This is a genomic window from Bacillus sp. CCNWLW194 (genome assembly GCF_037120585.1).
Lineage (GTDB): Bacteria > Bacillota > Bacilli > Bacillales > Bacillaceae_G > Bacillus_A > Bacillus_A basilensis.
This window is the reverse complement of sequence record NZ_JBBBBL010000001.1, coordinates 1-115,343: the sequence shown is the minus strand read 5'-3', so window position 1 is coordinate 115,343 and position 115,343 is coordinate 1. Positions and strand designations below refer to the sequence as shown.

124 protein-coding genes, 1 tRNA gene, 3 pseudogenes, 2 riboswitches and 2 other annotated features (1 of these 132 running past the window's edge) are annotated in these 115,343 nt (G+C 35.9%); of the genes and pseudogenes, 32 read left to right on the top strand and 96 right to left on the bottom strand.

The features are described from left to right. Positions 1 to 807, top strand: the 3' end of a protein-coding gene (locus V7S50_RS00640) for a DEAD/DEAH box helicase (protein WP_063222967.1). The gene continues 876 nt to the left of window position 1, outside the view; 807 of the gene's 1,683 nt are visible here — the last part of the coding sequence; the start codon falls outside the window, past its left edge; its stop codon occupies positions 805 to 807. After that, positions 794 to 1,588 carry a YqhG family protein gene (locus tag V7S50_RS00635; protein ID WP_063222966.1) on the top strand — a complete coding sequence of 265 codons (795 nt, stop codon included), beginning with the start codon at positions 794 to 796 and terminating at the stop codon, positions 1,586 to 1,588. Before V7S50_RS00640 ends, V7S50_RS00635 begins: the two co-directional genes overlap by 14 nt. Before the next feature lie 37 nt (positions 1,589 to 1,625). Here V7S50_RS00635 and V7S50_RS00630 read toward each other — a convergent pair whose 3' ends face one another. Together V7S50_RS00630 and V7S50_RS00625 are read right to left on the bottom strand one after the other, a co-directional pair. Further along, on the bottom strand, positions 1,626 to 1,757 hold the full coding sequence (locus V7S50_RS00630) for a hypothetical protein (RefSeq protein ID WP_063222965.1): 132 nt from the start codon (positions 1,755 to 1,757) through the stop codon (positions 1,626 to 1,628). Positions 1,758 to 1,858: 101 nt separating this feature from the next. Further along, positions 1,859 to 2,086, bottom strand: coding sequence for a hypothetical protein (locus V7S50_RS00625; protein ID WP_000032702.1), 228 nt, complete (start codon positions 2,084 to 2,086; stop codon positions 1,859 to 1,861). 73 nt (positions 2,087 to 2,159) lie between these two features. Between V7S50_RS00625 and V7S50_RS00620 the strand changes: the two genes are divergently transcribed. Both V7S50_RS00620 and V7S50_RS00615 read left to right on the top strand, forming a co-directional pair. Then, complete coding sequence (locus tag V7S50_RS00620; RefSeq protein ID WP_242252302.1) at positions 2,160 to 2,276, top strand: GTP pyrophosphokinase; 117 nt, start codon at positions 2,160 to 2,162, stop codon at positions 2,274 to 2,276. Positions 2,277 to 2,405: 129 nt separating this feature from the next. Continuing rightward, positions 2,406 to 3,038, top strand: coding sequence for a VC0807 family protein (locus V7S50_RS00615; RefSeq protein ID WP_242252223.1), 633 nt, complete (start codon positions 2,406 to 2,408; stop codon positions 3,036 to 3,038). 67 nt (positions 3,039 to 3,105) lie between these two features. Here V7S50_RS00615 and V7S50_RS00610 read toward each other — a convergent pair whose 3' ends face one another. From V7S50_RS00610 to comGA, 10 genes and pseudogenes are all read right to left on the bottom strand, one after another. After that, positions 3,106 to 3,306 (bottom strand): YqzE family protein, encoded by a 201-nt coding sequence (locus V7S50_RS00610; RefSeq protein WP_000106080.1) that lies wholly within the window; start codon positions 3,304 to 3,306, stop codon positions 3,106 to 3,108. A 38-nt stretch (positions 3,307 to 3,344) separates the two neighbouring features. After that, complete coding sequence (aroK, locus tag V7S50_RS00605) at positions 3,345 to 3,842, bottom strand: shikimate kinase AroK (protein WP_242252225.1); 498 nt, start codon at positions 3,840 to 3,842, stop codon at positions 3,345 to 3,347. Between the two features lie 118 nt (positions 3,843 to 3,960). Continuing rightward, complete coding sequence (locus tag V7S50_RS00600) at positions 3,961 to 4,611, bottom strand: prolyl hydroxylase family protein (protein ID WP_063222963.1); 651 nt, start codon at positions 4,609 to 4,611, stop codon at positions 3,961 to 3,963. Positions 4,612 to 4,785: 174 nt separating this feature from the next. Further along, on the bottom strand, positions 4,786 to 5,157 hold the full coding sequence (gene comGG / locus V7S50_RS00595; RefSeq protein WP_063222962.1) for a competence type IV pilus minor pilin ComGG: 372 nt from the start codon (positions 5,155 to 5,157) through the stop codon (positions 4,786 to 4,788). Continuing rightward, positions 5,154 to 5,624, bottom strand: a complete 471-nt coding sequence (comGF, locus tag V7S50_RS00590; RefSeq protein WP_242252226.1) for a competence type IV pilus minor pilin ComGF — start codon at positions 5,622 to 5,624, stop codon at positions 5,154 to 5,156. Before comGF ends, comGG begins: the two co-directional genes overlap by 4 nt. Then, a complete protein-coding gene (gene comGE, locus V7S50_RS00585; protein ID WP_242252227.1) occupies positions 5,594 to 5,896 on the bottom strand; it encodes a competence type IV pilus minor pilin ComGE in 303 nt (100 codons plus the stop codon). Before comGE ends, comGF begins: the two co-directional genes overlap by 31 nt. Next, complete coding sequence (gene comGD / locus V7S50_RS00580) at positions 5,889 to 6,344, bottom strand: comG operon protein ComGD (RefSeq protein ID WP_242252228.1); 456 nt, start codon at positions 6,342 to 6,344, stop codon at positions 5,889 to 5,891. Before comGD ends, comGE begins: the two co-directional genes overlap by 8 nt. Beyond that, positions 6,341 to 6,640, bottom strand: a complete 300-nt coding sequence (gene comGC / locus V7S50_RS00575; RefSeq protein ID WP_063222959.1) for a comG operon protein ComGC — start codon at positions 6,638 to 6,640, stop codon at positions 6,341 to 6,343. Before comGC ends, comGD begins: the two co-directional genes overlap by 4 nt. A 12-nt stretch (positions 6,641 to 6,652) precedes the next feature. Next, the gene (gene comGB, locus V7S50_RS00570) at positions 6,653 to 7,684 is read right to left on the bottom strand and encodes a competence type IV pilus assembly protein ComGB (RefSeq protein ID WP_242252230.1); all 1,032 of its coding nucleotides are present in this window, start codon (positions 7,682 to 7,684) and stop codon (positions 6,653 to 6,655) included. Beyond that, positions 7,677 to 8,725 (bottom strand): annotated as a pseudogene (gene comGA / locus V7S50_RS00565) (competence protein ComGA). Before comGA ends, comGB begins: the two are co-directional and overlap by 8 nt. Positions 8,726 to 8,930: 205 nt before the next feature. On the opposite strand from comGA, the gene V7S50_RS00560 reads away from it, so the two are divergent. The 3 genes from V7S50_RS00560 (at position 8,931) to V7S50_RS00550 (ending at position 11,496) form a co-directional block, all read left to right on the top strand. Beyond that, entirely contained in the window at positions 8,931 to 9,626 is a 696-nt protein-coding gene (locus V7S50_RS00560; protein WP_242252234.1) for a helix-turn-helix transcriptional regulator, read from the top strand. Positions 9,627 to 9,751: 125 nt separating this feature from the next. Continuing rightward, positions 9,752 to 9,994, top strand: coding sequence for a DUF2626 domain-containing protein (locus tag V7S50_RS00555; RefSeq protein ID WP_000440713.1), 243 nt, complete (start codon positions 9,752 to 9,754; stop codon positions 9,992 to 9,994). A gap of 107 nt (positions 9,995 to 10,101) precedes the next feature. Further along, a complete protein-coding gene (locus V7S50_RS00550; protein ID WP_001094341.1) occupies positions 10,102 to 11,496 on the top strand; it encodes an L-cystine transporter in 1,395 nt (464 codons plus the stop codon). A 79-nt stretch (positions 11,497 to 11,575) separates the two neighbouring features. Here V7S50_RS00550 and V7S50_RS00545 read toward each other — a convergent pair. Together V7S50_RS00545 and V7S50_RS00540 are read right to left on the bottom strand one after the other, a co-directional pair. Continuing rightward, positions 11,576 to 11,967: pseudogene (locus V7S50_RS00545) on the bottom strand (hypothetical protein). Between the two features lie 87 nt (positions 11,968 to 12,054). Then, complete coding sequence (locus tag V7S50_RS00540; protein WP_001008320.1) at positions 12,055 to 12,270, bottom strand: DUF3912 family protein; 216 nt, start codon at positions 12,268 to 12,270, stop codon at positions 12,055 to 12,057. Between the two features lie 252 nt (positions 12,271 to 12,522). Between V7S50_RS00540 and V7S50_RS00535 the strand changes: the two genes are divergently transcribed. Then, entirely contained in the window at positions 12,523 to 12,834 is a 312-nt protein-coding gene (locus V7S50_RS00535; RefSeq protein WP_242252235.1) for a hypothetical protein, read from the top strand. A 36-nt stretch (positions 12,835 to 12,870) separates the two neighbouring features. Here V7S50_RS00535 and V7S50_RS00530 read toward each other — a convergent pair whose 3' ends face one another. From V7S50_RS00530 to V7S50_RS00505, 6 genes are all read right to left on the bottom strand, one after another. Next, positions 12,871 to 13,359, bottom strand: a complete 489-nt coding sequence (locus V7S50_RS00530) for a hypothetical protein (protein WP_242252237.1) — start codon at positions 13,357 to 13,359, stop codon at positions 12,871 to 12,873. Between the two features lie 81 nt (positions 13,360 to 13,440). Then, complete coding sequence (locus V7S50_RS00525; RefSeq protein ID WP_063222954.1) at positions 13,441 to 13,815, bottom strand: nucleoside 2-deoxyribosyltransferase; 375 nt, start codon at positions 13,813 to 13,815, stop codon at positions 13,441 to 13,443. 92 nt (positions 13,816 to 13,907) lie between these two features. Then, positions 13,908 to 14,168 carry a DUF3966 domain-containing protein gene (locus tag V7S50_RS00520; protein ID WP_242252238.1) on the bottom strand — a complete coding sequence of 87 codons (261 nt, stop codon included), beginning with the start codon at positions 14,166 to 14,168 and terminating at the stop codon, positions 13,908 to 13,910. A 95-nt stretch (positions 14,169 to 14,263) separates the two neighbouring features. After that, positions 14,264 to 15,322 (bottom strand): undecaprenyldiphospho-muramoylpentapeptide beta-N-acetylglucosaminyltransferase, encoded by a 1,059-nt coding sequence (gene murG / locus V7S50_RS00515; RefSeq protein WP_242252239.1) that lies wholly within the window; start codon positions 15,320 to 15,322, stop codon positions 14,264 to 14,266. A gap of 18 nt (positions 15,323 to 15,340) precedes the next feature. Beyond that, positions 15,341 to 18,739, bottom strand: a complete 3,399-nt coding sequence (gene metH, locus V7S50_RS00510; protein ID WP_242252241.1) for a methionine synthase — start codon at positions 18,737 to 18,739, stop codon at positions 15,341 to 15,343. Continuing rightward, positions 18,739 to 20,571 (bottom strand): bifunctional homocysteine S-methyltransferase/methylenetetrahydrofolate reductase, encoded by a 1,833-nt coding sequence (locus V7S50_RS00505; RefSeq protein ID WP_063222951.1) that lies wholly within the window; start codon positions 20,569 to 20,571, stop codon positions 18,739 to 18,741. The genes metH and V7S50_RS00505 overlap by 1 nt, the downstream gene beginning before the upstream one ends. A gap of 70 nt (positions 20,572 to 20,641) precedes the next feature. After that, a riboswitch (SAM riboswitch) is annotated at positions 20,642 to 20,751 on the bottom strand. Positions 20,752 to 20,954: 203 nt separating this feature from the next. Then, positions 20,955 to 21,064: riboswitch (SAM riboswitch) on the top strand. A 93-nt stretch (positions 21,065 to 21,157) separates the two neighbouring features. On the opposite strand from V7S50_RS00505, the gene metI reads away from it, so the two are divergent. The 4 genes from metI (at position 21,158) to V7S50_RS00485 (ending at position 24,825) form a co-directional block, all read left to right on the top strand. After that, positions 21,158 to 22,270, top strand: coding sequence for a cystathionine gamma-synthase/O-acetylhomoserine thiolyase (metI, locus tag V7S50_RS00500; protein WP_242252243.1), 1,113 nt, complete (start codon positions 21,158 to 21,160; stop codon positions 22,268 to 22,270). Beyond that, positions 22,267 to 23,430 carry a cystathionine beta-lyase gene (gene metC, locus V7S50_RS00495; protein ID WP_242252244.1) on the top strand — a complete coding sequence of 388 codons (1,164 nt, stop codon included), beginning with the start codon at positions 22,267 to 22,269 and terminating at the stop codon, positions 23,428 to 23,430. Before metI ends, metC begins: the two co-directional genes overlap by 4 nt. A gap of 157 nt (positions 23,431 to 23,587) precedes the next feature. After that, positions 23,588 to 24,100: a cysteine hydrolase family protein gene (locus tag V7S50_RS00490; RefSeq protein ID WP_242252245.1), complete on the top strand. Its 513-nt coding sequence runs from the start codon at positions 23,588 to 23,590 to the stop codon at positions 24,098 to 24,100. A gap of 434 nt (positions 24,101 to 24,534) precedes the next feature. Beyond that, on the top strand, positions 24,535 to 24,825 hold the full coding sequence (locus V7S50_RS00485; RefSeq protein WP_000894375.1) for an ArsR/SmtB family transcription factor: 291 nt from the start codon (positions 24,535 to 24,537) through the stop codon (positions 24,823 to 24,825). A 143-nt stretch (positions 24,826 to 24,968) separates the two neighbouring features. Here V7S50_RS00485 and V7S50_RS00480 read toward each other — a convergent pair whose 3' ends face one another. Together V7S50_RS00480 and V7S50_RS00475 are read right to left on the bottom strand one after the other, a co-directional pair. Further along, positions 24,969 to 26,081, bottom strand: a complete 1,113-nt coding sequence (locus tag V7S50_RS00480) for a class I SAM-dependent methyltransferase (RefSeq protein WP_242252246.1) — start codon at positions 26,079 to 26,081, stop codon at positions 24,969 to 24,971. Between the two features lie 9 nt (positions 26,082 to 26,090). Then, positions 26,091 to 26,720 carry an MBL fold metallo-hydrolase gene (locus tag V7S50_RS00475; protein ID WP_242252247.1) on the bottom strand — a complete coding sequence of 210 codons (630 nt, stop codon included), beginning with the start codon at positions 26,718 to 26,720 and terminating at the stop codon, positions 26,091 to 26,093. A gap of 170 nt (positions 26,721 to 26,890) precedes the next feature. On the opposite strand from V7S50_RS00475, the gene V7S50_RS00470 reads away from it, so the two are divergent. Next, positions 26,891 to 27,064 (top strand): DUF2759 domain-containing protein, encoded by a 174-nt coding sequence (locus V7S50_RS00470; RefSeq protein ID WP_000524853.1) that lies wholly within the window; start codon positions 26,891 to 26,893, stop codon positions 27,062 to 27,064. 80 nt (positions 27,065 to 27,144) lie between these two features. Here V7S50_RS00470 and glcK read toward each other — a convergent pair whose 3' ends face one another. From glcK to V7S50_RS00400, 14 genes are all read right to left on the bottom strand, one after another. After that, positions 27,145 to 28,128 carry a glucokinase gene (glcK, locus tag V7S50_RS00465; protein WP_000391706.1) on the bottom strand — a complete coding sequence of 328 codons (984 nt, stop codon included), beginning with the start codon at positions 28,126 to 28,128 and terminating at the stop codon, positions 27,145 to 27,147. A 19-nt stretch (positions 28,129 to 28,147) separates the two neighbouring features. Next, positions 28,148 to 28,348: a YqgQ family protein gene (locus V7S50_RS00460; RefSeq protein ID WP_000623706.1), complete on the bottom strand. Its 201-nt coding sequence runs from the start codon at positions 28,346 to 28,348 to the stop codon at positions 28,148 to 28,150. 103 nt (positions 28,349 to 28,451) lie between these two features. Then, a complete protein-coding gene (locus V7S50_RS00455) occupies positions 28,452 to 29,030 on the bottom strand; it encodes a 5-formyltetrahydrofolate cyclo-ligase (protein ID WP_242252248.1) in 579 nt (192 codons plus the stop codon). A gap of 104 nt (positions 29,031 to 29,134) precedes the next feature. Further along, complete coding sequence (gene rpmG / locus V7S50_RS00450; RefSeq protein ID WP_001265616.1) at positions 29,135 to 29,284, bottom strand: 50S ribosomal protein L33; 150 nt, start codon at positions 29,282 to 29,284, stop codon at positions 29,135 to 29,137. A gap of 69 nt (positions 29,285 to 29,353) precedes the next feature. Next, positions 29,354 to 31,708, bottom strand: coding sequence for a sugar phosphate nucleotidyltransferase (locus V7S50_RS00445; protein WP_242252249.1), 2,355 nt, complete (start codon positions 31,706 to 31,708; stop codon positions 29,354 to 29,356). Positions 31,709 to 32,085: 377 nt separating this feature from the next. Continuing rightward, the gene (gene phoU / locus V7S50_RS00440) at positions 32,086 to 32,742 is read right to left on the bottom strand and encodes a phosphate signaling complex protein PhoU (protein WP_242252250.1); all 657 of its coding nucleotides are present in this window, start codon (positions 32,740 to 32,742) and stop codon (positions 32,086 to 32,088) included. A 168-nt stretch (positions 32,743 to 32,910) separates the two neighbouring features. After that, positions 32,911 to 33,726 (bottom strand): phosphate ABC transporter ATP-binding protein, encoded by an 816-nt coding sequence (pstB, locus tag V7S50_RS00435; RefSeq protein WP_336375969.1) that lies wholly within the window; start codon positions 33,724 to 33,726, stop codon positions 32,911 to 32,913. 28 nt (positions 33,727 to 33,754) lie between these two features. Continuing rightward, a complete protein-coding gene (pstA, locus tag V7S50_RS00430) occupies positions 33,755 to 34,621 on the bottom strand; it encodes a phosphate ABC transporter permease PstA (protein WP_242252251.1) in 867 nt (288 codons plus the stop codon). A gap of 1 nt (position 34,622) precedes the next feature. After that, a complete protein-coding gene (gene pstC / locus V7S50_RS00425; protein ID WP_242252253.1) occupies positions 34,623 to 35,573 on the bottom strand; it encodes a phosphate ABC transporter permease subunit PstC in 951 nt (316 codons plus the stop codon). Positions 35,574 to 35,600: 27 nt separating this feature from the next. After that, the gene (gene phoX / locus V7S50_RS00420; protein WP_063222940.1) at positions 35,601 to 36,518 is read right to left on the bottom strand and encodes a phosphate ABC transporter substrate-binding protein PhoX; all 918 of its coding nucleotides are present in this window, start codon (positions 36,516 to 36,518) and stop codon (positions 35,601 to 35,603) included. A 334-nt stretch (positions 36,519 to 36,852) separates the two neighbouring features. Further along, positions 36,853 to 38,982: a peptidoglycan D,D-transpeptidase FtsI family protein gene (locus V7S50_RS00415; protein WP_242252255.1), complete on the bottom strand. Its 2,130-nt coding sequence runs from the start codon at positions 38,980 to 38,982 to the stop codon at positions 36,853 to 36,855. A 109-nt stretch (positions 38,983 to 39,091) separates the two neighbouring features. Next, on the bottom strand, positions 39,092 to 40,369 hold the full coding sequence (locus tag V7S50_RS00410; RefSeq protein ID WP_242252257.1) for an MFS transporter: 1,278 nt from the start codon (positions 40,367 to 40,369) through the stop codon (positions 39,092 to 39,094). Positions 40,370 to 40,485: 116 nt separating this feature from the next. Next, on the bottom strand, positions 40,486 to 41,097 hold the full coding sequence (sodA, locus tag V7S50_RS00405) for a superoxide dismutase (RefSeq protein ID WP_242252259.1): 612 nt from the start codon (positions 41,095 to 41,097) through the stop codon (positions 40,486 to 40,488). 221 nt (positions 41,098 to 41,318) lie between these two features. Next, positions 41,319 to 41,392: transfer RNA gene (locus V7S50_RS00400), tRNA-Ile, on the bottom strand. Positions 41,393 to 41,633: 241 nt separating this feature from the next. Between V7S50_RS00400 and V7S50_RS00395 the strand changes: the two genes are divergently transcribed. From V7S50_RS00395 to ispG, 3 genes are all read left to right on the top strand, one after another. After that, the gene (locus V7S50_RS00395; protein WP_016086261.1) at positions 41,634 to 42,392 is read left to right on the top strand and encodes a DUF1189 domain-containing protein; all 759 of its coding nucleotides are present in this window, start codon (positions 41,634 to 41,636) and stop codon (positions 42,390 to 42,392) included. A gap of 72 nt (positions 42,393 to 42,464) precedes the next feature. After that, entirely contained in the window at positions 42,465 to 42,830 is a 366-nt protein-coding gene (locus V7S50_RS00390) for a hypothetical protein (protein ID WP_063222938.1), read from the top strand. A 165-nt stretch (positions 42,831 to 42,995) separates the two neighbouring features. Next, positions 42,996 to 44,099 (top strand): flavodoxin-dependent (E)-4-hydroxy-3-methylbut-2-enyl-diphosphate synthase, encoded by a 1,104-nt coding sequence (gene ispG, locus V7S50_RS00385; RefSeq protein ID WP_140350543.1) that lies wholly within the window; start codon positions 42,996 to 42,998, stop codon positions 44,097 to 44,099. A 79-nt stretch (positions 44,100 to 44,178) separates the two neighbouring features. On the opposite strand, the gene V7S50_RS00380 is transcribed toward ispG, so the two are convergent. The 4 genes from V7S50_RS00380 to V7S50_RS00365 form a co-directional block, all read right to left on the bottom strand. Beyond that, a complete protein-coding gene (locus V7S50_RS00380) occupies positions 44,179 to 44,592 on the bottom strand; it encodes a Fur family transcriptional regulator (RefSeq protein WP_001054512.1) in 414 nt (137 codons plus the stop codon). A gap of 13 nt (positions 44,593 to 44,605) precedes the next feature. Beyond that, a complete protein-coding gene (locus tag V7S50_RS00375) occupies positions 44,606 to 45,439 on the bottom strand; it encodes a metal ABC transporter permease (protein WP_000613823.1) in 834 nt (277 codons plus the stop codon). Beyond that, positions 45,439 to 46,209 carry a metal ABC transporter ATP-binding protein gene (locus V7S50_RS00370; RefSeq protein ID WP_242252261.1) on the bottom strand — a complete coding sequence of 257 codons (771 nt, stop codon included), beginning with the start codon at positions 46,207 to 46,209 and terminating at the stop codon, positions 45,439 to 45,441. Before V7S50_RS00370 ends, V7S50_RS00375 begins: the two co-directional genes overlap by 1 nt. A 180-nt stretch (positions 46,210 to 46,389) precedes the next feature. Then, a complete protein-coding gene (locus V7S50_RS00365) occupies positions 46,390 to 47,268 on the bottom strand; it encodes a YitT family protein (protein WP_000435966.1) in 879 nt (292 codons plus the stop codon). 149 nt (positions 47,269 to 47,417) lie between these two features. Here V7S50_RS00365 and V7S50_RS00360 point away from each other — a divergent pair, with 149 nt between their 5' ends. Further along, complete coding sequence (locus V7S50_RS00360) at positions 47,418 to 47,672, top strand: DUF2624 domain-containing protein (RefSeq protein ID WP_097950552.1); 255 nt, start codon at positions 47,418 to 47,420, stop codon at positions 47,670 to 47,672. A gap of 26 nt (positions 47,673 to 47,698) precedes the next feature. On the opposite strand, the gene V7S50_RS00355 is transcribed toward V7S50_RS00360, so the two are convergent. Further along, on the bottom strand, positions 47,699 to 48,595 hold the full coding sequence (locus tag V7S50_RS00355) for a deoxyribonuclease IV (RefSeq protein WP_000912460.1): 897 nt from the start codon (positions 48,593 to 48,595) through the stop codon (positions 47,699 to 47,701). Between the two features lie 231 nt (positions 48,596 to 48,826). Next, positions 48,827 to 50,137, bottom strand: coding sequence for a DEAD/DEAH box helicase (locus V7S50_RS00350; RefSeq protein ID WP_242252262.1), 1,311 nt, complete (start codon positions 50,135 to 50,137; stop codon positions 48,827 to 48,829). Between the two features lie 180 nt (positions 50,138 to 50,317). On the opposite strand from V7S50_RS00350, the gene V7S50_RS00345 reads away from it, so the two are divergent. Together V7S50_RS00345 and V7S50_RS00340 are read left to right on the top strand one after the other, a co-directional pair. Continuing rightward, entirely contained in the window at positions 50,318 to 51,088 is a 771-nt protein-coding gene (locus tag V7S50_RS00345) for a YqfQ family protein (RefSeq protein WP_242252263.1), read from the top strand. 89 nt (positions 51,089 to 51,177) lie between these two features. Then, positions 51,178 to 52,128: a 4-hydroxy-3-methylbut-2-enyl diphosphate reductase gene (locus V7S50_RS00340; RefSeq protein WP_063222934.1), complete on the top strand. Its 951-nt coding sequence runs from the start codon at positions 51,178 to 51,180 to the stop codon at positions 52,126 to 52,128. A gap of 40 nt (positions 52,129 to 52,168) precedes the next feature. Here the strand turns inward: V7S50_RS00340 and V7S50_RS00335 are convergent, their stop codons facing one another. The 31 genes from V7S50_RS00335 to gpr form a co-directional block, all read right to left on the bottom strand. Further along, the gene (locus V7S50_RS00335) at positions 52,169 to 53,290 is read right to left on the bottom strand and encodes a Nif3-like dinuclear metal center hexameric protein (RefSeq protein WP_242252264.1); all 1,122 of its coding nucleotides are present in this window, start codon (positions 53,288 to 53,290) and stop codon (positions 52,169 to 52,171) included. Beyond that, positions 53,287 to 53,994, bottom strand: a complete 708-nt coding sequence (locus V7S50_RS00330; RefSeq protein ID WP_242252265.1) for a tRNA (adenine(22)-N(1))-methyltransferase — start codon at positions 53,992 to 53,994, stop codon at positions 53,287 to 53,289. Before V7S50_RS00330 ends, V7S50_RS00335 begins: the two co-directional genes overlap by 4 nt. 165 nt (positions 53,995 to 54,159) lie before the next feature. Next, entirely contained in the window at positions 54,160 to 54,516 is a 357-nt protein-coding gene (gene cccA / locus V7S50_RS00325; RefSeq protein WP_000828148.1) for a cytochrome c550, read from the bottom strand. Between the two features lie 385 nt (positions 54,517 to 54,901). After that, positions 54,902 to 56,029: an RNA polymerase sigma factor RpoD gene (gene rpoD, locus V7S50_RS00320; protein ID WP_000764060.1), complete on the bottom strand. Its 1,128-nt coding sequence runs from the start codon at positions 56,027 to 56,029 to the stop codon at positions 54,902 to 54,904. Positions 56,030 to 56,088: 59 nt separating this feature from the next. Then, a complete protein-coding gene (gene dnaG, locus V7S50_RS00315) occupies positions 56,089 to 57,885 on the bottom strand; it encodes a DNA primase (RefSeq protein ID WP_199677512.1) in 1,797 nt (598 codons plus the stop codon). A gap of 853 nt (positions 57,886 to 58,738) precedes the next feature. After that, on the bottom strand, positions 58,739 to 59,551 hold the full coding sequence (locus tag V7S50_RS00310) for a pyruvate, water dikinase regulatory protein (protein WP_060632300.1): 813 nt from the start codon (positions 59,549 to 59,551) through the stop codon (positions 58,739 to 58,741). A 29-nt stretch (positions 59,552 to 59,580) separates the two neighbouring features. After that, complete coding sequence (locus V7S50_RS00305; protein ID WP_000583758.1) at positions 59,581 to 60,213, bottom strand: helix-turn-helix transcriptional regulator; 633 nt, start codon at positions 60,211 to 60,213, stop codon at positions 59,581 to 59,583. A 107-nt stretch (positions 60,214 to 60,320) separates the two neighbouring features. Further along, positions 60,321 to 61,067 carry a DNA repair protein RecO gene (gene recO / locus V7S50_RS00300; RefSeq protein ID WP_063222930.1) on the bottom strand — a complete coding sequence of 249 codons (747 nt, stop codon included), beginning with the start codon at positions 61,065 to 61,067 and terminating at the stop codon, positions 60,321 to 60,323. 33 nt (positions 61,068 to 61,100) lie between these two features. Beyond that, positions 61,101 to 61,244, bottom strand: a complete 144-nt coding sequence (locus V7S50_RS00295; protein WP_000883924.1) for a YqzL family protein — start codon at positions 61,242 to 61,244, stop codon at positions 61,101 to 61,103. 175 nt (positions 61,245 to 61,419) lie between these two features. Beyond that, complete coding sequence (era, locus tag V7S50_RS00290) at positions 61,420 to 62,325, bottom strand: GTPase Era (RefSeq protein ID WP_048531222.1); 906 nt, start codon at positions 62,323 to 62,325, stop codon at positions 61,420 to 61,422. Then, entirely contained in the window at positions 62,318 to 62,716 is a 399-nt protein-coding gene (locus V7S50_RS00285) for a cytidine deaminase (protein WP_001086294.1), read from the bottom strand. Before V7S50_RS00285 ends, era begins: the two co-directional genes overlap by 8 nt. Positions 62,717 to 62,815: 99 nt before the next feature. Beyond that, on the bottom strand, positions 62,816 to 63,169 hold the full coding sequence (locus tag V7S50_RS00280; protein ID WP_242252267.1) for a diacylglycerol kinase family protein: 354 nt from the start codon (positions 63,167 to 63,169) through the stop codon (positions 62,816 to 62,818). Further along, positions 63,166 to 63,636 carry an rRNA maturation RNase YbeY gene (gene ybeY / locus V7S50_RS00275; protein WP_242252268.1) on the bottom strand — a complete coding sequence of 157 codons (471 nt, stop codon included), beginning with the start codon at positions 63,634 to 63,636 and terminating at the stop codon, positions 63,166 to 63,168. Before ybeY ends, V7S50_RS00280 begins: the two co-directional genes overlap by 4 nt. Then, positions 63,633 to 65,777 carry an HD family phosphohydrolase gene (locus V7S50_RS00270; RefSeq protein ID WP_063222928.1) on the bottom strand — a complete coding sequence of 715 codons (2,145 nt, stop codon included), beginning with the start codon at positions 65,775 to 65,777 and terminating at the stop codon, positions 63,633 to 63,635. The genes ybeY and V7S50_RS00270 overlap by 4 nt, the downstream gene beginning before the upstream one ends. A 193-nt stretch (positions 65,778 to 65,970) precedes the next feature. Next, entirely contained in the window at positions 65,971 to 66,930 is a 960-nt protein-coding gene (locus tag V7S50_RS00265) for a PhoH family protein (RefSeq protein WP_016086243.1), read from the bottom strand. A gap of 3 nt (positions 66,931 to 66,933) precedes the next feature. Continuing rightward, complete coding sequence (gene yqfD / locus V7S50_RS00260) at positions 66,934 to 68,133, bottom strand: sporulation protein YqfD (protein WP_242252269.1); 1,200 nt, start codon at positions 68,131 to 68,133, stop codon at positions 66,934 to 66,936. Positions 68,134 to 68,292: 159 nt separating this feature from the next. After that, positions 68,293 to 68,586 (bottom strand): sporulation protein YqfC, encoded by a 294-nt coding sequence (yqfC, locus tag V7S50_RS00255; RefSeq protein WP_000732265.1) that lies wholly within the window; start codon positions 68,584 to 68,586, stop codon positions 68,293 to 68,295. A gap of 108 nt (positions 68,587 to 68,694) precedes the next feature. Next, a complete protein-coding gene (locus V7S50_RS00250; protein ID WP_060632306.1) occupies positions 68,695 to 69,138 on the bottom strand; it encodes a GatB/YqeY domain-containing protein in 444 nt (147 codons plus the stop codon). Between the two features lie 15 nt (positions 69,139 to 69,153). Continuing rightward, positions 69,154 to 69,327 (bottom strand): 30S ribosomal protein S21, encoded by a 174-nt coding sequence (gene rpsU, locus V7S50_RS00245; RefSeq protein ID WP_000048061.1) that lies wholly within the window; start codon positions 69,325 to 69,327, stop codon positions 69,154 to 69,156. A gap of 480 nt (positions 69,328 to 69,807) precedes the next feature. Continuing rightward, entirely contained in the window at positions 69,808 to 71,160 is a 1,353-nt protein-coding gene (mtaB, locus tag V7S50_RS00240; RefSeq protein ID WP_000108686.1) for a tRNA (N(6)-L-threonylcarbamoyladenosine(37)-C(2))-methylthiotransferase MtaB, read from the bottom strand. 6 nt (positions 71,161 to 71,166) lie between these two features. After that, positions 71,167 to 71,916: a 16S rRNA (uracil(1498)-N(3))-methyltransferase gene (locus V7S50_RS00235; RefSeq protein ID WP_242252271.1), complete on the bottom strand. Its 750-nt coding sequence runs from the start codon at positions 71,914 to 71,916 to the stop codon at positions 71,167 to 71,169. Positions 71,917 to 72,060: 144 nt separating this feature from the next. After that, positions 72,061 to 72,999, bottom strand: a complete 939-nt coding sequence (prmA, locus tag V7S50_RS00230) for a 50S ribosomal protein L11 methyltransferase (protein WP_063222923.1) — start codon at positions 72,997 to 72,999, stop codon at positions 72,061 to 72,063. 28 nt (positions 73,000 to 73,027) lie between these two features. Continuing rightward, positions 73,028 to 74,143, bottom strand: a complete 1,116-nt coding sequence (dnaJ, locus tag V7S50_RS00225; protein WP_063222922.1) for a chaperone protein DnaJ — start codon at positions 74,141 to 74,143, stop codon at positions 73,028 to 73,030. A 194-nt stretch (positions 74,144 to 74,337) separates the two neighbouring features. Continuing rightward, positions 74,338 to 76,173: a chaperone protein DnaK gene (dnaK, locus tag V7S50_RS00220; RefSeq protein ID WP_063222921.1), complete on the bottom strand. Its 1,836-nt coding sequence runs from the start codon at positions 76,171 to 76,173 to the stop codon at positions 74,338 to 74,340. A 26-nt stretch (positions 76,174 to 76,199) separates the two neighbouring features. Further along, positions 76,200 to 76,766 (bottom strand): nucleotide exchange factor GrpE, encoded by a 567-nt coding sequence (grpE, locus tag V7S50_RS00215; protein WP_063222920.1) that lies wholly within the window; start codon positions 76,764 to 76,766, stop codon positions 76,200 to 76,202. A gap of 114 nt (positions 76,767 to 76,880) precedes the next feature. Next, a complete protein-coding gene (hrcA, locus tag V7S50_RS00210) occupies positions 76,881 to 77,897 on the bottom strand; it encodes a heat-inducible transcriptional repressor HrcA (protein ID WP_060632311.1) in 1,017 nt (338 codons plus the stop codon). Positions 77,898 to 78,030: 133 nt separating this feature from the next. Next, on the bottom strand, positions 78,031 to 79,170 hold the full coding sequence (gene hemW / locus V7S50_RS00205; protein ID WP_242252272.1) for a radical SAM family heme chaperone HemW: 1,140 nt from the start codon (positions 79,168 to 79,170) through the stop codon (positions 78,031 to 78,033). A gap of 51 nt (positions 79,171 to 79,221) precedes the next feature. After that, positions 79,222 to 79,596: a winged helix-turn-helix transcriptional regulator gene (locus V7S50_RS00200; RefSeq protein ID WP_060632313.1), complete on the bottom strand. Its 375-nt coding sequence runs from the start codon at positions 79,594 to 79,596 to the stop codon at positions 79,222 to 79,224. A 136-nt stretch (positions 79,597 to 79,732) separates the two neighbouring features. Further along, entirely contained in the window at positions 79,733 to 81,556 is a 1,824-nt protein-coding gene (gene lepA, locus V7S50_RS00195) for an elongation factor 4 (protein ID WP_060632314.1), read from the bottom strand. A gap of 210 nt (positions 81,557 to 81,766) precedes the next feature. Beyond that, positions 81,767 to 82,132 (bottom strand): YqxA family protein, encoded by a 366-nt coding sequence (locus V7S50_RS00190; protein ID WP_242252273.1) that lies wholly within the window; start codon positions 82,130 to 82,132, stop codon positions 81,767 to 81,769. Then, positions 82,129 to 83,232: a GPR endopeptidase gene (gpr, locus tag V7S50_RS00185; RefSeq protein ID WP_063222917.1), complete on the bottom strand. Its 1,104-nt coding sequence runs from the start codon at positions 83,230 to 83,232 to the stop codon at positions 82,129 to 82,131. Before gpr ends, V7S50_RS00190 begins: the two co-directional genes overlap by 4 nt. A 180-nt stretch (positions 83,233 to 83,412) precedes the next feature. Between gpr and rpsT the strand changes: the two genes are divergently transcribed. Continuing rightward, on the top strand, positions 83,413 to 83,670 hold the full coding sequence (gene rpsT, locus V7S50_RS00180; RefSeq protein ID WP_060632317.1) for a 30S ribosomal protein S20: 258 nt from the start codon (positions 83,413 to 83,415) through the stop codon (positions 83,668 to 83,670). Positions 83,671 to 83,756: 86 nt separating this feature from the next. Here rpsT and holA read toward each other — a convergent pair whose 3' ends face one another. Continuing rightward, positions 83,757 to 84,770 carry a DNA polymerase III subunit delta gene (gene holA, locus V7S50_RS00175; protein WP_063222916.1) on the bottom strand — a complete coding sequence of 338 codons (1,014 nt, stop codon included), beginning with the start codon at positions 84,768 to 84,770 and terminating at the stop codon, positions 83,757 to 83,759. 346 nt (positions 84,771 to 85,116) lie between these two features. Here holA and V7S50_RS00170 point away from each other — a divergent pair, with 346 nt between their 5' ends. Continuing rightward, positions 85,117 to 85,251, top strand: coding sequence for a YqzM family protein (locus V7S50_RS00170; protein ID WP_000997609.1), 135 nt, complete (start codon positions 85,117 to 85,119; stop codon positions 85,249 to 85,251). 28 nt (positions 85,252 to 85,279) lie between these two features. On the opposite strand, the gene V7S50_RS00165 is transcribed toward V7S50_RS00170, so the two are convergent. The 3 genes from V7S50_RS00165 to comEA form a co-directional block, all read right to left on the bottom strand. Next, complete coding sequence (locus V7S50_RS00165) at positions 85,280 to 87,601, bottom strand: DNA internalization-related competence protein ComEC/Rec2 (protein WP_242252274.1); 2,322 nt, start codon at positions 87,599 to 87,601, stop codon at positions 85,280 to 85,282. A 14-nt stretch (positions 87,602 to 87,615) separates the two neighbouring features. Continuing rightward, entirely contained in the window at positions 87,616 to 88,173 is a 558-nt protein-coding gene (locus tag V7S50_RS00160) for a ComE operon protein 2 (protein ID WP_063222914.1), read from the bottom strand. A gap of 63 nt (positions 88,174 to 88,236) precedes the next feature. Continuing rightward, positions 88,237 to 88,836 (bottom strand): competence protein ComEA, encoded by a 600-nt coding sequence (gene comEA / locus V7S50_RS00155; RefSeq protein ID WP_242252275.1) that lies wholly within the window; start codon positions 88,834 to 88,836, stop codon positions 88,237 to 88,239. 77 nt (positions 88,837 to 88,913) lie between these two features. On the opposite strand from comEA, the gene comER reads away from it, so the two are divergent. Beyond that, positions 88,914 to 89,741, top strand: a complete 828-nt coding sequence (comER, locus tag V7S50_RS00150; protein WP_242252276.1) for a late competence protein ComER — start codon at positions 88,914 to 88,916, stop codon at positions 89,739 to 89,741. Positions 89,742 to 90,063: 322 nt separating this feature from the next. Here the strand turns inward: comER and V7S50_RS00145 are convergent, their stop codons facing one another. From V7S50_RS00145 to V7S50_RS00110, 8 genes are all read right to left on the bottom strand, one after another. Then, entirely contained in the window at positions 90,064 to 90,813 is a 750-nt protein-coding gene (locus V7S50_RS00145) for a class I SAM-dependent DNA methyltransferase (protein WP_063222911.1), read from the bottom strand. After that, positions 90,810 to 91,166 (bottom strand): ribosome silencing factor, encoded by a 357-nt coding sequence (gene rsfS / locus V7S50_RS00140; RefSeq protein WP_063222910.1) that lies wholly within the window; start codon positions 91,164 to 91,166, stop codon positions 90,810 to 90,812. Before rsfS ends, V7S50_RS00145 begins: the two co-directional genes overlap by 4 nt. Next, positions 91,163 to 91,732, bottom strand: a complete 570-nt coding sequence (gene yqeK, locus V7S50_RS00135) for a bis(5'-nucleosyl)-tetraphosphatase (symmetrical) YqeK (protein ID WP_242252277.1) — start codon at positions 91,730 to 91,732, stop codon at positions 91,163 to 91,165. The genes rsfS and yqeK overlap by 4 nt, the downstream gene beginning before the upstream one ends. After that, positions 91,725 to 92,291: a nicotinate-nucleotide adenylyltransferase gene (nadD, locus tag V7S50_RS00130; RefSeq protein WP_242252278.1), complete on the bottom strand. Its 567-nt coding sequence runs from the start codon at positions 92,289 to 92,291 to the stop codon at positions 91,725 to 91,727. Before nadD ends, yqeK begins: the two co-directional genes overlap by 8 nt. A gap of 138 nt (positions 92,292 to 92,429) precedes the next feature. After that, a complete protein-coding gene (gene yhbY, locus V7S50_RS00125; protein ID WP_000955224.1) occupies positions 92,430 to 92,723 on the bottom strand; it encodes a ribosome assembly RNA-binding protein YhbY in 294 nt (97 codons plus the stop codon). A gap of 5 nt (positions 92,724 to 92,728) precedes the next feature. Beyond that, on the bottom strand, positions 92,729 to 93,562 hold the full coding sequence (gene aroE / locus V7S50_RS00120) for a shikimate dehydrogenase (protein WP_242252280.1): 834 nt from the start codon (positions 93,560 to 93,562) through the stop codon (positions 92,729 to 92,731). Between the two features lie 15 nt (positions 93,563 to 93,577). Further along, positions 93,578 to 94,684 (bottom strand): ribosome biogenesis GTPase YqeH, encoded by a 1,107-nt coding sequence (yqeH, locus tag V7S50_RS00115; RefSeq protein ID WP_060632327.1) that lies wholly within the window; start codon positions 94,682 to 94,684, stop codon positions 93,578 to 93,580. Between the two features lie 3 nt (positions 94,685 to 94,687). Then, on the bottom strand, positions 94,688 to 95,200 hold the full coding sequence (locus tag V7S50_RS00110) for a YqeG family HAD IIIA-type phosphatase (protein ID WP_063222906.1): 513 nt from the start codon (positions 95,198 to 95,200) through the stop codon (positions 94,688 to 94,690). 247 nt (positions 95,201 to 95,447) lie between these two features. Between V7S50_RS00110 and V7S50_RS00105 the strand changes: the two genes are divergently transcribed. Further along, entirely contained in the window at positions 95,448 to 95,603 is a 156-nt protein-coding gene (locus tag V7S50_RS00105) for a sporulation histidine kinase inhibitor Sda (protein ID WP_000850094.1), read from the top strand. Between the two features lie 148 nt (positions 95,604 to 95,751). Here the strand turns inward: V7S50_RS00105 and V7S50_RS00100 are convergent, their stop codons facing one another. Both V7S50_RS00100 and sigK read right to left on the bottom strand, forming a co-directional pair. Then, positions 95,752 to 96,540: a phosphatidylserine decarboxylase gene (locus tag V7S50_RS00100; RefSeq protein WP_063222905.1), complete on the bottom strand. Its 789-nt coding sequence runs from the start codon at positions 96,538 to 96,540 to the stop codon at positions 95,752 to 95,754. Positions 96,541 to 96,830: 290 nt separating this feature from the next. After that, positions 96,831 to 97,544 carry an RNA polymerase sporulation sigma factor SigK gene (gene sigK / locus V7S50_RS00095; protein ID WP_000051382.1) on the bottom strand — a complete coding sequence of 238 codons (714 nt, stop codon included), beginning with the start codon at positions 97,542 to 97,544 and terminating at the stop codon, positions 96,831 to 96,833. A gap of 266 nt (positions 97,545 to 97,810) precedes the next feature. On the opposite strand from sigK, the gene V7S50_RS00090 reads away from it, so the two are divergent. Further along, complete coding sequence (locus V7S50_RS00090) at positions 97,811 to 98,041, top strand: hypothetical protein (RefSeq protein WP_242252281.1); 231 nt, start codon at positions 97,811 to 97,813, stop codon at positions 98,039 to 98,041. A gap of 19 nt (positions 98,042 to 98,060) precedes the next feature. Here the strand turns inward: V7S50_RS00090 and V7S50_RS00085 are convergent. From V7S50_RS00085 to V7S50_RS00075, 3 genes and pseudogenes are all read right to left on the bottom strand, one after another. After that, a pseudogene (locus V7S50_RS00085) lies at positions 98,061 to 99,561 on the bottom strand (YcdB/YcdC domain-containing protein). A gap of 100 nt (positions 99,562 to 99,661) precedes the next feature. After that, positions 99,662 to 99,811: a 50S ribosomal protein L33 gene (gene rpmG, locus V7S50_RS00080; RefSeq protein ID WP_001265617.1), complete on the bottom strand. Its 150-nt coding sequence runs from the start codon at positions 99,809 to 99,811 to the stop codon at positions 99,662 to 99,664. A 144-nt stretch (positions 99,812 to 99,955) separates the two neighbouring features. Continuing rightward, positions 99,956 to 100,582, bottom strand: coding sequence for a nitroreductase family protein (locus V7S50_RS00075; RefSeq protein ID WP_242252283.1), 627 nt, complete (start codon positions 100,580 to 100,582; stop codon positions 99,956 to 99,958). A 349-nt stretch (positions 100,583 to 100,931) separates the two neighbouring features. Between V7S50_RS00075 and V7S50_RS00070 the strand changes: the two genes are divergently transcribed. Beyond that, positions 100,932 to 101,582: a GTP pyrophosphokinase gene (locus tag V7S50_RS00070; RefSeq protein WP_000456215.1), complete on the top strand. Its 651-nt coding sequence runs from the start codon at positions 100,932 to 100,934 to the stop codon at positions 101,580 to 101,582. A 77-nt stretch (positions 101,583 to 101,659) separates the two neighbouring features. On the opposite strand, the gene V7S50_RS00065 is transcribed toward V7S50_RS00070, so the two are convergent. Continuing rightward, positions 101,660 to 102,127: a hypothetical protein gene (locus V7S50_RS00065; RefSeq protein WP_242252285.1), complete on the bottom strand. Its 468-nt coding sequence runs from the start codon at positions 102,125 to 102,127 to the stop codon at positions 101,660 to 101,662. A gap of 54 nt (positions 102,128 to 102,181) precedes the next feature. Further along, a complete protein-coding gene (locus tag V7S50_RS00060; protein WP_063222900.1) occupies positions 102,182 to 103,567 on the bottom strand; it encodes an alkaline phosphatase in 1,386 nt (461 codons plus the stop codon). A 261-nt stretch (positions 103,568 to 103,828) separates the two neighbouring features. Here V7S50_RS00060 and V7S50_RS00055 point away from each other — a divergent pair, with 261 nt between their 5' ends. Next, positions 103,829 to 104,662 carry a GNAT family N-acetyltransferase gene (locus tag V7S50_RS00055; protein ID WP_242252286.1) on the top strand — a complete coding sequence of 278 codons (834 nt, stop codon included), beginning with the start codon at positions 103,829 to 103,831 and terminating at the stop codon, positions 104,660 to 104,662. Positions 104,663 to 104,677: 15 nt separating this feature from the next. Continuing rightward, entirely contained in the window at positions 104,678 to 105,562 is an 885-nt protein-coding gene (locus V7S50_RS00050; protein ID WP_063222898.1) for an alpha/beta fold hydrolase, read from the top strand. Positions 105,563 to 105,603: 41 nt separating this feature from the next. On the opposite strand, the gene V7S50_RS00045 is transcribed toward V7S50_RS00050, so the two are convergent. The 3 genes from V7S50_RS00045 to V7S50_RS00035 form a co-directional block, all read right to left on the bottom strand. Further along, on the bottom strand, positions 105,604 to 106,104 hold the full coding sequence (locus V7S50_RS00045; RefSeq protein WP_242252288.1) for a DoxX family protein: 501 nt from the start codon (positions 106,102 to 106,104) through the stop codon (positions 105,604 to 105,606). Positions 106,105 to 106,368: 264 nt separating this feature from the next. Continuing rightward, entirely contained in the window at positions 106,369 to 106,905 is a 537-nt protein-coding gene (locus V7S50_RS00040) for a delta-aminolevulinic acid dehydratase (protein ID WP_242252289.1), read from the bottom strand. 18 nt (positions 106,906 to 106,923) lie between these two features. Beyond that, positions 106,924 to 107,526 carry a histidine phosphatase family protein gene (locus tag V7S50_RS00035; protein WP_242252290.1) on the bottom strand — a complete coding sequence of 201 codons (603 nt, stop codon included), beginning with the start codon at positions 107,524 to 107,526 and terminating at the stop codon, positions 106,924 to 106,926. 171 nt (positions 107,527 to 107,697) lie between these two features. Here V7S50_RS00035 and V7S50_RS00030 point away from each other — a divergent pair, with 171 nt between their 5' ends. Continuing rightward, positions 107,698 to 108,036, top strand: coding sequence for a hypothetical protein (locus tag V7S50_RS00030; protein ID WP_063222894.1), 339 nt, complete (start codon positions 107,698 to 107,700; stop codon positions 108,034 to 108,036). Positions 108,037 to 108,107: 71 nt separating this feature from the next. Then, positions 108,108 to 108,230, top strand: a complete 123-nt coding sequence (locus tag V7S50_RS00025) for a DUF4023 domain-containing protein (protein ID WP_000071861.1) — start codon at positions 108,108 to 108,110, stop codon at positions 108,228 to 108,230. A 42-nt stretch (positions 108,231 to 108,272) separates the two neighbouring features. On the opposite strand, the gene V7S50_RS00020 is transcribed toward V7S50_RS00025, so the two are convergent. After that, positions 108,273 to 109,508, bottom strand: coding sequence for a TolB family protein (locus tag V7S50_RS00020; RefSeq protein WP_242252291.1), 1,236 nt, complete (start codon positions 109,506 to 109,508; stop codon positions 108,273 to 108,275). A gap of 200 nt (positions 109,509 to 109,708) precedes the next feature. On the opposite strand from V7S50_RS00020, the gene V7S50_RS00015 reads away from it, so the two are divergent. The 3 genes from V7S50_RS00015 (at position 109,709) to V7S50_RS00005 (ending at position 115,250) form a co-directional block, all read left to right on the top strand. Then, the gene (locus tag V7S50_RS00015) at positions 109,709 to 112,462 is read left to right on the top strand and encodes a S8 family serine peptidase (RefSeq protein ID WP_242252292.1); all 2,754 of its coding nucleotides are present in this window, start codon (positions 109,709 to 109,711) and stop codon (positions 112,460 to 112,462) included. 69 nt (positions 112,463 to 112,531) lie between these two features. Continuing rightward, positions 112,532 to 112,760 (top strand) — a binding site (T-box leader). Positions 112,761 to 112,810: 50 nt separating this feature from the next. Further along, positions 112,811 to 113,038 (top strand) — a binding site (T-box leader). A 162-nt stretch (positions 113,039 to 113,200) separates the two neighbouring features. Next, positions 113,201 to 114,955, top strand: coding sequence for an aromatic amino acid hydroxylase (locus tag V7S50_RS00010; RefSeq protein ID WP_242252293.1), 1,755 nt, complete (start codon positions 113,201 to 113,203; stop codon positions 114,953 to 114,955). Then, positions 114,936 to 115,250 (top strand): 4a-hydroxytetrahydrobiopterin dehydratase, encoded by a 315-nt coding sequence (locus V7S50_RS00005; protein ID WP_242252294.1) that lies wholly within the window; start codon positions 114,936 to 114,938, stop codon positions 115,248 to 115,250. The genes V7S50_RS00010 and V7S50_RS00005 overlap by 20 nt, the downstream gene beginning before the upstream one ends. Positions 115,251 to 115,343: the final 93 nt, after the last annotated feature.

Genomic DNA, 115,343 nt, shown 5'->3' with positions numbered 1-115,343 from the left:
GAAAATTGGCGAGGACAAGATGCCTTCACATCCGCTTTCTCATCATTAACTTTAAAACGGGAAGCATGTAGTAGTCGTGAGGCTGTTTACTATTCATTAAAAAAACATGTAGAAAAACGGCAAAAGGAAAATGAACATTACATAAAGGATCCGCATATCGATGTGCTAATGGATAAAATTAATCATATTCCTTTTAACTCAAAAGCAAATAAAGCTCTTGAGCTTATAAAAGAAATTGACGATAAAGTCGTCATCTTCACGGAATACCGAGCGTCACAAATGTACTTACAGTGGTTTTTACAACAACACGGCATTTCTTCCGTACCATTCCGCGGCGGATTTAAACGCGGGAAGAAAGATTGGATGAAGGAACTTTTCCAAAACCACGCACAAGTATTAATTGCAACCGAAGCTGGTGGTGAAGGGATTAACTTACAGTTTTGTAGCCATATGATTAATTATGATTTACCATGGAATCCAATGCGTCTTGAACAAAGAATCGGACGTATTCACCGTCTTGGTCAAAAGAATGATGTTCATATTTATAACTTAGCCACAAAACACACTGTTGAAGAACATATTTTGAAACTGTTATATGAAAAAATCAATTTATTCGAGCGTGTTATCGGTGAACTCGATGAAATTTTAACGAGAATTAATATGAAAAACATCGATGCGCATATTCAAGAAATATTTGCGCAATCAAAAAGCGAAGGAGAAATCCGAATTAAGATGGAAAACTTAACATCTATTATCGACTTCGCGAAACGAAATGAAGCTGAGGTGCAAGGCTATGCAGCAACATGAAATTCATAATTACTTATACAATTTCTTTGAGGCGAATAACTGCGAAATTTTAGAGCGTTCTCCTCAATTATTAGACGTGCAATTAACAATTGAGATGGATAAATTATTAATGAACCGTCCTTTTTATTGGCACTATCTTGAGAAAACAGGAGGCGTACCGAATCCGATGCGCCTTACCCTTATTACGAATCCAGAAAATGAAGAAAATGATGGCGAGCTTATTCACTACGGTTCACCGCGTCTACATCAAATTTTCCAGACGACAAAAGAACTAGGATCTTACATACGTTTATATGAGGACGTACGGCATAACGGGGCAACACATACCCCGCTCCACCCGTGGCTCGGTATAAATATAAAAGTTTCCTACCAATGTGATCGAAAAAAAGACATTCTTCACTCCATTGGTATTCATCTCATTTCTGGAACAATGATGGCAAACTTTCATGACACATTAACTAAAATTAAACTTACACCAAAAATACCTGACTTTTGTTTTACACTCTCACCTATCATTAAACCGCAAAGTGGTTTACAACGTATAGAGGACGCTTTAAAAAGTATAATTGCAGAAGATGACCATACGTGGGCGAAAGAAGCAAGAGTGCGCTGGAATCACGATTTAGATCTTTTAAATCGTTTTTATGAAGAAAGTGATGAACTTCCTGAAAGCTATGAAATTGAAAAACAAGCCTTGCAAGAACAGTATGAACCACGCATTACAGTGCAAATTATTAACGGTGGCCTTTTTTATGTTACCGCGAATCATTTCCTCTCTTAAAAAAGCTCCTTCTGTTTTAGAAGGAGCTTTTTTTGAGTTATCCTCTATCGCCATTACGCTCTTGCTGTTTTTGTTTTGCCAAACGTTTTTGATGTGCGCGATCTTTTGCGCTCACATGATTTGCATCAGTTGGTAGATTTTCTTTTGAACGGCCAATTCCATTGCTCATATGTCCCACTCCTTTTTATATCTTTCAAAATACACCCTTATTTTCAGCTAGAGGCACCATCCTTATACAAAAAAATAAGAGCAGCCATCGGCTACTCTTATTTACTCACTTACATATTTTTGAAACATATCATGGATGCCTTTATTTACAAGGTTCGAGATCTGTTCGTCAGATTTATTCGGATAACGATCACGTAATCTGATAGATGCCTTCACCATTAAATTTTCTAATACAGAACGGCCACCTTCTCCATAAATAATTTCAGCATACTTAACAAGCCTTCCATCCTCTACTGTTGCTGGATTATGATTGAAGAAAAATTTACTCATTGTCTCCACCTCTCTCTTTTGATAACGTTTACATTTATATAGATTATTTATGTTATTTATTTCACAATATTGTATGCATGTATATTTAATTAGTTTCATTATAAAACAACATATCGATCGTAATTATGTGATTTTCCGTCCATTTTGTGAACAAAATAAAAATGAAAGCGTTTCCTTTATTATATACTAAAAAAACTTACTACGCTAGGGGCAATTTTTTTCAATCTACTAATCATATACTTTTTCTTTTTTCACTAAACCTTATACAATTTTCAGAAATTATATTATAAAATATATGTATGACTTAAGGAGGCTCTATATGAATCAAAATAAAAAAGCTATATTAGATCTCGTCTTTTATCTCGTAATCCCATTCCTCATTTGGAAATTTGCGAAGCCTTATATCGATCCTTATTACGCGATGTTACTTTCCTCTGTTCCGGGGATTATTTATACACTGTATACCTTTAAAAAAGAAAAACAGTTTAACGTAACAGGGTTCTTTATTTTAATTACACTCATTTCGAATACGACAGTAGATTTATTATCTGGATCAGCTGAACGAATGTTGTGGAACGATGCGTATTATCACATCGTACTCGGTATTATCGTTATATGTACAATTTTTATAAAAAAACCACTTATGTTATATTTCGCAGCAGATATTGCCGCACTGCAAGGCCATGACCGTGATAAAAGTCGTGAACTGTATCGTGATAGTCGTATCTATCCTGCACTACAATATTTAACGCTATTTTTCGGGCTACAATTCATATTAAAAAGCTTCCTGAAAATTTATTTCATCTCTTTTTTCGGTGTAGATGGCTATGGTGAAATGAGAGCGATTATGACTGCTGTCGGCTGGGGCATTTCTATTTGTATCGGCATAGGATTCGTATGGGTAAACAATAAAATACATGCTGTTACAGAAGAAAAAGAATCCGTGCAGTAAATACAAATCCCCTAGTAGTATGATGCTACTAGGGGATTTGTATTTTGCTAGACATATTACGGAATAGTTAACTTGATTTTTTTCGTTTATCTTTTACGTTTCGATAAAACAAAGCAGCACTCAGCGGCATCACACCAAACCACTTATTCATAAATGGCTCTTTTTCAGCACGGCGTTGTTCTTTCTTTTGTTTACGATCTTCTTTTGGAGCATCCATATACGACACAAATTGCTGTGTCACAAAGCGAACATAATCATTAGTAGACATATTATCATCACCTCTACTTGATTAGTATGTCCACTTTCTTATTCATTAATCTTTTCTTTTAATTCATTCATAATTTGCTTTACCGACTTATTTGTCGTATCGATATGAATATGTGCTTCCTCATAATACGCTCGGCGCGATTCAAATTTCATTACAAATGCCTCTATATCTTTCTTCTGAAATAGTGGACGTGTCGTATCTTCACGAAGCCTTTCTGCAATTACATGTGGATCACAATACAAGTACACAACAGTTCCATTTTCCTTCATCCACTTTCGGTTTTCCTCTCGTTCAATGATTCCGCCGCCAGTTGTAATAATGACATTATAACTGGGTAGTGAACGTAACATTTCACTTTCATATTCCCGAAAAGCCATTTCGCCTTCTTCGGCAAAAATATCACGAATCTCCTTCTCTTGCTTCTCTTCAATTTTTTGGTCTGTATCTACAACATCCATATGAAGTTCTTTACTTAATGCTTTTCCAATTGTTGTTTTCCCAGCTCCCATATAACCGGTTATGTATATAGATTTCATGTTCGTTCCTCTCAATCGTCATGTATTATTTGTTATTATAACGAAAGATTACATTATTGAATAAAAAAACGTCTTGTTCTCCTTATACAATGAAGAACAAAACGTCACATACACGCTCTTACTTATAAGTACCTCTTCTCACCCACTGCGTTGCAATCCATTTCTCACCTTTCGTTACAGGTGCCCCTCCGTGTAACGTAAGCTCATTTAATGAATGGTCTTGATAGAAATACTCAAAGTATACTGCCATTCCCTTTCTAGGGTTCACAGAAAGATTTAATTTCGGAAAGAACGTTTCTCCGCCTTCTTCTACATCATTTAAGTACATGACAAGCGTACTAATACGATTATTAGTAGCTGATCTACTATGTTCCGCAAAATAATCATAGTGCGCTTTATATTGTTGATCCACTTCATAATTTAAAATGTGTAATCCTTCTCCATGCGACGCAGGAACATTCATGATAGATGAAATTCGTTTTTCAATCTTCGCAGTAAGTTCATTATCGTCTAAAAATGCACCCTTACTCGTTCGAATATCATTTACATCACGTGATGAACCAACTTTTGAACGCGCCAATTTATTTTTAGACAATTCAATTAATTCTTCACATTCTTCATCACTTAATACATTTCCTAACACGACAATAAGAGGTTCTTCGAATCTTGAAATAATTTGTATTTCCCTATCTTCCGTCATAATTACATTTCCTTTATGATCAAAAATAGTTTGTTCCTTATTTTCACCTATTTGATTGTTGTTTGTCATTTCCCTATTCTCCCTAAAATAATGATTGGATAGCATGAATATATCATATTCTTTCTACCTTTCTCTTTTTTGAGAAAATTTAAACTTTTAATTATTTTATTTATCCATTTCCTTTAAAAAAATAGCCTATTTTTAAATGAGAAATCATGGTTTTTTATCCATATATTTTACATACTATCCTTCTATCCAATCGAATATTTTCTCATCTTTTTTTCTATACCGAAAGCTTACTTTATAGAAAACTTCTTGTTTTATTTTGCACTGCAATGAAACGAGAATAACATCGTTTTCAAAAACGTAATTCCCACTTGCTTCGCCCTTTTCATAATGAAAGAAAAAAGTATCTTCCTTTTCTTTTTGTTGTAAGTCTTTTTTTATATTTGTAATAGATCGATTTAATAGTTCCTCCAGTACAAATTTTTGCTCTATTTCAGTATAAAAATTTTTATCTATACGCAACATATTCGTTTCATATACAAAGAACGAAGTTAATAATACAAGAAAAATGATTGTTCCTGGCATTGTAAATCCATCTTGTTTTCTCATGTATTTATTTCCATTTCGCTATATCTTACAGCTACACCTTCATATATTTTTCCCCTCCTATCTTTCACATTTATAAAAAGCAAATGAGATGTTACTTCATACGAAACCATTTCAACATTTTGTAATATAACTTCTCTTCCACGCATATTCACTTTTCTTACAAGACGATTATTCATTTTTTCATACGTCACTTCATCTCCAGTGCGAAGACGGAAGCGCAACATACTATCTTTATTCTCAGGAACTATTTTTTCTACAAATGATACTTCACGAAACTCTAACTGTACTTGTCCTAAAAATACATCCCATTCCCAATTATTTAATCCTTTCGACTGTTTGTTTTCTATTCCGATAAAATTTAAACGTGGCAAGAGTAAAAAGAACAGTGATAACAGAAAAAAACATACGATCATTTCTATTAATGTAAACCCAGCTTCTAATTTATTTTTTCCCCTGCATAAAAACATTGTTCCATCCTTCTTCCTTTCACATCTCTCCACATAGCACAAACTTCATTTCCTCCCCAATATGTGTAATATACATTTCCGTCTATGACTTTTTCTTTCTGCTGCTTTGCCTCATTCTCATACATATATAAAGCTGCTTCTCTTTTTAATAATACAAATGCCTTATAACGAATTTGTATGTTTTTTCGTTCTTGCATAATCAATACTGTTTGCGGAAGTAGTAAAGATACCGCCATCATTAAGATGCTTAATGCTACAAGCATTTCAGCCATCACTGACCCTTTTTGACATTTCACGATACGTAAATCTCCCTCTGCCAAGCTGAAATACAATATCATATTTATAACTTCGATACGAAAGTAGAATCGTACCACCTCTATTAATATTTCCACTCGGATTATATGTCATCGGATTTGGAAAAGTATTCAAATCAATTTGTATATCACTATCATATTCTCTTTTAATGATAGAAAGATTCGTACTCGACTCTCCTATATAATACATATGTCTATCTTTATGCCAGCGTAATGTATAGTGTTTTTGACGGTTTATCGCTAATTGTTGCATATACAAAATATCATTTGAAAACTGTCTCAAAAATTGTTCGATTTTTTGTTTTTCATATAATGAATGTACGTTATAATACGTGACCATACTTAATACAGAGATTGCAAATAGAACGAGTAGCATTTCTAAAAGAGTAAAACCCTCTTGTTTCACAGTTTCCCACTTGTTACTGTGCCATCATTTGAAATATGAATAGATTCACCATTCGGACACTTATCAGCTGTAATATATTTTTCATCACTTAGCTCTTTTAGCGTAGGAATTTTATTATGTTGTAATTGGTATACTTGTATTTGGGCTTCTATAGATTTCACATAAGCTTTACATCCTTTTCCTTCGACAGATGAACGCTGCGTAACTACATTTGGAATAATTAATAGTAATAATACAGTTATGACCACCATAACTAATAACATTTCTAAAAGAGTAAACCCTTCCTCATTCTGCATGTAAATACCCTCCTAAATAGAATTCATCATTTGAAACATTGGCATAATCATCGCTAAATACATAAGAACGACTATTCCTCCAATACACATAAATAAGATCGGTTGAATGATCACTAACATACGTTTAATTTTCCGCTCCATCTTTTCCATAATAAGATTGCTATAGTCACCTAATTCAATCGCCAAATTACCGTTTGCTTGTCCATGCGTAATAATATAAGAAAGTTCTTTCTCATAATATCCACTTTTAGCAATAATAGATTGTAACGATTCTCCTGCAATTAATTGGTGCTCAATTCGGCTCGCTTCATACTGAAAGAACGGATGATATTTTTGCTCCATCATTATTGTTAGAGCCTCAAGTACTGATAATCCGCCATGTAATAAACTGCTCAATTGAGTGGCGAAATAATGTGAATGCTTTAAAATAAAAAATGTTTTTACGATGGGGATACGAAGCATAATTTTTACCTGCTTCATATACGAGAGTTTCCGAAAGTAAAGCATATATAAACTGCATCCAATCAAAACGATAAAAAGAGTGCTAAATATAAGGTAAGGTAGTAGCTTAATTGTACTTAATATTTGTTTTGTAAATAACGGTGCTGTAGAACCAAACGAACTATATACCATATCAACCTGTGGTAATAAAATGCGGTTAAAAATCAAAATCATGATTATTAAAAAAAATGCCAAAAACATAGGATACTGCATGATTTTTAACATATCTTTCCTATACTTAACCTTTTTATATAGAAGTGCGCTCCCTTGTTGCAATGCAAAAGAAAGATCACCATGTTGCTCGGCATAAAATAAATAGCTTAACATCTCCTGATGAAACTTTAATTGATGAAAAGAATCGTGTAGACTTTTCCCATCTTTTAATCCATCAATCATGTGCTGCAATTGTACTTTCTTTTCTAAAGGTAATTGAAACCGTAAAAATTCTAATGCCTGCAAAAGGGAATATCCTTTTTCTAATAGTTTCCCTAATTGTTTCAGTAATACTACTTGATCACTTAAACTCCATATTTTCTTAAACATAAACATCCTCTTCTAAAAATCCTAAAGCGTATCCTTTTCGTATCGAAGATTCTAATGTTTCATGCGTGTATGTGACACATTCCCCGTTTGCTTCTTTAATCGCTTGTTTTAACTCATATCCATATAACAACTCATAAATACTCGCTTGTCTTACTTGCCTCATTGATTTACATAAAGTTGAGCACTTTCTTTTGCAAAACGGACACTTTAATTCGACAAGTCGCTGTGCAGCTATAGCCAATAAAGACTGTTCAATCTCTTGCCTCGTTACGCCAAAATCCATGAACCTGAGTATCGCCCCTTTCGCATCATTCGTATGCAGTGTCGTCATTACTAAATGTCCAGTCAAACTTGCTCTTATTGCGATTTTCGCTGTTTCTTCATCACGGATTTCACCAACTAAAATAATATCTGGATCATGACGTAAAATAGCCTTTAGTCCCGCCTCATATGTGATACCTGCTTTTTCATTTATTTGAATTTGTAATAAATCGTCATTTCTTTTTTCAACTGGATCTTCCAGTGTAACGATGCGGCGCGTTTTCTTTTTTCTCATTACCTCTACTCTAATAATGCATACATTGTTGTTGTCTTCCCAGAACCAGTCGGTCCAGTAAATACAAGTAACCCATGTGAATAACTTAAAAAAGAGAGTAATTTTTTTGCTGTACTTGGAAATAACGAAAGATGAGATAACGGCTGAATAGATGCTTGTAAATGGAGACGAATAACGAGACTTTCTTGGTATACGGTTGGAAGCGTGGAAAGGCGTAAGTACACTTCTTGTCCATCCATTTGTAAATACAGTGAACCATTTTGTGGCTTCCGCCTCTCTCCTATATCCATGGATGCTAAAAATTTAAAGTGTGAAACAAGTTTTTCTCCAAATTCCTTTTCAATACAATGTTTCATCATTAAATCTTTTCCTATACGTAGTTGAATTGCCACGTCCTTCTGCCTCGGCACGATATGTAAGTCCGACGCTTGTACCCTACACGCTTCTTTCAAAATCGTATTCGCAAAACTTTCAATTCCATTCATCATTTTTCCCTCCCCACTATGTATATAGCATGAAAAAATTCATAAGAAAAATCGGCATTTTTGTATTTTCACTAGGTAAAAAAGGAAAAATATGTTTGTGAAATTATGAACAATTTCTGAATTATTGTCTGAAATTACCTATACTCATGTTTATCTGTATTATAATGTTATTATCTTGGATAAAGTGATAAAGGTGGAGATCCTCATGGAACAAGCTTTAAAAATTACAGGTGTATTATCTGACCCAACTCGTTATTACATTTATAAATATATTTCTCAAAAACATAGTTACGTAACTGTACAAGAAATTGCAGATGAGTTTGACATTCATCCAAACGTAGCACGTTTACATTTATCTAAATTAGAAGATGTTCATATGCTTAAATCGGAAACAAAGAAAACAGGAAAAGGCGGAAGACCAAGCAGATTATATGTATTATCTGATGATGTTATCCAATTACAATTCCCCTTCCGTGACTATCAATTGTTAGCAAGAATAGCATTTAATTCTTTACTTAGCCTTGGTGCTGCTGGTGAAAAAGCGCTATACGAAACAGGAAAACAATTCGGGGCCGAATTAATGCAACAACATATGCAGCGCTTAAATGTGAGTGAAGATGCTTTAACAGTGGAACAAAAAGTTCAAATTGCAAAAGAAGCTTTCTCAACAGCTGGCTTATCACCGGCATTTGAATTAAGTGCAGATGAAACGAAAATTTTCTATGATGTACACAATTGTCCATTTAAAGAAGTTGCTGTTCATCATCCAACTGAAATTTGTAATATGCACGGAGATATGATGAAAGGGATTTTTGAAATCCTATTCCCTAACACGGAATTAACACGAAATGATAGTTTACTGGATGGATGTAAATCTTGTAATTATAAACTAACAATTTAATTTTCCGTATAAAAAGAAGCCAATTATAATTGGCTTCTTTTTATATGAACGAATATTTACAATAGTAAGAAAAATAAACTATAATGAAGTGAGGTTTACTTTTTTTAGAAAAGGAGGGAGATGGCATGGAGCGCATGTTTCGCGTTCTCGGCTTTTGGACTGGAATTTTCTCGGTTATGTTTTACGTAGGGGATATGCACTCGACCGCACTACTATTTTTAGGACAAACAGGATTCTTCGTACTTTTAAGCTATTTAAAATTAACAGAGCGTATGTATATATACGTATTCGGGGCATATTTAACTGTTTTCTTCATAGGATTTACATACTACACGACGTTCTTGCTTGTCCCTGGGGCTGGACATTAAAAGATGGCATTTTGCCATCTTTTTTTTAATTCCGCAATTTCCTAGTTGACTTATAGGTTTTATTACCTTATATTCTATATAACAGATTGGAATTAGGGGGAATCAACATGAATACACTGCTTGTCGGAATTAACGTTGCAGTCATGCTCATCTTAGTTGGCGTATTATACTATATGCAACGTAAGCATGTATCTTTTAATAAACGTGTATTTACTGCTTTAGGAGTCGGAATTATCTTCGGTCTTATATTACAATTTATTTATGAGCCTACTTCTAAAGTCATCATTGAATCAAATACTTGGTTTGGCTTAATCGGTAGCGGTTATGTGAAATTGCTTCAAATGATCGTTATGCCACTTATTTTAGTATCTATTATTTCAGCATTTACAAAATTACAATTAACGAAAAATCTTGGTAAAATTAGTGGTCTTATTATCGGAATTTTAATTCTTACTACAGGAATCGCTGCAGCTGTCGGTATCGCTGCAAGTGCAGGATTTGATGTATCAGCAACAGGCCTACAACAAGGTGATGCAGAATCTGCTCGTCTGAAGTTAGTTGAAGAAAGATTTACTTCTATTGAGAAAACAACAATTCCAGATAAATTATTAGAGTTGTTACCTACAAATCCGTTTCTTGATTTAACAGGTGCTCGTCCAACATCAACAATTTCTGTTGTAATATTTGCAGCATTTATCGGTATAGCCTTTATAGGTGTAAAACGAAAATATCCAGAACAAGCAGAGCTATTTAAGAAGATGCTTGATGCTGTATATGCAATCGTAATGCGTATGGTAACATTAATTTTACGCCTTACTCCTTACGGCGTATTAGCTCTTATGGCAAAAACAGTTGCTGGTAGCGATATAAATGCTATTTTAAAACTTGGTAACTTCGTGTTAGCGTCTTACGTAGCACTTATCGTAATGTTCGTTATCCACTTATTATTAATTGCTCTCTCTGGTTTAAATCCAATTCAATATTTGAAAAAGGTGTTCCCTGTATTAACATTTGCATTCACATCTCGCTCTAGTGCTGGCGCAATGCCATTAAATATTGAAGCTCAAAAAGAAAAACTTGGTATTTCTGAAGGAATTGCAAACTTCGCAGCATCATTTGGAGTATCTATCGGACAAAACGGTTGCGCAGGTATTTATCCAGCAATGCTTGCAATGATGGTCGCTCCAACTGTAGGAATTGATCCATTACAACCACAATTTATTTTAACTTTAATCGCTGTCGTTGCGATTAGCTCATTCGGTGTTGCCGGAGTTGGTGGCGGTGCAACATTCGCAGCATTAATCGTACTATCTACAATGAACTTACCAATCGGTATTGTCGCTCTTGTTATCTCAGTTGAACCATTAATCGATATGGGTCGTACAGCTCTTAACGTAAGTGGTTCTATGACAGCAGGTCTTATTTCAAGTAAATGGCTTGGTGAATTAGATCAAGATACGTACAATCAAGATGATACAAAAACTGGTGAAATTGCTTCATAATGAAAGAAAGACGCTAACATACATTTGTTAGCGTCTTTTTTATTCCGTTCCCTCTTTATAGATCTTATCTTGAGAATTATCACACCAAATATTCTTCTAGTTGCTCTTTTAACTCTTCCTCAATCTCATAACAAGATTCATCAACAAGTTCTCCTACTTTCTTACTCCACAAAATGTTTGATTGAATTGGCATTCCTAAAAAAATTCTTTCGCATTTCCAAATTGAAATATTGTGAAATTCAATCATCTCTTTTTCTTCATCTAATATAGCTATAGCAACTGATGAATTATATCCCACCTCAAAGGGATTCTCTTTCTCTCTTGCAAATCCCATATCTAATTCCATGTTTTTTCTATGTATAAATGCGAATACTCTTTATACAGTTTAAGTGATATTCGCTTTATTTCCTTCTCCACACACTGAATTTTCTCTTTTAGCTCCAATGTAAAATCCCGTTCTTTATACTTCATTTCCATCTCCTTAAACACGGAAAAAGAGAATACAATAACATATTCTCTTTCCTCAAATATATTTCATTATCTCACAGCCCGTCCTTTTCACAAATAACCATTTTGTTCGCACCATTTATGAAATTGTCCTACGTCTACTCCAACTAACACGATATCCTTGAGCTCTACATCAATGCTTTGTTCTCCAATTACAATAGCAAACTGCGATTCTAATTTTGTCTCGTTTTTCTTTACAATTCCAATTCGGTTCCGATGCGCTCCATCTTTTATATATGCTTTTTGTCCTACAATATCAAAGTTCAAGATTTTCACCTCTTTTACTGCGCTCAAATTGGAAATACGATCTCCACCTCGGAAAATTTCCTTTCATTGCACTATTTCTCTATATATATGACGAAACAATAAAAGAGTCCTTCCTTCTTTACAATTATTTTTTCTTTGTTTCATTTTTGTGATTGAAACGTAAAGTTTATAATAAAATACACTTGGAAGCGCTTTCTATGTAATTTTTTATGTTATAATATATAAGTAGAACTTCGTAAAGAGGGTTAAAAAATGAATACAAAAACGATAAAAAAAGTAATTGAAGCATTAAAAGTATATGGGTTTCAGGATGTATCATTCTGTGACAAAACGAAGCAATTTTTATTTCATAACGAAACGGATATTATGAGCGGCTATGCAGAAATAACATATAGTAGTCAATTCGAAAAATTCAACGTACAAATTCATCCAATTGAAACACATCACCAAGGAGAGTTACAAGAGGTTGAAAGACATATACAAGCCTGTATAAGAAAAGTGGAATATTTAAACGCACTTCTTAGCGGACAAACAAAACTAGATGACAAAATTATTATAATGTAAAAAAAGAACGTGAGGATATCACGTTCTTTTTTTACATTATACGTTCATCTTTTCCTTCAGTTGTAATCCTGTAATGGATTGTAATACATCCATTGCTTCTCCAAATGTCATATCAAAAATTGTCTTATCTTCTATGTATGGAAATTGTCTAAAACGCTTTTCTAACATTTTCACGGCGTCCGACGTAAAGTGTGCACTATCAATGCCAAATTCTGTTTCAAGAAGAACGATCCAATCTAACACATGAAAACCTAATCCATTTACGAATGAAATAAGTTTTTCTTCTGGCTGTGAAGATAAGAATACGTATCGCTCCATCTCACTAAACAGTTCTTCGCCTAAAACTTCTGCTAACTCATCATCATGTTCACGTTCAATAATCTCTTCATACCCGTAATCATCAACAAGCTCCTCAACTTCTTCACTATCCTCACAGAGCAATTGACTAAGAAGTGCATCTTTCTTAAATTCACTACCTTGTACAACTTCTAAAAAGCTCGTTTCCCATCCATTTTCTAATTTCATATAATGTAACTCCTTTATATACTTTTTCTTATCATCACTGTACCCAAAAGATCGCTTTTATAACCTTTTAGATAATTACTATTATTTCACATGATTCATAACGTGAGATGCAAATTCAGCTGCATCGCCTTCAAAAATATTTATTTCTGGCAAATGATAGAACGTTGTTTGAAGCGGATTTCCTTCATGATATACATATATCTTTTTCTCTAGCGCAATCGCCATTCCAAACTCTGTATGACTCCCATTTCCGCCATCTAATATAAGTAAAAAGACATCCGCTTCTTTGATAGCATTCTTTTCTGCCTGGCCAATTTCTCTTAATTGTTCTTGATTTACTGCTCTTTCGTTTCTTGTCCAATCATATGTATGATGCCATCCTGCGTGTTTCAGTTCATTTGCTATAGAACGTACAAGATGTTTATTTTTGAATCCTGAAGCGATATAAAAATCCATTTATATACACCCCTTCTTTATATACGGGAAACTCCTTTTTAGCGTTACTTGCTATATATAATAAAAAACGATTTCAAAAAAAATACCCATCTTTAAAACTTATTTGCGTTTAAATGATGGGATGCTTCATGATCTTCTTTTATTTTTTGCTTTTTATAACTTTCATCAGCTAACATATCTAGTTCAGCTGTTATCTCTGATTTTTCAAGCTCTCTTTCTTGCGAAAATTTCCTTGAAATATAAACAATAACACTACCAACGTACAACACAAAGCATATAATAAGTGCAGTATTTTCATAGAGACTTAGCTCCAACACAGTCACTCCTAATCCATTCGTATTTTCACGCTTCATTAATTGGAATTTCCCTACTAACCATTTGTTATTGTAACATAAAAACACCGTTTCTTGGAATCTTTCAACCTACTAAAAGAGACATGATTTTTTCATCATGCCTCTGAAATATGGTGAATGATTGTTTTAGTCGCTTCTTTTCCATTATATTTTTTTAATGCGGTTTTATACGCCTCATTATTATGAGATAGCTCTTCAACATGCTTTATAAGAGAATTCACAGTCACATCTTCTTCATACAGTACAGAGGCATATCCTTGTCTTTCAAAAGACTCTGCATTTAATATTTGATCTCCACGGCTTGCAAATTTCGATAACGGAATTAGCAGCATTGGCTTTTGCAATGTTAAAAACTCAAAAATGGCATTGGACCCCGCACGCGAAATAACAAAATCTGTTATCGCTAATATGTCTGGCAGCTCTCCATGTACATATTCAAATTGTCTATATCCTTCTTCATTTTGTAAACTTTCATCAAGATTACCTTTTCCGCAAAGATGCACAATTTGATACTTTTTCAGAAGTTCTGGTAACGCTTCTCGAACCGTTTCATTAATTTTCTTTGCGCCCAAACTTCCTCCCATGATTGTAATAACTGGCTTTTTACGTGAAAAACCTAAAAATGCTAAACCTTTTTCACGATTTCCCTTTAATACTTCTTCACGTACAGGTGATCCTGTATAGATTACTTTTTCTTTCGGTAAATGTTTCGCAGCTTCTTCAAATGTAACAAATATTTTCGAAGCAAAACGGAGCGCAATTTTATTTGCTAGTCCTGGCGTCATATCAGATTCATGTAATAAGACTGGTACTCTATTTAGCCATCCTCCAATTACGACTGGTACAGATACGAAACCACCTTTTGAAAAAATCACATCTGGTTTGAGTTTTCGAATCCTTACATACGCGTCCATAACACCCTTCATTACAAGAAAAGGATCTTTTATATTTTTTAAATCAAAATAACGGCGTAGCTTTCCACTCGCAATACTATAGTACGGAATGCCTTCCTTTTCTATAATCGTTTTCTCAATTCCTTGATGAGAACCAATATAAGAAATATCCCAGTTGTCTTCCTTTAAATATGGAATAATGGCTAAATTAGGTGTTACATGCCCTGCCGAACCGCCACCTGTAAAGACTATTTTTTTCATACGTCTCCCCCTTCTAGACTATAATACACTAAAATATCTTGCCTCGGGGTGAGAAAATACCATAGCCGTTACAGACGCTTCTGGCTCCATCATAAATCCTTCCGTTAATGAAATACCTATTTCCTCTGGATGAATTAAGCGAAATAGCTTTTCTTGATCTGCAAGTTCTGGACATGCTGGATAACCGAAGGACACGCGTATCCCTCTATATTTCGTACGGAAGCGTTCTTCCATCGTCAATTCTGGCGAATCTGGAATACCCCAGCGATCGCGAATGAGCATATGTGTTTTTTCAGCAAGTCCTTCTGCTAGTTCAAGCGCTAACGATTGAATGGCATGACTGCGTAAATAATCACCTTTCGCCTTCCACTCTTCAGCAATGTCCCGAACGCCTTCCCCAACAGTAACGGATAGGAAAGCAACATAGTCCATTTCATCTCCAATTGGTCTTAAATAGTCACCTAAAGTACGATATGGTGCTTTTCCTTGTCTCGGGAATGTGAAACGCTCTATGACACGTGTATGATCTTCTGGATCATATATTACAATATTTTGTCCGTCGCTTTGCGCTGGGAAAAATTGATACACTGCTTTTGGTTTTAACCAAGATTGTCCTTCCTGCAATAATTCGTCTATTAAATCATTTAATTCGTGCGCTCTTTTATCTCCCTCTCGCAAAAGCTTCTTCACACTTCCTTTTAATCCAAGGTGATGTCCAAGTAGCATTTGTCTATTCAGAAATGGTGCGAGATGTGAAACAGGAACATCTCGTAATACAATTCGTTTTATTGAATCAGGCACCATAACCTCTGATTTTGGTAATGGCTCAATTACTGCTGGAATTTCTACTTTCTTCTCTTCTTTTGTTACAATATGAAGATGACGTTCCTTTTTATCCTGCTTCATCTTCTCACGCTCTTCTTCTTTTTGAAGCTTATTAATAATATCAAGCCCCGTCATTGCATCACTTGCATAACATACGAGCCCTTTATAGGATGGCGAAATACGATTATCTGTAAACTTTCTCGTTAACGCTGCCCCGCCTACAACAATCGGAATATCAATATCCGCCGCTTTTAAATCTTCTGCAGTCGTTACCATTTGTTGAGCCGATTTTACTAACAAACCAGAAAGACCTATAATATCAGGCTTCTTTTCTTGTACTTCTTGAACAATTCGATCCGAACGTACATTGATTCCTAAATTAATAATCTCATATCCGTTATTCGCTAAAATAATTTCAACGAGATTTTTCCCAATATCATGCACATCACCTTTAACAGTCGCTAATAATACTTTCCCTTTTTTTGCACTATCGCTAGATTCCATATGTGGCTCTAAATAGCTTACAGCAGCTTTCATACTTTCAGCACTTTGCAATACTTCAGCAACGATAAGCTCATTATTATTAAATAATCGTCCCACCTCATCCATTCCTGTCATAAGTGGGCCATTAATAATATCCAAAGGTTTTCTTCCTTCAGTAAGTGCGAGGCTTAAATCTTCGTGTAACCCTTGTTTCGTACCTTCTACAATATAATTTGCTAGTCGCTCATCAAGAGTTAATGTTTCTTGGATAACGACATCTTTCTTTTTTGCCGCGCGATAAAAATTTGTAAATTTTTCTAACGTCTCTTGCGTTGTTTCAAAAAGTAATGCATCTGCAAGACGTTTTTCTTCCTCAGGAATTGACGCATAGCGTTCTAATTTTTCCGTATTCACAATCGCGTAATCTAATCCTGCTTTCGTTGCATGATATAAAAAGACGGAATTTAATACTTCGCGTCCAGCTGGTGGTAAACCAAATGATATGTTACTTACACCTAAAATCGTTAAACACTCTGGTAATGCTTCTTTAATAAGGCGAATCCCTTCTATCGTTGCTGCCGCCGAGCCAATATATTCTTCATCACCTGTACCTACTGGAAATACAAGTGCATCAAAAATAATATCTGACGGACGTATACCATATTTCTTCGTCAATAACTCATAACTTCTTTTCGCAATTTCAAGTTTTCGTTCCGCACTTACTGCCATACCGTCTTCATCAATTGTTCCCACAACAATAGCTGCACCATATTTCTGAAGAAGTGGTGTCACTTTTTTAAATCGTTCTTCTCCATCTTCTAAATTAATTGAATTAATAACAGCTTTGCCTTGAATATAAGTAAGAGCTCGCTCCATCACATTTTCATCTGTTGAGTCAATCATAATCGGTACTTTTAACACTTTCGTAACTTCTGCCAAGAAGTTTTCCATATCTTCTATTTCATCCCGGTCTGGGTCTGCCATACAAATATCAATAATATGAGCATTTTTCTTCACTTGTGCTCTTGCGACTTCAGCAGCTTCTTCAAATTTCCCTTCTGCTACTAATCTTTTAAATTTACGTGACCCAATAACATTCGTTCTTTCACCTACAAATAACGGTCTCATAGAATCATCATATTGCAGTGCCTCTAATCCACTAACCCCATGCCCTTCTCGTTCATGATGTTCACGCGGATTAAGCGAATCTAACGCAGATTTCATTGCTTTTATATGTTCTGGTGTTGTGCCACAACAACCACCGATAATATTAACCCATCCTTCTTCAGCAAATCGCTTCACTTTTTCAGCGAGAGAAGATGGAGATTCATGATAATGTCCATCTTCATCAGGAAGACCTGCATTTGGATAACAAGAAATGTAACACTCCGACAAATCAGATAGTGAACGAATATGATCTCTCATAAACTCTGGACCAGTCGCACAGTTTAATCCAACAGATAATGGCTTCATATGTTCTACCGATAAGTAAAAAGCCTCAATTGTTTGCCCAGCCAGAGTCGTTCCCATTGGTTCAATTGTTCCTGAAATCATGATAGGTACAATTTTATTTAGTTCGTCAAAAGCTGCTTGAATTCCAATATAAGCAGCCTTCACGTTACGCATATCTTGACTCGTCTCAACGAGTAATACATCAACTTCTCCCTTCAGCAATCCTCTTGCCTGCCGTGTATAAGCTTCAATTAATTCTTCAAACGTCACACCACCAGTAACACTAATCGCTTTCGTTGTCGGTCCCATTGCTCCCGCAACATATACTTCCTTCCCACTTTCTATAACAGCTTGCTTTGCTAAACTCGCTGCCTTCTCATTTAATTCCTCGTCTAAATGGGACAACGCATAATCACTTAATACAATATTTGTCGCCCCGAATGTATTTGTTTCAATAATATCCGCCCCGGCTTCAATATAAGCTTTATGAATCTTTAAAATAACATCTGGTCTTGTTTCTACTAAATATTCATTACAGCCTTCGTACTCTTCACCTCCGAAATCTTCCGCTGTTAAGTCCTCTTGCTGAATCATTGTTCCCATTGCACCATCTAATATTAAAATGTTATTTTGTAATTTCTCTTCTATACATTTCATCAATTAATACCTTCTTTCACTTCTTGCTTTTCTCTCACATATTTAACAAGGTGTTCTGTAATTTCATATTTTAGAAATGGTGTAATAAGATAAATGCCGTTAAAATATTTCATCGCCGCATCGATCAATTCTTGTGAAATATGAATCCCTTCCTCAATTGCTGCCTCTTTCGTTTCATGCCCATCCATTCTCTCTCTTATTTCCTCAGGAAGTGTAATACCCGGCACCTCAAAATGAAGAAAATCTGCATTCCGTTTACTTATTAATGGCATAATCCCAATAAAAATAGGTTGTTCCAAATGCTTTGTTGCTTCATACACTTCTTCAATTAACGCGATATCATAAATCGGCTGAGTTAAGAAGTATTCCGCTCCAGCATCTATTTTCCGTTCCATTCGCTTAACCGCTGCTTTTAAATGTCTTACATGCGGATTAAACGCACCTCCCACTGAAAACCTTGTTGCTGGGCCTATTGATTTCCCTAAAATAGAGCGCCCATCATTCATTTCTTTAATCATTTTAATGAGCTCAATAGAGGACAAATCATATACAGAAGTGGCACCTGGAAAATCACCGACGCGTGCTGGATCACCTGTTAAAGCTAACACTTCTTCCATACCTAATGCTGATAAGCCTAGTAAATGAGATTGTAGCCCGATGACGTTATGGTCTCTACACGTTAAATGCGTCAATACGGGAATATCATGCTTCGTTAATAATGCTCCCATTGCCATATTCGAAACGCGAGGCGATGCTAATGAATTATCTGCTAGAGTAATAGCGTCCGCCCCAGCTCTTTTCAATGCTCTCGCCCCTTCAAAAAACCGCTGTGTATCTAACGTTTTCGGTGGATCTAATTCCACTACTACTGTCGTTTGTTTTTTTGCTTTCTCCGCTAAAGTGACATGAGCTTTCGAACGTTTCTCGTGTGTATGCACTACTTTCGGTCTTTGAATCGTATCCTTTTCTATTACAGGCGTAACATTTAGAGTAGCCCGTTTCATACTTTCAATATGTTCTGGAGTCGTACCACAACAACCGCCCAATAACCGAATACCTTGCTCAATAAATTTCGGTGTCATCGCTTCGAAATAAGCCGGACTTCCCTCATATACGTAACGTCCCTCCACATAATTTGGAAGACCTGCATTTGGATATGCTGACAAGTAACCATTTTGCGGAATCGATATCATTTTAAAAGCTTCCGTCATATGAAGTGGCCCTAGTTGGCAGTTCAATCCAACGACATTGGCACCGTAATCTAAAAGCTGTTTTAAGATTTCATTTACATCATTTCCATTTTGAGTCGTACCTGCCTCATGTAACGCTAATTGAGCTACAATTGGGATATTCGTTTGTTTTCGTAGCACCTGAACAGCATGAAGTAATTCAAACTCATCATAAAAAGTCTCTAATAGTAGTCCATCAACCTGTTCTTCTAGTAAAGCACTTGCCTGCTCAAGTAGCATAAATTCCCTTTCCATATCAGTAGTTGTAACGGCTCCAATATGTTTCATACCGCCAATTGTTCCTAAAATTGCATTTCTATCTGTCACAGATGCTTTCGCCAGTTTTACTGCCGCTCTATTAATTTCAGTAACTTGATTTTCTAAACCATACATACGTAATTTCGCTTCATTTGCTCCGTACGTATTTGTTTGAATCACATCTGCCCCAGCAGCTACATATTGCTTATGAATCGATATAATTAAATCTGGATCGGATATATTTAACTCTTCAAAACTACTTTGCAAACCATGTGAATGTAATAACGTCCCAACCGCACCATCACCTATTACAATTCCTTTTGATAATAAATCTAGTAATTTCACAAATCTCCCTCATTTCTATCAATATAAAAACCCCCTCTTCACTTTGAAGAGGGGGACATAATTGTTCCTCCTCTTATTATGCAAAACATTCGTTTTGCAGGTATTAGCACCGTTTCAAACATTTCGTTTGAAGGTTGCCGGGTTTCACAGGGCCTTTCCCTCCACCGCTCTCAATAAGAGTTTGTCTTTATTATTTTATTTATGTAGCTAAAAGGAAATACGTTCCCCTTTTAACAATGTTTGTTAATTTTTTAATAAATTTAGCACGCACAAATGCAAAAGTCAATGACAGTTGTGGAAAAATAAAAATTATTTAAAATAAAGTTGCAATTCAATTATCTTTTGTTGTAAAGTTAAAAACATAATAAAATTTCATACGAACATTCTTATCTAGAGAGGTAGAGGGACTGGCCCTATGACGCCTCAGCAACCATTAACATTTGTTAATAAGGTGCTAATTCCAGCAAATTGTGAAAGATTTGACAGATAAGAAGAAGACTCTATTCAAACCGAAAGCCTTCTTCTTAGAAGGCTTTTTTTATTTTACATTCACTTAATTGTTAATTTAAAAAGGAGGAATTTTCACATGTCAACAATTGAAACAAAACTAGCACAAATCGGAAATCGTAGCGAAACTACAACAGGAACGGTTAACCCACCTGTTTATTTCTCAACCGCTTATCGTCATGAAGGAATTGGTAAATCTACTGGTTTTGACTATTCACGAACTGGTAATCCAACTCGCGGCCTTTTAGAACAGGCAATTGCAGATTTAGAATACGGCGAACAAGGTTATGCCTGTAGTTCAGGGATGGCAGCTGCTCTCCTCGTCCTCTCCCTATTCCGCTCCGGAGACGAACTTATTGTATCTGAAGATTTATACGGGGGCACTTATCGATTATTTTCTGAGCACGAAAAAAAGTGGGACATTCGATGTAAATACGTAAATACACAATCTATTAAACGAATTGAGCAAGCTATCACCACTGAAACGAAAGCTATTTTCATAGAAACTCCGACAAATCCATTAATGCAAGTTACTGATATTGCCGCTGTCGCAACTGTAGCGAAAAGACACGGACTACTTCTTATTGTAGATAACACATTCTACACGCCTTATATACAGCAGCCATTAACAGAAGGTGCCGACATTGTACTTCATAGTGCAACGAAATATTTAGGAGGACATAACGATGTACTAAGCGGACTTGTCGTTGCAAAAGGAAAGGAACTTTGTGAGGAAATCGCTCATTATCATAATGCCTCTGGTGCGGTCTTAAGCCCATTTGACTCATGGCTATTAATTCGTGGTATGAAAACGTTAGCTCTTCGCATGAGACAACATGAAGAAAATGCAAAAGCAGTTGTTGCTTATTTAAATAATGAGGACGGGGTGACAGATGTATTTTATCCTGGAAGAGGCGGCATGATTTCATTTCGTCTTAAAGATGAAACATGGATTAATCCTTTCTTACAATCTTTATCCTTAATTACATTTGCTGAAAGTCTCGGTGGTGTTGAAAGTTTGATGACATATCCAGCAACACAAACACACGCTGATATTCCTGAAGAAATCAGAACAGCAAACGGTGTATGTAATCGTCTTCTTCGATTTTCCGTTGGCATTGAAAATAGTAACGATTTAATTCAAGACTTACAGCATGCCATTAAACTTGTAAAAGAAGGTGTAAGAATATGAGTTATTCTATAGATACACTTTTACTACACAACCAATATAAACATGACCCACAAACAGGAGCTGTTAACGTTCCCATCTATAACACATCAACATTCCATCAGTTTGATGTAGATACGTTCGGGAAATATGACTATAGCAGGTCTGGTAATCCAACTCGTGAAGCTCTTGAAGACATCATTGCATTATTAGAGGGCGGAACAAAAGGATTCGCATTTGCATCAGGCATTGCAGCAATTTCTACTGCATTCCTCCTTCTTTCACAAGGTGATCACGTACTCATTTCAGAAGACGTATATGGAGGCACTTACCGAATGATAACTGAAGTACTCTCCCGTTACGGTGTCTCACATACATTTGTTGATATGACTAATTTAGAAGAAATAAAGCACAACATTAAACAAAATACAAAGCTCTTTTATGTAGAAACACCTTCTAACCCGCTTTTAAAGGTGACAGATATTCGCGCTGTTTCTAAGCTTGCAAAATCTATTGGCGCTCTTACCTTTGTTGATAATACATTTTTGACACCACTATTCCAGAAACCGCTTGAACTTGGAGCAGATGTCGTTCTTCATAGTGCTACAAAATTCATTGCTGGTCATAGTGATGTTACTGCCGGATTAGCGGTCGTAAAAGATGCCGAACTTGCTCAAAAACTTGGATTTTTACAAAATGCATTCGGCGCTATTTTAGGACCTCAAGATTGTTCTCTCGTACTTCGCGGTCTAAAAACATTGCATGTACGCCTTGAGCATTCAGCTGCAAACGCCAATAAAATTGCACATTATTTACAAGAGCACGCTAAAGTTCAAAACGTCTATTATCCTGGCTTACAAACACATCTTGGATTTGATATTCAACAATCTCAAGCTACATCAGCCGGAGCTGTCCTATCTTTCACTTTACAGTCAGAAGATGCACTCCGCCAATTTCTATCAAAAGTAAAATTACCTGTCTTTGCAGTTAGTTTAGGAGCTGTCGAATCGATTCTTTCCTACCCAGCTAAAATGTCACATGCAGCACTGTCGCAAGAAGCTCGTGATGAAAGAGGGATTTCTAATTCATTACTTCGTTTATCTGTCGGCCTTGAAAATGTTGATGATTTAATATCCGATTTTGAAAATGCCCTTTCTTATGTAGAAGAGCCTGTAAATGCATAGAGAGAAAAGAAGATATGAAATTAAATTTTCATATCTTCTTTTTATGTTTTCGAGTATACTTTTTACTTTTCGTATAGTTCATAAAAAACGATAGGGCATTATCTATTTCCAATTAATAAATTAATTGATATATTAAGAAATAAAAGGGGCAAAAATAATGGATACTTGTGCAGATGTTTTAATCGTTATCGATTTACAAAATGGAGTATGTTATAGCGAAGAACATTTATTCGATTTAAAAAATTTACTTACAAAAGTAAATAAAAGAATTTCTTCATACAGAAAATCAAACAAACCAATCATTTTCGTTCAACATTGTGATGATGATTTAGTACCTGAAAGAGAACTTTGGGCTATTCATGCTGATCTAGATGTTCAAGAACAAGATTTTTTTGTGAGAAAAACACATGCAAATTCATTTTATAAAACTAACTTAAAAGAAATTTTAGACCAATTATCTGTACAGCATATTGAATTTTGTGGTGCCCAAACAGAGTACTGCATGGATGCTACAATTAAATTTGCTCATGGACTCGGATACGAAAACTTCATGGTACAGAAAGCCACCTCTACGTTAAATAATCCATTTATGTCCGCAAAAGAGACAATTGATTTTTATGAAAATATATGGAACCACAGATTTTTAAAATTGATGAAAGAAGAAATCTAGAATACATAACTAATGTCTTGGTAATTCTAAGATTTATCAGCTATACTCAAACATTTTATTATCACCATAAAGAAGCTGATTACATTCAGCTTCTTTTCTTTTTAACCTGTTTTATATTCTAGATATTACATTATAATTCCTTTATCTTATTATTTTAAAAATTTTGTATATTCATTTGAAAGAATAAGAAAATCATGGTAAGATTGTGTTACAAATATATCTATATCTTTCAATTTTTAAAACGCATCGAAATTTTCACCCAAAAATGTCATTTTACAAAACCGTGCTAAATCATCTACTTTATTTACATCAGGGTCTCTTTTCTTACAATTTCTTTACTTTAGGACTTTTTTTCTGCAACAACTGTTTTCTTTTCTTTAATTTTTTGGTATGTATAGTATGGTATAACAGCTCACACGGAGGTGGAAAAGAACATGTTAGAAACCTTTCAAAAAGAAATAGAACTATATGAAAGCAATGCAGAATTATTGAAAGTGCTTGCTCATCCTGTTCGCTTATGTATTGTAAAAGGATTAATTGAACGTGGTCCAAGCAACGTTTCTACAATGTACACTGGCTTAAACATGCCACAATCTACAATTTCACAGCATTTAGCAAAGTTAAAGAGTGCTAAAATCGTTTCAAGTGAAAGAAAAGGTTTGGAAATTTATTACAAAGTAGAAAACGAGACAATTATTCAACTCGTTCGCGTATTATTAGGTTAGGGACTAATAAACAGAGAAAAAGGACGTATTTTATATTTTTCATCTCATATCTTTAATATAAATATATATCATGAGAGGAAATATATGATACTACATAAGTCGTATTAAAAAACAAGACACAGAAATATGCTGTGTCTTGTTTTTTATATTTTTAAATACCGATCCAAGTGTAGCTGTTGCATATGTTTCGTATGTATAACAACATCAAATGCACTCCCTAATCCTCCGCTCAAAATCATAGAACGAACTGCTCGATTTTGTTTTTGAGTTTCAGAAAAAGGATTCCTATCTTGGTGATTTGTAAGCTGGTCTAATATTCCTGCTGCTAACAAAAACTCAGATTGCTTCTTATGCCATACTGTATTCATACCTTGCAGGCTAAACATCTCTTTCAGCTCATCCCAATGAATATGAGTAGTAAGATCCATTTCACCTGGATGTGCTAAAGGATTACGAATTAACTTATGCTCATAATACCCTCGTAAACTTCCTTCTTGATGTGCAGGATGCATCCATTCTTCTTTTGTATATCCATAATCAACTGTAATACATACACCTCGTTGAAACCATTTCGCAATTTCTTTTATATACTCTTCCATCACAATCGGCACTTCAAAACGCTGACCTTCTGCAAGATGAATATTATATTTCAATAAGTATCGACCAATTCTTTTATGTAACGGTCTATATACTTCTGCAAGTTTCCCTTCCTCTGTGTACGTAACACGTACTTCATTCAATATTCCATTTCTCTTCTCAATTACTTCAACAGGGAATGCATCAAATAACTCATTCGAAAAAAGAATCCCTTCGAACGATTCTCCCATTTCACTATGCGACGTATAATATGACACGTTAGAAAACGAACAAAGATTTTTCTGCTGTAGTTTTCTATGAAAAGGACTCATTTCAATCATTGAATAGTTTAAATCAATAAAGGTTTCCGGAGATAATTGCTTCCATTCTTGTAAAACATCATAGGCAAACCTTCCTGTTCCCCCACCAATCTCACAAATATTCGGATTAACTTCACCATTTTCAACAAGACGAATAAAAAACTTAGCAAAGGTCTTTGCAAAAACAGAGGATACGTTGCTACTTGTGAAAAAATCCCCTTGTCTTCCAATTTTTTCACGCTCTTTCATATAATAGCCATGTTCCTCTGCGTATAACGCAAGGTTCATATATGTACTATATGAAATCGAATAATCCTTTTCTTTTTCCATCCATTTTCTAAAAATGAGCTCCATTCCCATAATGACCCCTTACTGTAAAAATGGATTATTTTCTTTTTCAAAACCAATGCTTGTTTCTGGACCATGTCCACATAACACCGCAGTTTCATCTGGTAACACAAATAATTTTTCTTCAATACTTCCAATCAATTCAGCAAAACTCCCACCAGGTAAATCTGTTCTTCCGATGCTCATTTGGAACAATACATCTCCAGAAAATACAGCATTCGCCTCTTTACAATAATAAGAAATACTGCCTGGAGAATGTCCTGGCGTCTCAAAAATTTCAAAATTAAATGAACCAATTGCTAATACACCTTCTGTATCAATAATATGATCTGCTGGTTTTGCTGTAATGCTGCGATTCATCATAAAAATTTGAGAGCCATTTACAGTTGCATCGCCTAACCAATCTGCTTCTTCTTTATGTACGTACACAGGAATATGAAAAGCGTCTCTCACCGCATCAACAGCACCAATATGATCAAAGTGAGCATGTGTTAATAAAACAGCCAGTGGCTTTAATTGTTCTTCTTGTAAATATGTAACGAGCTTCTCTCCTTCATGACCAGGATCAAAGATAATACACTCATTTTTATCATTCGTTAAAATATAAGCATTCGTTTGTAATGGGCCTAACGGCATTTGTATCCATTTCATATGAAAATCTCCTCCAATTATTAAACTTACTTTCAATGATACAACATTTTTTTCTCTTAGGAAAAGAAAGGATGCTATCTCGACAATCATTTTTAAAACATGTACAATATAAAAGAGTAAATATTCCAAAAACTCATATTAAGGAATGGGTAGACAGAGGAGGATATTGTATGGGCCTTGTTATTATTTTTACGCTTGTCACTCTGTTAGCTGTATTTGCTACGCTTAGAACACTTCGTGAAAAGAATTTTCTCGCGGGCGGCTTTGCAATTGCAACTGTACTCGTTTTCGGATGGTTTACAATCATGACTGTTCTATATAACGGGTACCCACCAGCAGCTTAATTCATTTACATGTTATTCTTCATCAAGATTTCGCACAAAAAGAGGAAGGGTTTCCCCTTCCTCTTTTCATAGTTCACAACTTATATCATCTTCGCTTCGTATTTGTGCTTTTTTACAAGCCACGCTCCTCCGATAACACCTGCATCATTACCAAGTGTTGCAATAGCTAGCTTCGTGCTCTTTACAGCACGTGAGAAAGCATATTGCTCGAAATAACGTTGAATTGGTTCTAATAGTGCATCTCCAGCTTTAGAAACGCCTCCACCAATAACAATTTTCTCTGGGTTCAACGTGCTAGAAAGGTTCGCTACAGCTAAGCCTAAATAAGAAGCTACTTTTTCTACTACTTCACCAGCTAGTTCATCACCTTGTCCATGTGCTTCAAATACGTCTTTTGATGTAATACGCCCTTCTTCTGCTAACATAGAACGAAGAATACTCTCTTTATCAGTCTCTTGTATTTTTTGCATAGCAACACGTACAATACCCGTTGCAGATGCTACAGTTTCTAAGCAACCAGACTTCCCGCAATTACATGGGAAAGCATTCTCTGTAACTACTGTAATGTGTCCAATCTCACCAGCAGCACCACTTACACCGTGTACAATCTCACCATTAGCAATTACACCGCCGCCAACACCAGTACCAAGTGTCATACAAATTAAATCTTTTGCTCCTTCACCAGCACCTTTCCACATTTCACCAAGCGCTGCTAAGTTTGCATCATTATCAATAACAACAGGTAATCCTGTTTCTACTTCTAATAAATCTTTTAACGGATAGTTTTTCCATCCTAAATTAACCGCTTCATAAATCATTCCAGACGCCACGTGTACAGGACCAGGAGCTCCCATACCAATACCGATTAACTTACTTTTTAATTCACCTAACTCTTCTAACTTTTTATCAATAGCTTTCGCTACATCAAGCGTAATATGTTTTCCTTGCTCATTTGTATTCGTAGGGATTTCCCACTTATGTAAAATTTCACCGTACACATTAATAAATGCTAATTTAATCGTTGTACCACCAAGGTCAACACCAACTAACCATTTCTCTTCCATGTTGCTTACCTACCTTTATCTAATTCTTATTTAGCTCTTTTTGAATTTCTTGCTTCAATAAAAATAAAGCTGTTTGATAGTCTTGTGGATCGATTAGCTGTGATTGATTTAATTCACGCAATTCATCTTGCATTAATTGTAAATCTGCAATTCGATCACCCGTATAAATAATCGTACCAAATTTCTTTAGCAATTGCTGAATATCATAAATAGATATCATTTCATCACCCTCTATGCTCACTTACTATAAAAAATTATAATAAGAAAACGTTCACATATTTTATTATAATCAAGAAGAAAAAGTCTCGTCAATTTTTATTTGTCTATACAAGCCCATTTATAACCATTGTTCCTTTTTCTGTAATAATTTTTTCGACATTTTTATCAAATGGCTCTACTGGAATATGTTTTACCATTTGAAAATCATAAGCTAATGATAGCGTTTTCCCTTTATAATGTACGAGATAACGATCATAATAGCCACCGCCATATCCAATTCGCTCTCCTCGCTCTGTATAGGCTACGCCTGGTACGATTTGAAGATCAATTTCATCCGCATTCACTTCTTCCGTAAGCGCCGGAATCGGCTCACGTAAATTCATATACACTGTTTCTAATTGATCAAAATTACTAATTTGTCGGAAGGACATCGTTCGCGTTCCTTTGTTACACTTTGGAACAACAACTTTCTTTCCTTCTTCCCAAGCTTTTTCGATGATAGGATATGTATTCACTTCATTTTCCATTGAAAGAGTAATTCCAATTATTTTAGCCTCAGCCCACTCTTTTTGCGCATACAACGAAAATGCAATTTGCTCTGATAAAGTTGCATACTGTTCTTCTGATAAAGAATTCATGTGTTCTATTATTTGTCTACGCAAACGTATTTTCTCTTCTTTCACACATCTTCCCCCTTACAGTGACACTTTACTCTATGATGATAGTGTATCACTTTTAACAAAGGAATCGAATAAAAAAAGAAACAGTAGGAAAATATTCCTACTGCTTACTTTGTTTCACGGTGTAACGTAGACTTCTTGTCACGCTTGCAATACTTTTTAAGCTCGATACGCTCAGCGTTGTTACGTTTGTTTTTCTTTGAGATATAGTTACGATCTCCGCATTCTGTACATGCTAGAGTAATATTCACACGCATTCTTATTTCCCTCCAGTACTAATAACTTAAATCAGACTATACTATAATACCACTTTTAAAATAAAAATTCTACACCTTTTGATATTGTCTAATTTTTTCTATAAGATTTTTCATGTTTTCCCTTGCTATTACTGGGTTTCTAGCATGTGAATACACTAAAAATTTCGGTTGTTTTGTGTCAGAAACGATATAAGACCACTCTTTTTCGGTATATTTGAACTGTACTCCTTCAAATATACCTTCTTCCTTTCTTTCCATATCAGCCAATAATTTCCTCATTACTTTCCCTTTTTCATTCCATGAACATACAACTTCATCACAAAGTAAATAGAGCGGCGGTGATTGCTCTACTATGCTGAGAAATGTTTTTCCCTGCAATGCTATTAACTCGAATAATTTTCCAATTCGATATAAAATATCTCGTTTCCATCTCGCTTGAAACGACTTTTTTTCATCCTGCGTATAAAATAGAAGGTAACATTCTCCTAATTTCAGAGACATTGGGTAAATACTTCCTGCCGATTCAAGTAATAAATCTGGAATATCTACCTCTTCAAAATCTGTCCCCTGGTAAATATTACTATGATTATCATATAACTCAAAATAATTTCCTTGCTCGGAAAACATAAGTGCCATATTTGCTTTACTTGATTTCATCAAGGCTTTCACATGATCCTTTTGCTCGCCCGCATAAATCCACGTAACTGTGCATCCGAGCCTTTGCAAAAAAAGCATAAGTAAATGTTGTAACATATCATTTCTCTTATTAATAAGAAGATGGAACTTCTGTTTTTTTATTTTTTCAATATCAATACACTCTAATACAGCCTCTATATAATCATGTAAAGAAACGTGGACTAGCTTATTCCGTCCCATTTCTTTCTCACATGTGTAATAAAACGCCTCAGACATATATACTTGTTCTATCGCTTTTTGCTGCTTATACGTTAATTGTAACCCATCCTTACCATACAACTTTATAACAACCTCTTTTTCATTTTCCACTTGAATGAAAACCCCACCTGCACATTGTAAATCCTGAATGCTATACCGAAAAAGCGATTCATTCATTTCTTTGCATTCCATCGTATGAACTCCGATACCATGAATCGCATGAAGAAAGAGATTTTTATAAGAAGTCGTTTCTATATGCTCTTGACTCCCGATTAATATACTTTCTCCTTTAGCAAAAAGGGATCCGTACGCCATCGCAACCTTTACAATAAATTGAGGCGTAATCTCAACATTACCTCTTCCTACAATGCGACTTTTTTGCAACCATCCTGCACTCTTTTCACTTGCTTGAACACCAGCCGATCCTACTACCGAATAGCTGTCGATCGCCTTATATGGCCATAGTTTTCCCTTTTGCTTAATTACTGTACTTTTCCCTATATGACAATGATCCGCTACAATGCTTTTTTGAAACAGTGTAACGTCATCTTCAACCATTGTATGCTCTCCTATTGTCGTCTCTAATAGCTCGCAATACTGCCCAATTTTCGCATTTGCAAAGACAATACTTTTTTGAAGATGAGAATAACTTGAAACAATACTATTTTTCCCTATAATAGAGTACGGTTCAATTATAGCTCCTGCACCAATTTTTGCTCCTTCTCCAATAAAAGAAGGGCCGTGAATTTTCGTTCCTTTTCCAATCGTCACGCCTTCTCCCATCCATACCATCGGCAATACTTCCGTGTAAGGAATAGGTACTTGCAATTTTTTCGTTAACAAATCAAATTGTGCTTGGCGATATTGATCAAATGTCCCAATATCTAACCAATAACCTTCTGACAAATATGCAAATAATGCGTTCTTATTTGCCAATAACGGAAACACATCTTGACTGAAATCAAAAAATTTCCGGGGCGGTATGTAAGAAAAAATTTCTGGCTCCATAATATATATACCTGTATTCACAATATTAGAGACAACTTCATTCCAGCTCGGTTTTTCTATATATCGTGTAACCTCTTGTTCTTTGTTCATTACAACTAAACCGAATGAGAGTGGGTTTTCTACTTCTTTTACAAACATAGTTACCATTCTTTTCTTTTGTTCATGAAACGTAATTCCTTCTGATAATTGAAAATCAGTTAACGCATCTCCACTTATGACAACAAACGTTTCATCTAAAAATTTTTCCGCTTGTTTAATACTCCCTGCAGTTCCAAGCCGAGGAGAGTCTTCAAAGTAGTACAAGTTAACGCCCCATTTGCTACCGTCACCAAAATATTGCTTAATAGCTGTACTCATATATTGAACAGTAATTGCAATGTCACGAATACCATGCTGACGTAATAATTCAATATTGTATTCCAAAACTGGCTTTTCTAATAATGGCAACATCGGCTTTGGAGTATTACATGTTAATGGTCTAAGGCGTCGTCCTTTTCCTCCAGCTAAAATAACCCCCTTCATATACTTCAGCCTCCACTTATATAATGTTCAGTAACTTCATATACGATATGTATATTATCTACCCCGCATTAACTAGCAGTATAAAATAAAACTTTAATCAGTATGGGGTTTGTTCCTTTCGCACTGATTATGAGCCCTGACCACTCGTGCTTTGACAGGCGGTAAAACTCCCTATATACATGTACCTTTTAAACGCCAAAAGAAAGCGCTTACTATTTACTTAGTAAAATATTACTTAATAAGCGAACAACATATATGTCCTATTTTTTCCATTATATTATGATACATCTTATCATCATAAACTAAAGGAAACAACGAGCTTTTTTTGTCATGTTTTGACTAAAAAAAGCAGGTGATGTTTCACCTGCTTTTTTTCTTTATTCATTTAATAAGTAATGCTTTCCTTTTACTAAATAAAAAACATTTTCAGCAATATTTGTAATATGGTCTGCTACACGCTCAATATATCTCGCTACAAAGGATAATTGTGTAATTTGTGTAATTGCTTCTGGTTGTTCTGGAACTGAAGATATAAATTCACGAATTGCTTTCCCGTATATTTCATCAACAGAATCATCCATTTCGGCAATTTGTTTCGCAAAAGTTAAATTTTCTTGCTCATATGCTTCTAACGCTAACTGTAACATCTCATTTGCAATTGCAAACATCTCATCAAGATTGTGCAAACTAACAGCCACTTCTTTTTCCCCTAGGCGAATTGTTGATTTCGCAATATTAACAGCATGATCTGCAATACGCTCTAAATCTGTCGCAGTTTTAATTGAAATGAAAATCCTTCTTAAATCACTTGCTACAGGTTGCTGCTTCGTAATAAGCATAAGCGCAAGATCATTTATTTCCTCTTCTAAAGTATCCATACGATAATCACCATCTATTACCTCTAACGCTTTCTCTACATCCTTTTTATGAAGACCTTCCATAGCAATCAATAAAGCTTCTCTCGCTAGTTCGCCAAGCTCAATCACCTTTTGCTGTAATGTTTTTAAATCACATTGAAACTGTTCTCTTACCATTGTTTCTTCCCCCTCAGTATTTATGTGCCATTATATATATAGATCTCCTACCTAGCCTACATGTAATAAGCCTTAAGATAGGAGAAGTATTACTTCTCTATCAAAACAAGGTAAAATAAGAAATGCCCTCCGTTAAGAGGGCATTGGCTCTTAGCCTTGCTAGTGATATCAACCAAATCGGCCTGTAATATAATCTTCTGTACGCTTATCTGAAGGTGTCGTAAATAATTTGTTTGTATCTGTATACTCCACAACTTCTCCACTTAAGAAGAAGGCAGTTTTGTCTGAAATACGTGCTGCTTGTTGCATGTTATGCGTTACGATAACAATACTAAAATCTTTCTTTAACTCTTGAATTAATTCTTCTACTTTTAATGTTGAAATTGGATCTAGTGCCGATGTTGGCTCATCCATTAAAATAACGTCTGGTTCAATCGCTAAACAACGTGCAATACATAGACGTTGTTGCTGTCCACCGGATAAACCGTATGCATTATCATGCAAACGATCTTTTAACTCATCCCAAATCGCTGCTCCACGTAAACTTTTTTCAACAATTTCATCCAACGTTTTCTTGTCACTAACACCATGGATTTTCGGGCCATATGCTACATTTTCATAAATAGATTTCGGAAATGGATTTGGCTTTTGGAACACCATTCCTACATGTGTTCGTAATTCTTCAACTGGATACGCTTTATCAAATATATTGCGCTCTCTATATTCAATTACACCTGTAGTTCGCACGATCGGTACTAACTCTACCATACGATTTAATGTTTTTAAGTACGTTGATTTACCACAACCACTTGGCCCGATAATTGCTGTAACTTCATTCTCATGAATGCTTAAGTTAATATCTTTTAGAGCATGGTCTTCTCCGTACCATAAATTTAAGTTTTTCGTATCAAATACTACTTTCTTTGGCGCAGTCTCGATTTTCTCCTCGTTTTTCACCTGTACATTTACTACTGTTGCTACCATTTGAATTCCCCTTTCATCCATTTCCAACTTATTTTCGATTTCGTAACCATAGGACAAATATATTGATAAAGAGCAACAAACCTAACAAAACATTCATCCCAGCAGCTGCTACATACTGAAATTCTTCTTGCGGTCTACTCATCCAATTAAAAATTTGAATTGGTAAAACTGTAAATCTATCAAACATACTAAATGGAACATAATTTGCAAATGCAAGTGCCCCGATAACTAATAACGGTGCCGCTTCTCCAATCGCCCTCGATATCGCTAACGTACAACCCGTTATAATTCCTGGGAAAGCATATGGCAATACAATTTGATACATCGTTTGCCACTTCGTAGCACCTAATCCGTAAGAAGCTTCTAATAATGAACTTGGTACAGATCGTATCGCTTCTTGACTCGCTACAACAACTGTCGGTAAGACGAGTAAACTCATCGTCAGTGCCGCCGCAATGATACTCTCACCTAAATGAAGAGCATATACAAAAATAGTTAAGCCGAGTAATCCAAATACAACGGAAGGTACTCCTGCTAACGTTTGATTATTAATTTCTATTACCTTTTTAAATATAGATTCCTTCGCATATTGCTCTAAATAAAGAGCAGTTCCGACTCCAAATATAAAGGAGACTGGTATAACAATACTCATAAATAATATTGTTCCTGACAAAGCTGCAGCAATCCCAGCTTCTTTCGGATTACGCGAAGCGAAGTTTATAAAGAAATCTACCGAAAGGTAACTTATACCTTTTTCAAAAATTTGAAAAAGCAAAATAAGTAGTATTACTATTGAAAACAAAATTGCTATATAAAATAACAATTTGTAAACTCGATCTTTTAAAAAACGTGATGCCATATTTTCTTGTATTTTTTTATGATTCAACATTCGCATATTATGTCAGCCTCCTAAAGCGGCGCATAATAGACTGCGAAATGATGTTCATTATAAAAGTAAAAAAGAATAACGTTGCGCCTACAGCATACATGCTGTAATAAGTAATTGTTCCATGTGGAGCATCACCTAAACTCACTTGCACAATATAGGCTGTTAGCGTTTGAATAGAGTGTGTCGGATCGAACGATACATTCGGTGTGGATCCCGCTGCAATTACAACGATCATTGTTTCACCGATTGCCCTGGAAGCGGCTAATATAATCGCTGACATAATCCCTGTAAAAGCCGAAGGAAACACGACTTGTTTTACCATCTCAAACCGAGTTGCTCCAAGTGCTAACGAAGCTTCTTTCGTTCCTTTCGCTACAGCTCTCATTGCGTCTTCAGACAGAGATGCAATTGTAGGTATCATCATAAACCCAATAACAATACCTGGACTAATCGCATTAAAAAACTGTAAATCTGGTATAATCCGTTGTAAAAGCGGTGTGACAACTGTTAATGCAAAAAAACCATATACAATTGTCGGGATACCTGCTAATAGTTCTAACATCGGTTTTAATAATTTCCTTGCACTGTTTGAAGCATATTCACTTAAAAATACAGCACACGCTAAACCGATAGGAATTGCTACGAACATGGCGATTGCGGTTACAAGGACCGTTCCACATATAAGTGGTAATATACCGAATTTAGGATCTTCAAAAAAAGGTAGCCATTCTTTCTCCGTCAAAAAGGAGTGTAATGGTATTTTTTGAAAAAATATCATTGTTTCATTTGCTAACGTAAAAATAATTCCAAGTGTCGTCACAATAGACACGCTAGCAATTATTTTTAGTAATAACGGAACTATTCGATTGATTCGCTGCGTTTTTTTTCTTTGTTTTGTATTTCTTTCAATCAAATGTTGTACAGAAAATGTAATTTGACTTTTGTCATTATAAGCCAAAGATGAAAACCCCTTTCCACCCTGACATTACCTTTTTATTTCTGTTAACATCCGCAGCTGTTCATTGTATTTTTCTTTTGGTAATTTTACATATCCAACCTCTTCGGCGAGATTACCAACATGCTGAATCATAAACTCAATATAATTTGCTACATTCATTTTATTTCGGATAGATGCATCATTCACATAAGCAAATAGCGACCTAGATAATGGCTGATACTTACCTGATTGAATGGTATCTTTCGTCGGAAGTACACCATTCACCTTGATTGCTCTCACCTTATCTCGATTGGCCATATAATAAGCATATCCTACAAAAGCAATGGCATTTTTATCATTCATTACCCCTTGCATAATAACTTGATCATCTTCAGACAAAGAGACTTTTTTTACAATGCGACTTTTTTGTAAGATGACATTTTGAAAATAATCATACGTACCAGAGTCTACACCTGGCGCATAAAACTTCACCTGTTCACGTGGCCATGATGAATGAATTTGTGACCATCGCTTTTCGCTTTCATCTTCACTCCACAATAGACGTAACTCGTCTACCGTCATATTGTCTACCCAAGTATTTTGGCGGTTCACAACGATCGTAAGACCATCGTAAGCGACTTCGAACGGTGTAAACTGAATGGAGTTTTTCTTCATTTCATTTTCTTCCACTTGTTTCATTACTCTCGAAGCATTATTTATATCCACTTCTCCTTTACTGAAACGATTAAATCCTCCTCCTGTTCCAGAAACACTGATGGAAATTTTCACGTTCGGATGCACCTTTGTATATTCCTCCGCTACTGCTTCTATAATAGGAAAAACTGTTGAGGATCCATCTACTCTCACTTCTCCCATTTCATTCACAGCAAATGCAGTAGCCGTGCCAACATAAAGGAAACATGTCGACAGCATGAAAACTTTAATCGATGCACTTATCCATTTCACGTGTTCTTCCTCCTAGAAGTAACCGGAAATAACAGGATTACAGATATAAGAATACTGCTAAACTATTAATTCGGTTTTAATTGTTTGTAAAAGTTTTGTAAAGTTCCACAAGAATCAACATGAAGTAAAATTTTAATCCGTAGCCACTGTGCATCTTCATTGATGATTGGTCTATAAAACAGTTATCCTCTAGAGGAGATGCATACGTATCATTTGTGAAGCCTCTTAATTTTTCGATATTATTATATGCTTGTCCACTTTATTAAAACGTATGCATGAACCATAAAAAAAAGCACACTAACTTTTCAGTTAGTGTGCTTTTTTTACAATCTTTTTATTCATCGTCTTGATCTACATTTTTATTTTTATTGTCTTTTTCATCTGTTGAAGCTTCACCATTTTCTTCCTTTTTCAAATCAAAGTACGCGTCCATAATGTCACGACTAATATAACCGTTAATACCTGATTTATCATCTACCCAAGGTACAACAACAGAAAATGCTACTTCAGGATCTTCAAGTGGCGCATAACCTACTAAAGTTAAGTTATATGTCTCTTTACGCTCACCGTTTGCCTTTCTACCAATCTCTTGATCTCCGCCATACACAGTTTGAGCTGTACCTGTTTTACCAGCAGCTTTATATGGTGCACCTGTAAAGTATTTCGCAGCTGTACCACCAGATTCGTTAAATACTTGTCTAAATCCTTCCTGAACACGTTTAATTTGTGATTCAGGCATATCAATACGGTTTAGTACTTTCGGTTCCATTGAATGAACAACTTTTCCAACTTCGTCTGGTTTCACTGAAGGTTGACGAATTTCTTTCACAACTTGCGGCTGCATACGGTAACCACCATTTGCAATTGTTGAAACATATTGTGCTAATTGAAGCGGTGTATACGTATCATACTGTCCAATTGATAAATCTAATAGGAAACCTGGCTGATTTCCTCTACCTGTTTGGCCGGCTGATTCATTCGGTAAATCAATACCTGTTTTCACACCAAGTCCAAACTGTCCGAAATAATAACGCATCGTATCAAATGCTTTTTGTGGTATATCTAACGTACCACCTCTCACATATTGAACACCTGCGATATTCATCGCTGTTTTAAACATATATACGTTAGAAGACATTTTTAATGCTGTCAGATCATTAATATATCCCATCGTCTTCCAAGAAGATTTCTTCGGTGTTCCTTTCAATACGATTGGTTCATCGAGTTGAGAGGAACCTGGTTTAATCGCACCTGTTTGATACCCCGTAAGTACTGTCGCACCTTTTACAGTCGATCCCATCGGATATGAACTTGTCATCGTTCCTAATGCGAAATCTTGTACTTTCGTTTCGCCATTTTCATTCACTAACTGTTTCCCAGCCATAGATAAAACTTCACCATTTTTCGGATTCATCATTACAACGAATGCACGATCTAAAAAAGGTTGTCCGCCTTTATATCTCAATAAATTTTTCGTGATAATTTCTTCTACACGCTTTTGTAATTCCATATCGATTGTTAAGCTCAAGTCATTACCACTTTGCCCTTTTGATACATTAATCGTTTCTAAAATATTACCGTTTTTATCTGTAATATTTTTCACTTCTGCTTTCGTACCGTGCAGGCTATCTTCATATTGCTGCTCAAGATAACTTTTCCCTACGCGGTCATTTCGATTATAATCACGAACAAGATAGTAATCTAAACGCTCTTTCGGTAAGCCTTCATCAGAAGTTGTTACACCACCAAGTACACTTCGGAACAAATCACCATCATATGCATATTTTCGTTCCCAATCGACACTTGTATCTACTCCTGGCAATTCCGCTAACTTTTCACTAATAATCGCATATTCTTCATCTGTTGCATCCTTCTTAATGACTTGTGGTGTCATTGCATATCCGCCGTCCATTTTGCTTTTAATCGCTAATATTTCTAAATCTTTTGCGGATAATTGATTCACTTCTTCTTCTGTCACGCGATTTCGTTGACGCTCATCTAATTCTTTATCGTCAATTTTCTTATCTTTCAACTCTTGACGATCTTTATTCGTAATTTTTTCTTTGGCTTCCTCTTTATGAATAGCAAGCCAATAATCTTTTTTATCGCGATCTGTTAATTTATCTGTCGGTACTTCAATCAAATCTGCTAGCTTCTTCGCTGTTTCTAAACGAGCCTCTGCAGTTGATCCTTTCATTTTTGTAAATGTAATCGTACGAACAGCTGCATTATCTACTACAGGTCGCCCATAACGGTCAAATATTTTTCCACGTGGTACAGGATTACTTATCGTCGAGTTCTCTTTCCTCTCCACTTCATTCTTGTATTCCTCACCGCGAACAATTTGTACATATCCAAGTCTTACAATAACCGCGGAGAACATTAAAAACACGCAGAAAAACAGCACGTTTAACCGAAAAGGAACGTGAGTCTTTTTCTTTTGTTGTTTCTGCTTCTTGCTCATACAAACCCCCTCTACCAACAGCTATGTAATGTGAAAGGGACACCCTCGTACAGGTGTCCTCACTGCTGTCTTACATCTTTTTCTATTCTAGCATAAAACAAACCAGAAGTTAACCTTCTGGTTCAGTTTGGTTCTGCGTGGTTCCTTGCGCTACAACACTTGTTTTCCCCGCATTTCCCTTATCATATTTGACATTTTTAACTGCAAAATAAATAAGAAAATGTCCAGCACCTAAAATACATAGTAAAAAAGGTAAACTCTTTTCAGGCGGAAAGAATAATACAGCACATAAAAAACTTAATACTGAACACATTCTTCCAGCATTTAACCATAATTCTCGGACAACTACATACTCTACACGCCACTCTCTCGCATTTTTCGCTCTACCAATTACATCATATGTCATCGATCCATACGGAACGAGTAAAATAGGGTATGCAATCGCAATGCATGCTGCATAAATAAGTAATTTTGTGTATGTAACATTAAATATAACTAAAAATACAACCGCATATAAAATAATGCCTCCAAGTAAAATTGCTTTTTTTCGCCACTCTTTCTTTAACATACGAGCGACTAGGTAGTAACATACAAATGATACAGCAGAATTTACCAAGCTATATTTTCCTAATGCGAGCTCACTATCGGTTGCTAAGTACACGTATACTGAAATAACAAAAATAAATGTTCCCTCTCTCAATCCTTGGAAAAAATGAGCACGTGTAATTCTTCCCCAATTTTTATCAATTCGTCGCTCTTTCAAAACTTGCTTGATCTCATAGCTACCTTCACATTCTCTCTTAGATAAAAAAAAGCTTAAAACAACAGCGATTGCAAATAGCACTAATGAAAGAAAGAATATGACCGTATAGCCACTCCATTTTTCCATACGTGAAATTGTGTATCCAGCTGCTATCGGTCCAATCATGCCAGAGAAGGATGTAAGAAGTCCAAGAAACCCGTTAAAGAAATCTCTTGTTTCTGGTTCTGTAATCTCAAATGTTAATAAGTTAAACGCGAGCCAGTAAAAACCATATCCAACTCCTAAAAGAGCCCCCATTAATAAAATATAGTGAGAAGCGCTTTTTCCCGCTACTAAAACAACGATAAAAAAAATCGCTAACGTTCCTACGCCTATTCTTAACAAGATTGAGCGATCAATACGCTTCGCTAATTTCCCACCTATAAGAAATGTGAGAGGCTGTAATACAACGCTGGCCAAATTATACAAGCCAAGATTCACATAATTTTGTGTTTGTTTCCATAAATAAATGTTAACAAACGTATTCGATAAAGAAATTGCGAGCGTGTATAAACCTCCAATAAGGAGCAATAACACTAAATCCCGATTCACTTCAACGTCACCAATTATATGTTTCCACTTCATACACAACTCTCCTTTACTTCATGTTCTAGTCTTCCAAAGACAAGCCCAATTATGTAAAAGGAAAGCATAGAAAAAAGCTAGGAGCACTCTCCTAGCTTTTTCTATCGTTATTACAATTATTTTGCTTCTTGGTAACGTTTTTCAGCAGCGTTCCAATCTACAACGTTCCAGAATGCACCGATGTAGTCTGGACGACGGTTTTGGTAATTTAAGTAGTAAGCATGTTCCCAAACATCTAAACCGATAACTGGAGTTTTACCTTCAGTTAGAGGAGAATCTTGGTTTGGCGTGCTTGTTACTTCTAACTCACCATTATTTACTACTAACCAAGCCCAACCAGAACCGAAGCGAGTTGCGCCAGCTTTTGCGAATTCTTCTTTGAAAGCATCGAAGCTACCGAATTTCGCTTCAATTGCAGTTGCAAGTTCACCTACTGGTTGTCCGCCGCCGTTTGGAGATAAGATTGTCCAGAAGAATGTGTGGTTAGCATGTCCACCACCATTGTTACGTACTGCTGTACGGATTGCTTCTGGTACTTCGTCTAAGTTTGCAACTAATTCTTCTACGCTTTTGTCAGCTAATTCTGCATGACCTTCTAAAGCAGCGTTTAAGTTTGTGATGTACGTGTTATGGTGTTTAGTATGATGGATGTTCATTGTTTCTTTGTCAAAGTGAGGCTCTAAAGCATCATACGCATAAGGTAAATTTGGTAATTCGTGTTTTGCCATTGTTATATTCCTCCCAGTTTATGTATTGCCACTTAAGTGACATACAACTTCATTCTACCCTAATTGCCATAGGGTGCAAACAAATAAATCACATTGTCTTGCTATCATTAAAGTAGCAAAATTCCCACTTCTTTTCAATTAAAATGCTCATATATTTCATAAAAAAAGCTCCCTTCTACAAGGAAGCTTCCTGCTGACATAATAAACATGTGAAATGGATATGGACCCTGTAGGACTCGAACCTACGACCGGACGGTTATGAGCCGTCTGCTCTAACCAGCTGAGCTAAGGGTCCACAATTATGTATGTAACAATACTTCAAATAAAGGAATTCCTATCGGATATATCCTTTAAGAAATGTAAGATAAATTTACCATATAGAAAAGAAAAGTGTCAATTGTATTTTTCTCATTTAAAAGAAGAAAATTAATAAAAGAAATTTAGTTATCTCCACTATATGTAAATATAATATATCTTGAGATTCCCTAGATTCCTACGTTACAATGATTTTATACATACATAAAGGAAGTGAATCTATGTCCATATTTACCCAATTAGCCAAAAGCGTATATTCGCCTAAAGATATGGCGCTATTCCGTTTTCAAAAAATCGGAAAAACCATTTTGTATATTATGCTACTTTGTCTAATCACTACTATCCCAAGAACATTCTTTTATGGTAGCTTTATCCAAGATAGTGTTACCATGGTAAATCAAGCAATTGAAAAAGATTTACCTGATTTTAAAATCGAAAATGGTGAACTAAAAGCTGATATTGAACAACCTATTCAAAAAGAAGAGGGAGATGCTCTTTTCGTATTTGATCCAAATACAACAGATATCGAAAAATATCAAAATAAAACTGGTTTATTTATTTTAAAAGATAAAGTAGTTTCTATAGGAAATGGTCAAACCCAAACATACTCCTATAATGATTTATTAGGGACATCTCTTGAGAAAAAGGATTTGCAAGATTTCATTTCTGTATTCGATAGTATTTATCCAATTTTACTAGCCGTTATCGGCGTGTTAGTATACCTATTCCAATTGTTTATTACTTTCTTAGGAATTACTTTACTTGCGTTTATAGGTTCTGCTATGAGTGGTCAACGTAAATTATCTTATAAGCAAGTATGGACGTTAACTGCTTACAGCTACACAATTCCAACAATCTTCTTTATGATTATGGATTTATTCAAAATCGTTGTACCTGGTTCAACATTCATTTATATCGCAGTTGTTTTAATTGTTCTATACTTAACGATTAAAGAAGTTCCAAAACCGAAAGAAAAATAAGACCGAAAAAAATGCCTAAATAGGCATTTTTTTTTTGGACAAGCATATATTCCTAGCAAAGGAGTGAAGAATATGAAGAGATTAGGTATATTCTTATTCGTGCTTGTTCTTGGTTATATATTTTATTACGATATAAAAATCGGCACTTTACCGATGTTAAGTTCATATAAAAAAACAAATGCAGCCCAAACGATAAAACAAGAAAATACAGATACAAAACAAAATAAAGAGAACAAAGCAGAAAAAGAAACAAATGTAACTTATAAAACAATTGAAGTTAAAACAGGTGAAACAGTTCTTTCTATCACCGAACAAATTAACAAGAAAAAAATCCCTTCTATTGAAAAGGTAATTGATGACTTTAAAGAACTAAACAAAAGTACATCTGCTACAAAAATACAAATTGGAAAGTCTTATAAATTCCCTTTATATCAATAAGCAATCACTTAATCCTTGTCAATTACATAAAGGCGCTGATACAATAGTAAAAGTGAAACCGAGCACTTCCGGTTTCTGTAGCCCTGTATCACGTATACTATCATTGATATAAGGGACTAAATAAGAAACTTCTTTTATAAGGAGAGCGATCTATTCGTGAATGAAATGACTCATCGTACAAAAACACGTCCAGTTAAAGTCGGTAATTTAACAATTGGCGGTAATAATGAATTAATTATACAAAGTATGACAACAACAAAAACACATGATGTTGAAGCAACAGTTGCTGAAATTAAACGTTTAGAAGAAGCTGGCTGTCAAGTCGTGCGTGTTGCTGTTCCAGACGAACGCGCAGCAAATGCTATTGCTGATATTAAAAAACAAATCAACATTCCACTTGTTGCTGATATTCATTTTGATTATCGCCTTGCTTTAAAAGCAATTGAAGGCGGCATTGATAAAGTACGTATCAATCCAGGTAACATTGGTCGTCGCCATAAAGTAGAAGCTGTTGTAAATGCAGCAAAAGAACGCGGTATTCCAATCCGTATCGGTGTAAACGCAGGTTCATTAGAGCGTCACATTTTAGAAAAATACGGATACCCAACTGCAGATGGTATGGTTGAGAGCGCCTTACATCATATTAAAATTTTAGAGGACTTAGATTTCCACGATATTATCGTATCTATGAAAGCCTCTGATGTTAACTTAGCAATTGAAGCATACGAAAAAGCTGCACGTGCTTTTGATTATCCATTACATTTAGGTATTACAGAATCTGGAACTTTATTTGCTGGAACTGTAAAAAGTGCCGCTGGTCTTGGAGCAATCTTAAATAAGGGTATCGGAAATACATTACGTATTTCATTAAGTGCTGACCCAGTTGAAGAAGTAAAAGTTGCGCGTGAACTATTAAAGTCATTCGGCCTTGCATCTAATGCAGCAACACTTATTTCTTGTCCAACTTGTGGTCGTATTGAAATTGATTTAATTAGCATTGCCAACGAGGTGGAAGAATACATCTCTACACTGCAAGTACCAATTAAAGTTGCAGTACTTGGCTGCGCTGTAAATGGTCCTGGTGAAGCTCGTGAAGCTGATATCGGTATTGCTGGCGCACGCGGAGAAGGTCTATTATTCCGCAAAGGGCAAGTTGTTCGTAAAGTACCAGAAGAAATAATGGTAGAAGAACTGAAAAAAGAAATCGACGTAATTGCTGCTGAAATGGCTGCTGAACGAGAAAAAGAAAAAGAAGCACAAGAACAATAAAAAAAAGGTTGCTCACAATATTGGTGAGCAACCTTTTTTCTACGTAAAAAAGCTCGTCAGTTATATAACTGACGAGCTTTTACTTTGCACATTTTGGACAACGGCCGTATATTTCAAACTTGTGACCTGTTACTTCATAACCGTTAAAATCTTTATTCATAAAATCCATCGGGCAGGAAGTGATTTCTTTCGTTCCCCCGCAATCTAAACAAATAAAATGATGATGATGTTCCATAATAGAGCATGTAAAACGAAAATGTTTTTCACCATTTAATTCTGTTTGTTCTAAAACACCAATTTCAGCAAACACCGTTAAGTTACGATAAATTGTATCAAAGCTAAGACCTGGATAATCATCCTTCATATGCTCTAAAACGTCTTTCGCCGTTAAATAACGATTGTGAGCTGCAAATAACCTGAGCATTTCTTCCCTTTTCCCAGTATGTTTGTATCCTTTATCTTTCATTAGGCGTAAAGCTTCTGTTAGATTCATATCTATCCCTACTTTATGCAGTTTTTTTCTTCTTCCATAAAATCGCACCAATTAAAATAAGAACTGCTATCATAACAATTGTACCACCTGGTGCTAGATCAAGTTGATACGAAGCAAACATTCCACCAATTACTGCAATTTCACCAAATAAAATGGAAAAGAAAATTGTTTGTTTAAATCCATTAGCAATACGAATACTCGCTGCAACTGGTAACGTCATTAATGATGATACGAGAAGAACCCCTACTACACGCATTGATACTGCAATAACAAGCGCAACCAATATAATGAAAATAAAGTGAATCCACTTTGCACTCAAACCGGTTGATACAGCGTATTCCTCATCAAACGATAGTAAAAATAACTCTTTGTATAATAGAGTAATCGTTACAATAACAACAATTGCTACAATGCCGATGATTATTAAATCCGTACTTGTTACAGCACTTACACTACCAAATAAATAACTAAATAAATCTGTGTTAAATCCATTTGCAAGTGAAATAAAAATAACACCAATCCCCATTCCTGCTGAAAGAATAATCGGAATTGCTAATTCTTGATAATGTTTATATACAGTACGTAATTTTTCAATAAGTAACGCCCCACCAATAGAAAAAATCATCCCCATATATAACGGATTTAAAAATCCCCCTGTGAAAATTGTTTTTTCTAGTAGTAAACTTGCAGCAATACCCGATAATGTCACGTGACTTAATGCATCTGCAATAAGTGACATACGGCGAATGACAACAAATACACCGATAAGCGGTGCAACAAGTCCTATTAAAATCCCTGCATATAAAGAGTTACGTAAAAAGTCATATTGTAAAAAATCTTGTATCATTATATCCTCCCGTGATGCTCATGCTCGTGTTTTAAACGATGAACATGATGTCCATATAAAACGGACATTTCTGCATCTTCTAACTCTCGGAACTTTTCTACATTTCCATGGAAATGTAGATGTTGGTTTAAGCATGCAACATGCGTTACTTTCTCGGTAACAGCTCCCATATCATGCGTAACGAGAATTAATGTGATTCCTAACCTTTTGTTTAAATCCTCTAATATCTCATAAAAACTTTCTACATTCTTCACATCGATCCCAACAGTAGGCTCGTCCAAAATAAGTAATTCAGGATTACTAACGAGCGCACGAGCAATAAATACACGCTGTTGTTGTCCACCAGAAAGTTCTCCGATATTACGCCCCTGAAACTCACTCATCCCTACATCAGCAATCGCTTTTTCTACCTTTTCCTTATCGCTTTTCGTGAAAAAGCGAAACAGCCCTTTTTTGGAAACGAGTCCCATTGACACAACTTCAAAAACAGTTGCCGGAAAACCAGAATTAAAGCTATTTGCCTTTTGGGATACATAACCAACTTTGTTCCATTCTTTAAACTTCTTACTATCAACACCAAACAAACGAATACTTCCCTGTTTCGGCTTTAAAACGCCTAATAAACATTTTAACAAGGTTGATTTCCCAGAACCATTTGGCCCAACTAAACCTAAAAAAGCTCCCTTCGGAACTTGCAAATTAATATCTTCTAACACATTTCGATCTTCATATCGAAATGACAATCCTTCTATTTCTAATACATTATTCATAGCATCTCACCTATTTTAATTCAGAATGATTCCGATTTATATCTATTTGAATTATAGTACAGCTTATTATAGTTGTAAACCAATCTGCATAAAATATATCTATTTTTTCAAGAAACCTTACTATTATAACAAAAAGCAGAGAAAAATTCTCTGCTTTCGAAAAATATTACAATTAATCTTTTAGTGAATAGCCGATTTAAACTTACCACCATTTGTCTCTTGTGTACTCATAATCGTAACAAATGCATTCGCATCAATTTCATACACAATCGATTTTAACTTTGTCACTTCCAGACGCGTTACAACGGCATATATAACTTCTTTTTCTTTATCCGTGTAACCACCTTTCGCTACAAGCTTTGTAGTTCCACGGCCAAGACGATGTAAAATCGCATTTGATACTTCCTCATATTGATCTGATACAATTAAAACTGCTTTCGTTTCATCTAAACCTTGAATGACTGTATCAATTGTTTTGAATGCGATATAGTACGTCATAACAGAATACATAGCTTGTTCAACACCAAATACAAATGCTGCCCACGCAAAAATGAATAAGTTCACAAACATTACAAATTCGCCAACGGAGAAAGGTAATTTCTTCGTTAATAAAATACCCATAATTTCTGTTCCGTCCATTGATCCACCGTGACGAATAACGAGCCCTACACCAAGACCTAAAATAAGACCACCAAACACTGTCGCTAAAATTGGCTCTGTTGTAAATGGCGGAACAGCATGTAACGTTGATTCAATAAACGCTAAAGCTACAATACCGAACGCCGAAGATAGCATGAACGTTTTTCCGATTTGCTTATAACCTGAATACATAAAGGGGATATTGAGAATAACGACTAAAGTAGAAAAACTTAACCACCAAATATTAGGAGTAAGATAATCTAATATAAGAGAAATACCAATAATTCCACCATCAATAATTTTATTTGGCATTAAAAATAGTTCAATTGCTACCGCCGCGCATGCTGCCCCGAAAATAATCATAACTAAACGATACATAAGATGGATAACACTTTCTTTTCGATGTTGCTTTTGCTCCATAAGTCCTCCCTATAATCTTTTTCTATAGTTTTGTCCTTTTATTATAACATACGCTTCTTTTTCTCATGAAAAAAGAAACTCTATACGAATATGTACAAGCTACGTACTCATATATTTCGATAGAAGAACGTGTGAAGGAGGATAACTCAATGAACCTCATTAAACAACTTGTAAATAAAAAATTAAATCATATTTCTACAAAAGAGTTATTGAAATATAGTAAAGAGTATAAAGTTTCCATTACGACTGCACAAGCTGATCAAATTGTTGTACTTATGAAAGGAAAGAATATTAATATTTACGATAATGACGAACGACTAGAGCTCTTAAAACAAATTGCAAAAGTAACCTCCCCTGCTACTGCCCAACAAGTAAATACTTTATTTCAGCAACTACTAAAATAAGGAGGGGAAAATCCCCTCCTTATTGCTTATTGCGCTTTAATTTTCTCAAGAAGCCCTTCATCAAAAGTACCATTTTTCAGCATTTCGATTTCTAATTTATATGGTGGCTTCTTATCTTTTTTATCCTCACCTACATATGGAGTTTCAAGAATTTTCGGTACGTGCATTAACTGCGGATGATGCACAATATGATGCAACGCTTTATAACCGATATGACCAAAACCGATATTTTCATGACGGTCCTTTCCTGCGCCGCGTACATTTTTACTATCATTAATATGCAGTACTTGCAAACGATCAATACCGACAATCTTATCAAATTCGTTTAATACACCGTCAAAGTCATTTACAATGTCATATCCTGCATCGTGCGTATGACACGTATCAAAGCATACAGATAGCTTCTCATTATATTTCACACCATCAATAATCTTTGCAATTTCTTCAAAGCTACGACCGCATTCTGTTCCTTTTCCTGCCATCGTTTCTAACGCAATATTAACCGTCTGCTCTGGCGTTAATACTTCATTAAGCCCTTTAATAATTTGTTGAATACCAGCATCCGCTCCTGCACCAACGTGCGCACCTGGGTGAAGCACGATTTGTTTCGCCACACCTAATGCCGATGTTCTTTCAATTTCCATGCGAAGGAAGTCCACACCTAATTGGAAGGTTTCTGGCTTCGTCGTATTCCCGACATTAATAATATATGGCGCATGTACGATAATTTCCTCAATGCCGTTTAGTTCCATATGTTTTCTTCCTGCTTCTATATTCAATTCTTCAATTGGTTTTCTTCTTGTATTTTGCGGTGCACCTGTATAAATCATAAACGTCGTTGCACCGTATGAAACAGCCTCTTCACTTGCTGCTAATAACATTTTCTTACCACTCATAGAAACATGAGATCCAATCTTTAACATACAATCACCTCTTCAATATACAATAGATATAATGATAGCATAATTTGTAGAAATATGTAGTGAATTGTTTGTTCACAAAAAACGCACTACACAAATTCATATGACTATTTAAACAGACTATACTCTTCATTTAAATTAGCTGGATTAAGTGAAACTGTAATCAATATTTTCTATCCATATTGATTACGACTCTCGCAAATAGCTGGGTAAAAAAAAGATAAGGGAAATCCCTTATCTTTTTTTATTGCTATATTTTTTCTTCACTTTGTCACGTTCCGTTGCAAGTTTACGTTTATAGTTTGGTTTTACTTTTTTCGGCTTTTTAATAACTTTTGTTGCCATAACGTCAAGTTCATCATTTGGTTTTTTACGGCTCTTACGACGACGACGCTCACCTAAATCCGCCCACTCATCTCCGCGTAAATCTACATGCTTGAACTCAATATTACGTTGCTTTTCTAAACTATCTAACGCTTCTTCGTTTGCCGGATCATAAATTGTCACTGCAATACCTGAATGGCCTGCACGTGCTGTTCTTCCAACGCGGTGAACGAAGAAATCTAAATCTGATGGAAGTTCGTAGTTAATAACATGACTAATTCCTTCAATATCAATACCACGTGCTGCTAAATCAGTTGCAACGATATATTGGAATTCTAGATCACGAATTTGTTTCATCATTTTTTTACGATCACGCGGTGATAAATCTCCGTGAATTCGTCCAACTTTTAGACCACGTTCCATTAATCCGTCAGCAACCTGATCCGCCATCTTCTTCGTATTCGTGAAAACAACTGCTAAATACGGTTTAAATTGTAGCAACATTTTATTCACTAAATCGATTTTGTTACGATGTTTAGAAGGTACTAAATAATGCTCAATATTTCCAGCTGCAACTTGTTTTGGATTGATATGAATATGCTCTGGATTCTCCATATATTTCTTCAGAAACGGTTTTAGTTTTTGAGGAATTGTTGCAGAGAAAACTAGCATTTGCAAGTTTTTAGGCATGCGTGCTGCAATTTTGTCTACATCATGAATGAATCCCATATCAAGCATTAAGTCTGCTTCATCTACAATAATAGTATTTGCTTTATGAACAAATAGCGCTTGTGCTTCTACTAAGTCTTTAATACGTCCTGGTGTTCCAACTACAATATGAGGTTGTTTTTTCAACTTTTCAATTGATCGTTGTTTATCAGTTCCACCAATTAAACAACGTGCTGTAATTATTTGATCTTCCGCACAGAACTTTGTTAATTTCACGATTTCTTCGTAAATTTGTTGTGCTAACTCACGAGTAGGCGCTGTAATAACAAGTTGTACTTCTTCACGACCTGGGTTAATTCTATTTAATGTAGGGAGTAAGTATGCATGTGTTTTCCCAGAACCTGTTTGGGATTGTCCAATTACACTTACACCTTTTTTCACGACCGGGAAAATTTTCTGTTGAATTCCTGTCGGCTCTGTAAAGCGTAGTTCACGAACTGCATCTATTAAAAATGGTTTAAAATCATACTGTGTAAAAGTTTGTTGTGTCATAAGTTACACCTTCTTTCTAAATTTCTACTGCGCGCACAAATCAGTCAAGTCTACATTATATCGAAATCTACAAGTAAAATCCATCTTTAGTTTAGGTTTTTACTTCAAAAACTAACCTTCTTCCCTCTTATTGCATATTGTATGTGTATATACCTAACTGAAGAAAGGAGGATTTCTCACATGTTTCCAAAATCTCCCGCAAGGCAAATGTATCCGAATCCAGGCCAACAACCTTATACACCATATCCAATTCCACAACTACCACCGATGGCACAAAAAAAGAAAGGGTTCCTTGCTAAACTCTTTAAAAAACACGATCCAACCGAACCTTTCATGCAAATGGTTCCGCCTTATCGACAAATAGAAGGGCAGACACCAATGATGCACCAACACCAGCAACCGCCACCCCAATATCAACAGCAATACCCACAGCAATATCAACAACAATACCAACAGCGATATCAACAACAATACCCACAGCAATATCAACAGCAATATCAACCATACATGCAGCAGCATCCCGAGCAAATGATCCCCCCTCAAATGTATGAATCAAATGAAACGCGCGGCGGTGCAGCAACTACAGCAGCATCAAGCAGCGGTATCGGCAGTTTTTTTGCAAATTTAATTTCGAATCCAACTAATATGATAAACAATATCGAAAAAGTATCCCAAGTCGTTCAATCTGTAAGTCCTGTCGTCGAACAGTACGGTCCCATTATGCGTAACCTACCAAGCATTGTTAAAATCCTCACCTCTGGAAAAAGTACGGAAGAAGATCCAGCCGAAGATCAAACTGAAGATTTAACAGAAAAGGTTGAGGTAGCAACTCCACCTCCTCCACAAAAAAAAAGAAAAAGAAAAAAAATAGCGATTGAGCCAGCCATAGAAAAAGAAGTACGAGAGGAGCCCGTTCAAAAAATAGCAACAAAACCAAAACTGTATGTGTAACAATCCTTTGTTTTCTATCCACTCCTCCTTTATAATGTAAAAGACTATGCACAAAAGTATCCCTTGTTTAGAAGGAGAGGATTACTCATATGAAAATTGTTAAAATTTCCCCTCGTGGTTATTGCTACGGTGTTGTGGATGCGATGGTTATTGCACGTAACGCCGCATTAGATACAACATTACCAAGACCTATTTATATTTTAGGTATGATTGTTCACAACAAACATGTAACAGATGCATTCGAAGACGACGGTATCATTACATTAGACGGTCCAAGTCGATTAGAAATTTTAGATAAAATCGATTCTGGTACTGTTATTTTCACTGCACACGGTGTTTCTCCAGAAGTTAAACAACGTGCAAAAGAAAAAGGTTTAACAACAATCGATGCCACTTGCCCAGATGTTACAAAAACACATGACCTTATTGAAGCAAAGAAAGCTGAAGGTTACCATGTCATTTATATCGGCAAAAAAAATCATCCAGAACCAGAAGGCGCAGTTGGTATTGCACCTGACATCGTTCATCTTATCGAAAGAGCTGATGATTTAAAAACATTAGAAATTCCAACGGATAAAATTTTAGTTACAAATCAAACAACGATGAGCCAATGGGATGTTCAACATTTAATGGAGGACATTCAGAAGAAATTCCCAACAGCAGAATTCCATAAGGAAATTTGTTTAGCAACTCAAGTTCGCCAAGAAGCCGTTGCCAAACAAGCTGATGTTGCAGACTTAACAATTGTTGTTGGTGATCCGAAAAGTAACAATTCAAACCGTTTAGCACAAGTATCACAAGAAATCGCTGGTACGAAAGCATACCGCGTTGCAGACGTAAGTGAAATCAAATTAGAATGGCTACAAGGTGTAGAAAACGTAGCTGTTACAGCAGGTGCTTCTACTCCAACGCCAATTACGAAAGAAGTTATCGCTTTCTTAGATCAATATGACCCAATGAATCCCGCTACATGGGAAAGAGTTCGAAAAGTACCGTTACAAAAAATATTACCTCGTGTAAAAGTGAAAAAAGAACAATAATAAAAACCGTTGCCTATATGAGCAACGGTTTTTATTTTTCTTATACAAATGTAAATGGATCTGTATGTAACTGCGAAGCATGAATGTGTACTTTGAGTTTCTTTGCATCCACTTTTTCTTGCAATTGCTTTTGCACACCTTGCTTCATTACTTTTTCAACGTTATGTCCTGGGTCAACTATGTTTAAACCGAGCATCATCGCATCATGAGCAACATGATAATACATGTCACCTGTTACATATACATCCGCTCCTTTAAATTTAGCTTGATTGATGTATTTGTTACCATCGCCACCAAGTACAGCTACTTTGCGCACTTTATCATCTAATTTCCCAACAACTCGTGCACCCTTTACGTCTAATGATTGCTTTACATGTTCTGCAAACTGTCCGAGTGTCATTTCTTCTTGTAAATAGCCTATTTTTCCAAGCCCTAACGTTTCACCTTTATTATCAAGTGGATACACATCATATGCTACTTCTTCATATGGATGTGCCGTTACCATTGCTTTAGTCACTTTTCGCTGTAATGAAGCTGGAATAATCGTTTCGATTCGCACTTCTTCTACGCGTTCTAACTGCCCAGTTTCCCCGATATAAGGATTTGTTCCCTCTTGAGGTACAAACGTACCAGTACCCTCGCTATTAAACGTACAGTGGCTATAATTGCCGATATGACCAGCACCTGCGTCTCCTAATGCTTTTCGTACTTCTTCCGCGTGAGTTATTGGCACAAACACAACAATTTTTTTCATTTCTTCTGCGTATGTCGGTGCCAAAACTTCTGTATTTTGCAATCCTAACGCCTCAGAAAGTAAATCATTTACTCCGCCCTTAGCAATATCCACATTCGTATGCGCTGCATAAATGGCAATATCATTTTTAATACACTTTTCAATAATTTTCCCATACGCCTTATCTGTATGAATCGCTTTTAGCGGGTTAAAAATTAAAGGGTGATGTGCAATAATGACATTCGCTCCTAATTGAATTGCTTCATCTACAACTTCCTCCGTTACATCTAACGCAATCAATACGTGCTGTACAGGTTTGTTAAGCGCTCCAATCTGCAGACCAATCTTATCTCCTTCCATCGCCAAATGCTTCGGATACATACTTTCAAATACAGAAATAATTTCATGGCCGTTTGGAATTTTACTCATGATAAAACCTCCCCTATCATTTTCATTTTCGCCTCTACTTCCTCACGCTTCACCTTTGTTTCTTCAGAATCAGCCGCACGTTCTAACTGTTTTAAAATATTTTGGAAGTTTTTCAATTCTCCTTCCCATTTTTCAACGAAAGCTTCACTTTTTTCTTTTACTAAAAATGGTCCCATAAACAATTCAGCTTGTTTATTCTCAGAATAAGGCACCGCAGTATTTCCTCGCTCCCCTACTAGGATTTCGTAAATTTTCCCATCTTCTTTTACGATTTTTTCATGGATAAGCTCCCATCCATTCTCAATAAACCATTCACGAATGTTATGCGCTGCAATATTCGGCTGTAAAATTAAACGCGATACACCTTCTAATTTTTCTTTACCACTTTCTAAAATGTCACGAATTAACGCTCCGCCCATTCCGGCAACTGTAATTACATCTACTTCTCCTGGCGCGATAACAGCTAATCCATTCCCTTTACGCACGTCTACTTTATCTTGTAAGCCACTTTCAGCTACAGTTGCTTGTGCAGAACGAAATGGTCCATCTACAACCTCTCCAGCAACTGCTTTAGTAGCAATATTATTTATAATTGTATAACACGGTAAATACGCATGATCCGATCCAATATCAGCAACTGTAGATCCTACTGGTATCTCACGCACAACTTCTTCTAATCGTTTTGAAAGCTTTACTTCATTCATGTATTTCCATTACTCCTTCTCTTATCAGTCTGTCTCCATGATAATGAATTTATAGTAGTTGTTGCAAGCCCATAGCAACAATTCCATTCTCTATAACTCATCGTATTTTAGAAAATATAGAAAAACAAGCCCTTTGCATAAGCAAAAGGCTTGTAACACAAAACTTTATTTTTTCTTCGATAACCAATCAGCTACTTTAGCGGCTTGATCAGCCGGAACTAAATTTGGCGGCATATTTCCTTTTCCTTTCGAAATAACTTCTTGAATCTCTTCTTTCGAAAGTTTCCCACCAATTTTTTGTAAATTAGGTCCTACTGCCCCTTGTAACTGATCGCCGTGGCAGCTCGTACAGCTTTGCTTTACAATATCCTCTGGCTTTGATGCTGTTTGTGCTGGCTTCCCGCCATTTTTTGCATCAGCTAACTCTTTAGATTTATTTAGCCCCTGAAATGAAAATACAAACATAACGATAATACCTAATGCTGCAATAAGAGCGAACGGAATCAGCGGATTACGTTTCATATCTCTTCTCCCCCCTCTATACCCCTAAATAGTTAGATGATTCAGTCATTTCCATTGTACTTGAAAACGCTCTATCAGAAAAGAGTAAACTACTACTTGTTAAAAATATTCCATAAATTCAGTTTATTGTTTTTTATTGTTATATCGCTTATTATTTCGATAATTATTAACGTTTCTCATCATATTTTTCACTTTTCTACATATATTTTTGTATAGAATAAACAAAATTAATCGAAAAATCGAAAAATGAGCATTTGCAAATCAAAAGACAATTCTGTAAAATAAATTACAAGAAATTGTAATCGTTGCCGACAGATAAAGTTTAACAAAAATTAACAAAACAAAAAAGTTTACTTCACAAAGGTGAAGTAAACTTAAAGGTAGCCTATTCTAAGAAATCCTTAAGACGCTTACTACGGCTTGGATGTCTTAGTTTACGAAGTGCTTTTGCTTCAATTTGACGGATACGTTCTCTTGTTACGCCGAATACTTTCCCAACTTCTTCAAGCGTACGAGTTCGTCCATCATCTAAACCAAAACGAAGACGTAGAACATTTTCTTCACGATCTGTTAGTGTATCTAACACATCTTCTAATTGTTCTTTTAGCAATTCATACGCTGCATGGTCCGCAGGCGATGTTGCTTCTTGGTCTTCAATAAAATCACCTAAATGGGAGTCATCTTCTTCACCAATCGGTGTTTCAAGGGAAACTGGCTCCTGTGCAATTTTTAAGATTTCACGTACTTTTTCTGGAGCAAGATCCATTTCTTCACCAATCTCTTCAGGAGATGGTTCGCGTCCTAAATCTTGTAATAACTGACGTTGTACACGAATTAACTTATTAATTGTTTCAACCATATGAACTGGGATACGAATTGTTCTTGCTTGGTCTGCAATCGCACGTGTAATTGCTTGGCGAATCCACCAAGTTGCATACGTACTAAATTTGAAACCTTTACGATAATCGAACTTTTCAACCGCTTTAATTAGACCCATATTCCCTTCTTGGATTAAGTCTAAGAAAAGCATACCACGGCCCACGTAGCGCTTTGCAATACTTACTACAAGACGTAAGTTTGCTTCTGCAAGACGACGCTTCGCTTCTTCATCGCCTTCTTCAATACGCGTTGCAAGTCGAATTTCTTCTTCTGCAGATAGTAAATCTACACGACCAATTTCTTTTAAATACATACGAACAGGATCGTTGATTTTAACCCCAGGTGGTACACTTAAATCATTGAGGTCGAATTCTTCTTCCGATTTTGCTATTTGGCGATTATTAGGGCCTTCGTCGTTGTCATTGTCGCCAACTAAGTCAATTCCTTGTTCACCTAAATATTCATAGTATTCATCCATTTGATCGGATTCAATTTCAAATCCATTCATGCGTTCTGCAATCTCTTCATATGTAAGAACGCCACGTTTTTTTCCGAGCTCAGTGAGTTGTTCTTTCACCTGCTCAAGGGTCATTTCAGTTTCAATTTGTTTAGAACGAGCTGGTTTATCAGCCATCTGTTCCCCTCCTTACGCGAGATACAAACATTCATTATACTAAAAACTTCTCAAAAAAGCTATTTTCTCGCTTTTTGATTTTGTAAATATGCTACATAATATTTAGCAGCCTCTACAGGATCCGTTTTTTCCATCTGTTTTACCTTAAAGATGATTTCCATCTTTTCAAGTTTTTCTTGATGACGTCTAAGCGTCTCCAAATGGCCTTCTAACACTTCTTCTGTGTATTCTGGATTAATAAATTCATCCGTCGAAATATCAGTGATAATATTTTTCAACTTTTCATCAGAGAGCCAACTTAAAAATGTTCCGACTGAAGGTTCATTTCCCTTTTCATAATATGCGTATAGTTCATATAAAATCCCTTTATGTTCTTCTGTATGAAAATCTTCTATGTGGGATTCCATACGAACAGCCACTTCTGGACTTTGCAACATATGGTAAATAATTTCTCTTTCTGCCCTTTCAAAACCTGTTAACTTCGGTTTTGTTTGAACAATTTGAGACGGCTTAGAAACCTGCTTTACTTGTTTTTGCTGTACCTTTTGTTCTTTGCGATATTGGTGCAATTGATTCAAAAGTGTTTCCATTGAATACGAAAATTCTTGCGATAATGACTTCAAATATGATTCTGCCTGCATCGCATCCTGTAACAATGATAACTCTTTTAAAACACTTTTCACATACTCTTCTTTGCCAGACTCATCTTGCAAATTTTTCCCTAAACGCAAATAATTTATTTTAAAACCAACAAAACTTATACTTGATTTCACAAGATTTTCAAAAGCAGTTGTCCCATATTGTTGCACATATTCATCAGGATCAAGCTTATCTGGCAAGGATGTAACTTTCACTTGGCAACCAACTTGCAACAATAATTGCCCTGCTTTCATCGTCGCTTCTCGCCCTGCTTTATCACCATCATAGCAAAGAACAACAGTTTCAACGTTACGTCGCAGAAGTTTTGCTTGTTCTTCAGTTAAAGCTGTTCCCATTGTCGCAACAGCTTCTTCCACACCACTTTTTACCGCAGCTAGTACGTCAGCATATCCTTCCAAAAGGACCACTTGCCCACGTTTTCTAATAAACGGCCTCGCTTGGTGGAAGTTATACAACAATTTACTTTTGTGAAAAATCGGTGTTTCAGGGCTATTTAAATATTTCGGAGTGTCATCTCCTAATGCCCTTCCACTAAATGCTATCACTTTACCTTGCAACGTATAGATTGGAAACATGACCCTTCCACGGAAGCGATCATAATGACTACCATCCTTCTCGCTTCTTATGAGAAGACCAGCTTGTTCCATACTAGACAGCGATAAACCTCTTTTTTGCAAAATTTTTGTTGCTGCATCCCAAGCAGGTGACGCATAACCAATTTCAAACTTCTCAATCATCTCTTTTGTAATACCACGTTTTAACAAATACGAAAGTGCTTCGTTTCCTTCTTCTGTATTTACTAATAAATGATGATAATACTTTTTCAAAAGTTCATGAGCTTGTTGCATGATGACAGTGTCATCAGATATGTCTTCTTGTTGTCCTTGCCCTGATGTATACTCTGCAACCGCAATTCCATTTCTTTCACCTAGCTTTTGAACAGCCTCGGTAAAAGCCAGTCCTTCCATTTTCATTAGAAAGGAAAATACATTTCCACCTTCTCCACATCCGAAGCAATGAAAAATTTGCTTATCAGATGAAACAGAGAATGAAGGAGAATTCTCACCATGAAATGGACAAAGGCCGAAATAGTTACGCCCCTGTTTTCTAAGTTGAACGTATTCACCAATCACTTCTACTATGTCGGATGACGTCCGAATCTGTTCAACAACTTCTTCGGGAATTCTGTTCCCCATAACTCCATCTCCGTGTCGTATTTTGTATTCGATATAAATTAAAAAATTCCTTTATAATTCGACAATATTTTTTCTAAACTTATTAGAAAGTGTTGTCGATTACGTTATCAAACGATTTTGCAGACCCTTTTCTGCGTAACTTCGCAGACACGTACCTACTATATAAAATTGTATCCATTTACTCATCTGTTACAAATGTACCTCCTGGAGACAATACATATGCACTTTTTTACAAGAAGACTAGCAAGTATCATATCCTATGTGATCACGAGATCTGTTTCTTTTGCATGTTGATACATATAAAGAAATCAACTTTAGCTCATTCAGCATCTACATAGATCCAATTTCCCTTGCTGTTTCCTTAAACGATGAGCATACGATGTGACAAACAAAATTTCGACATGAAATTTCGTTCCAACTTGCACAATTTTCAGCCTTCACAGGATATGCATCTGCATCAACTAATACCATATTGATGTTTTGCATATTTCTGTATTCTACATCCCTTCTGCGAATCCTTCCATAATGTGCGTTTTCTTGTATAGATTTTGTCGATTTAACGTAATTACATGTCTTTTCGTAAATCCTATCCCTAGTTTATTCTGAAAAATTAAAGTCTAAACGTAAAATATAGGTTTTTATCACAATTTTTTATTATAATATATTTTCTTCAGCTACGCTACATATCCCTTTATTTTTTCATCCTCTATTTCAGGATAACGAAACCCTACCTTTAACGTAATAAAAGGACAGAAGAATATAAGTATAACCACTCCGGTATAATCTATTACGAAATCAGCAAGGATTGTGTTTCTCACGAGCGAAAAAAGCACATTCACCTTTGGTAAATGTGCTAAAACATTTTTTGGTTTTGCACTGCATTCACAATAATGTTAGCTGTTTCTTCAATCGCCTTATTCGATACATCAATTACTTGACAATTTATTTTACCAACTACATTCTCAAAGTGATCAATTTCTTCTTTAATACGATTAATATTGGCATATGTTGCACCGTCACTTAGTCCAAGTGATTTCAATCGCTCTTTTCGAATATGATTCAACTTATCTGGCGTAATTTTCAAACCGAAACATTTTTCTTTTGCCACTTGATATAATTCCTCAGGTGGATCCACTTCTGGTACAAGTGGTACATTGGCAACTTTCAAACGTTTGTTATGCGCTAAATATTGAGAAAGTGGTGTTTTTGATGTACGCGAAATCCCAATCAACACGATATCCGCTTTTAAAATACCGCGCGCATCTCTACCATCATCATACTTTACAGCAAACTCAATCGCTTCAATCTTTTTAAAATATTCTTCATCTAATCTACGAACAACACCCGGCTCATATCTCGGTACTTGCCCTGTAATTTCTTCAATTTGATCGATTAGAGGCCCGATAATATCATATGCCTCTACGCCTTCTTTTGCAGCCTCTGTTACTAAATACTGACGCATGTCAGGTTTTACTAACGTAAAACAAATAAGCGCTTGATTGCTCTTAGCAATCGAAATCACTTCTTTTAATGTCCCTGTATCTTCTACATACGGCACACGTCTAATATCAGGAGCAAATGGGAATTGCCCCATTGCTGCTCGAACAACCAAATCAGCCGTTTCTCCGACAGAGTCAGATACGACATATACGATTTTATTATCCATTACATTACCTCACTTTAAACAAATTACACTTATTCGTTATTTACTAAGTTTACAAACGCACGTGTAATATTTGTTTTTGTAATTCGTCCAATCACTTCTAAACCTTGTTTCGTATCTTTTACAACTGGCATCGCATCAATCTGTCTTTCTATTAATTCCATCGCAATATCATATAAAGAATCTTCTCTACGACACATCGCAATGTTTGGCATCCTTGTCATGATAATATTAACCGGAAGAGAGGTTAAATCCTGCTTTCCTAAGCTAGCTCGTAATAAATCTTTACGAGATACAACACCAACTAATAGAGTCGATTGATCTACAACGAATAATGTACCTACATCCTCTAAAAACATCGTACAAATTGCATCGTATACTGATACATTTTTATCAATTACAACTGGTCTAGATTGATAATCTTGTACTTTAATTTTCTTAACAGCTTCAGATAATAGCTGTCCCCCAGTTTTTCCCGTATAAAAATAACCTACGCGTGGGCGTGCTTCTAAATAACCAGCCATCGTTAAAATTGCTAAGTCTGGCCTTAGCGTTGCACGTGTTAATCCCAATTGCGCAGCAATTGACTCCCCTGTAATAGGACCGTGATCTTTTACAATCTGAATGATATGTTCCTGCCGTTTATTCAGCTCTATGATAATCACCACCTTTAATGCACAACGAAAAAAGTTATACTATCTCTTAAATATTATATACTAAATATGCTATTCGAAAAAGATAGGATGTAAAAAGGACCATATACGGCCCCAAATTATATTTGAAACTTATCAAGTTGTTCTAAGAAACGTCTTGATTTCAAATAAATCCCGCAATATTCATCATAATATGTATTCAACACTAAACGCATTTGTTTTTTTGTGCTATCCTTCACTGATACATTGCCAAGTCTATGTAAATCGAAGTGGTAGAAAAGACGTAATAATTTATGAACGGCTTCCCCCACTGGTATACGATACTGATCTTGCTCAGCATGACGCGAGCACAGAAAACCGCCTTCCCGGACAGAGAAGGCGACAAAATCTGTTTCTTGATGACAAATCGCACATGTATCAAAGTACGGGCGCATCCCTAATACCGGAAGCATTTTCGTTTGATAAATTAATGATAATACTTCTGAATCAACACCCTCACACATGTAATGCAACGTTTGATATAACATTTCAAATAAATATGGATTATGTTTTTTATCTTCTGTTGCTTTATCAGTTAACTCAACAATAAATGATGCATAAGCAGTTAAAAATATATCCTCGCGAATTTCTTTCATAGTTGAAATAATCTCGCCTTGTTGCAAAGTTCCAAGTCCAGATCCCATTTGTATAAGGAAATGACCATGTGTCATAAGTTGCGAAACAGATGCTAACCGGCTTTTCGGTTTTTTCGCTCCTCTTGCCATTGCACTTACCTTACCAAGTTCTCTTGAGAATATTGTAACAATCTTGTTCGTTTCTCCGTAATCTGTCGTACGGATAACGATGCCCTCAACTTTTTGAAACATGTTCGTCACCATCCAAGGTTTGAACAAAACGGGTCAAGAAATTGGAGAGTCTAGATGCGCTAGCTCCTCTTCATGTTGATCCATCTCATCGTTTACGTCTTTTTCCATTTCTTTCAAAAGCAAATACGTTTCAATGCTTCCTGTTTTGGAGAAAAACTTCCAGGTAAAATCTAGCATAAGAATCCACCTTTCTCAATAAGCGTAGCCTATAAACCAATTTCCTTTGTTGTTATTAAATTGACCCATTTTGTCCATTTTCATGTGAGAAAAATTTTTCCTAATTTATCAAAACTCATAAAACCAATAATCAGCGGATGAACAAAACATCCGCTGATTACAGCTTTACTCTATTTTAGTACTCGTCTTCGCGGAAACCAAGGTCACGAAGCTGAGACATTTTATTGCGCCAATCTTTTTGCACTTTTACCCATACTTCTAAAAATACTTTAGAACCAAGTAATGCTTCAATATCAAAACGAGCTCTCTTACCAACTTCTTTTAACATCTTCCCTTGTTTACCGATAATAATCCCTTTTTGCGATGGACGTTCAACAACAATCGTTGCATTGATATAAACTGCCCCGCCTTCGCGTTTTTGAATTGCATCGATAACAACAGCCACAGAATGCGGCACTTCTTCACGTGTTAAATGTAGTACTTTCTCACGAATAAGCTCTGCAATAATAAATCTCTCCGGATGGTCCGTTACTTGATTATCTGGATAGTATTGTGGTCCTTCTGGTAAATACTTTTTAATCGTTCCAATTAAAGCGTCCACATTATTACCATCTAATGCAGAAATCGGTACAATCTCTGCAAATTCATGTAGTTTGCGATATTGATCAATTAACTCTAATAATTGTTCTGGATGAAGTTGGTCAATTTTATTAATGACTAAAAATACTGGTTGCTTCGTTTCTTTTAACTTCTCAATGATGAATTCCTCACCACGACCAAATCCTTCGACTGCATTGACCATAAACAGAACGATATCAACTTCTTTTAATGTCGTTTGAGCCATCTTCACCATGAAGTCACCTAGTTTATGTTTAGGTTTATGTATTCCTGGTGTATCAATGAAAATTACTTGTGAATCATTTTCTGTATATACGCCTTGAATTTTATTACGAGTTGTTTGTGGCTTGTCACTCATAATAGCAATTTTTTGGCCGATAATACGATTTAAAAATGTAGATTTCCCAACATTCGGTCTGCCAATAATAGAGACAAAACCTGATTTATAACCTTTTCTATTCATGTAAATCCTCCGCTAAAAATGCTCCTGGTAACAATTCTCCGACCGTTGTCTCTTGAACATCACCATGTAAATTTGACAGGTATACTTTCGTATCCTGTTTACATAATTCTACCATAACTTGTCGACATGCTCCACAAGGAGGTACTGGACGCTTTGTATCCGCCACAATCGCGATAGCTACAAACTCTTTATCTCCTTCAGAAACCGCCTTAAATAAAGCTGTTCTTTCTGCACAGTTACATAGGCCATATGATGCATTCTCAACATTACATCCACGATACACTTTTCCATCCTGTGTTAATAATGCTGCACCTACTTGAAATTTAGAATATGGTACGTACGCTTGTTTACGCGCTTCGATTGCTTCTTGAATTAATTGTTTACTATTCATATTCCCGCATCCTTCCTGTTCACAGCTGTGAATAGATACACTCTCTTATTAAAGGCCTTTACGGCACTTCCAAAGCTTAATAAAAACTTTGGAATGCAACTATACCACATACGGTAAAAAGATAATAGCACCAATTATAACAGCTATTATAGCAAACAATAAAACTGCTCCCGCTGCGACATCCTTTGCAATTTTCGCAAACGGATGTATATTGATAGTCGCTAAATCTACGGTTTTTTCCACAGCTGTATTTACCATCTCTAAACTCATTACAATTCCTATTACAATAAGTAATACCATCCACTCTACTTTCGTAATATGGAAATAAAAGCCGCAGCATATAACAATGACTGCGGCTAAATAATGAATTTTCATATTTCGTTCATGACGAAGGCAAAAGAATACACCTGCTATAGCATACCCAAAACTATCTATAAGTTTTCCTTTTTTCATCGCCCTAATCCAAATGCATCTAAAATTTCTTTCTGTCTTCCAAACATTTCTTTTTCATCCTCTTCTGTCATGTGGTCATAACCAAGTAAATGCAAAAAGCCATGTAACGCTAAAAAGCCAAGTTCACGATCAAAAGAATGTCCATACTCTTCAGCTTGTTCTTTCGCTCTCGGAATAGAAATAATAAGGTCACCTAACATACGCGGCATCTCTACACCTACAATTTCCATTTCCCCTTCTCCCATTTCTTCCATAGCAAAGGAAATGACATCAGTAGGCTGATCCTTATCTCGGTAATCACGATTAATCTCGCGAATGCGTTCGTTATCTACAAATGTCACTGATAACTCCGCACCATCCTCTATTTTTTCCATTTGAGCTGCTTTTCCTAATATTTCATGAATTAAATTCACATATTCTTCTTTCACTTCTTCTGTTTCATCAATGAAATCAATTAATAAACTCATTCTTTCTCCTTCTCTTCCGGTGGTTCCGGATATGTAATACGCGAATGGAAAATACCATTTAACGTTTCACATAACGTTCTTCCAACGATTTGTAGTTCCTTAAATGTCAAATCACATTCACTAAATTGCCCATCTTGCAGGCGATCTTTAATAATACTTTGTACTAAATTATTAATTTGATCTGGTGTTGGGTGATTCATAGAACGTACCGCCGCCTCAACACTATCAGCGATACCAACGATTGCCGATTCTTTAGAAGTTGCTTTTGATCCCGGATAACGGAACATCTCTTCTGTATATTTTTCTTTATCTTCTTTAATCGCCTTATAATAAAAATATTTAAGGAGCGTTGTACCGTGATGTTGTCCAGCAATATCAATAATTTCTTGCGGAATATGGTATTCTTCGAGCATCCTTACTCCATCAGTTACATGAGCAATGATAATCTCTTTACTCGTCACAGGATCTAATTTATCATGTGGGTTTTCAATTCCCATCTGGTTTTCAATAAAGAATTGCGGTTGTACTGTTTTTCCTACATCATGATAATATGCCCCTACACGTGCTAATACACCATTTGCTCCAACTGCTTCACAAGCCGCTTCAGAAAGATTCGCTACCATTACACTATGATGATATGTTCCTGGTGCTTCTAACAAAATTCTACGCAAAAGCGGATGATTCGGACTTGATAGTTCCATAAGCTTCATGCTTGATACAATTCCAAGTCCACTTTCTAAATAAGGTAATATCCCCATAGCTAAAACGGAAGAGATAATCCCTGAAAGTGAAGCCATTAATAATTGCGTACCAATTTCAAGAGGTGAAAAATTCCCATTACGTAATAATAATAATGCCGCCAAGACGACTACATTTAAGATAGAAACAAGTATACCAGCTTGCAAAATCATCGTACGACGATTTTTTTCTCTTAAGAAAATACTCACTGATAATGAACTTAATAACACATAAATACCTACACTATAATTCAGTGTACTTGTTACCCCTTCATTAAACATAATACTTCCGCACACAGAAAAAATCATACTTGTTAAAAATACAAATCGATCGCCAATCATTAGTTTTACAAGTATTGTTCCCATCGCAACCGGGACAACATACGCAATTCCTGCATATTCAAGCTTTTGAAACAAACTAATAATTTTCATTAAAACAATCGTGATAGACAAAATTGTAATATACGCTAAAATATACGGTCTATCTTCTCTTTTCCGCTGTAAAAATACTTCAAACTGCTTATGCATAAAGTATAATAACACACCAATGAGCACCGCTAATCCAACATAAGGTTGAAAACTATTACCTTTCTCTAATAAACCGACTAATTTCAACTGATTATACATATCACTTGAAATTGTTTCGCCTTCTCTAACAATAACTTGTCCTTGAAGAATATAAACAGGTGGGACTAAATCCTCTTCCGCTTTCTTCTTCTCTTTCGTTACAACCGGATCATAAAAATAATTTGCTGTAATCGCATATGATCCTAGCGCATTAACAGCTTCCTTCAATCCGCTATTCACATTAAGGCTTTTCATTTCATTAACAAATCGCTCTTTTGCTGCTATTTCTTCGGACATTTTAATATTTCCACCCATAATAACACTAACAGACGTTAAAGCCGCGTTCTTTGCTAATTCTAGTTGATCCGGTTCTGAATTAATAAAGTACAGTAAAATCTCATCAGATAATTCCTTTGTTAAATTAGATGGCAACTTCTTCTTCAACTTTTCTAATTTATTAGCATCGGTCATCTTTTTTTGCTCTTCAGGTCCAGCAGCTTTCATCTCCTGAATTACTTCATTTACCTTGGCAAAAACATCATTTACAATATCTACTCTATTTTGTTTATATTCACTTCTATATGTATATTGATCCCCGACTTTTTGAGCGGCCTCTTGTTTTTTTCTGTCCGTTATAACCTTATCTTCAATTTTAATAGGAGAGTGAATTGTTTTTTTCGCAATAGAATACATATCAACATCTAATTGCTCTGGTTTCACATTATTCATAAGTGCAAAAAACAGCACTGCTCCTAATAAAACGTAAGAAATCCAACTTAGTTTTTTCGAATGTTGTAAATTACGAAACCACTTAGAAATTTCTTGAGATCTTAACATGATTTCAATACCTTCTCCTCTCCAGAAATAAAGTGAAACTATTTATAGCTTTCATTTCTTCTAGCTAACGATACTTTTAGGTAACATTTTTATACACCAGTACCTATAGTTTATTTCTCTTATCTTTTATGATAGTAAAAAATATGCCGTTCGCCAACCTTAATACAAAAAGAAATGACCCTGACAAATAGGATCATTCCATTTTATCATATGCCTCAATAATACGTTGCACCAGTGGATGCCTCACAACGTCCGTTTGTTCTAATGTAATGAACGAAAGACCTGATACACCAGATAAAATGTTAGAAGCTAGCGAAAGCCCTGATTTTACCCCTTTTGGTAAATCTACTTGTGAAGGATCTCCCGTAATAACCATTTTAGAACTAAAACCTAATCTTGTTAAAAACATTTTTATTTGTGCACCCGTTGTATTTTGCGCTTCATCTAAAATAACAAATGAATCATCGAGTGTACGCCCTCTCATATAAGCAAGAGGCGCGATTTCAATTACACCTCTCTCCATCATACGCTGCGTATATTCTTGTCCAAGAATATCGTGCAGAGCATCATACAACGGACGTAAATACGGATCTACCTTCTCTTTCAAATCCCCTGGTAAAAAACCTAAACTTTCGCCTGCTTCTACAGCCGGTCTCGTTAAAATAATTTTCTTTACATACCCTTGCTTTAAAGCTCTCACAGCCATTACTACAGCTAAGTATGTTTTCCCAGTCCCAGCAGGTCCAATTCCAAATACAATGTCATTCTTCTTCATTGCATGAATGTATCTTCTTTGCCCCATTGTTTTTACACGAATGGATTTACCTTTTGCCGTTTTAAAAATTTCTTCTTCATATAACTCTTCAAATTGAGCAATTTTCCCTTGTTGTGCGAGCTGAATTGCATACGCAACATCTCTTTCTGTAATTGACACACCTTTTCGAATAACAACAAGTAATTGCTGTAAGATTTTTTCTACGAGTGTCACAGTTTCAACTGCTCCAGATGCATGAACAGTTTCACCTCTAGTTACAATCGATACATTCAGTTCCCGTTCAATTACTTTTAAATGAGCATCATTGACTCCAAAAAGAGCGATTGCTTCGTTAGTATTTTCCAATTGTTGGTTCATTTCTACTAATTGTTCTGCCATTACTCAGTCTCCTTGAATATCGGATTCGGATATTGGTTGTGGCTCTGCAATATTTTCAATCACAGTATAATGCAATGTGACTTTTAGTTGATCCGCCTCAACCTCTTTACTCAAAATCTTATCACTTACAATCATAGCATGTTCATCCAATTTTTTCTTTAGTTCTTTTTCAGCCATCTCTTTTGCTACTTTCATTGCCTGTTTTTCTGTATATTCCCGGTTCGCTTCTTCCTCTTCTCGCACTATATCTTTTTCGTATGCAATCGGTAGTGTAAAACCAAATAATTTCACATCATGCTTTACACTTTCCGTACGGGAGCGTTTATACTTATCATGTTGAAATCCCCATATTTTTATTTTCGCACTCCCCAATTTAAGGTAATGCTCATTATACGTATTGCCAGTATATACTTGAAATTGCGTCTTCAGTGGCACATTCACATTAGATGTATACCACGTTTCACCATATACAATACCTTTCGCCGAAACAATCGTCTGACTCTCCTCATTACCGTATACCCCCGATACGAGAAGCTGCCCTTTTTCTACATGATCATTTTTTAGAACGACTGGTTTTCCTACTTCAACAAATGTTTTTGTAACAATCGCTTCTTTTTTTGCCACTAAATTTTGCGGTCTTTGTTCCTTTTCTTTTTTCGGCTCATTTTTTTCAACAATTTTAAAGTGGTACGTCGTTCCCCTTATTTCTAGTCCTGCCCAAGTAATCGCATTAATATTGTCTGTCAAATGACGTTGTACATCTTCTACACTAGGCATTTGGAATTGTAATTTTCCTTTTTTAATACCCATTTTGTCCAATTCTTTCATTAATATATATTCTGTTTCAGGTTTCGCTCCTGTAATTTCAATTTTCCAAACCATATTTGATAATGCAATCATGCCAAAAAAGAAAATTAAAAAACCAATTAAGAATCCACTATTTTTAATTAAGCGCTTATTCAAAAAAGGAAAACCGTAACGCCCAATAAAGTATAATTTACATTCATTTTTTCTATAAATCGGCTTGATTTTTTTCACATCTCGTAATAACATACAAAAAACTAACGTTTCATCAGCAATCTTCTTAACGTCCCAAACTAATAATTTTCTACGTACACATTCGTTAACGAACCGTTCCGCTCCTCTACCTTCAATTCGTACCTTTACATATCCAAGCCACTTTATAAACCATTTATTTTTCATCTACTGCCTTCACTACCTTTCCAAAAGTAGACACACTACTTTTCACTTTAATTAGCAAAATAGCTCGTACGAAAATGAAATACAAAGTTTTATTGTCCATAAATAGTAGGGTCAAATTGTTAGAATAAAGAAGAAAAACTTCACATACGGAAGTTTCCCTCACTTCTCTTTCTTTTCGTCTTCTAAAAATGTCACTTGCTCAATTATCCCTTCCAGCAAAAGTTCTTCCGGAAGGATTGTTTTAATAACAAAGGACTGTCCCTTAATTAATAATTGACCATGCTTTAATAACAATCTTACTTCTTTATCTGAAAACACTAATAAACCTCGATGATTTTCTATATAGATATGCACTTGCCCAACAAGCGTGATCCGAGGTAGATCCATTAGCACATCCACTGGCAGGTCTATTTGCTTCGTTAACCAATTCTTCATTTGTTCTAATTTTTTCATCTCAAAAGACCCCCTCTCATCCCATATGTATGAAAAAAGAGCTTGTAATATCACGTCCAAACTGAAAAAAAGCATAAAAAAACGTCTCATACGAAATGAGACGTTTTTTTATGCTAATAGCTGGATAACCAGCTTATTCACAAGTGATCCGTCTGTTTTACCTTTTACTTTCGGCATAACAGCAGTCATCACCTTACCCATATCTGCTTTAGAAGTAGCACCAACTTCAGAAATAACTTGCTTAATTACATTCGCTAATTCTTCTTCCGTTAATTGCTCTGGCAAATATGCGCTTAAAATCTGAATTTCACTTTGCAGTTTATCAACAAGGTCTTCACGACCAGCTTTTTTAAATTCAAGGAGGGAGTCCTTATACTGTTTTACTTCACGAGCTAAAACTGTTAATTCCTCTTCTTCAGTAAGAGTATGTTGCAGTTTAATACCTTCATTTTGTAAAGCAGCCTTAACCATACGAATGACGGTTAATTTTTCTTTTTGTTTATTCTTCATCGCTTGTTTCATATCATCGTTTAAACGACCGAGAAGACTCATAACTTACACCCTCTCTTAGAATTTACGCTTTCTTGCCGCTTCAGATTTCTTCTTACGTTTTACACTTGGTTTTTCATAAAACTCGCGCTTTCTTGCTTCAGCAAGTGTACCAGTTTTAGAAACCGATCTTTTAAAACGGCGAAGTGCATCCTCCAAAGACTCGTTTTTACGAACGACTGTTTTTGACATTCTCTTTCCCTCCCTCCGAAACATCACACTTACATACTAACTTCAGCATGCAAAAAGAAACACTTCTTCAGCATGTCTTTTACGATTATAATACATTTTATCACTTCAGGTCAACTATTTGGCAGAATAAAAGAAGAATAGATGCTCTTCCTTTTTCAAAAACTATGCAGATGGCTGTTATTCTTTTACCTGAAGACAACTATATTTTGGTCATTACACCTTTTTTCATACAGGAATGTACGAAACAACTACTCATTTCATACCTTTTCAGTACTTAACGTCTCCACTAAAAAAAGAAAGCATGCAAATCGTTTCCGTTTGCATGCTTTTTTTGCCCGCTATTTGCCAGGCAGTAAGACCCCCACTCAAAATTCAGCGAAAACAAAGAAGTTAGGTGGGGATCGTGCTGCCCGTAAAAGCCCGATTGGTGAGGGCTAATAATCAGCGGGGGATGAATCCTACGCTGATTACAGTTTCACTTTATGCGCTTGCTGATTCTTTTTTCACATCATCTTCAAGAACACGAACAAATTGCGCTTCATTATATGGATAACCAGCTTTCGTGATTTTCACTTTCACTAGTTTACCAATTAATTCTTCTGACCCTTCAAATACAATTTTCAAGTAGTTATCTGTATAACCTACATATAATCCTTCACGGTCGCCCTCTTTAAATTGCTCTTCTGGAATAATTTCAAGTACTTCGCCTTCAAACTGTGACGCATACTCTTTCGCTAATTGATTAGATAGTTCAATTAAACGGTGAACACGATCGTTCTTCACATCTTCAGGAACTTGATCTTCCATGCGTGCTGCAGGTGTTCCTGTACGTTTTGAGTAAGGGAACACGTGTAACTCAGAGAAGCGATTCTCTTTAATGAAATTGTATGTTTCCATGAATTCTTCTTCTGTTTCACCTGGGAAACCAACGATTACGTCTGATGTAATCGCAAGACCTGGTAACGCTTCTTTCAAACGATCTAAACGCTCTTGGAAGAATTCCATCGTATACTTACGACGCATACGTTTTAATACCGTATTAGATCCAGATTGCAACGGAATGTGTAAGTGACGTACAACTACTTCAGACTTATCTAACACTTCAATTACTTCATCTGAAATCTGACTCGCTTCAATAGAAGAAATACGAAGACGTTTTAATCCGCCTACTTCCGCTTCCATATCACGAAGTAAACCAGCTAAATTATAATCTTTAATATCTTCACCGTATCCACCTGTATGAATACCTGTTAATACGATTTCTTTATATCCTGCATCTACTAATTGCTGCGCTTGTTTAATAACTTCTTTTCCATCACGCGAACGCATTAAACCACGCGCCCAAGGTATAATACAGAATGTACAGAAGTTATTACAACCTTCTTGTATTTTTAAAGATGCACGTGTACGATCCGTGAAATAAGGTACATCCAGTTCTTCGTATACACGTGTTTTCATAATGTTGCGGACAGCATTAATTGGTTGACGCTCTTTGCGGAATTCTTCGATGTATCCTAACATCTTTTCACGATCCTGTGTACCAACTACAATATCTACACCAGGAATCGCCATAATTTCCGCTGGAGATGTTTGTGCATAACATCCAGTTACACAAATAACTGCATCCGGATTTTGACGAACAGCACGTCTAATAACTTGACGACTTTTCTTATCTCCCGTATTCGTTACTGTACACGTATTAATAACATATACATCAGCTTTCTTTTCATATTCAGTTCTTTCATATCCACCTTGTTTAAACAATTGCCAAATGGCTTCTGTTTCATAGTGGTTTACTTTACAACCTAACGTATGGAACGCAACAGTTGACATTGATCATCACCCCATCAATTCAAAATGATACGAAGCAGCACTTAACGCGTATAACGGCGCCGTTTCTGTTCTTAAAATTCTTGGTCCTAAACTACATGGTACAAATTTATGTTCACGAAGCGCTGTAATCTCTTCCTCAGCTAAACCGCCTTCTGGGCCAAATACAATCAATAGCTTTTGACCTGGTTTCATCATCGTTAAAGCTTTCGCAAAATTAGATTTCTCGCCTTGTTTCGCTTCCTCTTCGTAAGCAACAAGACAAACATCATACTCACCACTCATTGAAAGCAATTGTTTAAACGATGCCGGAGCATGTACTTCTGGAACTTCACTTCTATGTGATTGTTCCGCAGCTTCTTTCACAATTTTTCTTAAACGCTCAACTTTTTTATCAGCTTTTTTCGCATCCCATTTTACGATAGAGCGAGATGCTTGAAATGGTAAGAATGCAGCTGCCCCAAGCTCTGTTCCTTTTTGGAAAATTAACTCTAGCTTGTCTCCTTTTGGCAGTCCACTTGCAATCGTCACGAAAACAGGAAGTTCACTTGACGCCTCTACCCATTCTACAATAGCCGTATTAATAAATTCACTGGTAATTTCATCAATTGAACACACTGCTGTTTTTCCGTTTACACAGCAATAAATGCGATCACCAGCTGACATACGCATCACTCTTGCGATATGATGTACGTCATCACCTACAATGCGAATACTTGTCTCATTTACATATTTCTCTTCTACAAAATAACGTTGCATATAATCACCTTAGTAGAGTTTCGTTCCTTTCGTAAGTCAATACTTACGAAAAGAACGAAACGTTATCATTTTTCATATAACAAACGGCAAGTCCCTCACCTTATAGTGAGAGACTCTCCTTTTCATTATAGACTAAAATCTATATTACGCATTTCGTGCAATAATTGCTACCCAATCTTCCATTCGTAACACTTCTTCAATTGTAAATCCAGCTTTTTCTAGCGCCTCAGAAATCACTTTTTCCTTCGCAGCAATAATGCCCGATGTAATAAATAATCCGCCTGACTTCACAACTCTTGCTGCATCTTCAGGGAATAAAAGAATAATTTCTGCTAATAAGTTAGCTACGATTAAATCAACAGGACCTTCAATACCCTCTAAAAGACTATTCTGTCCAACAGATACGATATCATCTGTTTTATTTAAACGTACATTCATTTCTGCACTTTCAACCGCAACCGGATCTAAATCATATGCTTGAACAGAAGCCGCACCTAATTTTGCTGCTGCAATACTCAGTACACCAGAACCTGTTCCTACATCAATGATAGCGTCACCTGGCTGTACTGTTTTTTCTAAAGCACGGATACACATCGTTGTTGTTGGATGAGTTCCTGTCCCAAACGCCATACCTGGATCTAATTCAATAATTTTTTCTTCCGGAGAAGATGGTGTATATTCTTCCCACGTCGGTACAATTGTGAATGTATCAGAAATTTGTACTGGATGGTAATATTTTTTCCAAGCAGTAGCCCAATCTTCTTCATTGACTTCGTTAACGGTAATATTTCCAGTACCAATTTCGATGTCGTAAGATGGAAGCACATCAATAGATGATTTTACACCTGCAATTGTCTCCTGTAAAGAATCCGTTTGCGGGAAATATGCTTTTATTAACACACCTTCCTCCGGGTATTCATCTGGGTTCAATGCATAAATTTCACCATATTGTTGCTCGCGCTCTTTCGTCAACTCCGCCGGGTCCTCAATCGCAACTCCACTAGCACCAGCTTCATGTAAAATATGAGAGACAGCTTCTACTGCTTCTTCTGTTGTATGAATACTAATTTCTGACCATTTCACAATTTACCAACTCCATTTTTTATTTCCATTATTCCCCTTTGAAAGCACGTTTAAGCTTTCCGAATAAACTATCATCCTGCTCTTCTTGTCCTGCAAATTCACGTAATAAATCTTTTTGATGTGAAGTTAATTTCGTCGGTACAACAACACGCACGACTACATATTGATCCCCTTGACCATATCCACGTACGTTCGGAGCACCTTTTCCTTTTAAGCGGAATTCTGTTCCTGTTTGTGTTCCTGCTGGAATTTTCAGCTTCACTTTACCATGAACAGTAGGAACTTCCACTTCAGCACCAAGTGCCATTTGCGCAAACGTTAATGGCATTTCACAAATAATGTGATCTCCTTCACGCTCAAAGAATTCATGACTTCTTACATGAACAACAACATATAAATCTCCTGCTGGCCCCCCATTTACGCCCGCTTCACCTTTTCCAGATACACGAATTTGTTGACCGTTATCGATACCCGCTGGAATTTTAACGTTGATTTTTTTATGTTTACGAACTTTACCAGAACCGTGACATGTCGTACATTTTTCTTTAATCATTTGACCAGTTCCTGAACAATGCCCACAAGCTTGACGGTTTACAATACGACCAAATGGTGTATTTTGCTCTACACTTACTTGCCCTGATCCTGAGCAATGTTTACATGTTTCTTTTGAAGTTCCTGGTTTTGCTCCGCTACCTTTACAAGTATCACATGGATCTTCTACTGGAATCTCGACATTTAACTCTTTACCAAAAATAGCTTCTTCAAAATCTAAAGTAACTTGATATTGTAAGTCAGCACCTTGACGTGGAGCATTTGGATCACGACGTCTGCCGCCACCACCGCCAAAGAATGAACTAAAGATATCTTCGAAACCGAAGCCTCCGCCGAAGTCTCCTCCGCCGCCAAAGCCACCAAAGCCTTGATTTGCACCAGCATGACCAAATTGATCGTATTGCGCGCGCTTTTGATCATCACTTAATACTTCGTATGCTTCTTGTACTTCTTTAAACTTTTCAATTGCATTTTCTTCTTTACTTACGTCTGGATGGTATTTTTTAGCCAAACGACGATACGCTTTTTTTATTTCATCTTTTGAAGCACCCTTGCTAAGCCCAAGGACCTCATAATAATCTCGTTTACTCATAAATTTACAACCCCCGAATCTTTCACATAAACGTAATTTTAACACCGAAAGAAAGTGCTTTGCAACAAAGTTTCCTCACTTACAGTATGCAAAATAAAAAACTTAAGATCCTCACACATTCCTTCTCATTCATACAAAAAGCCAAAGCCAAGGCACGCTTGACTTTGACTTTTTGTCATCTTACTTATTTATTATTACTTATCTTCTTTTACTTCTTCAAACTCTGCGTCTACTACATTGTCTTTCTTCGCGCCAGCATCTTGTGCTCCTTGTGCACCTTCTGCTTGCCCTGCAGCTGCTTGAGCTTGCTCGTATAATTTAACAGTTAATTGTTGTACGATTTCTTGTAAAGCGTCTTTTTTCGCACGGATTTCCTCAAGCTCGTTCTTCTCAATCGCAGCTTGTAATGCTTCTTTCGCTTCTGTTGCTTTTGCAACTTCAGCCGCATCCACTTTACCTTCTAAATCTTTTACAACTTTATCTGTTTGGAATACAAGTTGGTCAGCTTCGTTACGAAGTTCAACTTCTTCCTTACGTTTTTGGTCAGCGTCAGCGTTTGCTTCTGCTTCTTGTACCATACGATCTACTTCTTCATCAGAAAGACCTGAAGAAGATTGGATTGTAATAGCTTGCTCTTTGCTTGTTCCTAAATCTTTCGCACGTACGTTAACAATACCGTTCGCATCAATATCGAATGTTACTTCGATTTGTGGAATACCACGTGGTGCTGGTGGAAGGTCTGTTAATTGGAAACGACCTAATGTTTTGTTGTCAGCTGACATTGGACGCTCACCTTGTAATACGTGAATATCTACTGCTGGTTGGTTATCAGCAGCTGTTGAGAATACTTGTGACTTACTTGTTGGAATTGTAGTGTTACGCTCGATTAATTTCGTGAACACGCCACCCATAGTTTCAATACCTAAAGAAAGTGGAGTTACATCTAATAATAGTACGCCTTCTACATCACCAGTAAGTACGCCACCTTGAACTGCAGCACCTAATGCTACAACTTCATCAGGATTTACACCTTTATATGGTTCTTTACCAGTCTCACGTTTAATAGCTTCTTGTACAGCTGGGATACGAGTAGACCCACCAACAAGGATAACTTTATCTAATTCACTTGGAGCAAAACCAGCGTCTTTTAATGCACGACGAGTTGGCTCTAACGTTCTTTCAACAAGACTTGCTGAAATCTCTTCAAATTTCGCTCTTGTTAATGTTAATTCTAAGTGTAATGGACCAGCAGCTCCAGCACTAATGAATGGTAATGAAATTTGTGTTTGTGTTACACCAGAAAGATCTTTTTTCGCTTTTTCAGCTGCATCTTTCAGACGTTGAAGTGCCATTTTATCTTGGCTTAAATCAATGTTATTTTCTTTTTTGAATTCAGCTACTAAGTGGTCAATAATAACTTGGTCAAAGTCATCTCCACCAAGACGGTTGTCACCAGCAGTTGAAATAACTTCGAATGTTCCGTCTGCTAACTCAAGGATAGATACGTCAAATGTACCGCCACCTAAGTCATATACTAAGATTTTTTGCTCTTCATCTTGTTTTTCTAAACCGTAAGCAAGCGCTGCTGCTGTTGGTTCGTTAATGATACGCTCAACTTCTAAACCAGCGATACGACCAGCATCTTTTGTTGCTTGACGTTCTGCATCGTTGAAGTATGCAGGTACTGTAATAACAGCTTTCGTTACTGTTTCACCTAAGTATGCTTCAGCAGAAGCTTTTAGGTTTTGTAAAATGATTGCAGAAATTTCTTGTGGTGTATAATCTTTACCTTCAACTTCTACTTTGTAGTCTGTACCCATATGACGTTTAACAGACATGATTGTATTTGGGTTTGTAATTGCTTGACGCTTTGCAACTTCCCCAACTTGACGCTCTTCATTTTTGAAAGCTACAACAGAAGGTGTTGTACGGTTTCCTTCTGGATTTGGGATAACCTTTGGTTCTCCACCTTCCATAACAGCTACACAAGAGTTTGTTGTACCTAAGTCAATACCGATAATTTTACTCATGGCGAATCCTCCTACTTTTATGTAAATTATTGATTTACTTTTACCATTGATGGGCGAATCACACGGTCTTTTAGTTTATAACCTTTTTGGAATTCTTCAACTACCGCGTTTGATTCAAATTCACTGTCTTCCACTTGCATAATAGCTTGGTGTTCATTAGGATCAAACTGTTTACCAACAGCTTCAATCACTTCCACACCTTCTTTAGCCAACGCTTCTAGCAATTGACGATGCACCATTTCCATACCTTGTAATAAGGATTTCGTTTGCTCATCACTTGCTTCCACTTGCATCGCTCTTTCAAAATTATCAAGGGCTGGCAAGATGTCTGAAACTAGACTTTGCGCTCTATATTTTTCAGCAGCCTGTTTATCCATTTGGACACGACGCTTATGATTTTCAAAATCAGCTTGTAGACGTAATGTGCGACCTTCCGTTTCCGTTAGTTTCGCTTGTAACTCATCTACTTTTTCTTGTAAAAGAGCAGCCTCACTTTTTTCTTCTACAGTTTCTTCACTGTTTTCTGGCGTGACAGCTTCTTCAACTTGCGCTTCTTTTACTTCTTCTACCACTTGTTCGTTACGCTCTTCCACAATATTCACCTCCTTAAAAGGTATTAGGTATCATGCATAGCATGATTACCTAAGTATTATATATTACACACAGCAATGAAAATTCCATTACTTGAGCGAATGTATTACTCTCATTTACTTTTTAAGTCCATCAGTAAATTGTCTCGTAAATAACTGCAACAAACTAATTACACGAGAGTATTGCATTCTCGTCGGACCTAAAATAGCAATCGTTCCAAGCTGCTCTTCTCCAATCGAATACGTTGCAGAAATTAAACTACAATCTTCCATGGCTGTCGCAGAGTTTTCCCTACCAATTTTCACTTGAATACCGACTTGTTTATGACGCAAAATATCATAAAACTCAGCTTCATTATCAATCATCGTCAGCAAGGATCTTACTTTGTGAATGTCATGGAACTCTGGTTGCGAAAGCATATTTGCTTTTCCTCCAAAGTATATCTTTTCCGATAACGGAACTTGAAATGTACCATCTAACATTTTTATTGCACTATCGTAATTATGAACATACCCACGTAAAACTGTAACAATCTCCTTAAAGATTTTATTATGCAGTTCTTCCATCGGTACACCCGATAGCTTTTCATTTAAAATATTAACCATTTTTTCTAAATCTGATAAATCAACAGATTCCGGAACGGTAATCGTTTTACTTTGTACATGCCCTGTATCAGTTACAATAATAGCGACTGCAGTTTGACGATCAAGCGGCACAATTTGTACATTTTTAAGTTTATTTGTGCTTAACTTCGGTCCAAGAACAATGGCCGTATAATTCGTAAGTTCTGATAGAATTTGAGCCGATTGCTGTGCAATTTTTTCCGCTTCAAAAATTCTTTCAGCAAATAAATCTTTAATTTGTACAATTTCAGCTTTCGGTAAGTTTTGCGGCGCTAAAAGATGGTCTACATAAAATCGGTATCCCTTCTCAGAAGGAACACGGCCAGAAGAACTGTGCGTTTTTTCAATAAAACCTAATTCTTCTAAGTCCGCCATTTCATTTCGAATAGTAGCTGAACTAAATGTAATTTCATCTTTTTTAGCCAACGTTCTAGAACCAACCGGCTGCGCTGATCCAATAAAGTCATCAATAATTGTTTGTAAAATTAAGAGCTGACGTTCCGTAAGCATCTCATCATCACCTCTGTTAGCACTCTTTGTCTTCGAGTGCTAAATCTATTAATAACTTACCAAAATTGACATTCAATTGTCAACGGAAACGTCACGAAATAATGAAACTTTTTCACGTTTATAGAACATTTATTTAATCAATCAAAAATGACTGGAACACTTCATTCCCTAATAATTTTCCTTTTCGTGTTAAACGCACGTATCCGTCTCCCTCTTCAAGCAACCCTTGTTCTTGATTACTTTGCAACTGCTTCGCGAAAACTTGATCCATCTCCATATCAAATTTCTTTTGGAACGCCATTTTAGATACACCTTTTGTTTTTCGAAGCCCTAAGAACAGTTCTTCTTCCATTCTTTCTTTCTCCGTCACTGCGTGGACGTCTAAATATGGAAAATCTGTTTCATCAATCTTATTGAAATATTGCTTCAGTGGCCCTACATTTTGGATACGCTCTCCATTTACATAACTATGAGCCCCAGCTCCAAATCCATAATACTCTTCATTATTCCAGTATGTGAGATTATGTCTACTTTCATTATCACCTTTTGAGAAATTGCTAATTTCATACTGCTTATAACCATGTTTCTCCATTTCATCCATTACCATTTCGTACATTTTCGCTTCGTGATCTTCACCTGGAAGACGTAATTTCCCCTTATTCATTAAGTTATAAAACACTGTTTTCGGTTCCACAATTAATGAATATGCCGAGAAATGTTGTATACCAAGCGTAAAAGCAATATCTAATGTTTCCTTTACGTCTTCTATCGTTTGTCCTGGCAAAGCATAAATAATATCTATATTAATATTTTTGAAGCCCACTTCCTGTGCTTCTCTAATCGCTACAAAGGCATCTTCCCTTGTATGTTTGCGTCCAATTTTCTCAAGCAGTTCATCTCGGAATGTTTGCACACCAAAACTAATTCTGTTCACTCCACCTTCTAGCAATACGTTTAACTTCTCTTTCGGCAAGTCACCTGGATTCGCTTCAAATGTTAATTCACAATTCGGAGCAAACGGACGCAAACGACGGTTAATAATATCGAGTAGCTTTTTTGTCTGTTCCATATTTAACGCTGTCGGAGTTCCCCCACCAACAAAAATCGTTTTCATACTATCAAACGGTACTTTTTGAACCGTGTTTATTATTTCTTTCTCTAGATAATCTAAATATTGATCAACCGGTTGGCGTTCAATGAACACTTTATTAAAATCACAATAGTGACAAATATGCTGACAAAACGGAATATGAATATATGCAGCTTGTACCAAATATAACTCCTACCTTTCTAAAAAGAAAACCTCCGCACTCGGGAGGGTTCTTTACTTCTCTAACGTATTACGAATTTGTTCCATTCGCATTTTTCCCCAATCATACATCATTTCAACGATTGGTAAAAGCGACATGCCTAATTCCGTCATATAATACTCCACTCGTGGAGGAATTTCTGGGTATACTGTTCGATCAACAATCCCATCTTCCATTAACTCTTTTAATTGGTTCGACAAAACTTTATGAGAAATGTTTGGGAATAATCGTTGTAATTCACTAAAACGATGAGGCCCTTCTACACCAAGATGCCACAGTATCACAACTTTCCACTTCCCGCTAATAATAGAAAGGGTTAATTCCTTTTCACAATTAAAATTACCATTTTGTATCTTCTCATGAATATCTTTTCGAATATTTTCGGACATTAACAAACTCCTAACTCTGTATGAACTAAAAAGCATCTCTCACTATTGTAATTGAGAGATACTCAGATGTCTAAAAAGTAATGATACAAAAAGAGAAGCCGTATAAACGGCTTCTTTTTTATATAACAAGTAAATATTAGTTGTCATCCATTTTCAGTACAGCCATGAACGCTTCTTGCGGTACCTCTACAGAACCAACAGACTTCATACGTTTTTTACCTTCTTTTTGCTTATCAAGAAGTTTACGCTTACGAGAAATGTCACCACCGTAACATTTTGCAAGTACGTTTTTACGCATCGCCTTAATTGTAGAACGCGCTACAACTTTGTTCCCGATAGTCGCCTGAATCGGCACTTCGAACTGTTGTCTTGGAATTAATTCTTTTAATTTTTCTACGATTACTTTACCGCGGTCATACGCTGAATCACGGTGTACGATAAATGATAAAGCATCCACTTGTTCATTATTTAAAAGAATATCCATTTTCACAAGTTTAGATGGTTTATAACCAATTAACTCGTAATCAAATGATGCATACCCTTTCGTATTTGATTTCAACTGATCGAAGAAATCATATACGATTTCTGATAACGGGATTTCATACGTTAATGTAACACGTGTTTCATCTAAATATTGCATATCAATAAACGTTCCACGTTTACCTTGGCAAATTTCCATTACAGCTCCAACATAGTCATTCGGAACCATAATTGAAGCCTTCACAAACGGCTCTTCTACACGATCGATAGACTGTGGATCTGGCATATTAGATGGATTATCAACAATAACATCTTCACCGTTTGTTAAATAAACTTTATAAATAACACTTGGCGCTGTTGTAATTAAATCAATCTTAAATTCACGTTCAATACGTTCTTGAATGATTTCCATGTGAAGAAGTCCTAAGAAACCACAGCGGAAACCAAATCCTAGCGCTTGAGATGTTTCTGGTTCAAACTCAAGTGCAGAATCATTTAACTCTAATTTTTCTAACGCATCACGTAAGTCGTTGTAACGCGCAGAATCAATCGGATATAAACCACAGAATACCATTGGGTTTAATTTACGATAACCTGCTAACGGCTCTGCAGCTGGACGTTTCGCGTGTGTAATCGTATCACCAACACGTGTGTCACCAACATTTTTAATCGATGCTGCTAAGAAACCTACATCACCTACTGTTAACTCGTCACGTTGCGTAGTCTTCGGTGTAAATACACCTACTTCTGTTACTTCAAATTCTTTACCAGTTGCCATCATACGTACTTTATCGCCAACTTTTACCGTTCCATTTACAACACGGATATAAGCAATTACACCGCGATACGGATCATATAAAGAGTCGAAAATCATACATTGTAACGGATCTTCTGAATCACCTGTTGGTGCTGGTACTTTCTCAACAATTTGTTCTAAAATTTCTTCAATACCAATCCCAGCTTTTGCTGAAGCAAGTACAGCTTCTGATGCATCTAAACCAATTACATCTTCTACCTCTTGACGTACACGCTCCGGGTCTGCACTTGGTAAGTCAATTTTGTTAATAACCGGTAAAATCTCTAAATTATTATCAAGCGCTAAGTATACGTTCGCTAATGTTTGCGCTTCAATACCTTGTGCTGCATCCACTACAAGAATTGCGCCTTCACAAGCCGCTAAACTACGTGATACTTCGTACGTAAAGTCGACGTGTCCTGGTGTATCAATTAAGTGAAGAATATATTCTTCACCGTCTTTTGCTGTATAGTTTAATTGTACTGCGTTTAATTTAATTGTAATACCACGCTCACGCTCTAAATCCATAGAGTCAAGCAATTGAGCTTTCATTTCACGTTGTGTTAACGCGTTTGTTTTCTCTAAAATACGGTCTGCTAACGTTGACTTTCCGTGGTCAATATGAGCAATGATAGAGAAATTACGAATTTTGGACTGTCTTTTTGCTCTTTCTTCTTTGTTCATCTATGTTCTCAACTCCTAATAGTCTCGCCAATATACACTAGCACTGATTATATCAATAGAGCAACAAAGATTCAATGAAAACTCGTGCTGCTTACGATACAAATCATTCTATCTATATCTTATGCGAACAAACCATAAGAGACAAACCTTTTTCAAATTAAAAAACGGCTGTCTTACAAATCTGTAAAACAACCGTCCTCCGTTTGACTCTTAACTAAAAATTTCTTTTACTTTCCCAACAACTATATCTACCCCAAACTTTGTTACTTCATAAGAAACACTTGCTATCGCCATACCAATTCCTTCTACAACATTAAAACTTCTCAAGCTTTCTAATTGTTTTTGTTTCTCAATTGTCGAAAACGAACTTCCCGAAATTTCTAATTCAGCAACCGCACCCTCTGTTCCTGTCATATGTGCTATTTGTTCATATGACATTTGCTGATAACCTTTCATACTTTTTAAACCATGATTAGCAAGTGACACCCCTGCTATCACCATAAGTAAACATATAGCTGTACTACATATACATAAAAGTGAAAAGTGACTTAAACTATTATCATCTCTTCCCATCAATGTGTGTATGCCCCTGTATTATCTTGGTCAATTTGATGATGCAGCGCTGCATTTAACCCACTCGCTATTACATTTGCCATATCCTCTATGAAAGCATCCACTTCTTTCGGAGTCACCATTAAATTATGGCCAAGAGGAGATAACACTTCATAAATTAATTTTCTCTTCTCTTCATCTTCCAGTGTACCTACAGCACCTAAAAACATATTTCGGCTTTTTTCATCCGGCATATCTTCTTCTGTTAATTTTTTCTTTTCTCCAAATGAAAATCCCGCAGGTAATAAAGATCTTGATGGCTTATGTCCCTCTTTCATCTCTCTTCCAAAGTGCTTCAAAATAAAATCAATTGTATCGCTTGTAATCGAAACGGCATCAACTACAGTCGGAACACCAATAGCAATAACAGGAATTCCTAATGTTTCTTTACTTAGCTCCTTACGTTTATTCCCAACACCAGATCCAGGATGAATTCCTGTATCAGAAATTTGTATCGTACTATTTACTCGTTCAATAGAACGGGCAGCTAACGCATCAATTGCAATGACAAAGTCCGGATTGGTCTTCTCAATAATCCCATAAATAACATCGCTTGTTTCAATTCCTGTAATCCCCATTACCCCAGGACGAATTGCACTAACAGGTCTAAACCCTTCTTCTACACTTTCAGGCTGCAGTTGAAACAAATGTCTCGTTACCAATACATTTTCTACCACTATCGGTCCAAGTGCATCTGGCGTTACATTCCAATTCCCAAGGCCGACGACCAAGCAGCTCGCTTCTTTCGTAACACCAACCTCTTCTAGGAAATAAGAAAATTCTTTCGCAAAAACGCGCTCTACTTTTTGTTGCAGTTCCGTATCTTGTTGACGTATACCTTGTACTTCAAGCGTTAAATAATTTCCAGGTTTTTTACCCATCGATTCAGACGCAACTTCATCAATCGTTACTTTTGTAATGGTAACACCTTCTTCTTCCCTCTCTTTTACAATGACTCCTTGTATTCCATTTTGTTCTTCTTGGCGCTCTTGTAACATTTGATGCGCCTCTACAGCAAGGTCAGTTCTAACGCTATATTTACTTAAATCTAATGGTTCTTTCATCGTATCTCCTCCGTAATTCATAGTAAATATCGTTAGATTTCCCAAAGTTATATAAGGTCATTCTTTCCTTTACGTGAAATTTCATTGATATACTATTGCAATTCTCTTCACCGTTTGATAGAATATCACTTGTTCTATGTAAGAATCGAGTCATTCGATTGCACCAGGGAGGTGAAAAGTATGGCAAACATCAAATCTGCTATCAAACGCGCTAAACTTAGCGAAGAGCGTCGTGCACATAACGCTTCTATCAAGTCTGACATGCGTTCTGCTGTTAAAACTGTAGAAGCTTTAGTTACTAATAACGATCTTGAAACTGCTAAAGAAGCTTTCAAAACTGCTTCTAAAAAACTTGACAAAGCAGCTCGTAAAGGTCTTATCCACCAAAACGCTGCAGCTCGTCAAAAATCTCGCTTAGCGAAACAAGTAAACGCGTAAGGCGTTTAAAAAACGATCCATTTGGGTCGTTTTTTTATATACAAAAAAGTTCACGTTACTTGGTAACGTGAACTTTTTTTGTAACATCACATATGATTTAACCGCATCAAGAAAAACTCAAGTACAAGCTTCTTATCCATCTTTCCTGTCTTCATACTATAATCAGCTTCCGCTAATTCTATAATCACTTTCTTTAGTTCCTCAAAAGAGAAAAACTTCGTTTGATTCATCGCTAACTTTACACGATATGGATGCACACCAATATGAGAAGCAATTTGATTTTGTCCATAACCACGTTGCTGTAACTCTTTCACTTGATGCAGCAAGCGGAATTGACTTACTAATAACGCAAGCAATTTAATCGGTTCCTCTTGCTGCGTAAATAATCCATCCAAAATTTGCATCGCACCCGCGATATCTTTTTTCACCACTTTTTCTGTTAAAGCAAACACATTTTGTTCAACTGATTTTGGCACAAGCTCGGCAACAAGTTTCGATGTAATCTCTCCGCCCATACCGACATATAACGTTAACTTGTCCATTTCCTTCGCCAACATCGTTACATTACTTCCTACAAGCTCTAACAATAAACTAACAGCTGCATTATCAATGTGTACATGCACTTCATCTGCACGAGCAACAATCCACTTCTGAACATCCTGCACCTGCATCGTATTTGCTTCTACTATATCCGCTGTTTTCTTTAATAATTTTGTAATTTTTTTTCGTTCATCCAGCTTTTCGTAAGGCGCAACAAAAACAAGAATAGAAAATGGAGAAGGCTCTCCAATATATTCTTCTAAAATCTTTATGTTTTGCTCTAACTTTTCTTTTTGTGCAGTTAAAAATAGTGGTGATTTTATTAATAGCACTTTACGTTCTCCAAAAAAAGGAAGTGTACGTGCATCCTCAACCACATCTTCTAAATACGCTTCTTCTAAATCATATGTCACAACATTAAACTCACGATCTTCCTCTTCAAGCGCTTCTGTTGTAATAAGCTTTATCGTTTCATTTATAAAAAACGCTTCCGTTCCATACAGTAAATACAACGGAGCAAACTGCTTCTTTTTAATCTTTTTATGTATATCACTACTCATACTTTTTCCTACTCCCTAACTTGGCAATATATATTTATACTAATGCCCTAGCTTTTGTTTTACAAGTACAAAGGAACAGGCTGTATAACCCGTCCCTTTATTTATATTAAACGCCACGCAATAAGCCCCGGGTTTCTTATTGGTGTGCGGTAATCACCTTCCCTTTATTATTCACAATAAAAATTCGAGTATAAGTGCCAACTGTTAACATGCTTGGAAACAAAAAACTCACGTTACTTCCTGATTTAAAAGTAGTAAAAACACTCGATTTCTCTTCATATGGAAATTGTAGATTTTTTTCTGACAATATTTTATACTAAAGTGGAATGTTGGGGAGGGATTCTAAATGAATGATTTTGAACAAAACGTTCAAAGTAAACGCAATGACGCTATTGATTCAGGGGTAGGATTTATCGTCTCATTTGGTTTTTTCGCAACACTTTTCATCATTGCAACTGTTATTAAATTTATTGGTTCTTAAAGACTGCTGCTTACTGGCAGTCTTCTTTTTATCTATTATGTGTTTCATCATATGTGATTTTGCTATGAAAGGTTCCGTGTTCCCCTTTAAAAATATAGGAAATAGCACCTTGCTTATCCGTGCGCCATATTTCAATCCCCATCTTCTCAAAACGCTCTATAACTTCCTTATGAGGGTGCCCATACTTATTACGCTCACCGGCAGAAATAATCGCTATATTAGGCTGTACGGCGCTCAGAAAAGGCACTATAGACGACGTGTTACTCCCATGATGAGCAACCTTTAAAACATCCGCCCGTAAATCTGGGTACGTAGCTACTAAAACCTTCTCTCCTTCTTCTTCTAAATCACCTGTAAACAGCCACGTTACCCCTCCTAATTTTGCCCATATTACAATTGAAGCGTTATTTTCACTTCTTTCTTTTCCCGTTGGAGCTAGTACAAAAAATTCCGCTTCATTTACACTCCAACTCTCCCCTTCTCCCACTTCCCTTATTTTCACTTCCTTTTCTAACGCCTGTTTCTTTATTACTGTTTCTAATACTGCATCTTGTTGCTTTCGGCCAAATACAACTTCTTTTACGGTTATATTTGATAATAACTCTTCCGCAGCACCTATATGGTCCGCATCTCCATGCGTTACGATTAATTTATCGATCGTTTTAATGCCTTCCTTTTGTAAATAAGGAATTAAAATATCATTTCCGACTGAAAATTCATGCTTTTTCCGCTGCCATTCTTCCTTGTTTACACGAATTGTTCCACCGGTATCAATGAGGTAAATCTCTTTATCGTACGGGAGGCGAATTAATATTGCATCTCCCTGTCCAACATCAAGAAATGTAACACTTCCGCTTTCCCGAAAATACGGATATACATAATGACATGTACAAATAAAAAGAAATATACCCGAAGCTATAAACATAATCCCCTTCGATATTCGCCTTTCCCAAACCATCAATATACTAACTATACTCACACAATATAGAGCTACAAGAAGTATAGGTGTTTGCCCGAAATTAAGGCGGATAAATGGTAAGCTTTCACAATAAATTAAAAAATCATTAGAAAGATTCAAACCTATTGATAGTACATTCGCAATTCCTTTTGCAAGAAATGGAATGATTGGTATACATACCAAAATAACAATACTACACGGTAATACAACGAGGGATAAAAACGGAACGTATAGGATGTTCAGAAAAATACTATATGGAGAAAAATAACCGAAGTGATATAACAAAATCGGAGTACTAACGAGCTGTGAAATAAGAGAAATATAAATAGAATTTCGGATCACTCCATTACTACTCTCTAGTAAAAGCGGGGCAGACAAAAGTAAAGCAAAACTACCAACAAAAGAAAATTGAAACCCAATATTATAAATAAGATATGGATCATATATAAGCATACATATAGCCGTTACACTTAAAGCATCGAAGCTAGACAAACGAAGAGAACATATGAAAGCACTCAACATCAAAACTCCTGTTATAGAAGCTCTTATAACAGACGGTGATGCTCCTGCAAAAATCATATATATAGGAATAAAGAAGATAAGACATAATGTTGCTATCTCCCTCGTCACACCACTTCTTAGCAAAATAAAATACACAATTACCATTAACAATACGATATGCGACCCTGAAATTGCCAACAAATGTACAAGACCAAATTGTTGATATCGCTCTTCAACTTCAAATGTCATTTGTAGTCTATCACCAAATACTAACGCATTCATAAAAGCACCTGATTGCTCTGGAAACATTTCTGTAACTCCCGAGATTGCTTGCTGCCTCAAAAGAAGAATCCGTTGCACGAGTGACAATGATGTTTTATGGCATTCAGAAATATATGTAGCATCAAATGTGAAATGAATATTTTGCCTATACAAATAATCACGGTAATTAAAACCATGAAAATTACGGGCTACTTGCGGTTCTTTCCTCTCACCTTCGAATATACATGATACTCCTGCATGTAATTGTCGCAGTTGTTTCTTTTCCAAGGCTGATTTAATTTTGTAACTTAACTGCACTATATTTTTATTCTGATCTTCAACTTGAAATGATAAGCGATCTCCGTTAATAAGAGGTGTGTTTTGTATTACTCCTCTTGTAAGTCCGTAGGGATCTCCTAGAGGCTTATTTTGTCCTTGAACATACGTAGTGTACATAGCGCCACTAAAACACGCTATCATACAAAAAAAGAAGGTTTTACGCGAAGTACGATATAAACAAAAGAAAACATAAAAAACGAAACAACACATCAGTAGTGCAACCGAAGAGGAAAAGGCGATTGCAATCCCTATTATAAATGAGATTGCAACATAGCCCCATTGTCCATGCAACTCATACTCACTCCTTATAGCATCATTTTTGCTTTCGTGAATACATGTTGTAATTCTTCCATTGATAAGTTCTCTTTTTCTAAAGATGCAAATAGTTCTTTTAACTCCATATGACGCTTTTGATCCTCTAACGCTGCAATATCATATTCTAGCGGAACATGCTTCACTGTCACATTCGCTTTTTCAAATAACTCTACGGCATACGGATGATTTTTATAATCCTGTGCATAATAAACTGCTGTAATACCACTTTGAATAATTGCCTTACAGCATTGTAAACAAGGGAAATGCGTAACGTAAATTTCCGCGTCCTCCGTTTTCGCACCAAACTTTGCGCATTGTAATAAAGCATTCATTTCCGCATGAATTGTACGAACACAATGATTATCAATAACGTAGCATCCATCATCTATACAATGTACACCACCTTTAATTGAACCATTATATCCACCAGCAATAATTCGTTTATCACGAACAATTGTCGCTCCTACCGCAAGCCTTGTACATGTACTACGTAGAGATAGTAAATGGCTTTGTGTCATAAAATATTGATCCCATGAAATTCGTTCCATATTTTTCACCTACTTTTTTGTCTACTTGTAGTGTAGCGAATGAAGAAAAACTTCGTCAATCTTTTACGGAATAATAATTTGATCTTTTATTTTTTCCAGAGACTTCACACCAATCCCATCAATCTCTAATAAATCTTCTATTTTCTGAAACGGACCATGTTCCTCACGATATTTCAAAATACTTTCTGCTTTCCTAGAACCGATACCTGTAATTTTTTCAAGTTGTTCTTTAGAAGCTACATTTATTTGAACTTTCCCCTCCCCCTTTGAAACAGCAGCCCCTTCTTGCACTTGTTCGTTTTTATCCGGCACATAAAGGATCATTTGGTCTTGTACCATTTGCGCTAAATTTACCTTTTTCCTATCTGCCTCGGGCAAAAAACCACCTGCCTTTTCAATAGCATCCTTGACCCGGTCCCCTTCTTTCATTTCATACACTCCCTCTTTAACAACAGCCCCTTTCATATCAATTATAATTATTTTTTTCTGCTGCTTTGTATCCGATATTTTCGGTTTACTTTTTTTCTCTATCTCTTTCGCTTGCACATCCGTTGTAATGACCGATCGCTCTGTATGCTGGTTCGTTTTCCAGAAAAGAAGAAAAAGTACAATTCCAATAATAGCTACTAATCCTAACCATTTCTTTGGAAAATCCCACATCATTTTACACCTCTAATCATAAATTTATAACATCATTCATATTGTTTAGGAGAAAGCTGTTACGAAGGAGGGATGAAACATTGAACATAGGAATTATAGGGACAGGGAACATGGGGAATATACTAATCGATGCATTTTTAGAAACCCGTGCTGTCAAACCTTCGTGCCTTACAATTATTAATCGAACGCCAGCCAAAGCATATCATATAAAGGAAAAATACCCTTCTGTTCATATAGCCAAAACTATTGATGAAGTAATCGAACGATCACATCTTATTTTTATTTGCGTAAAGCCGATAGATATATACCCGATCCTACAAAAATACGCTGAACATTTTTCTGATGAAAAGTGCTTAGTTTCTATCACAAGTCCAATATCTCCATCACAATTAGAGACACTTGTACCTTGCCACGTCGCACGTATTATTCCGAGTATTACAAACCGCGCTCTGTCTGGCGCATCACTATTTACATTTGGAAATCACTGCTCTGAAGAGTGGCAACAAAAACTATTTCGCCTATTCAAAAAAATTTCTACTCCCCTTGTAATAGAAGAAGATATAACGCGCGTTTCATCTGATATAGCAAGCTGTGGTCCTGCATTCTTTAGTTATTTATTACAATGTTTCATTAACGCTGCTGTAGATAAAACAAATATTACACATGAAGAAGCCACTACTTTAGTAAGTGAAATGGTCGTTGGAATGGGGAAACTACTTGAAAAAGGGATTTTCACATTGCCTACTTTACAAGAAAAAGTATGTGTTAAAGGCGGCGTTACAGGAGAAGGTATTCGTGTTTTAGAAGAACATGTTGGGGATATGTTTCATAAATTAATCGAGCGGACACACGAGAAATTTGATGAGGATTTAAAATGCGTTGATCAGCAATTCAATAAGCACACATAATAAATACGTCATCGTCATTCCAAATCCTTTTTATCAATACTTACTTTTTTACATTATATTTTCACTTAAACTAGCATTTTCACACTTCACGTATACCATCTTCTTATTATTCTAGAACTAAAATTACAGCTTCTTTACAAAACAAAAGCAACCTTCTCGGTTGCTTTTGTTTTATCCCGCTATTTGCCGGCCAGTAAGATCCCCACCTCAAAACTCAGCGAAAGCAAAGAAGTTCAGTGAGGGATCAACTGCCCGTAAAAGCCCGATTGGTTCAACTAATAATCAGCGGAGGGTGAAGCCCCCCGCTGATTAAAGTTTCACTTTATCCGTTTTTCTTCGCCATGAAGAAAATACGCTCTGTTTGTTCTGTAACTTCAAGTCGCTCAAAATCACCAGTTACGCGAAGTACTGTAAAACCAGCCTCTTCAAGCCATTTCGTTAACTCTTCAACCGGATATGCACGTTGCACGTGACATTCATCAAAACGATGGTACACATCTTCTTCTGGATCTTGAACAAAGAATGTTAAATCATGTTCTACACTATTTGATTCTTCACCAGGGAAGCAATTCCAAATAAGAGAGATTTCCTCTCCATTCACTGTGTATGTTTCATTTTGAAATACATGATGTATTTTATATAAAGAATGTACATCAAATAAAAACAAACCATCTTGACGTAAATGGTGAAACACTCTTCTAAACGTTTCTTGCACTCCATCTTCTTGCAATACATAATTTAATGAATCACAAAAGATCGTTACACAGTCAAACTCACCTGGAACATCAAGTTCTCGCATGTCTTGTTGGTAAAAAGGAATAAAATATCCTTCTCCGCCTAGTTTTTGCTGAGCGACTGTTAACATTTCTTCTGAAAGATCGACACCGATTAAATCGTAACCCTTTTGTACAAGTGGAAGTGTTACATTACCAGTACCGCATGCTACATCAAGAATCTTTGCCTCTTTCATATCCGCTTGCTGTAAACTTTCCTCTGTGAATTCTACCCATTTCTCATAAGGGACATCATTCATTAATTCGTCGTACAACAATGCAAATTGTTCGTATTTCATTGGTCTAGCTCGTCTGTAATATCTTCACGTGGCACATCGCCCCATAGACGCTCTAAATTATAGTGATTACGCTCATCTTTATGGAATACATGAGCAACTACATCTCCAAGGTCAACTAATACCCAACGTGCTTCGTCAAAACCTTCCATACGTTGTACGTCGATTTGGAACTCGTGTGCTTTCGCTTTAATTTCACGCGCAATTGCTTGCACTTGCTTATCTGAGTTACCGTGACAAATAATGAAATAATCTGCAATTGGTGAAATACCTTGCATATTTAGGACAACCATATCTTCTGCTCTCTTATCATCAGCTGCTTTTGCCGCTAATACTAATAAATCTTTATCTTTCATTTACTCATTTCCTCCTTGATAACTGCGTTGTATGTTTGGAATGTTAATGGATAAATCGTTTGATTTTTTTCCATTAAAAATTGAATTGTTCTCTTTAATGCAAATAATAAAGCTTGATTTATATCCGCATATGCGAGTTTACGAGCTTCCTCCACTCCTGGAAACTTCCGACCAGGCTCAATGTAATCTGCTACATAAATTACTTTATCTAACATCGTCATTTTCTCATGACCACTTGTATGATATGTAATAGCTTGCAGGATTTCAGGATCCGTAATGCCTACTTCTTTTTCTACTAAGTATGCCCCAACAGGTGCATGCCATAACTCTTTGTTATAACAAAGTAAATCTTTCGGCAAATCTTCACTTTTAATGATCTCTTCCATTTCTGAAATCGCTCTACACTTCGCATAATCATGGAATATAGCTGCAACTTCAGCTTTTTTTTCATCCACACCGTATAACTTAGCAAGTTCAATTGCTGTCTCCATTACACCAATTGTGTGTATATAACGTTTTTCATGCATTTGTTGTTTGACAATATGAAGTGCTTTCTCACTATTCATACAACCCATTCCTCTCGATATATACCTGTACTTTTTCAGGAAGTAAATATTTGCATGTTTTCTTCTCTTTATATCTCTCACGTAATAAAGATGAAGAAACTGCAAACTCCGGAATTTCCACAGTGGTGATAGGATAAGGTGTATGCAATGTATAACCAGGTCTTGCGACTCCAACAAACGTTACAAGATCAAGTAACACCTCAATGTTATACCACTTCGGTAAATACTCAACCATATCTCCACCAATAATAAAGTGAAACTGCACATCCGGGTGCTTCTTCGTCAATTGTAGCATAGTGTCATACGTATAAGATGGGCCTTTCCTGCTTAGCTCTTCTAAACAAATAGAAAAATGTTCCTCTGCCTCAGTCGCAAGCTCTAACATTTGTAAGCGACTTTCTACACTTGTAATATTCCGCCCTTGTTTATGCGGCGGAATTTGGTTCGGTAAGAACCATACTTCTTCTAAATTCAAAGCGTGATATACTTCATTTGCAATGAGCAAGTGCCCATAATGTGGCGGATCAAATGTACCGCCAATGATGCCAATTTTTCTCAAAAGAAACGCCCCTTCCTTTTACGTACAGCAACTCTCTTCATTTCTATTCGAAGAGAGTTTACTGTTAATAAAAGTTCAATTGGTTTCGCTCTCTACATCATTACGCACTAGCGATAAAAATAGCATATGCTTGTCTTTTTATCGAGGAAGCTTAATTTGCTTATTTTCTCTAGATTCTTTGTATAAAACGATTGTACTTCCAATTACTTGAACGATTTCAGCACGTGCGCCTTTTGCAAGTTCTTCTGCAACTTCACGACGATCGAATTCACAGTTTTGTAGCACACTTACTTTAAATAACTCACGAGCTTCTAAAGTATCTGCGATTTGTTTAATCATATTTTCATTTACTCCACCTTTTCCTACTTGAAAAATTGGTGTTAAATGATGTGCTTGTGCACGTAAAAATCTTTTTTGTTTTCCTGTTAACATATATGTTAGCCTCCAAGCTTTCTTATAACTAATTGTTTCATTCTATCGATATTCGGTACACGCCCTGTCCACATTTCAAATGCAAGCGCCCCTTGATAAACAAACATATCAATACCATTTTGAATCACTGCACCTTGCTCTTTTGCCTCACATAAAATTTTCGTTTCAAATGGATTATAGATTATATCTGATACAATCGTTCCTTTTTTTAACGAAGAAATTTGTAATGGCGTATGTTCAACGCGTGGATGCATACCTATTGTTGTCGTCTGAATGATAATATCATAATTTCCTTGTTCTTCTGTGGCTTTTTCTAACGATAAAGCCACAGAATGAACAGTAGTCGTACATGCAGCAATAAGTTCTTTCACCTTATCTACTGTACGATTAGCTACATCAATCTCTTTTACACCTACATCAGCAAGAGAAAAATAAATAGCTCGACTAGCACCACCTGCGCCAATCAATAAAATACGTTTCTCTTGAAGTGGTTCACTACTAATTGACTGCAGTGCTCGGACAAAACCAATTCCATCTGTATTGTAGCCAATCAATTTTCCATCCTTATGAACCACTGTATTTACTGCACCAATTTGTTTTGCTAGCGGGTCAGTCTCATCCAAATAATCCATAATAGCAACTTTGTGCGGAGTTGTTACATTAAATCCTGAAATACCTAATGCTTTTAAACCTCTTACTGCTTCCCCTAGCACTTCCTCTTTAACAAGAAATGCCTGATAATGGGCATCCATATTCAAGTGTTCAAATGCATCGTTATGCATAACGGGTGATAGTGAATGTCCAATTGGATTTCCGATTACACCATATAATTGTTTCATAAATCCCTCTCCATATTAAATTAAAGATTTACGTAATGAAACACTTACTCCTTTTGGTACGTGTGCAACAATTTTTGCTCCTGGTTCGTTCACAGTAACCCATCCTAATCCAGAGAATACAACATCCGTTTTTGGTTCACGAATATTAAACTCGTATTTCACTAGCTCTGGCATATTTGCTAATTCTTCTGGTGTTGGTGGGCTTAGTAAATCCCCAGCATGATTTTTATACAATTCATCTGCTTTCTCAAGCTTTGTACGATGGATTGTTAAACGATTCGAGAAGTGACAAGTAAATGCACGACGACCACCACTTACATAATCAAAACGTGCCAGTCCACTAAAGAACAATGTTTGTTCTTCATTTAATTGGAACACCATCGGCTTAATTTCTTTTGTTGGTGTAATAAGCTTTAAGCTTTCTTTTCCAACATAATGAGCCATTTGATGGTGGTTAATAATACCTGGCGTATCATATAAAGACGATTCTTCATCTAATGGAATATCAATTAAATCAAGCGTTGTTCCTGGGAAATGGGATGTTGTAATTACATTTTCAGTCTCATCACTAAATTCTTTAATCATACGATTAATAAATGTTGATTTTCCTACATTCGTACATCCAACAACGTAAACATCTTTTCCGCCGCGGTAATACTCAATAGCATCTGCCAGCTCAGCAATCCCTTGTCCCTTCGCTGCACTAATTAAAAAGACATCTTCTGGCTTTAATCCTAGCTGCTTTGCACTATAACGCATCCAATGCTTTACTTTATCATGTTTTACTGACTTAGGAATTAAATCCGCTTTATTCCCAACAAGTAATACCTTATTATTTCCGACGAAACGATGTAAGCCAGGTAACCAGCTACCATTAAAATCAAAAATATCTACAATCTTAACTACTAACGCATCCGAATTTCCAATTCCATTTAAAATACGTAGGAAATCATCATCTGTTAATGATACATCTTGAATTTCGTTATAATGCTTTAAACGAAAACAGCGTTGACAAATTACTTGTTCTTTCTCTAAAGATGAGGCCGGAGCATATCCTACTTCATTTTTATCTTCTGTTTGAATTTCTACACCGCAACCAATACATTTAATTGTTTCAGTCAAACTCTATTCCTCCCAGTTAATTAAACCTTTTTTCTTCATGTTTTTCATAATTCTTCGTTCAATTTTTCGATTAAAGCGCGTTACTAATCCGTCCGTTTGTGCTACCGGTACAACTAAAATCGTATGAAGTCCCACTCGGTTTCCACCTAGAACATCTGTTAGTAACTGATCCCCAATTACTACAACTTCATCTGGTTGCAGGTGCATCTCTTGCATCGCACGCTTAAATGCACGAACAAATGGTTTACGCGCACTATGAATAAATGGGATACCTAATGGATCAGCAAAGTCTTTTACTCGTTGCTCATTATTATTTGAAACGACCGTTACTTGAATGCCTAGCTCTTTCATTTTCAAAAACCACTCTTCAAGTTGCGGCGTTGCATTTGGACGATCCCATTCAATTAAAGTGTTATCTAAATCAGTAATAACGCCTTTAATTCCACGTTTTTTCAAATCTTCTGGTTGAACATGATATACATTCTTCACATATTCATTTGGTAAAAATAGCTTCAATTTCTTTCACCTCTTTGAGGAGTTTTCATAAAAATTTTTCGACAACATATTTCGATATTTAACCTGTGGATAAAATTGTACACATTTTCCACATTAATTTTTCAGTCAATTTGGAATTTACTAACAATCTATACACATTTTATCCACCTAGGTATGTGGATAACCACTCGTTTGTGACTGTCATATTTTTTTGGTACATTAAATGCAACAACGAATCAATCCTTATATTATTAGGAGGTGACTCACCTTGAAAACAAAGCATATGGAACAGTTATCTACCGAGTTACTCACTGAGTCTTATTATAAAGCAAAAGAACTAAAATTAAATCCCGACTTCATTTTACTTATAAAACAAGAAATTATTAGACGCTCATTAGAGGACAAGCTGGTCAAATCGTCTTAATTACATATAAAGTGAATTTTTAATTAGCTAACTTGTAAAAAGAGCCATCCTGCGATGGCTCTCGAATAAACAAGTACTCCCATCTCGGGAACTTCATCATTAAGCATCTTTGTCCATAACTCTTGCTTACAGTTATTAAATCTTTTCTTTACTTATGAGCCAATCGAGTAGCAATTTTTTCACCGAGACGAAGCTCTTGTCCACTCTTCAAATTCTGCACTACTTCTATCATATCTTTTTCAAACAATAACACAACTGTTGAACCAAATGTAAAGTATGCCATTTCTTCACCTTTTTGAACAGTACTTCTTTCATGTAGCAGCTCAATACTATTAACAAACATAGCTCCTACTTTTACAAGCGCCATATGTTCGCCGTCACTATTCACTTCTGTAACAGAACGATAATTTTTTGACAATGGTTCTTTCCCGTATTCCATACCAGCTGCATTTACCGGATATGATTTTCTACCGAGTACAAATCTTTCAGTCACAGAACCCGAAAGTGGACTATGAATACGATGATAATGACTTGGACTTAAATAAATAACCATGTATGTACCACCTGCATATCGCTTTGCACGTTCTTCATTACCTAGCATATCCACAATCGAATAACGCTTGCCTTTAATATCAAATGTTTTTGTGTCCTCAATAGGACCGTGATCAGCAAAAACACCATCAACAGGACTAACGATACTCGATGCATCTGTATCAATACTACGCTTTCCTTCTTTTAGCTTACGCGTAAATAATTCATGCAATGTTCTATATTCCTTCAAACCCTTTTCCATCTCATCTTGATTAATTTGAAAAACTTTCGCATACGATGAAATAATGATAGAGCTCAAACGAGATTGTGCAAATTTACGTAATATATAAGAAGTAAAACGACCATTTGTAAGTTCGATCATAAGTCGATATAATGTACGTCGCAAATTGCGAAACCTCCTAATTAGCCTATAACTTTAGCTTTCCCTTCTTTTCCTTCTATATCATATGTGAAATTGGTTCTTATTCCCACATATCATATAAAACTGGTTCATTATACATGCGGAAAACTAAGTATGGTATTATTCTTAAATTGTTTAGCACCTTCTAATATTACAGATAGAATCCGTCATTTTCAACAGTGAACATGGATTTCTTCTGAACGCAACTCTTTTTCTTTCCTTATTTACAAAAAGAAAAGCAGCCCTTTTTAAAATAAGGCTGCTTGCAATGTACATTATTCTTTCGCTTTTTTCTCTTTCTCTGCTCTTACAAATTCATGGAACATTTTCATTAAAGCGCGCTTTTCAATTCTTGATACGTAGCTTCTGGAAATACCGAGTGCCTTTGCAATCTCCCGCTGCGTTTTCTCTTTATCAAGCCCCAGTCCAAAACGCTTCACAATTACTTCTTTCTCTCGCTCATCTAAAATATCGATATACTCTTTAATCTTTTCTAACTCCATACTAAGCTGGATCATATCAATTACATCTTCAGACTCTGATTTTAATATATCAATAAGCGATATTTCATTCCCCTCTTTATCTTGCCCGATCGGATCATGAAGTGAAACGTCCTTTTTCGTTTTCTTTAGTACACGTAAATGCATCAAAATTTCATTTTCAATACAGCGCGCTGCATACGTCGCAAGTTTTGTTCCTTTTCCTGCCGAATAGCTCTCGATCGCTTTAATGAGCCCAATTGTACCAATTGAAATTAAATCTTCTGCATCTTCCCCTGTGTTTTCAAATTTTTTAACGATATGAGCTACAAGCCGTAAATTATGTTCAATTAACAGATTCCTCGCTTGAGCATCACCTTGCTCCATTAACTCTAAGTACTTTCTCTCATCGTCTGATGATAACGGCTGCGGAAACGCATTATTCTTCACATAAGAAACAAAAACAAACACTTCTCGAACCATATATCCAATTGCGGCGAATAGACTCAAACCTTTCACCTCCGCCAAAATAGTGGTCTTTACTAAGTGTATGTGGGCGTGAGGTTGTTTGTGTCTGTACGATATCATTCCAATATGTTTTTAAGCATAATAATTGTCTCATAAAGCCTCACTGCGTATACTTAAACACTTAAACAAAAGAATGGAGAGTGGAATATGAAATATTTCATTTCCCTCTTGTACCCGAGTAGCTTGTAAGAGATGAACTCCTTGTACGCTCTTGCAAGCTACTTGTACTACAAGGAGGGATTACAAATATGAAATTTGAAAGAACACGTGCTTATACAAGACATCAACGTCAACGTACAATGCGTCGAAAAATGAATATTGCACAACACGCATGGGGATATACTCCTGAAATTGCCGGTATTTTTGCAAAAGGAAAAGTTCACTGTTCTTGTGGAATGTGTAAAATAAAGTGGAGAACAGAAGGACCACCTGCTAGTGTACAGAAGTGGTTATACAAAATTGATACATACGAAAAATAATCGTTCTTTCTAAAAAAGCTTATTTACTCCAAATTTTTTCTCCAGTATGCGCATTAATATAACGAATTTCTCGACTACAATCGAAGGATTCTTTATGATTTTCATCCGTTGTTTGTTTATACAGTAGTTCGTAGTTCGTAGTTCGTTTCCTCTACCTCATTTTCTAAAAACCATTCTAAATTAACTCGCATGGCCTCTCTGTATATTTCTAACGCTTTTTCCTTTGTTACTTTTGGTGTTGTTTCGTATGTGAGCAATTCTTTTATAACATTACTAGATTCTCCTGAGTAATGCATCACAGCACCATTCTCTGTATTAATGTTGATCATAATATAGTTTCCCTCTACATGAATGTCATTTACATATATCGAAAAGGAAAACCTCTCTATCCCCTCTTCCTCTTCATAATTATCCCAAAGTTGAACATACTTTGTTGTATTCGGGAAAATTTGCTCCAAAAATTGAAGTGCTTTGTCTAAACATTGCTCTCGTGATAAGATTGTTTTCCTTTCTTGTTCACCCTTCCACATTAAACAGGAAAGTAATTGATTTGTTTTTTTATCTAAAGTAATTACAACGAAGTTATCATGCTTCAACATTTGGGAATACTTTTTATAGAACTCCTCCATCGAATATGAATTTTTCTCTTTTCTGTCTTTTTGTAATTCTTCCTTCAGTACAAACTTCATCTGAATTTCATACTCATCCTCTTTTTCATCTACTTTTATAAATTTCTCTTTGTCCCAATCTATTAAATCAAGCACATCTTTCCTTTGACTGTTTGTTATCCCTTTAACAACCGGAACTGTAGAAGCTATTCTATAATGATCGGGTCCAAATAAATCTTTACCTGTACTTGCATTAACAAATGCATGACTAGGCTCTGGTTCATATACAAGATGGTACCCTTTTACTTCTTCCCCGTTTTCATACTCACATGAAGAGTGTGTTAAATCTACAAATACAAGTCTCATATCTTGTCTAGCTTTCAAATTTTCTAAAATGACGTTCTCCTCAACAATTTCACTTGGCCATAACGGTTTCTTCTCTATAGCTTTTTGTCCATTATAATGAAAATGCATCACATCACCTAAAGGATGCACTAGCACAACACACCCCGTATTCGGCAATGGATAGCCATTCACTTCTTGCATATAATTTACTTCTTTCCAACCGCGCCTGTCACGCTTAACAGTTACATATGTATAAAATTCATATCCTTCTTTTGTATATTTTTTTAAGAATGTATTTGCAATCACTCTTGCTTTATTGTCCTCTATCGCTTCCTCACCGCTCGAAAAAGCTTTTTCATCCTCTATCCTAAATTCAATTAAACTACCCGTATGTCTATTCAACGTAATTTGTACTTTTCTCTCCTCATCTGCTTTATGCCCCCACCATAATAGATGATATGGGTCATCCACACCTTCTTGATCATCTACAACAAGCCTATAATCATTTGGAATGTTAATAATATGAGCCACCTGCTCTTTTCTTTCTTCATCTTTATGATTCATCATACCGCTCCCTTATTACAATTTAAGGTAATTGTAACAAATAAATACAAAAAATATAAACAAAAAATATAAACAAAAAAAGACTAGAGATATCTCTAGCCTTCTACTTCGTTTCACGATGTAACGTTACTCGCTTTAATCGTGGACAATATTTTTTTAGTTCGATGCGCTCTGGATTATTTCTTTTATTCTTTTTAGAAATGTAATTACGATCTCCGCACTCCGTACAAGCTAAGGTAATATTTACACGCATATGTAATTCTCCTTTCTTTCAAAGATCGCAAATAAAACGTAATGATTACGATTTATATGTTATATAACTTTATTCTATTTGTCAATTGCAAAACAAAAAGGTTCTAAATAGAACCCTTTTATTTTTAGTACTTTATACTTTTTATTAAAATGTCTCATATGTAACAAACTCACTAATCGGCTTTCGATATCCTCGTGGGCGAGTTTTAGTAGTATCACTTTTTCCTATCGTAATCATTAAAACAGGCACTATATGCTCCGGCATATTTAATTCACTTTGTACTGCTCTTTCATCAAAACCGATCATTGGACACGTATCATAGCCATAATATTTAGCTGCGTACATAAACGTCATCGCACTTAACGAAGCATTTCTAATCGCTTCCTCTGCCATGAAGCGTTCTCCTTTTCCTTCATATAACCCTTTCGTTTGCCTAATTGTATCTTCATACTCACATTCATCAATCATCTTTAAAACCTTCATACCGAAATAAATATTTTCAACATTTTGGTATGCTCTCTTATCACCACAAACAAGTATTACTGCAGATGCACTCGATACTTTATATTGCCTAAAAGCTAACTCTTTTAATCTTTCTTTGCGCTCTTGATCACGAATTACAACATAATGCGTATGTTGCAAATTGTAACAAGATGGAGAAAGCTTTGTTAGCTCAAATATTTTTTTAAAATCCTCATCAGGGATTTCTATTCCTTGTACAAATTTCATTGTGGAACGTCTAGCAATTGCCAATTCTTCAAAGTTCACCATATACCCTCCTTAATAACTATAAATTCAAATATACATTAATTTATACAAATTGATAAAGCAAATGAAAACACTTTAAATTATGGATAATAATGATGATTTACAAAAAAAAGACAAAAAGCTGAAACAATTAGTTCATACGAAATTCACATGAATCTATTACTATAGGAATTGTACATAGTGAACTTATTAACAATCACGTTTATTCATATAGAATCTTACTCGAAAGGAGCTGAAATTATGAAAACTAAATATCGTTTTATGATCTCATCATTTGCTGCTTGCGCTTATATGATTTGGTATTTAGTATAATAACAACCTCACTTGTAAATAGGAAAAGGTGTGTATATAAATGGAATATAATCAATCAACAGTTAACTACTGGAAAGCTTTTGTACTACCATATACATTTGCTTTAGAAGAGTTAAAAACTAAATTTGAAATTATGAACCGGGAAGCCCAATTTTTAGAGGATTACAACCCGTTTGAACATATAAAAACAAGATTAAAACAACCTGAAAGTATTATTAAAAAGCTTGAACGTAAAAATTTATTACCGACAGTTGAAAATGCCCAAACGCATTTACAAGACATCATCGGCATTCGTATTACATGTTGCTTCGTAGAAGATATTTATCATTTAAAAGAAGTCATTCAAAAGCGTGAAGATATGGAAATCATAGAGGTAAAAGATTATATTGCTAATCCAAAGGGAAACGGCTATAAAAGTTTACACATGATTATTAAATATCCTTTATCACTAAATTCTGGTACAAAAGAAGTCTTTGCAGAAATCCAGTTACGTACGCTTGCAATGGACTTCTGGGCAAGTTTAGAACATAAACTTTATTATAAATATGAAGGGAAAATACCTGAGTATTTAAAAGATGAACTACATGATGCAGCAATGAAGGCTGAAGATCTTGATAATAAAATGGCGACCATTCGCCAAGATATTGATGATATCGAAGCATGCTCAAATCAAATTATGTTACCACTATAAAAAAAGGTTCTCGCCAATGAGAACCTTTTTTATTTCGCTATTTACAGGCAGGAAGGCTCCTTGATTAAAGTTTCACTTTATTTCTTCCCTATCGTGCGAACTTCTTCAATTTTCCAGCCATCCTCTTCTTTTCCAAGTGCATACTGTACTTTCTTCTGAAGAGTGACCTCCCCGTCTAGTTCCTTTTCCTTTGTTTCAACAACAACATACCCTGCTTTACTAACTTTCATGTCTATATGTTCCAATTCAATTTTCTTATTTCCCTTTTGAAAAGCTGCTTCTTTTTGCGTTTTTAAGTCTTCAGCACTAGGCATCTTCTTTGAAAATAACTCCATATGTTCAGCAAGATTTTTTTCATTTGTCGTCCGTACAAACTCCTCCATAACATCTTGAATCGATTTCTCTTCTTCTTTCGTTATTTGTACCTTTTTCTCAGCTTTTGTAGTAGTGGATTTTTGTTCTATCTGATTCTCTTTAGATTGACATCCAACTAGCAATAATACACCTATTAGAAGGGATCCTATCCCTCTGAAAAAAACCCTCATCTTCCCATCTCCTAAAAAGAAAAGTGAGGCATTTCGCCTCACTTCCATTTATAATTAGCGTCTTCCTTTATTCGGATCCCCACCGCCAACAATATCAAAGACACGTTTAGCGATATTTGTATTTTCTTGAACGCCAGAGAACAAGTATTTACCGGGGCCAAATGCATATACGTTTACATCTTCCCCTGTATGTCCACCTGTTGTCCATCCTGTAACCGAACGCTTATTGAAAATATCTTCAATCGCATTATCAATCTTTGTAACATCTTTTGAAGGAGCAATATCGTTTACCGCTTTAATTTCTTCTGGTGTTAATTGTAAATCAATATATTTTTTCAATGTTTCTTCTACATTTGCACCTTTTGCAATCTCATTTGCCATGAAGTCTGGTGTGCGTTTTGCAGCTTTAATTGGATCTACTTTAAAGTTATACTCACCATTCGCACCTAAAGATAATCCGCCAGTAGCGTGGTCTGCCGTTGCAACGACTAACGTATTTTTATCTTTTTTCGCAAACTCAATCGCTGCTTTAAATGCTTTTTCAAAGTCTTCCATTTCACTCATTGCACCAACGATATCATTATCGTGTCCAGCCCAGTCGATTTGACTTCCTTCAACCATTAAGAAGAAACCATTTTTATTTTTGTTCAAACGCTCAATTGCTGCATTTGTCATTTCTTCTAATGAAGGTGTTTTATCGGTACGGTCAATCATTTTATCTAAACCGCCCGGCGCAAATAAACCAAGAATTTGATCATTTTTATCATTTAACAATTGATTACGATCTGTTACATAGCTATAACCAGATTTCTTAAATTCTTCTGTAAGATTGCGATCTTTTCTAACAAAGTTATTTACACCACCGCCAAGCATAACATCTACCTTATGCTTCCCTTTAACTTTTTCATCAAAATAATCATTTGCAATTGCGTCCATATTTTTACGGCTAATGTCATGCGCACCGAAAGCCGCTGGGGTTGCATGTGTAATTTCAGAAGTTGCAACTAATCCTGTTGATTTCCCTTTTTCTTTCGCTTGTTCAAGAACAGTTTTCACTTCTGCTTTATCATTATCAACCGCGATTGCTGCATTATATGTTTTAATCCCTGCTGACATAGCTGTTGCTGCCGATGCAGAGTCTGTAATATTTTCATGTTCATCTTCTGGATATGTTTTTTGTGTTCCTACAAGATGCTTATCAAATTCTGTAGATTCCATCTCAAAAGTTTTTGAATTATCTTTCATATAACGGTGAGCCGTCATATATGAAGGGCCCATACCATCCCCAATTAATACAATAACATTTTTAATCTTTGCATTGCTTCCGCTCTCATCTGCATTTACTTCACTAGAACGTGTAAAATTCCATGTTGCCACCGAAGTAACTGCTAACGACGCCACAACTGCAAATGGCCATGCTTTTTTCACAAACTTTTTCACTGTATTGTCCCCCTAATTAGGTTATTCATTTCCCACTATCAAATTTAACGGAAGACTATTAAGAGAAAATTAGTTATATGTAAATTTTTTGTTAACTTATGTAAATATCAGTTATAATTTGTATAACTTTGTCTGTTCATACCAACCATCTTCCCCTTTACAATCAAAATATAAACAAGTTGGATTTCATTTAACGTAAATCTCTTATTTAACATTTTCAATCTACTTTTATGAAAATTAATAGAAATGTGGTGAATATTTATGAAAATAATAAAACTAGATGAAACTTTTATTTTTGATTTACTCGACCTTTGCAAAGCTATTGGATGGTTACAAGATAAAGTATTTATGAAAAAACAATTCGAAATGTATCTTTCGCTCGGCACACTTATCGGTTATATGCATGAAAATAAACTGATTGCAGCTGGAGGAGTATTTCCTTTTAAAAATAGTTTTTCTACTATTGGCATGTTAATTGTCCATCCTAATTTTCAAGGCCAAGGCATCGGACGTATTTTGTTTAATTACTGCTTAGAACACACTCCCCCAAAACAATTAATTGCACTTATTGCAACAAAAGCCGGCGAGCCTCTTTATACATCATGCGGATTTCAAACAGTAACGAAGATTCATCGTTTTGAAAAACAAACTACTAAGACACATATCACTCATACACAACAAGTAAAAGAAAAAGACTTTATATCGCTTATTTCTCTCGATCAAATTACAACTGGTGCCGATCGTTCTTTACTTTACTCATTACTATTACCAAGAACCAGCCACTCTTTTAAAATTGAGAGACATAACTGTATAGAAGCTTTTTCCTTATGTATACAAAAAGGTAATATATTATGTATCAATCCACTTATCGCCAAACGAGAAGAAGATGCTATTCAATTACTACAAAACATATGTGAATGTTGGAATGGCACAGTAAGGATTGATGTCCCACATTCACAGTTTTCATTTCGCAAATTTCTTCAAACAGAAAATTTCCAGGAAACGCTCCTTTCACCTCTTATGATAAAAAATGGTAGCCAACTTCCTGGAAATCGTAATATGCTATTTGCTATGATAGATACAGCGTTATGTTAGAAAGGGGACACCTAATTGAAGCGATTTAGCTATTTTATGGTAGGTTGTCTTACTCTTACACTATTAGTAGGATGTAGTGCAGCAGAAAAGCCAGTAGAACAAGTAAAACAAGTTAAAAATACACTTACAGCAAAACTAGCTACCGAGGAAAAAATGGTAGAAATAGATGGTCAAACCATTTACTTCAAAAAGATTGGTAATGAAAAACCACCTTTACTTATGATCCATGGATTTGGAGGATCCTCAGATGGTTTTCAAAAGATTTACTCAGACTTAGCAAAAGATCATACAATTATTTCTGTAGATGCTTTAGGATTTGGACGCTCATCTAAGCCGATGGATTTTTATTATTCTTTCCCCACTCATGCAAATTTGTATTATAAATTAATGAAAAAACTAGGTTACGATTCGTTTGCAATACTGGGGCATTCAATGGGCGGAGAAATTTCTCTTAATTTAACATATTTATATCCTGAAGCCGTTACCCACCTTATTTTAACTGATGCTACAGGCGGTCCTCATACATTCGTTAATAAACAAGGTTCACCGAAACCTCAGTTGTCGACTGATTTAAATACCGTTTCTGCTATTGCAGATTATGATGAGAGCAAAGTGAAATTTAAACGTAATGATGAAGAGCATTACAATAAAATGAAATTATGGCCTAGACGTCTTCAAATCAATGCAAATGAAATGAAACAACCAACCTTAATTATATGGGGAAGAAATGATAGTAGCGTTTCTTGGAAGGAAGGAGAAACATATCATCAATTCTTAAAAAATAGTACTTTCCATGTTATTGAAAAAGGTTATCATGCACCGTTTCGCCAAGAACCACAGGAATTTGTAGGGTATGTAAAAGATTTCTTTAAAAACAATCCGATACAATTTGAAAAATAACATAAGCGGGTATCTCATTTTGAGATACCCGCTTTCATATATTAAGCAGCTTGCTTTTGGCGTTTTTGAGTTTTTGATCCTAAAACTTTTGGGATAACAAAGCCGTCAAGTCCAAGTTTTCCAGCATTCATACCAGAAACAAGAACGAACATAGATAAGATAACCATTTCAGGGTTCACACCAATTGACCCACTAAACATATAGGAAAAGTTCATTAAAAGACCGAAAAAGACCGCTGTTTTTGTTAAACAGCCCACAATTAAACCAATTCCGACTAAAATTTCTCCCCACGTTACAAGTGTATTAAATAGATCAACGTTTGGAATTGCGAAATCTTGTAAAAATGATGCCCACCAAGATTGAACAGCCGGTTGTGCTCCTTTAGATTTTTCAATTGCACCTTGTAAATAACCCGTTGCATCGAATCCTTTTCCTTGTAGTTTACCAATTCCAGCCATTAACCATGTGTAACCAAGATACACTCGGATTACTGCTAGCACAAAAGAAACTGCTTTGTTTTCTCTTAAAAATTGAATAACCATATCTTCCTCCTAAAGTTGTAATTAAGTTAGTTACAGGTAATATAATAACATTAGTTACTTATTTTACAAACGTTAATTATGAATAATTTGTGACATGTGTATGAAACATTAAAAACTAACGTTTATATAGTAACTTTTATTATCTGTAAAAACTTGAACATATCATACCATAAGTGATAATGGTTTTCATTGAAGAAAATGTAAAAAAAATGTGAGTTAAATGTGAAACGCATTTATTCGAATATAGAATAAACGTGTTTCATACTACTTATAGAATCGAAATGTACGTGTCTCCTCATCAATTAACCTCGCTTCTTGAAATGCTTCTTCTAACGTTTTTTTATGGTTAATAACCCCGTAAAATAAGCGTATTGTAAACATAAGTGCTGCATTCCCATCTATATAATCTATCGATCCAATATACGATTTTTCTCCACTACGTAAAAAAGATTCTGCTAGTTTTCGCTCCCCTAACGTACACCCACTATTTACAATATGTGTATTATGCAATTTTGCATATTTATAAATTTCTACTGCACCAAAGTATCCCCTCGGTTCATCTTGTTCATATATATCTTCACCTAACTCTTCCATGACAAACTCTCCTTCATCACCATGAAAGCAAAAAACAACATAATTAATATCATTATATAAACCCTTTCCAGAAAGAATATCGATGAACTCTTTCGGTCTACCAATCCAGTATGTTATAATTTTCGCCCCAAAATATTCAAGTGATGCTCGGATTGATTGCGCCTCTAAATCAGAATTAAAGCCAACTACTAGTGCAACCTTCAACATACACCCTCCATCCTATAATTAGATTTCATCAATTAAACTTTTAAGGGATACATTCATTTCATATATACCCGTTTCTTGCAAAAAATCAGATCTAGTTAAAACGACATTCTGTAAATATTGCCTATATGCTGTAATTGTCCCGTCGTGAGATACAATGCAAATTCTTTCAGCACCTAGCTCATAACACCAAAGAAGAAATTCATCTACTATTTGCTGAAAACGATTCTCTGAAATAGTATTTATACCTTCCGTCCATAACTGCTTATTTGTACTTTTCGCAATCGAGAAATGTGGAAATAAATTTGTTATTATTCCCTGATCTACTATGTGATCACATGGTAATGTTTTCGCTCCTTCTCGATAAGGAAAAATACGTGGGGATATATATGGGTGGACGAGTTTTTGACAAGCTACTTTCGCACTCCATATTGTCGCCGTTTGCAAAGTTCTAAGTGTAGGACTAACAATTAATATATCCGTCTCTTGCAATGGCACATTGCATTGAAGTGATTTAGCCTGATTCCTTCCCTCATCCGTTAATGGTGGATGAAGCACTTGTAAACTTGACGGCAAATCTTTTGTATGTTCTCCTTCACCGTGCCGCACAAAGATGAGTTTCATACTCATCCTCCTCTCGCTAAGTAATCCTCTTACATATTTCTTCCCTATTCCATCCTTTATTCCTGCTATGTGAAAAACCGATATGTAAAAAGTATTTTACATAACAAAATTGGAAAACATTACAATTGTATATGTAAAACACTTTTTACAACAGGGAGGGAAATTCTAAATATGAAATGGATAACCATCTTAATCGGAATGATTATATGGGGATATATAAACGGATTTTTTAGCAGTGATAAAACTGCTAATCCTTGGATTACAGATGATGAACGTGAAACAAAAATTAAGCAGAAGGCAATTATTGCAAGCTGGTCCGGTGTTTTTATGTTTTGTACCATTAACCTCTTAAACAAATGGTTAGGTGTAGGAACGAGCGATACATCACCTTACTTACCAACTTCTGTCGCAACTATTTTAAAAGAAAATGTAGAGTTACAAATTTTATTTATGCTATTTATTACGTACGGTATATTTTACGTATACTATCGAAGAAAACTCAGTGCTTAACTTTTTTATCTCATGATTATCCTCCTAAATGGTTATAGTAATTAGGACGAAATGAAAGGAGCGATAGAAAAATGAGTAACTCGAATGACTTTTTAGATACACTGCATGAAAAACAAGCAAAAGATGAACAAAATAGAAAACGTCAGGGGAACGGAAACCCAGCGAAAAAAAAGCCAAATAAAACACATAAATAACAATAAAAAAACCTGCCTAAAATTATCTTTTAGGCAGGTTTTTTATTCTTCTTTCACCGAGATGACATTTTCCCAATTCCATTTCTCATAATACCACGCTGGTACATCTATATTTTCAATCCACTTTTCCTGTTTCCCATCTTTATGAGCAAGCCATACATCCGCTTTCTTACGGTCTGAACGTATCCAAATTAATTGATTACTCTTCTTCATGAAAATCGGGTGATAATCCCCTTTCTTGTTAGTTTCCTTTGTGATTTGATGCTGTGCATTGCTTGTACTATCGACCTCATATAAAGATGGTAGTGGCCTTTTTTCTGGTGGAGTTTCTATCCCTGCCTCTTTTGCTCGTGAAACGATAATTACTCTATCGTTCTTCCATGCAAAATCCCAATCAACATATCCTTTCGGCGTAAATATGTTCTGCTGAAGTGCTGGCAATTCCTTTACTTTTAAATTTTTATTTTCTAATGCAACTCTTCCGCTCCCTTCAATATAAGCTAATATATTTTTTGATGGTGCCCATTGAAACCATTGTGCATTTAATAACATTTGATCTACTTTTTCAAACCGACTGCCATCTGCACGAACTAAGCAAAGCGTATTACTATCAGCTGACCATGAAGCTGTCGGTACTGCTAAAAATGAAATCCACTTTTGATCTGGTGACCATTTAAAGCCACTTGCAACTAGTGCTAGGAAATCATCATGTTCATTTGGCAATGCATACAAATGCTTCATTTTGTGAGGATTCATATGTGCATCTTTTTGCACTTCATATAGCTGAGCCCCTGTCCATCCTGTTGGAAGTAAGTGTGCTTCAGAAGATACAAGAAAGTTCTTTCCATCGGGGTACCATGCATAATCACCTACACCAGCCGATACATTTTCAAAATCTGCATTCTTTTTTTCTACATCAAATGTATTTAATGTACCTGTAAATATAAATGCAATTATATTTTCTGTTGGTGACCATTGATAATTCGATGCTTCTGAGTGAAACGGCGTAACTTTCTTTCCGTCTTTCAGCCGATATAACTCAAGAATACTTTGTTTCTTTCCTTTTACATATGCTAGCCACTCCCCATCATATGACCACTTCGGCCCTGTTATGTTCTCTCCTTTTGTAAGTTGTTTTTCTTTCCCATCAACTTTAATCCAAAGGTTATGATGACGAATAAAAGCAATTTTCCCCCCGCTATTTTCTGCTTTAGTAATAGTAATTGAACTTAAAAATATGAATAATACTGTTATGACACTTGCTAAAACCTTTTTCATAACACTCCTCCATTTCCCCCATAGCATTCCTCACACCCCACCTACAATATGTGAAAAATCCCCTATTCGACATAATTCATAGAGGATTGGTATGAATTATGTCGAAAGTATAGTTTAGCCAACATTCGTTTATATGTTTTATAACGAAAATGCAAGATAACTTTTCGGAATATTCGAACTTTTTATTAGGGGGAGTTTCAATGAAAAAAACTACATCTACACTATTAAGTATGGCGCTCGTCTTTTCAAGTTTTGGAGCTTTAAGCGCCCATGCTGAGTCACTGCAAAAGGAGAAGCAATTTAGTCCACAACTAAAAACAACGATTGAACAGTGGGGAGAAAATAAAATTGCTCAACATGTTGAAACAAAAACAACAAAAGAAATATCTGTCATTGTAGAATTGCAACATGCGCCTCTTGCTGCGCAAAGTAACATTCAGCATGCTCCAGATTTACAAAATAATAATGCGCAGTCTTATCATGCCGAGCTTAAAAAGGCACAAGAAGATACGACTAAGAAAATAAAAGAAAAAGCACCTGGTGCAAAAATTAAAGAAGTTTATAATACGTTATTTTCTGGTTTCTCTATTTCAGTTCCTGGAGATCAAATTACTGCTCTTGCTTCTTTACCTGAAGTAAAGGCGGTCTATCCGAACTTAACATATAAATTGCATGAAACATCAAAAAGTACTGCTAACGAAGAAGTACCAAATATTGGCGGACCGACAATTGGTGCGCCTGAAGCATGGAATTTAAAAGACCCATCTGGCAAACCGCTTGATGGAAAAGGTATGAAAGTAGCCATTATCGACTCTGGCGTAGACTATACACACCCTGACTTAAAGGCAAATTATATCGGTGGATATGACACTGTCGATGAAGATAACGATCCAATGGATGGTAACGTACATGGTACTCATGTCGCTGGAATTATTGCTGGGAATGGAAAAATTAAAGGCGTTGCTCCAAATGCTTCTACTCTAGCCTATCGTGTTATGAATGACGGTGGAACTGGTACAACAGATGATATTATTCAAGGTATTGAACGAGCAATTCAAGATGGTGCTGATGTGTTAAATCTATCCCTTGGACAAGATTTAAATGTACCTGATCAACCTGTAACATTAACGTTAGAACGTGCAGCAAAACTTGGGGTTACTGCAGTCGTTTCGAATGGAAATGACGGACCAAAACCTTGGTCTGTTGATGCACCAGAAAATGCAAGCAGCGTTATATCAGTTGGAGCATCTACTGTTTCTATCCCGTTTCCAACATTCCAAGTAGCTGGTTCCAGCAAAACATATCAAGGGCTACCGTTATCAAAATCAGATTTCCCAATAGGAAATGATTCTCCGCTTGTATATGTTGGCTATGGTAGTCCAAGCGATTATGCAAAACAAGATGTGAAAGGAAAATTTGCACTTGTTTTACAAGGTACTTCTAGTACGTTAGTAAAAGCTGAACAAGCGAAGCAAGCTGGTGCAATTAGTGTACTATTAATTTCTACAGAAAAAGAAATCAATATTATGCCTGAATACTTTGCACGTGAAAACCTAGCCCTTCCAGTTATGCAATTATCAAATGTAGATGGTGAAGAGTTGAAAAACTTAATTACAAAGCGCAAGAAAAATATAAAAATTGGACAACCCGTTCCGACTGAATTAATTAGCAACTTCAGTTCCAGAGGTCCGTCACAAGGAAGTTGGCTTATAAAACCAGATATCGTTGCTCCTGGCGTACAAATTACTAGTACAGTGCCACGAAGCGGCTATGAATCTCATAACGGAACAAGTATGGCTGCTCCGCAAGTAGCTGGAGCGGTTTCCCTCTTGCGTCAAATGCATCCTGATTGGACCACGGAACAATTAAAAGCATCTCTTGTCAATACAGCAAAAACTTTAAAAGATGTAAATGAAAATACGTATCCTGTTATGACGCAAGGATCTGGCTTAATTAACATTCCAAAAGCTGTTCAAACAAATGTATTAGTAAAGCCTAACAATGTCAGCTTCGGTCTTATAAAGCCAAATAGCGGAAAAGTAAAACTGACGCAAAATATTACGTTACAAAATCTTTCTAATAAAAAGAAAACCTTTTCAACTCGTGTAGAATTACTGGATGCAAACACAAAAACAAAAATAAAAACTTCTGTTCCTTCATCGATTAGCGTACAACCAAATAGTAATACGGAAAAGCCATTTACTATCACTGTCGATAGCTCACTACCACAAGGTGTGTATACTGGGAATGTATATGTAAAAGAGCAGGGAGCGAAAGAAGAAATTAGAATTCCATTTACATTTAGTATCGACCCTAAAGATTACAAACGTATTGATGGTCTCGAAATTTTGAATTCTACTTTTAGTCCAAACGGGGACAACATATTAGATGATAATCTCATCAACTACTATTTAGTTGCTCCAGTGGAAGATGTAACGTTACACGCTAACTTAGTTACAAAAGAACGTGTAACGTACCAAGGCATGATTTATCAAGGAAAAAATGAAACAGCAGGTTATAAACCTTTCAAATGGAATGGTACAAAAATAGATGGATCACCACTAGCGAATGGTTTATATCAAATTGAAGCTGTTGCCTCTAACTCAGGGGGCGAAACGAAACAAACAGGGGCTGTATTTATTGACCGAACTGCACCAAAATTGACACATGAAGTTGATCAAGAAAATCTTGTAATTAGAGGAAAAGTTGACGATATTCTACTAGATTGGATGACAGAATCTGGTTGGGTAGCACCTGGAATTCCAGTGAGACTACAGTATGAAATAAACGGAAATGGTATATGGGAACAGGCATTCCTGAACCCTTGGGAGAAAAGCTATGACATTTATTTCGATCGTACTCAATTACAAGAAGGTAAAAATACAGTTCATCTTGTTGCAACCGATGCAGCTGGAAATACATCTAATTTAAATGCTGATTTAGATGTGAAATAAAAAATTATTGTTGACAATTTTTCAAATATAGTTTTATAATACAAAACATAGTTTAGTTGAATGAATTATATATTGGCTTTGAAGGAATACTAGTAGCGACTTATATCCCTGTCTCAGAGAACTGATGGTTGGTGCGAATCAGTACATATACAAGCGTGAATTACAATTCTGGAGCTTCTTTCCCGTAATGCTTTTTATGCATGAAGAGAAAGACGGATCTTTCCGTTATCGTAAAGTGAGTGGTAAACAATTACTTGTTTACAAATAGGGTGGTACCGCGATTTTTATCGTCCCTATCGGATTTTCCGATAGGGACTTTTTTGCGTCTGTCCTTTTACATAATTTCATATATACGCGTTGAAAGAATCGCAGTAGTATCTTATATCCCTGTTACAGAGAGCTAATGGTCGGTGAAAATTGGCACATATATAAGTACGAATTACAATTCTGGAGCTTCTTTTTCGTAGTGCTTTTACGCATGAAGGAAAAGACGGAGTTTTTCCGTTATCATTAATTGAGATGTAAGTATATTTTCACTTACAAATAGGGTGGTACCGCGATTCTTTCGCCCCTATCGGATTTTCCGATAGGGGCTTTTTCTATTTCTCACAGAAACAAATGTTAAATAATTCCGAATCTTATGATAAAATTTTATAAGCGCTTACAAATTTGAAAGGGGGTGGTACAAGCTATACGAAACCGATATTTAATTTTACAGAAAAAAAGGAGGATGTCTAAATGACAAAGAAAACAGAAATTCCATCGCATTTAAAACCATTCGTATCCACACAACATTATGATCAATACACGCCGGTGAATCACGCTGTGTGGCGTTACATTATGAGACAAAATCATAGCTTTTTAAAAGATGTTGCTCATCCAGCCTATGTGAACGGACTACAATCATCTGGTATTAATATAGATGCAATTCCTAAAGTAGAAGAAATGAATGAGTGTTTGGCACCAAGCGGCTGGGGTGCTGTAACGATTGACGGGCTTATTCCTGGAGTAGCATTCTTTGATTTTCAAGGCCACGGATTATTACCAATTGCAACAGATATTCGTAAAGTAGAAAATATCGAGTATACACCGGCTCCTGATATCGTTCATGAAGCTGCAGGCCACGCACCAATTTTACTTGATCCTACATATGCAAAGTATGTAAAACGCTTTGGACAAATTGGAGCAAAAGCTTTCTCTACAAAAGAAGAACATGATGCGTTTGAAGCAGTTCGTACATTAACAATCGTAAAAGAAAGCCCGACTTCTACACATGAAGAAGTTGCAGCTGCTGAAAATGCGGTACTTGAAAAACAAAAATTAGTTTCTGGCTTATCAGAAGCTGAACAAATTTCACGCCTTTTCTGGTGGACAGTGGAATATGGATTAATTGGAGATATAGGCGATCCAAAAATATATGGTGCTGGCCTCCTTTCTTCTGTTGGCGAAAGTAAACATTGCTTAACAGACGCTGTAGAAAAGGTTCCATTCTCTATCGAAGCATGTACAAGTACAACTTATGACGTAACAAAAATGCAACCACAACTATTTGTTTGTGAATCATTTGAAGAATTAACAGAAGCACTTGAGAAATTTGCTGAAACAATGGCCTTTAAAACAGGTGGTAAAAAAGGCTTAGAAAAAGCAATTCGCTCTGAAAACCATGCCACTGCTGAGCTAAATAGCGGATTACAAATTACAGGTACATTCACAGAGACAATTGAAAACGATGCAGGTGAATTGATTTATATGCGAACAAATTCGCCAACAGCATTAGCAATTCACAATAAACAACTAGCGAATCATTCTACGGCTGTACACAGTGACGGCTTTGGAACACCAATTGGATTACTCACTGAAAATATTGCATTAGAAAATTGTACAGATGAGCAATTACAATCATTAGGAATTACAATTGGAAATACAGCAGCATTTACTTTTGCAAGTGGTATCCATGTAAAAGGAACGGTAACAGCTATTGAAAAAAACGATAAAAAGATTGCTCTTATATCCTTTATCGATTGTACAGTTACTTATAAAGACAGTTTATTATTTGATGCTTCATGGGGTGCTTTTGATATGGCTGTTGGTTCAAAAGTCACTTCTGTATTCCCAGGAGCTGCAGATGCGGCATCGTTTTTCCCAGTTGATGAAGGAATAGAAGAAACTCCAGTACCTCTTACATTAACTGAGCTCGATCGTATGTATCAAACAGTTCGAGCTATTCGAAATGAAGGTATTTTACACGACGCGCATGTCGAGCAATTAGTAGCAATTCAAGAAGTATTAAATAAAATTTATGGTAAAGAATGGCTACTTCGTCTTGAAATATTAGAATTACTTTTAGAGCATAACAAAGGGCACGAAACATCAGCAGCACTATTACAACAACTGTCTACTTTCACAACCGACGAAGCTGTAACACGTCTTATTAACAATGGTCTTGCGCTACTGCAGGTAAAGGATGTGAAAAATGATGCTACGATTAACTGAAGAAGAAATTCAAGAGGAATTATTGAATGTAGATAAATGGATGGTAAAAGATGAAAAATGGATTGAACGAAAATATATGTTTTCCGACTACTTAAAAGGAGTCGAATTTGTCTCTGAAGCCGCCAAACTATCAGAAGAACATAATCACCATCCATTTATCCTTATCCAGTATAAAGCAGTTATTATTACTTTGTCATCTTGGAATGCAAAAGGTTTAACGAAACTAGATTTTGAGCTTGCGAAGCAATTTGATGAACTATTTTTACAAAACGAAAAAGCAATTATAAGAAAATAAAAAAGAGAAGCCTTTTTGGAGTGACCCCTGTCAAGTAGACAGTATTTAAAAAGCGCAACTAAGCAACCTGAGTTCTATATTTATATGGACTCA

Bases quoted from the DNA above. Each gene is read 5' to 3' on its own strand.
- V7S50_RS00535 (WP_242252235.1), top strand. From the start codon at position 12,523: ATGAATACAAAAACGATAAAAAAAGTAATTGAAGCATTAAAAGTATAT.
- V7S50_RS00560 (WP_242252234.1), top strand. From the start codon at position 8,931: ATGGAACAAGCTTTAAAAATTACAGGTGTATTATCTGACCCAACTCGT.
- rpsU (WP_000048061.1), bottom strand. From the start codon at position 69,327: ATGTCAAAAACAGTCGTTCGTAAAAACGAGTCTTTGGAGGATGCACTT.
- V7S50_RS00280 (WP_242252267.1), bottom strand. From the start codon at position 63,169: ATGAAAAAAGGAAAACTTATAGATAGTTTTGGGTATGCTATAGCAGGT.
- V7S50_RS00550 (WP_001094341.1), top strand. From the start codon at position 10,102: ATGAATACACTGCTTGTCGGAATTAACGTTGCAGTCATGCTCATCTTA.
- V7S50_RS00010 (WP_242252293.1), top strand. From the start codon at position 113,201: ATGACAAAGAAAACAGAAATTCCATCGCATTTAAAACCATTCGTATCC.
- glcK (WP_000391706.1), bottom strand. From the start codon at position 28,128: ATGGAAGAGAAATGGTTAGTTGGTGTTGACCTTGGTGGTACAACGATT.
- ispG (WP_140350543.1), top strand. From the start codon at position 42,996: ATGACTCATCGTACAAAAACACGTCCAGTTAAAGTCGGTAATTTAACA.
- V7S50_RS00615 (WP_242252223.1), top strand. From the start codon at position 2,406: ATGAATCAAAATAAAAAAGCTATATTAGATCTCGTCTTTTATCTCGTA.
- V7S50_RS00600 (WP_063222963.1), bottom strand. From the start codon at position 4,611: ATGACAAACAACAATCAAATAGGTGAAAATAAGGAACAAACTATTTTT.
- V7S50_RS00460 (WP_000623706.1), bottom strand. From the start codon at position 28,348: ATGATATCTATTTATGATATTCAGCAATTGCTAAAGAAATTTGGTACG.
- comEA (WP_242252275.1), bottom strand. From the start codon at position 88,836: ATGATGTGGGATTTTCCAAAGAAATGGTTAGGATTAGTAGCTATTATT.
- pstB (WP_336375969.1), bottom strand. From the start codon at position 33,726: ATGGTAGCAACAGTAGTAAATGTACAGGTGAAAAACGAGGAGAAAATC.
- V7S50_RS00015 (WP_242252292.1), top strand. From the start codon at position 109,709: ATGAAAAAAACTACATCTACACTATTAAGTATGGCGCTCGTCTTTTCA.
- comGF (WP_242252226.1), bottom strand. From the start codon at position 5,624: ATGTTTTTATGCAGGGGAAAAAATAAATTAGAAGCTGGGTTTACATTA.
- V7S50_RS00020 (WP_242252291.1), bottom strand. From the start codon at position 109,508: ATGAAAAAGGTTTTAGCAAGTGTCATAACAGTATTATTCATATTTTTA.
- V7S50_RS00635 (WP_063222966.1), top strand. From the start codon at position 794: ATGCAGCAACATGAAATTCATAATTACTTATACAATTTCTTTGAGGCG.
- dnaG (WP_199677512.1), bottom strand. From the start codon at position 57,885: ATGGGGAACAGAATTCCCGAAGAAGTTGTTGAACAGATTCGGACGTCA.
- recO (WP_063222930.1), bottom strand. From the start codon at position 61,067: ATGTTTCAAAAAGTTGAGGGCATCGTTATCCGTACGACAGATTACGGA.
- V7S50_RS00065 (WP_242252285.1), bottom strand. From the start codon at position 102,127: ATGAGGGTTTTTTTCAGAGGGATAGGATCCCTTCTAATAGGTGTATTA.
- V7S50_RS00035 (WP_242252290.1), bottom strand. From the start codon at position 107,526: ATGAAACTCATCTTTGTGCGGCACGGTGAAGGAGAACATACAAAAGAT.
- V7S50_RS00525 (WP_063222954.1), bottom strand. From the start codon at position 13,815: ATGGATTTTTATATCGCTTCAGGATTCAAAAATAAACATCTTGTACGT.
- comGE (WP_242252227.1), bottom strand. From the start codon at position 5,896: ATGGCTGAAATGCTTGTAGCATTAAGCATCTTAATGATGGCGGTATCT.
- phoU (WP_242252250.1), bottom strand. From the start codon at position 32,742: ATGGTAAGAGAACAGTTTCAATGTGATTTAAAAACATTACAGCAAAAG.
- holA (WP_063222916.1), bottom strand. From the start codon at position 84,770: ATGAGTAGTGATATACATAAAAAGATTAAAAAGAAGCAGTTTGCTCCG.
- V7S50_RS00530 (WP_242252237.1), bottom strand. From the start codon at position 13,359: ATGAAATTAGAAAATGGATGGGAAACGAGCTTTTTAGAAGTTGTACAA.
- V7S50_RS00610 (WP_000106080.1), bottom strand. From the start codon at position 3,306: ATGTCTACTAATGATTATGTTCGCTTTGTGACACAGCAATTTGTGTCG.
- V7S50_RS00410 (WP_242252257.1), bottom strand. From the start codon at position 40,369: ATGAAGTGGAAACATATAATTGGTGACGTTGAAGTGAATCGGGATTTA.
- yhbY (WP_000955224.1), bottom strand. From the start codon at position 92,723: ATGTTAACAGGAAAACAAAAAAGATTTTTACGTGCACAAGCACATCAT.
- V7S50_RS00145 (WP_063222911.1), bottom strand. From the start codon at position 90,813: ATGAAATACGAACAATTTGCATTGTTGTACGACGAATTAATGAATGAT.
- V7S50_RS00480 (WP_242252246.1), bottom strand. From the start codon at position 26,081: ATGGGAATGGAGCTCATTTTTAGAAAATGGATGGAAAAAGAAAAGGAT.
- V7S50_RS00030 (WP_063222894.1), top strand. From the start codon at position 107,698: ATGAAATGGATAACCATCTTAATCGGAATGATTATATGGGGATATATA.
- dnaJ (WP_063222922.1), bottom strand. From the start codon at position 74,143: ATGAGTAAACGAGATTATTATGAGGTCCTTGGGCTTAGCAAGGGTGCT.
- comGB (WP_242252230.1), bottom strand. From the start codon at position 7,684: ATGTTTAAGAAAATATGGAGTTTAAGTGATCAAGTAGTATTACTGAAA.
- V7S50_RS00350 (WP_242252262.1), bottom strand. From the start codon at position 50,137: ATGACACAACAAACTTTTACACAGTATGATTTTAAACCATTTTTAATA.
- V7S50_RS00445 (WP_242252249.1), bottom strand. From the start codon at position 31,708: ATGAAGGGGGTTATTTTAGCTGGAGGAAAAGGACGACGCCTTAGACCA.
- V7S50_RS00365 (WP_000435966.1), bottom strand. From the start codon at position 47,268: ATGGAGCAAAAGCAACATCGAAAAGAAAGTGTTATCCATCTTATGTAT.
- V7S50_RS00310 (WP_060632300.1), bottom strand. From the start codon at position 59,551: ATGGATAATAAAATCGTATATGTCGTATCTGACTCTGTCGGAGAAACG.
- V7S50_RS00295 (WP_000883924.1), bottom strand. From the start codon at position 61,244: ATGCTAGATTTTACCTGGAAGTTTTTCTCCAAAACAGGAAGCATTGAA.
- V7S50_RS00395 (WP_016086261.1), top strand. From the start codon at position 41,634: ATGTCCATATTTACCCAATTAGCCAAAAGCGTATATTCGCCTAAAGAT.
- V7S50_RS00270 (WP_063222928.1), bottom strand. From the start codon at position 65,777: ATGTTAAGATCTCAAGAAATTTCTAAGTGGTTTCGTAATTTACAACAT.
- V7S50_RS00045 (WP_242252288.1), bottom strand. From the start codon at position 106,104: ATGGTTATTCAATTTTTAAGAGAAAACAAAGCAGTTTCTTTTGTGCTA.
- V7S50_RS00040 (WP_242252289.1), bottom strand. From the start codon at position 106,905: ATGTTGAAGGTTGCACTAGTAGTTGGCTTTAATTCTGATTTAGAGGCG.
- V7S50_RS00625 (WP_000032702.1), bottom strand. From the start codon at position 2,086: ATGAGTAAATTTTTCTTCAATCATAATCCAGCAACAGTAGAGGATGGA.
- V7S50_RS00370 (WP_242252261.1), bottom strand. From the start codon at position 46,209: ATGAATAATGTATTAGAAATAGAAGGATTGTCATTTCGATATGAAGAT.
- yqfC (WP_000732265.1), bottom strand. From the start codon at position 68,586: ATGAAAAAATTAGAACAAATGAAGAATTGGTTAACGAAGCAAATAGAC.
- V7S50_RS00285 (WP_001086294.1), bottom strand. From the start codon at position 62,716: ATGAATAGTAAACAATTAATTCAAGAAGCAATCGAAGCGCGTAAACAA.
- V7S50_RS00335 (WP_242252264.1), bottom strand. From the start codon at position 53,290: ATGAGTAAAATTCCAAACGGCCATGAAATTATTTCTGTATTTGAAAGT.
- V7S50_RS00340 (WP_063222934.1), top strand. From the start codon at position 51,178: ATGAAAATTGTTAAAATTTCCCCTCGTGGTTATTGCTACGGTGTTGTG.
- rpmG (WP_001265616.1), bottom strand. From the start codon at position 29,284: ATGCGTGTGAATATTACTCTAGCATGTACAGAATGCGGAGATCGTAAC.
- mtaB (WP_000108686.1), bottom strand. From the start codon at position 71,160: ATGTCAACTGTTGCGTTCCATACGTTAGGTTGTAAAGTAAACCACTAT.
- lepA (WP_060632314.1), bottom strand. From the start codon at position 81,556: ATGAACAAAGAAGAAAGAGCAAAAAGACAGTCCAAAATTCGTAATTTC.
- murG (WP_242252239.1), bottom strand. From the start codon at position 15,322: ATGAAAAAAATAGTCTTTACAGGTGGCGGTTCGGCAGGGCATGTAACA.
- V7S50_RS00090 (WP_242252281.1), top strand. From the start codon at position 97,811: ATGAAATTTGAAAGAACACGTGCTTATACAAGACATCAACGTCAACGT.
- V7S50_RS00235 (WP_242252271.1), bottom strand. From the start codon at position 71,916: ATGCAACGTTATTTTGTAGAAGAGAAATATGTAAATGAGACAAGTATT.
- ybeY (WP_242252268.1), bottom strand. From the start codon at position 63,636: ATGAGTTTATTAATTGATTTCATTGATGAAACAGAAGAAGTGAAAGAA.
- yqfD (WP_242252269.1), bottom strand. From the start codon at position 68,133: ATGAAAAATAAATGGTTTATAAAGTGGCTTGGATATGTAAAGGTACGA.
- comGC (WP_063222959.1), bottom strand. From the start codon at position 6,640: ATGCAGAATGAGGAAGGGTTTACTCTTTTAGAAATGTTATTAGTTATG.
- aroE (WP_242252280.1), bottom strand. From the start codon at position 93,562: ATGAAACAATTATATGGTGTAATCGGAAATCCAATTGGACATTCACTA.
- V7S50_RS00265 (WP_016086243.1), bottom strand. From the start codon at position 66,930: ATGGCAGAACAATTAGTAGAAATGAACCAACAATTGGAAAATACTAAC.
- metH (WP_242252241.1), bottom strand. From the start codon at position 18,739: ATGAAATGTATAGAAGAGAAATTACAAAATAACATTTTAATATTAGAT.
- V7S50_RS00475 (WP_242252247.1), bottom strand. From the start codon at position 26,720: ATGAAATGGATACAAATGCCGTTAGGCCCATTACAAACGAATGCTTAT.
- hrcA (WP_060632311.1), bottom strand. From the start codon at position 77,897: ATGCTTACGGAACGTCAGCTCTTAATTTTACAAACAATTATTGATGAC.
- V7S50_RS00005 (WP_242252294.1), top strand. From the start codon at position 114,936: ATGATGCTACGATTAACTGAAGAAGAAATTCAAGAGGAATTATTGAAT.
- V7S50_RS00485 (WP_000894375.1), top strand. From the start codon at position 24,535: ATGTTAGAAACCTTTCAAAAAGAAATAGAACTATATGAAAGCAATGCA.
- metI (WP_242252243.1), top strand. From the start codon at position 21,158: ATGTCAACAATTGAAACAAAACTAGCACAAATCGGAAATCGTAGCGAA.
- rpoD (WP_000764060.1), bottom strand. From the start codon at position 56,029: ATGGCTGATAAACCAGCTCGTTCTAAACAAATTGAAACTGAAATGACC.
- yqeK (WP_242252277.1), bottom strand. From the start codon at position 91,732: ATGAATAGTGAGAAAGCACTTCATATTGTCAAACAACAAATGCATGAA.
- rpsT (WP_060632317.1), top strand. From the start codon at position 83,413: ATGGCAAACATCAAATCTGCTATCAAACGCGCTAAACTTAGCGAAGAG.
- V7S50_RS00250 (WP_060632306.1), bottom strand. From the start codon at position 69,138: ATGAGTCTTCTCGGTCGTTTAAACGATGATATGAAACAAGCGATGAAG.
- V7S50_RS00390 (WP_063222938.1), top strand. From the start codon at position 42,465: ATGAAGAGATTAGGTATATTCTTATTCGTGCTTGTTCTTGGTTATATA.
- rpmG (WP_001265617.1), bottom strand. From the start codon at position 99,811: ATGCGTGTAAATATTACCTTAGCTTGTACGGAGTGCGGAGATCGTAAT.
- V7S50_RS00490 (WP_242252245.1), top strand. From the start codon at position 23,588: ATGGATACTTGTGCAGATGTTTTAATCGTTATCGATTTACAAAATGGA.
- comGG (WP_063222962.1), bottom strand. From the start codon at position 5,157: ATGAGAAAACAAGATGGATTTACAATGCCAGGAACAATCATTTTTCTT.
- aroK (WP_242252225.1), bottom strand. From the start codon at position 3,842: ATGAAATCTATATACATAACCGGTTATATGGGAGCTGGGAAAACAACA.
- V7S50_RS00360 (WP_097950552.1), top strand. From the start codon at position 47,418: ATGAACCTCATTAAACAACTTGTAAATAAAAAATTAAATCATATTTCT.
- rsfS (WP_063222910.1), bottom strand. From the start codon at position 91,166: ATGAAAGATAAAGATTTATTAGTATTAGCGGCAAAAGCAGCTGATGAT.
- V7S50_RS00170 (WP_000997609.1), top strand. From the start codon at position 85,117: ATGAATGATTTTGAACAAAACGTTCAAAGTAAACGCAATGACGCTATT.
- dnaK (WP_063222921.1), bottom strand. From the start codon at position 76,173: ATGAGTAAAATTATCGGTATTGACTTAGGTACAACAAACTCTTGTGTA.
- sodA (WP_242252259.1), bottom strand. From the start codon at position 41,097: ATGGCAAAACACGAATTACCAAATTTACCTTATGCGTATGATGCTTTA.
- V7S50_RS00025 (WP_000071861.1), top strand. From the start codon at position 108,108: ATGAGTAACTCGAATGACTTTTTAGATACACTGCATGAAAAACAAGCA.
- V7S50_RS00055 (WP_242252286.1), top strand. From the start codon at position 103,829: ATGAAAATAATAAAACTAGATGAAACTTTTATTTTTGATTTACTCGAC.
- V7S50_RS00200 (WP_060632313.1), bottom strand. From the start codon at position 79,596: ATGTCCGAAAATATTCGAAAAGATATTCATGAGAAGATACAAAATGGT.
- era (WP_048531222.1), bottom strand. From the start codon at position 62,325: ATGAATAGAAAAGGTTATAAATCAGGTTTTGTCTCTATTATTGGCAGA.
- cccA (WP_000828148.1), bottom strand. From the start codon at position 54,516: ATGAAACGTAATCCGCTGATTCCGTTCGCTCTTATTGCAGCATTAGGT.
- V7S50_RS00355 (WP_000912460.1), bottom strand. From the start codon at position 48,595: ATGTTAAAGATTGGATCTCATGTTTCTATGAGTGGTAAGAAAATGTTA.
- V7S50_RS00345 (WP_242252263.1), top strand. From the start codon at position 50,318: ATGTTTCCAAAATCTCCCGCAAGGCAAATGTATCCGAATCCAGGCCAA.
- V7S50_RS00330 (WP_242252265.1), bottom strand. From the start codon at position 53,994: ATGAATGAAGTAAAGCTTTCAAAACGATTAGAAGAAGTTGTGCGTGAG.
- metC (WP_242252244.1), top strand. From the start codon at position 22,267: ATGAGTTATTCTATAGATACACTTTTACTACACAACCAATATAAACAT.
- V7S50_RS00555 (WP_000440713.1), top strand. From the start codon at position 9,752: ATGGAGCGCATGTTTCGCGTTCTCGGCTTTTGGACTGGAATTTTCTCG.
- V7S50_RS00620 (WP_242252302.1), top strand. From the start codon at position 2,160: ATGCATGTATATTTAATTAGTTTCATTATAAAACAACATATCGATCGT.
- V7S50_RS00375 (WP_000613823.1), bottom strand. From the start codon at position 45,439: ATGATACAAGATTTTTTACAATATGACTTTTTACGTAACTCTTTATAT.
- pstA (WP_242252251.1), bottom strand. From the start codon at position 34,621: ATGCGAATGTTGAATCATAAAAAAATACAAGAAAATATGGCATCACGT.
- V7S50_RS00470 (WP_000524853.1), top strand. From the start codon at position 26,891: ATGGGCCTTGTTATTATTTTTACGCTTGTCACTCTGTTAGCTGTATTT.
- V7S50_RS00630 (WP_063222965.1), bottom strand. From the start codon at position 1,757: ATGAGCAATGGAATTGGCCGTTCAAAAGAAAATCTACCAACTGATGCA.
- gpr (WP_063222917.1), bottom strand. From the start codon at position 83,232: ATGAAAGAACCATTAGATTTAAGTAAATATAGCGTTAGAACTGACCTT.
- V7S50_RS00415 (WP_242252255.1), bottom strand. From the start codon at position 38,982: ATGAGCAAGAAGCAGAAACAACAAAAGAAAAAGACTCACGTTCCTTTT.
- V7S50_RS00075 (WP_242252283.1), bottom strand. From the start codon at position 100,582: ATGGTGAACTTTGAAGAATTGGCAATTGCTAGACGTTCCACAATGAAA.
- V7S50_RS00520 (WP_242252238.1), bottom strand. From the start codon at position 14,168: ATGAAGCGTGAAAATACGAATGGATTAGGAGTGACTGTGTTGGAGCTA.
- V7S50_RS00380 (WP_001054512.1), bottom strand. From the start codon at position 44,592: ATGAATCTAACAGAAGCTTTACGCCTAATGAAAGATAAAGGATACAAA.
- V7S50_RS00160 (WP_063222914.1), bottom strand. From the start codon at position 88,173: ATGGAACGAATTTCATGGGATCAATATTTTATGACACAAAGCCATTTA.
- V7S50_RS00070 (WP_000456215.1), top strand. From the start codon at position 100,932: ATGGAATATAATCAATCAACAGTTAACTACTGGAAAGCTTTTGTACTA.